Raw genomic sequence first — 99,987 nt, forward strand, 5'->3', positions numbered from 1 at the left:
AAAACCTTCAAAATCCTTGCTGAGCGATATCGTAACCGTGGCAAAAGATTGGGCTTAAGATTCAATTTAATTGCGGGAATCTATAATATGGAACTGAGTGAAAAATGACTTATGAAAGAAGTCTATTGGTTGAATAATAATTATATAAATAGAGTTAAGAATTTTTAAAATTTGATGTTATTAAATCTAATATTAGAGTGTTGTGTTAAGTTTATTTATTTGAATAGATTTGAAAAAAAATAAATAATGTAATCTACAGTATAGAAAATATACTGATTTTTATGGAATAATGTATAAATATGTGAACTAATATTATGTTTTGTTTTTTTATGTGCATTGGGTGGCGGGCGATATTTTGAATAATATAAAAAAGAACAGACTTCTTGCATCAATGACTCTATTGTTTTCGAGTAGTTTATATGCCTTTCCTTTACCTGGTAGTTATATTTCTAATATTGCATCTGGTGATTATGTTGATGAAACGGGCAGTACCTTAGTCGTCAATTCAAACCCTGTTTCGCTCGAAGTTCAAAAAATATTGGCACTGACATTGGTGCAAAATCAGCAACAACAAAGCACGATTGGTGGATTGGTAAATTTTCCACATGTTTTGACCAACACAGGTAATACTTCTGATCGCTATGCCTTAAGTTTGACTCATTCTGTGAGTGATGAGTTTGATTTAGCTTCTATTAAGGTTTATGCCGACCGTGATCAAAATGGTGTTCCAGATGATAATGTGGATTTACTGTTACCAAATTCATCGATTGATTTGAAGGCAGGGGAGTCACTTTCGATTGTCGCTGTTGGAACTGTACCGAGCTCTGTGCTTGCCAATCAAAAAAGTATTTTTGAGTTAAAAGCAACAAGCCAAACAACGAATACGATTGATGCACGTGTCAATGACACGGTTGCAGTAGTTGATGATGCTGTAATTTCAGTGGTAAAGGCTCAAGATAAAAGTCAAGGTAATGAACAAGAGCTTATCACCTATACCTTAACCTATCGAAATAACGGTACAGATACCGCTAAATTAACGATTACAGATTTACTGGATGATTCCTTAGAGTATGTGGAGAAAAGTGCTCATTGGAATCAGAATTCCATTGCGCTGACAGATAGTAATGATACCGAAAATGAAATTAATAAGGGCATCAGCTATCAATTACTTTCTGATCAGAAAACTATAAAAGCTGAAATTCAGTCAGTTCCACCATTGACCTCAGGCACATTGAGTTTTCAAGTTCGTGTAAAAAATACAGATAAAAATAAGATTCCGAATACTGCAAAATATACTTATGTAGGTGAGAAATCTAAAGTACCTTATAACCAAGATTCGAATACGGTCCACTATACGCTGTTGCCATCTTTGGGGGTTGTACTCAACAATAACCCTAACAGCAATAGTGATGCTGGTAATCCAAATGTGGATCCAGACAACTTGTCGACCATTAATGAGTTAAAACCTGGTAAACAAGTTTTTTTCCAAAACTATGTTTGGAATAAGGGAAATATTACCGATGTTTATAATCTGAGTTATAGCACGGCAAATTTACCTGAATGTGCCCAAGTCCGCCTGTATCATAAAGATGGTAAAACCCTGCTGACCGATACCAATGGTGATGGTATCGTTGATACAGGTTCTTTGGCTAGTTCTGCTGTTAAAGAGATTCGTGTTGCTGTATTGGCATCTACGAGCTGCAATACTGAAAAGAGTAATATCGTCATAGATGTGGTCGCTACGTCTGTACTTTCAAGTGATATCTCTAACCCTACGCGCAATGTCATTACTAAATTAGTGGCCTCATCTTCAGAAAGTGATCTGTATAACTCAGATAACTCAGGTAAAGATGTTGGCAAAATTGACAACAATGGTAATGCATGGCTGAAAAAGTCAGTTTTGGATGGCAAAGTTGTATTTCCATTAATTGCCGAAAACAAGTCAACTCAAAGCAATAACTACAATTTATTTGCCTCTTTCTCAGCTATGGATATGCAAAATATTTCAGTTGTTACAGCCTCTGGTTTTACTGTGAAGTTTTATGAGGGGGATGCCACGTGTTCAAATTTGGGCAAACAAATTACCAATACTGGAACGATGGCAGCAGGGGCCACAAAGGCCTATTGTGCGGTCATTCAGGTTGATGCTTCTCAACAGAATTTTGTGAAACCCATCTGGTTTTCCATTCAATCGCCTGTAAATCAACAGGCCGACGTCATTAAAAATGAAATTTCGAGTAGTACTGCACGTCAGCTGATTTTAAGTAACGATCAGCAAGGTCAGGTGAGTGTTGGTGGTACGATTGTTTATGTTCATACTTTAAAAAATACAGGGACAATCACAGAGGGCGCTGACCAAGGCTCAGTTGTAAAACTAAAAGTGAATCCGCAGAAACCGGATGACAACTTTATTTACAGTCTTTATTACGATGTGAATAAAGATGGAAAAATTGATCCCTCTGATAAATTTATTGATGCAAATACAGATTTAAATTCACTTAGTGCTGGATTAGGTATTGCACCTGATCGAGATATTCAAATATTACTCAAGGTTCAAGCACCAGTCACAGCAACTCATGGGGTTGTGAGCGTCGCAGACCTTATCGTTGAGGCAGGAACTTTTGCCAATATTAAATTGGAAAATCTTAAAAATACGGATGTGACCACTGTATCAACATCTGCGATGCAACTGCTGAAATATCAAGTTAAAGCACCGACTTGCACGATGACATTTGATCCAGCCAATGTCACATCACTGAGCTTTAGTGCACAGCCTCTGATTATCAAACCGAATGAATGTGTCATTTATAAGTTAGAAGTTGAAAATAGAGGCTCGTCTATTGTCACGAATGTGCAGTTTCAGGACGCTGTTCCTGCTTATACCACATTAGTGGGCACACCATTTTTAGTACCTGCAGGTGTTAACGCTTCAACTGCAGCTAGTATTAAAGGGACCATTGCAAGTTTGTCATCTGGTCAAATGGCGAATATGTATTTCATGATTCGTGTGAACCCATAAGAGTAAAGGCTTTCAGAAATGTTTAAAGAAAAAATAATGGTTCGAAGCCTACGTTGGGCAATCTCTGGATTGTTGGGTTTAACTGTATCTACTGGAGTAATGGCTGAAACGTCAATGGTCATTAGTAATATGGCCACAGGTGAATATAAGGAAGAAGGTTCAACACTAGTTCAAACTTCGCGTTCAAACTTGGTGCAAACCACGATTATTCCAGCGTACAGTTTTACATTGGTGAATAATAATAATGTTTACGGCGTAGCCAATCAGCCAATTTATTTTAACCATGTGCTGACCAATACGAGTAATGCGAAGGACAGTTATAACTTAAGTATAGATAATATTTCAGGGCCTATATCCCAACCTGGTTATGCGGTTTACCTGGATAAAAATCGTGATGGCATACCAGATAATGATCAGCCCATCACCAATTATGCGCTCAATGCTGGAGAATCCATTGCATTGATTGTAAAAGCATTACTGGGTACAGCTGTAGCAAATGCGACAGGATCTTTAAGGCTTACAGCAACATCAAATCAATTGGGTACAGCTGGGGCGATTAGCAATACCGATACAGTCACTATTTCAGATAAAGCTGTAATGACGATTCGTAAAGCATTTAATAAAAGCACCGTCGTTGCAAATGATGAAGCAATCGTTCGTCTCACTTATTTTAATAATGGTACTGAAAGTGGTGAAGTAGACATCACGGATGTGTTAAATACAGCTGAATTGACTTATGTGAAAGGATCAGAAGTTTGGAATGGCCTTGCACTTAATCCATCGAACGTGGTTGGTGATGATCCAGCGGGTATTAATTATTATCTAGATACGGATAATAAAACCATTCGTGCAACAATCACCAAAGTTCCTGCGAATGCTCAGGGGTATATAGAGTTTAAAGTAAAGGTTGTAAAGCCTACACCAGGGCAAATTCCTAACGTTGCTCACCTTAACTATGATCATGATAAAGATACAGATACAGCTAAATTAACGACACAATCCAATACTGCTTATTTGGAAATTTTACCCGTGCATGGTGTGATTATTAATGCTGATGCTGGTTCGGCTTCAAATGCTAATGATATTGACAATAAAGGATCAGTCGCTACAGGTACAACAGTGCTGTTTAATAACTGGGTGTGGAATACAGGCAATGCCACTGACCGCTTTAATTTGACTTTGGGAACACATAATTTTCCAGCAGGAACTGTACTCGAGTTTTACCGTGAAGATGGTATAACTCCACTGTTTGATACTAATGGCGATGGGGTTGTTGATACGGGCTATCTGGCCGCAGGCGCGAGTTTGCCGATTGTTGTTAAAGCGATTTTCCCCAAAGATTACATAGACAACAGTAATACTGTATTTGCGGTGCATCCAAAGGCGCAGTCGATTGGTGATTTAAACAAAACAGATACTGTAATTGACCAAGTAAAATTAATCCAAAGCATAGTGTCTCGAACTGTTGATTTAATTAACCAGCCTGAAACAGCCAATAATGGTTTGGGCAATGGGGCAGTATCAAATAATGGCGCAGCATGGAAAACCTTGACGGGTGAAAATGGTCAAACAGTCACTTTCCCATTAAAGGTGACACATAGCGGTCTAGCAACAGCCTATCAGTTTAGTGCAGATGATGATGGTGTATTTAGCACTTTAAAATTACCCGTGGGTGTAACGGGTGTGCGTTATTTTGAAACAACAAATAACTGTAGCGCTTTAGGTAAAGAAATATCGTCTACGCGCCTTCTGCAAAATGGCGAGTCGCAAGTTTATTGTGCTGTTGTGAGTATTGATATCACAGCACAAGCGGCAACAACACAGATTTATTTTAGAGCGGCTTCTTCAGAGTTACCATCACCAAATGCGCAAAATGGCTACGACACGATTCACAACGCGATTAGTATTCGCTCAAAAAACAGCTCAGGTACGATTAGTTTAGATCCTGACTTGCGTGGGCAAATTGCACCTGGTGGCACCATTACCTATAGCCATATTTTAAAGCAATGGGGCGCTCAAACATTAAAGCTAACAGATAGCTTAACCGTTGAAAATGACCAGCAAGGTTTTATTACATCGCTATATTTTGATGCCAATGATAATGGCGTGCTCGATGCTAGCGATGTATTGATGACGAATCTATCTGTTGTTCCTGCATCTACGCTGGCAGAGAAAAAACCAATTCGTATTTTTGCCAAAGTCCAAAATTCATCTTATGGCACAGTTGGGGTAACCAATACCTCAGTTATTCGCTTAAAAGATGGCGCTACTGAACTGGATACCGCAACGGATATCACCACAATTACCACCTCACCTATGCGTTTAACCAAATTGCAGGCCAAAGATAATAATTGTGATGGCCAGGAAGAGGGGGCATTCACCACGAATGTTTTGCCGATTACTAAAAATACTGATGGTTCGGGACAGTGTGTGATTTATCAGCTCACCGTTAAAAATATGGGTGCGTCTGATATTGGCAAATTTACTTTTTATGATACGACGCCAGAAGCCATGGTGATGAGCAAAGCACCTGTATGTGCAGATTGTGATGCAGGCTCAATTGTAGCACCAGCAGTGGGGCAAAGCGGTGCAATTCAGGGTTCGGTCCCTGCGGTAAAAAGCGGTGCAAGCCATAGTTTGGAGTTTGGGGTGAAGTATGTGGGGAATTGAGTTGAAAAAAAATCTAGGAAAAAGTTGCATATTGGGGCTACTTTCTTGTATCGGTTTTACATCTGCATATTCAGCACCTTTAACTACTTCTATTGCTGATACTGCAACTCGTTTTGAAGTCATTGCTGTGGACACACCTTCAATACCAAAGGGGGGGAGTGGTGTACAAACAGCAAACGTTAAAAATTTTGGAGCTACGGCGACAGGTACTGTAGCAGAAGTGCGTGGTAGCCCCACATCAGGTGTGAGCATTACCAGTGTAGTTTGGGGAGACGGAACCCCATGTGCTTTAAGCAATCAAATATATCGTTGTGCTATTGGTACAGTCGGGAGTTCCTCGGCTTTTGATATTAAAATTACCTACGCTGTCAGTCAGAGTGCAGTGACGTCCACTTCTGTGCAACAAACCACAATAGCAGTTCGAAGTAATCAACCTGACTTGGGTAGTGGTGCAGGGGAAAGTATTCACCGAGTGTGGGGAAAAGAAGGGGATTCACAAACTAATGTCGCGGAGTATGGTGCATTTTGGGGGGGAAGAAATGCAAATGGCGCTTGTAGTAGTCTTGCGGCATGTGGTTCCTCTTCAGGGCAGGATACAAACATGTTGGGTTTTTGGCCAGCAACTCAAAAAAATCCACAAGGCCAGTATGTCAGAGCAGGCTCAAATTTGGAAAATGGAGATACATATCATTATGTCTCTTCAAATCATCAGCCAAACCCAACGTTTGAGACAATAATTGATAATTTAACAAACTCTAATTATAAGTCGGTTAAATTATCTACCAGCTCTCAAACAGGCAGAATTAATAATTTAAGGGTGTGGGAGTTTGAAACTTATGTTTATATTCCAGATGGCACAAGCCAAGTCAATTCCTGTATAGGTACTCAAAGGTCAATGATTGACGATGGTGCGTATATTATAATTCAAAAATCAAATAATGGCGTTTTAGGTACACCAGCAATACTATCAAATGCCAAAGAAAGTGTGAGGGTTGGTTGGAATTCAACGGATATTTACAATGTAAGTCATAGTTTATCTACAGGTGGGTACTATAAAGTTACTTATCGAATGGCGAACCGGAACACATTAGAAAAGTATTCTCAAGGTATGTATGGGCCTATTGGAATGTCATTTAATGGCGGGGCTTGTGATACCAGTGAATTACAAAAAATATTGGAAACAGGTTTCCCAACAAAAATTACAGTAACCGATAATGCTGACTTAGCGATTACTAAAACAGTAGATAAAGAAACGGCAAAAGTTGGTGACTTACTTACCTACACACTCAAAGTTTGGAATAAAGGATCAACTCCTGTAACAGGTGCTATAGTTACAGATAGTGTGGTCACTGATTTAGCTAGCGTACGAATAACATGTAAAGCGGTTGGAACGGCAACATGCCCGACTATGACCGCAATAAACACGACGAATTCTAATAATCGTAGTATTACCTTGGGGGTATTGCCTTTAGTTGGAAAAGACACCAATGGTAATGATGCCAATTATTTGGAATTTACTTTGACTGGTTTGGTGTATAAAGAACCATCAGGAATCACAATTTCAAATACCGCTTCTGTTGCCATGCCAACAGGATTGACAGAAGCAGATGAAGCAAACAATTCATCTACAGCCGAAACCACTATCATCAAAAATACGCCAGAGAATACTGGTAATGCTGCAAATATGTGTAATGGTAATCAATCTATTAACTTAATTACCGATACGGCTTTTAAGTCATATGATGCAAATCATGTTTTAACAACAAAGCCATATAAAATAAACCCAGCGGTAGAGCCTTATTCTGTTGCTTATGGTACAGGAACCAATGGTGCCTTACAGCTTCAAGGTAAAATTAATTGGTCTTATGGTAATCCTCGGGTAACAGGTTCAACTCTTAAAATTTATGTGAATGGTACGGCATACGCTGTATTGGTTACCCCAGGTACGAGTACAAATAGTGCTGCAACTTTTACAGCGTTAAATGGTGCTACGGTCACACCAGTAAGCTTCGAGCTTGGAAGCGCTTATACCGAGCCTACAGCAGTTAATTTTACTTTAACTTTGCCAACAAGCCTGACTGCTTCTGTAACTGATTTAAAAGTCGACTTTCAAAACATTAGTCCAAATAATGCTGCTAGTGATGCAGGGGATGACATTGGATTTAGCTTAAATAGTCTAAATGCATGCCTAAAACCAACTGTTGAGTTGAAAAAAGTATCTACAGGCGGTACAGGTTCTTTTGAATTTGACAGTTTTAGTAACTTATCAGCTAACGCTTCATATCAGATTCAAAGCGGTGAAGTTGTTACGACAGTCACTGGTGAACCGCAAAGTATTCGTCTTAAAAACTCAAGCTCAGCTACAGAATCAGGTTTTACTACACCTGTATATGCCAATGCTGGCCAAGACGTTTTATTTAAAGAAAAACTAGATGCTTTATATAGCTTGCGTAGCGTGACATGCCTAGACAGCAATGCAATAAACAGTGGAAATAGCAGCTCAGCATTGAATGCAACACTGTCTGGCAATAGCGTAACCATCTCGAAAGACAATTTGAAATTTGGTGCCAAACTTGTTTGTACAGTAACCAATGACAAGAAAGCTGGCTATGTATTTAGTGGTCGCGTATTTAATGACAATAGTGGCTCTACAAAAGATGCATCTAAAGCCTATAACGGAAGTGTAGATACTGGTGAAGTTGGTATCGCGGGCAGTCAAATTGAACTGCAAAACTGTAGTACAAAAGCTGTTTGGGCATCGACGATTACAAATGCAAATGGTGAGTTTTCAATTCAAACACTGCAAGAAGTATTTGATGCTAATAATCGTGTTTGCCTCGTACAAAAGAATGTAGCTGACTATCAGTCTGTAAGTACTAACAAGTCTGCATCCGTGACTGCAACGGCGGATGCAAGCTTTGATTTATTTACCATCACTAAAAATGCAAATGCAAATACTTACGATGGCTTCTTATTTGGTGACGCACAGCTTCAGCTGATTTTGACTCAAAATGGTCAAAAAAATATTGCTGCTGGTGATGTTGTTGAATATCCACATGAAATTATTTCAAAAAGTGTACATAAGCTTGGTACGTTAAATTTATCTAACCAGCAGCAACCAGCAATAGATCCAGTTTGGCAAAGTCTTATTTATTATGATGCCAACTGTAATGGTGCTGTGGATGCTGGTGAAAAATCTTATGAGCTAGCCCTACAAAGCGCGCCACTTTCGGCACCGATTTTACCTGAACAAAAAATCTGTTTGGTTCAGCGTGTAATGTCACCTTCAAATGCGAAAGCAGGTGACAGCTTAAGTGCGCAATTCTCAGTGAAGCATACACCCACGATGAGCGAGGGTGTTACAAGCTCATCAAATTCTGTTCGAGATATCACCACTGTTGGTTCTGCAGGTTTAGATCTCGTAAAAAGTGTCCGAGAAGTAAAGTCTTGTCCTTCTACAAGTACAGATACAGCCACTTTTGTCAAAAGCAACATTTTGACCAAAGTCCAAAATAAAGAGAGCTATTTGGAATACCAAATTAGCTATACCAATAACTCAGCCAAAAATTTAGTAGATGTTGTACTTAAAGATGCAGTGCCATTGGGTACATCACTAAAGAGTATGTGTACTGGGGGGGATTGCACTACTGTAGATAGTGCTACTCCGCTGAGTTGGAATATTGCAGGGGTATTAGCACCTCGTGCAACGGGTACAGTCCGTTTTTGTGCACAAGTAGAGTAGTTTTTTAAATAATATTGTACTCAGCACAATTGGGTTGAGTGCAATTTACCTTAGAAAACACATTATGTACTTTGTAAAAAAATGAACAATAAGTAATTAATTTGTTTAAAAAATGTTTAATTTTATAGTTGAATTGATATAAAATTGTGACAAACATAACCAAAATGTAATTTTAATTGAAATGGATCGAAATATGTTGAAGGCAAATATCGTGCTAAAAGGGCTAACACTTAGTCTATTAATGGGCTTGACTACAACTCAGGTCGCTATGGCTGAAAGTAAAGTCAAAGAGCCTGTATCTATTCAGCTCAAAGCATTTAAAAAAACAGTCGATAACAAAGGCAATGCCCAGTTTATTGCGTCAGATGTGACCAAACCAAAAGATATTATTGAATATCGTGCAACGTATACGAATAACACGGCTGGAACCATTAAAGGTTTGAAAGCAACGTTACCGATTCCTGCGGACACGCAATATACAGGTACAAGTACACCAGCAGGCGCCTTTGCAAGTACAGATGGCATTAACTTCGCAGTAGCGCCACTGAAAAAAACAGTAAATGGCAAAACCGTGAACGTTCCGCTAAAGGACTACCGCGCTTTGCAGTGGCAGGTGGCAGAACTGCCATCTAAAAAATCTGTGACGGTAACAGCACAGACCAAAGTGAATTCTGTAAACGAATAATTTTTTTATTACTTTTTAAGCAACATAAACATAACCATTTGGGGTCGGGGCAAGTATGTCAAATCCAATACAAACACTTAAGCGTAACAGCTTATCTTTGTCTATCGCGACAGCGTTGGGCGGTCTAGCTTTAGTTTCTACAGGTGCTCAAGCAGCTGCACCTGCAGCGGGCACAAACATTAGTAACATTGCAACAGCAACATATAGCGATGGTTCAACTACACGCACAGTAACGTCAAACGAAGTAAAAACGACAGTTACTCAAGTAGGTAGCTTCCGTTTAGTACAGAGTGTGACGACTTCTGCCAACCAAAACTCAGAAGTACAGTTCCAACATACTTTATATAACGATGGTAACGGTACAGATACGTTTACGATTGATTTGATAAACTTGAAAACTGGTGATGACTGGGATTTTAGTAATATTAAAGTCTTCCTAGACACAGATGGTGATGGTAAAGCGGATTCAAATACACCATTGACATTGGGTGCATCAGGTACTGTTGTGACTGTAGCTGCTGGTGGCAAAGTCAACTTGATCGTGGTTGCAACAACTGCTGGTGGCGTATCAAATGCGACTGCTGGTAAGTTAGAACTCAGTGCAACAAGTAAAATTATTTCTGCAGATACCACAGCGACTACAGCAGATAAGACTAAATCAAATACTGATACAGCAACCATTACAGCTGGCGCAGTCTTTGCTGTAGAGAAAAAAGCTTCAGTGAATGAAGTGAATGTTAAAACTGCTGCTCAAAAAATTGAATACACTTTATCTTACCGTAACAAAGGTAATGATAAAGGTGATTTGGTTATTGAAGATACCTTAAATACCAATCTTGAATTTGACTCAGCAAAACATGTTGTCAAGCTGAATGGTTCGCTACTATCTTCTACGGTATCTACTACAGCAAGCTACTATAAATATGATTCAGGCACAAAAAAATTAACTTTTGTGATCAAAAGTGTAGAGCGTAATACTGACGGTAACATTACCTTTGAAGCAGACGTAAAAGCAGGCACAGCTCCAGGTACTGTACCCAACACCGCAATGTATGACAGCGATGGTCCAGATACATCAGGCAACACTGTTTCAGATGTACCTACGAACAATACTGAAATTAAAGTTCTTTCAAGCAATACTGGTGTGATTAACGATAGTGCAACGACTAAAACACCACAAGGTGTTGATGATACTATTACTGCAGCGTCAGTTGCGCAAGGCAGTAGTGTGAAATTCGGTTCTGGTGCTCTAGAGGTGATCTATGTACACAACAATGGCGATACAACAGATACCTTTACTGTTGAATTAGATGCTTTATCTAATTTACCAGTAGGTACAACAGTTACGTTCTTGCAGCCAAATGGCACGCCACTTACGTCTACTGTAGGCAATGCAAAAGATACAGGACCAATTGCTGTAGGTGGAAGCTATCAGTTGATTGCTGTTGTGAACTTACCGCCAGAGTTCAGTGGCACAAAGGTGAATGAAAAGGATATTCAAGCTGTTGTAAAAATCACCTCAACGAAAGACGCGTCACAAACTGACCCAATTACTTTAAAAATCTCAGAAGTGACTAAAAATTCTGTCGATTTAAGTAATGGTAAGGGTAACAAAGACGGTAAAGATGATGCCAGTGAAAAAACAGGTGAAGGCCAAAATACAAGCTATATCGTAGACAAGATTACAACTAATCCTGGTCAAACGGTAACTTTCCCAATTGCTGTGACCAACCATGGTTCAAGCACAGATAACTATAACCTGACAACTGATCTTCCATCAGATTGGAAAGTTGAGTTCTTTACAGCAGATAAGGATGGGAAATGCACAGGTACAGCACCAATTTCTAACACGGGTGATGTAGAGCCAGGCGTCGCTAAAACTCAATATTTCTGTGCAAAAGTGACTCCTCCAGCAAATGCACCAGCTGGTGACAAAGACATTACATTTACGGTTACATCTGTAGCGACAAAACTTTCTGACACAATGAAAGACCAAGTTGTGGTAAATGCTGTGCGCAATTTAACCTTAGTGACTGGTCAGGAAAGTTCAGTAGCACCAGGCGGTACAGTGACCTATGAACATACATTAACCAACCTTGGTAATGTCACTGAAGGTTCAGCTGCTGGCACACTTTACTTAGACATTACACAAGATGATGCAACTGCTGGCTTTACGACGACTGTATATGTAGATACTAATAGCAATGGCGTACTAGATTCTGCTGATGTGGTATTAACTGCTGCTAAAAAAAATGACTTAGGTGCTGCGCTTGCAGGTCTAGCTCAGAACGAAAGCGTTAAGTTGTGGGTAAAAGTTCAGGCGCCAAGTACAGCGACGAATGGTTTGGTTGATGTTTCAACAATCAAGGTATATGCAGACGGTAAAATTTCAACGATTGATCCAGCTGCTGCGGTTTCAAACAAAGACCGTACTACAGTGACTGCTGGTCAAGTTCGTTTAGAGAAAACTCAAGCGCTTGATGCTAATTGTGACGGAACATCGGTTGGTACATTTGGTACGGCAACCTTGGCTGCTAAACCAGGTGAATGTGTTGTTTACCAAATTAAGGCAATTAATGATGGTAAAGCTGAAGTAACTAACGTTCAAATTACTGATGCTGTTCCTGCTTATACGACAGGAAAATCGCCAACTACAGCTACGAATATTTCTTTCGTACCTGCATCTACAGAGACACCGGCACCAACTTATACATTAAATGGCAAACAACTCTCTGTTAGTCCGTTTAAATTACAGCCAAATCAAAATGCGATATTACAATTCACTGTTGAAGTAGATAAGTAATTGAAAATTTAGGTTCTTAATCTTTTAAGTTTGTAGATAAGCATGAACTTCGGTTCGTGCTTATCTTTGATTCTTTATTTTTATTATTAAAATTTTTTTGGGGTATTGTCGTGTTTATGCGAATTGAGCCAGTCAATAGCAGACATATTGCACTTGTATTCACTACTTTGGCTTCGTCCATTGTTTTGGTGAATGAAAGCTATGCCTCTATGCCAGCGGCTGGTATCACGATCAGCAATACCGCCTATGCCAGTTATACCACCCCAGATGGTGGATTCATTAAAAACTCCCCATCCAATACTGTAGGTGTGACCATTACGCCATTGTATGTGATTGGGCTAAGCACACCACCTTTACAAGAAGTCGATGCAGGCTCAAAAGTCATTTGGTTAAATGAACTCAGAAACGACAGTAATGCACCTGTAGATGTATTGTTGGATCGTTTGAGTCACCCAGATTTAAGTAATGTTAAGATATACCTAGATAGTAATGGCAACGGACAGTTCGACAGTTCCGATCTGGTTATTACAGATAAAATTCCACTCCAAATAGGTGAAACAGTTAACCTATGGGTTGTGGCTGATACTTCTGCGACTTTAAAAGATAAACAACAGGTTGATTTACCGATACGAGCGTATACGGTACAAGATACGACAGCAGAAGCAAAAGCGACCGATTCACTCATTAGCTATATTCCACAACTGATTGCGACAAAAACAGTAGATAAGCAAAAATTTGAACCTGCTGCAGGTCAGTCTTATGACCTTACATATAAATTAGAAGTTAAAAATAATTCGGCAAAAAACTCAGGATTAACCACGATTAATGTGGATGGGGTTTCCACGCAGGCTGTTCTGCTTGTAGATGAGTTACCTGCCAACACAGTATTTAAATCTGCAAAACCTGCCAACTCGAATGCAATTGTGCTCTACAAGTCTGGCAATAATAGCTATACCAAGCAGATTCCTACCAATAAAGATGCCATCAATGAGCTTGTGGTGGCTTATCCGCAAGCCTTAGCAGGGAATGCAACAGAGGCTGTTGAATTGGTTGTCACCATGAACTCGAATATTTCGAGTACCACATTAACTAACCGCTTTAGTGTGGAACATGGGACAGCAACGGGAATTAAAAAAACCATATCAAATGATGCGATTACCCAAGTGGGTGGACACTCAGATGTTTCAAATAATACAGGGGATTACTCAAGTATTATTGGGACAGGCAGTCTCAAAAAACCTTTGTTTATTTCTGCTTCGAGCGCCGTATGTAATGCAACACGCACAACGCTAGATAAAGTAAAAATTAAAGTTGTATCGAATACGACAGGCGATACAGAGTATGTTGAGGCTGTTGAAACAGGCTTAAATACAGGCGTATTCCGCTTTGAATTGCCAACAGAAGAAAACACCAGCCCGAACTCTGGCGACTTTGTATTACAAACGGTCAAGCGCGATAAAGTCTTGATTAGTCTAACGGACTGTTTAGACGAAAATGGCAACTCAACAAAGACCATTACAGACGTTAATGCAGATGTTTTAATTGACCCTTATGGGGTTGTATTTGATGCTAAAACTGGATTACCTGTTGCGGGCGCAACCATTACTTTACGTGATGTAAATGGTCAACCGATTGGAAACAATGTTGCATTCCGTATAGATGAAAAAACGGGTCAATTGATTGCAATACCCGCGACCCAAATTACGGATAGTAATGGACAATTTATTTATCCTTTGGTAATTCCTGGTACATATAGCTTTCATGTAGATACCAGTACAATTCCGGGGGGTACGAGTTATACCTTTACCAGTGACAAGACCATTTACAATGATTTTGGAAGCCGTCCAGTTGACTCGAGTTGGTCTTATGGGGGGAACTTTAGCCTGAAAACAGGTGATGCTGCGTTAAATATTGATATTCCAATTGATCCGCTTGCAACACCATCTGTAAATAATCGTTTGGTGGTCAAAAAAGAAGTCAGTGGCAGTAAGTCTGCTGAGATTGGTGACTTTAAAGACTATATCGTTACGGTTGCGAATAAAGGCAATACCACATTGTACGATGTGGATATGAAAGATACCTTACCACGTGGTTTAGTCTATGTGACTGGAACTACACGTGTGAATAGCAAAAAAGCCAGTGATCCTGAAGGTGGGAAAGGGCCTTATTTATCATTTGGTTTAGGTACACTGACACCACAACAAGAAATGAAGGTGCAATACCGCGTTTATATTGGTCCAAATGCATTAAGTGGTGATGGCATTAACCGTGCTTATGCAAAAGATCAATTAGGGACAACTTCCAATGAAGCTCAAGCACAGCTAAAAATTTCTCCTGGGGTATTTAGTACTGATGGTTTTGTTGTTGGTAAGGTATTTACAGACTGTAATCGTAACGGCGTTCAAGATGTAGGTGAAGCAGGTGTTCCGGGCATCCGTATTTATATGGAAGACGGGACTTTTGCAGTGACTGATCGTGAAGGAAAATATAATTTCTACGGTGTAAAAGCAATTACACACGTTTTGAAATTAGATACCACGACTTTGCCAGCAAATGCTGAGATGGTACTCATTAATAACCGTCAGGCAGGTGATCCTGGAAGCCGTTTTGTAGACATTAAACGTGGTGAATTACACCGCGCAGATTTTGCGATTACAGACGGCATGGGACAATGTAGTCAGCCTTTGTCAGATCAAATTGATGAGCGTAAAAAAAATATAGACGCGCAATTAGATGCTTTGGAACAGGCGATACGTGCAGATTTAAGTGTTGATCCTATTACAAACTATGTTTCTGATGTACAGGGTCAGCCTTCGAGTGGATGTATTAGTGCAAACGGTGCATCTGCAAATTGTAATATTGAATATAAAAAAGATCATGTCCGCGAAGTTAAAACAGTACAGATCGAACCCATTAAAGCACCAGTGATTTTAGATTTAGAACAGGAATTACAGCGTTCTGAATCCAATCATTTGCATATCTTAAATTTAAAAGAGCAACAAGTACTTCCTGCGACCCAAACGACTGTGCAGTTAAAAGGGGTATATGGAACTGATATTCAATTGTTTGTAAACGATGTCAAAGTCGATGAAAAGCGTATTGGTAAAAAAGCAGTTAATGTTGATGCTGCGGTGGCTGGTTTTGATTTTATTGGTGTCGCGCTTAAGCCGGGTAAAAATGAAATAGAAGCACGTCAGTATGACAATTGGGGCAACATCCGTGAGCGCAATAAAGTTACTGTGATTGCTCCGGGTAATATGTCTAAGTTGGATACCCAAGTTGTTGAACCGAATGTATATGCCAACGGCAAAGATGTATTTCAAGTTCTGGTCAAAATTACCGATGAAGAAGGTACGCCGATTGCCTCTCGTACCCCAATTAATATTGAATCAAGCATAGGTGTTGTTCAGCTTAAAGACCTAGATCCAAATAAGCCAGGAATCCAAGTTTTTGCTGAAGGTGGCTCAATTGTTGTTCCTGTGCTTGCTCCAACAGAAGCAGGGGAAGGTGTTCTCAGAATTAGTAGCGGTGTGTATGAATCGAACATCCCCGTTCGCTTTCTTGCAGAGCTCCGCCCAATGCTTGTGGCAGGTATTATAGAAGGCTCATTTGCGCTCAATAATTTTGATCCAAAAGAATTATCAAAATCTTCAACTCAAGATGGTTTTGAAGAAGAATTAAATGATATTTCAAGTTCAGCGGATGGTACACATTCGGCACGTGGACGAGCAGCATTTTTCTTAAAAGGTAAGGTCCGTGGTGATTATCTACTCACCATGGCGTATGACTCTGCCAAATCAGATAATCAGCGTTTATTCCGTGATATTCGCCCTGATGAATATTACCCAGTTTATGGTGATGCTTCTGCCAAAGGGTTTGATGCGCAGTCGACCAGTAAGTTTTATGTTCGCGTTGATAAAGGTCGCTCATACGCAATGTATGGCGATTATGTTACCCGTACAGAAAATGCAGAAGGCCTATCACTTGGGCAATACAGCCGATCGCTTACAGGTGTTAAATCTACAGTAGAAGGTGATCGCTATAAACTGAGTGGTTTTGCTTCACGTACGAGTACGACACAAGTTGTCAATGAATTACGTGCTATGGGCGTTTCTGGGCCATACTCACTTGGTATTAGTGCTGATGAAGTGCTCGAAAATAGTGAAAAAATTGAAATTATTGTTCGAGATCGGAACAATCCAGGTTTAATTATTTCACAACAAACCTTATCGCGTTTCAGTGACTATGAAGTTGATAGTTATAGCAATAGTATCTATCTTACTACGCCTTTGAGTAGTGTCGATCAAGACCTGAATCCTGTGTATTTAAGGATTACCGTTGAAACCGATAAAGGCGGTGATGAATATACAGTGGCTGGGGTAAATGGCTCACTTAAACTGACTGAGAAATTGAGTGTAGGTGGTTCATATATTCAAAATGAAGATCCAGTTGATGAAGAAAAAATAGCCAGTTTAAATACGGTTATTAATGTAAATTCAAAGACTAAATTGATTGCTGAATATGCATATTCAGAACACGATTCAATTAATTTAGACAGCTTAACCAATGTCAATGCATCCAAAGGTGTAGACACGCCTACAGATGGTACGGCAGGTCGTGTTGAGCTGGATTATAAAGATAAGAATATTGAAGTAAGAGCCTATCATCATCAAGCGGATGAAGGATTTAAAAATGCGGCCTCTTCAATTAGCTCTGGCCGTAAAGAAAGTGCAGTCAAGCTAAGTGCACGTGTAGATAAGTTAGGTGTTATTCGTCTTGAAGCATTGCGTACAGAAGATATCGCAAATGCGGGTATACGTAATGGTGTGAGTGCAACAATTGAGCGTGCCATCAACCGTATATTAAGTGCAGAGCTTGGTGTGCGTTATTATGATGAGACCATTGCAGCTGCAAGTGAATCAACGTCTACAGTATCTACGCCTTATAATGGCACGACGATTCGTTCTAAGCTCAAAGCTAGCCTGCCATTTAATGGAACAAGTGTATTTGCGGAATATGAGCAAGATGTTGCGGACAGTGAACGCAAAGTCTTTGCACTTGGTGCAGATACCAATGTTTATAACAATGTACATGCATACGCGCGCCATGAATTTATTTCGAGTATTGGCGGTTTATATGAGTTGAATGACTCACAAAGCCGGAATACGACAGTATTTGGTTTAGACAGTCAGTACATGCGAGATGGTTCGGTATTTAGTGAATACCGCGTGCGTGATGGCATGAGTGCACGTGAAGCTGAAGCTGCTATGGGGGTACGTAACCGCTGGCAGTTAAAAGAAGGCTTATTCTTTAATACCAGCTTTGAAAAAGTTAAAGTGATTGAAGGTGACAATAAAGATTCACTTGAATCAACCGCTGCGACTTTAGGTATTGAGCACCTGAGTAATCCACGTTGGAAAAATGTTGCACGTTTAGAAGGGCGTTGGGCAAGTCAGTCAAATAGCTACTTAAATACGCTAGGCACAGCGTACAAACTAACCGATGAAGTAACGCTTCTTGCTAAGAATGTACTGAACTATACAGATAACAAAGCAAAAGATTCTGGCGATCGATTTATCAACCGCTTCCAATTGGGTGCTGCATATCGCGATGTACAAACCAACCGCTTTGATGCGCTCAGTAAAATAGAACATCGTTATGAAAATAATGAAACCACTTTAAGCGCTCCATACGAACGTAGTGCATATATTTTATCGACGCACCTTAACTACCATCCTGTCCGTGATATTCATTTATCTGGACAGTATGCAGTGAAATATCTAGATGAAACTTATGGTTTTATTCAAACCAGTGGTATGACACAAATGCTCAATACACGTTTTATGTATGACATTAGCGAGCGTTGGGATGCGGGTGTGAATACTGGTGTGATGTGGAATAACGTATCTGATGGTATTCGCTATCTTGCAGGGGTAGAAGTGGGGTATTTACTGGCAACCAATTTATGGGTGTCAGGTGGCTATAACTTTATTGGTTATCACGACAAAGACCTCACGGATGGTGAAACCACTATGGATGGAACTTATTTTAGATTCCGATTCAAATTTGATGAAAACTTATTGAATCGAAAAAATAAGTTCGTCAACAAAGCATTGGAGCCAAAATAATGTCAGTTTTAAAATCAAAAATGATGATGTTAATTGGCTGCTTGATGACATCTGGTGCGATGGCGACCGAAGTAGAGCCATATAGCAAAGCGAATGCACAACAATTAAAGCAATCTATTAATGAGCGTATTGCTACAACGACCTCTGGGATTGAGCGTTATCAGTTGGCAAAAGCTGAAGCTTGGTTGAGTTATGCTAATCATGAGTATAGCGAACGCGGATTTACATCAGCAGGTAAAGAGGCTTATGTGCAGGCTAACCAACTTGTTGAGCCGTCCAATATCAATTTAGTGACGCAAATTATTTCGCCTTCACAGGTGATGCGCCGTGATTTGTGGTGGCAAATTGAATATTTAAAGCAACGTGGTGCTTTGGATGCTGAGCCTCAAGCGTTGGCCAATGCCGAGGTCATGTTGGTTTGGGCTGCTGCTGAGTATTGTGAGTTGGGATGGCGTCATGCGCGTGAGCATTTTATAAGTGCTGAACGTCAATTGCAAAAAGTGATTTATGCTTTGCCTGAAGAAAAGCCGTACCTGAATTGGAGCGAGGCAGAAGTCCCTGAGTTATCTGCATTGAATGGCAAAGGCTGTCATGGCGTAAACCCAGATGTATGGCCATTAAAGCCTAAAACATCTGTAGAACCTGAAGTGATTGAGGTTGCTTTACCTAATGTTGTGGTTGAAAATATTGTACATTTTGCGGTAGATCGGGCGGTATTAAATGCAGAAGGCAAAGGTGTTTTGGAGCGAATTGCAAGTATTTTGGCTGAATATCCTGATATGAGTATTACTCTAAAAGGGTATACCGATAGCCGTGCCAGCGTCGCTTATAACATTGCGTTATCTCAACGCCGTATCGATGCAGTGCGTGACTATCTCCTTGAAAAAGGGGTAAATGCGAGTCGAATTACTGCAGAGGCAAAAGGGAAAGTCGAACTGCAGGATGATCAGCAGATTGAGATGGCTCATGCAAAAAGCCGTCGAGTCGTGGTGTATTTTAACGATGCCGAGACGAATTCAATTACTGTACAGCCTCAATGGCGAGACTTGCAAATTGAGCACTGACCGTATGTTTTTGCATAAAAAAGGTGGCCATGGCCACCTTTTTTATTGTGTAAATCGGCTTATGCTGTCTTTTGGATCAAGCAATAATAAAAACCATCACCTTTCGCTTGCTGTGGTAACAATTGACGACCGTGGATTTGTTCAATTCCCCAATCTGCATCAATTTTAATTTCTTGAGCATCTGCATGCGTTGCAAAAAAATCAACCATCTGCTGTTCATTTTCCGCTTTTAAAATTGAACAAGTGATGTAGAGCAAGTGGCCACCAGCTTTCACTTGTTGCCACATGTGTTGCAAAATTTCTTTTTGCAACGCAACGGTTTGAGCAATATCACTTGATTGGCGCAGTAAGCGAATATCTGGATGACGGCGCATTACCCCAATGGCAGAACATGGCGCATCTAGAACGATACAATCGACAGCTTCAGGTACAATCCAGTTGGTCGCATCGGCTGTCAAAATTTCAACATCCGCGTGCTGTGTCAATTGAAGGCGTTCTAGATTTTCAGAAACGCGTAATAAGCGTTTTGAATCTTGATCAATGGCATATAACTTTTTCAGGTCAAAGCGTTCAAGTAAATGTGCTGTTTTACCACCTGGTGCTGCACATGCATCTACCACCACTTTGCCATCTAAGTTTGGCAAAATTTGTGCGCAGAGCTGAGCGTGCTCATCTTGTACAGAAAAACCGCCATCTTCAAAGCCAGGAAGGTTTGGAATTTGAACAGCTTGCTCGAGCACGATCCCAACATCTGAAAGTTCACATGCACGGGCAGCAATATTGTGTTCGGTTAAAATGTCTAAGAAGTCACCACGGCTCACTGCACTGTCGTTGACACGGAGTGTGAGTGGGGCAATTTGTTTTAAATCCCAACATAATTTTTCAAGGGTTTCTTCGCCCCAGTCTTTTTTCAAGCGTTTAAATAACCAACTTGGTAGACCATGCGCGTGAGCGAGTTCTTCTTGAAAATGCGTTGTTTCACGTGAAACACGGCGCAGCACCGCATTAACCAAACCACTGAGTGGGCCATAACCCAATTGCTTTACAGCTTCAACAGTTTCAGAAATTACCCCATGTGGTGCAAGTCGTGTGCAAAGCAGTTGGTAAATACCTACATACATGCAGGTTTCGACGGTTTCGTTGTTATCTGATTTTGTCAGTAACGGCAAAGTAATACTTTTTAAGCTATACCACTGGCGTAGTGAACCCAGTACTAATTCATGAAAAAGTGCACGATCACGATCCGCGACTTTTTGTAAATGAATTGGGAGCACGCTAGCAAGAGATTGACCTTGATGGACGGCCAATAAAGTACGAATCACTTGAGCGCGTAAATTAAGGTGGGAAGTTCCCGGTTGTGGCTGACTCATGGGAGAATTTGTCCTACCTGAAGTTTTTGAGTTTGGTTAATTTGAACGGGGTTGAGGGCTTTGCCACCCGGCCATTGAAGACTGGTCAGGCAAATCGCTTTTTCATCGCCGCAAGCAACGTGAACGCCTTGCTTGTCTATATTTAAAATGGTGCCAGCTGTTTTGCCTGAAGCATCTACATTTGACAGCATAGAGCCCCAAACACGCAGATTATTGCTTTCATCTAGCGCAATAAAAGCCACAGGCCATGGGTTAAAGGCACGAATGTTACGGTCAATTTGTACCGCTGTTTCAGACCAGTTAATTTGCGCTTCAGCTTTAGAAAGCTTGTGTGCATAGACTGTTAATGCTTCATCTTGCACTTCTCGTTCAGCCAAATAACGCTGCAGGCTTGCTTCGGAAGCCAAGACTTGAACAGTGGCTTCTGCACCTTGTTGCGCCAATTTGTCGTGCAAAGTAGCAGAAGTATCTGAAGCTTCAATCGGACAGATGGTTTTCAGCATCATATCACCCGTATCTAAACCAGCTGCCATTTTCATAATGGTTACACCAGTTTCGGCATCACCTGTGCTGATAGCACGCTGAATAGGTGCTGCACCGCGCCAGCGTGGAAGCAAAGAACCATGAATATTCAAGCAACCATATTTAGGCATGTCTAAAACAGCTTGAGGGAGAATCAAACCATAAGCTGCAACCACCATAACATCTGCGTTGTGAGCACGAAGTTCTGCTTGAGCTGCTAAGCCGTCTTCAGTAGAAGATTTAAAATGTAAAGGTTGATATACCGGAATGCTGTTCTCAAGTGCTAACTGTTTCACTGGAGATGCAGTGAGTTTTTGACCGCGACCAGCTTTACGGTCAGGTTGGGTGTAAACCGCAACAATTTCATGTTCTGTTTTTAATAATGCGTCCAAAGCTACGGCCGCAAATTCGGGCGTGCCTGCAAAGATGATTTTCAACGTGAACACGCTCAAAAAATGAAGTGAGCTCTATTATACCAAACTCGAAATTTATAGTTTTGATTAATAGACCTTGTATCTTGGAGCTTGTAGTGATTAGCTTCCACTATATGCAAATTGTAGAGTTTGTAATAGACCTAAGACTTTTAGTCTGTGAAAGAGATAAAACCTACAATTTGCCCTAACCACTTGCACAACTCTGGACGGTAACTAAGCACTTTGATGCAGTATTCACAAGAAAAGACGGTGGTTATGCTAAAACAATAATTGGATAAATAAAGCAGGTAAAGATTATGTTTTATCTTGGTATTGATGTTGCTAAAGCTAAAATTGATTGCTGTTTAATTTTAGAAAATTCTGCAAGTAAAAAGAAAACCAAAACTTTTTCAAATACGCCAAAAGGTTTTGAGCAACTTCAAACCTGGCTAAAGTAGCATGCTGCAACTTCTACGCAGACCATTATCTTAATGGAAGCCACATCTATTTATCATGAACTCTTGGCTAAATATTTATTTGATGCGGACTATCAAGTCTGTGTAACCAACCCTGCCAGAGCTCGATATTTTGCTCAGAGTATGTCTAAGCTAAATAAAACAGACAAGGTGGATAGTGAAGTTCTAGCTCGATTTGCGATGACTGCCGATCTACATTTTTGGCAACCTGTACCCCAACCTATTCAATTTCTGAATGCTTTGCTAGATAGAAGAGCTGTGCTTTGTGAAGATTTACAACGTGAAAAGAATCGTTTGGAAAAAGTAGAGTCTACCTTCACGATGGAACCTGTACTTTAGTCTATCCATAAGAGTATTAGGCAGTTAAACAAGCACATTCAGGGTATCGACCAGCAAATTGATGCTCATATCGATCAGAATCCTGATTTAAGAAATGATAAAGAACTGCTCAGCAGTATTCCAGCTATTGCAGATCGAACCAGTTTATTAATGCTCAGTTTCTTGCGCAGCCATACTTTTGAAAGCGCTAGTCAAGCGGCCGCCTTTGTTGGCTTGGTCGCCATTCAAAAGCAATCAGGTAGCTCCATTCATGGCAGAAGCCGTTTATCCAAAGCGGGCTCTTCCAAAATACGTGCCGGTTTATATATGGCAGCCATTGTCGCAACTCGGCATAATCCCCACATTAGAGGGATGAATGAAAGATTATTGGCCAATGGTAAAACCAAAATGATGGCGATTGGAGCTGCGATGAGGAAGTTGGTTCATCTTTGTTATGGTGTACTCAAACACCAACAACCTTATCAAGCGGATTATTGAGCATGAATTCTCAATAATTTGCTTGACGTTTCAGACGGTATCTCTTGCGAAAGTAAAAATCACCTCCATATAAATTTCATGAGATATCAGAAATTAAATCGTTTTTCAGATTCTGAATTCAAACGCTTGGTTGGCGTACCTCGACAAGTTTTTACTGAGATGGTAGAGGTTCTAGAAAAAGCAGAATCACTCAAAAAGAAATCAGGTCAACCTCATACTTTAGATATAGAGGATCAATTGTTATTAACTCTCAATTACTTACGAAACTACAGCACTCAACTGGAATTAGCGGCAAATTACCATATTGCTGAAAGTAATGTGAATCGGACGATTAAAAAAGTTGAAAATGCATTGATGAAATCAAGACGTTTTACCCTGCCAAAACGAAGCATAACCACAGTAGAAGAACACTTTAACTGGGTCATTATTGATGCGACAGAATGTTCAATCGAACGCCCGAAAAAAAATCAGAGTAAGTTCTATAGTGGTAAAAAAAGAAACATACGCTAAAAGCTCAAGTGATCTATCATCCGAAGAGTAAACAAATCATAGGGCTAGATATATCGAATGGCAGTCAGCATGACATTACACTGGCAAGAAAAACGGTTAAGAAATTTAAACATTGTGAATATGTTATGACCGATTTAGGGTACTACGGATTAGAGCAACATGGCTTTAAATTATTGATGCCCATAAAGAAAAAGAAGAATTTCCCCTTATTTAGTGTTGAGAAAAATTACAATAAACTGATTGGAAAAATACGAGTTGTGATCGAACACATCAATAGTCAATTGAAAACATTTAGAATATTGAGTGAGCGCTATCGAAATAGACGGAAAAGATTCGGTTTACGCATTAACTTAATTGCTGCACTGGTAAACCGAATAAACTCGCAATAAGGACTTTCGCAAGAGGTCTAATATTAATGATGCAATTTCGAGCGTAAATACGGCAGCCACCAAAGCCAAAACCACAGTGACACAAGGTGCAAATATTGTCGTTACACCATCGACCAATACCGATGGTTCTACGAACTATCAAGTTGCAACGGCGAAGGATGTTAATTTTGATAATGTGAATGTCAGCAACAACGTGAGTGTCGGTGGAAATGTCAGCGCAAATGAGTTCAAAGCTGGCAACACCAGTGTGAATAACAACGGCATCACAATTGCTCATACTGACCCGAATAAAGTGGTGAGCGTGACAGATAGTGGCATTAGTGCAGGAGGCAATAAAGTCACCAATGTTGCACCGGGGGCCATTTCATCAACATCTACAGATGCGGTGAACGGTTCACAATTGAATGCAACGAATAATGCCTTCAATAGTTTCCTTGGTGGTGGCGCAACCTATAACGACAATACCAAAACCTATACGGCACCAACTTATGTGATTAACAATGGTTCGGGTAGTAATAGCTATAACAATGTTGGTGATGCGTTGGGTGCACTCAATCAGGCGGATAGCACCATCAATAACAGAATCGATGTGTTAGGCGACCGCTTAGAACAAAGTTTCCGTAATACCAATAACCGAATTGATGATGTAGAGAAAACAGCAAATGCAGGTATTGCAGCAGCTATGTCCTTAGAAAACGCACCTTATATTGCAGGTAAATATACTTATGCAGTGGGTGCGGCCTATCACGGTGGTGAAAATGCAATTGGTGTGACCTTACGTAAAACAGCGGACAATGGTCGCTGGTCATTAACAGGTGGTGTTGCAACAGCCTCTCAAGGTGATCCAAGTGTTCGAATTGGTATCAGTGGTGTGATTGATTAATACACGGGATATCTACACTTTTCTTAGATTCAAACAATTAGAGAGAATATAACAATGAATAGAACACAGAAGATTGCGATGATGGGCCTGATCGTTGTGGGTATGGCATCATCAGTATGGGCAAATGAAAACCTAAATTTAAACCAAGCCTCTGAGGATGTGACTTTTCCAGAGCCAAAAGATAGTTACTTAAAACAAGTGCATCGTTATGAATATGCAGATGTACTGCGTTTGGATAATGGGCTGACTAAAGATCAAATTCGACGCTTACTGGGTAATCCACAGTTTAGTGAAGGGTTGTTTGCGGTACGCCAATGGAACTATGTTTTAGATATTCGAGTTCCAGAAACACAAAACTACCGCAGATGCCAATTACGAATTGATTTTGATCAACACTATTTGGCAGAACGTTATTCATGGCGAGGCTTGTCAGGGTTTAGCACAGTATGGCGCAAATAATGAAACGCCTCCTGTTGTACCAGCTCCAAGCCCAGAAAAGCATGCAGCTCACTTTCTATTTGCATTTGACCGTAGTGATGCATCCTCGATTGAGCAGCAGTCTATTCAATTTAATGAATTGGTAGCTGCATTAAAAAACAGTAATCAGCCGATTCAAATTACAGGTTATACCGACCGAAAAGGCCATGCTGCTTATAATCAAAATTTATCTGCACGACGTGCACAAACTGTAGCGGCATTGCTCACCCAAAATGGAATTGCTGCTGATCGCATTCATGTATCAGCACAAGGCGCGACAGGAGAATACCAAAGCTGTGAAGGGCAATTAAAACGCTCAAGTGAAATCCAATGTTTAGCACCTAATCGGCGAGTTACCGTAAATTGGTAAGCTTTTAAATTTTAACCATATAAAAAAAGCATTCTGAGGAGTGCTTTTTTTATGGCATTGGATCAGTATTTATATAAATAAAACTCATGCAAATTGTAAAAATTATTCATGAAAGTTTTGTATTTAATCATTGATGATAGCGTTATAGTAGTTTTAACATAGAAATTTATTGTGCCTGCATCGAAGCAGATATAGACATATCTAAGCGGTCACACGCATTTTTCGCTACGTTGCATAACAGTAGCTTATTTTATGATATGTTTAAAATTAAACTGTTTTCATGCTCACAATCATAAAGATTTTGCCAGAGTAAATGCGATCATTTACTCCAGCACAAACATAGTTGGAATAACACCATGCCTGATTATCGTTCAAAAACATCGACACACGGAAGAAACATGGCGGGTGCGCGTGGCTTATGGCGCGCAACTGGTATGAAAGACGAAGACTTCGGCAAGCCAATTATTGCGGTCGTTAACTCATTCACGCAATTCGTACCAGGCCACGTTCATCTCAAAGACTTAGGTCAACTTGTGGCGCGCCAAATTGAACAGGCAGGTGGTGTAGCCAAAGAATTCAACACTATCGCTGTAGATGATGGTATTGCAATGGGCCATGACGGCATGTTGTATTCATTGCCTTCACGTGACTTGATTGCAGACTCAGTTGAATACATGGTGAATGCACACTGTGCAGATGCAATGGTATGTATCTCTAACTGTGACAAAATCACCCCAGGGATGCTAATGGCATCAATGCGTTTGAACATTCCAGTGGTGTTTGTATCAGGCGGTCCTATGGAAGCGGGTAAAGTTAAAATCCGTGGCAATGAACATGCAATTGACCTTGTTGATGCTATGATCGTAGCGGCTGATGACAACTTTACTGACGAAGAAGTAAAAGAATATGAACGCTCTGCATGTCCAACATGCGGTTCATGTTCAGGTATGTTCACTGCTAACTCAATGAACTGCTTAACAGAAGCATTAGGTTTATCTTTGCCGGGCAATGGTTCTACGCTTGCAACACATGCCAACCGTAAAAAATTATTCGAAAAAGCAGGTCAGTTAATCGTAGAGATTACTAAACGTCATTACGAACAAAATGATTACAGCGTGTTGCCGCGTAATATCGCGCCTAAAGCAGCCTATGAAAATGCAATGACTTTAGACATCGCAATGGGCGGTTCAACCAATACGGTATTGCATCTTTTAGCTGCTGCACACGAAGCAGAAGTAGACTTTACGATGGACGATATTGACCGTTTATCACGTAAAGTACCTGTGCTATGTAAAGTTGCGCCAGCGAAACAAGACGTTCACATGGAAGATGTACACCGTGCAGGCGGTATCATGTCAATCTTGGGTGAATTAGACCGTGCAGGTTTACTCGATACTTCTGTGAGTACTGTACATGAGCCAACCTTAAAAGACGCTTTGGATAAGTGGGACATTATCCGCACTGAAGATGAAGAGGTTTATAATTTCTTCAAATCTGCGCCAGGCGGTGTACCAACACAAACTGCCTTCTCACAAGACCGTTACTACTCACGTTTAGACGGCGATCGTGAAAAGGGCGTCATCCGCAATGCAGAACATGCTTTCTCTAAAGACGGCGGTTTGGCAGTGCTTTACGGTAACATTGCGCTTGATGGCTGTATCGTAAAAACTGCGGGTGTAGATGAATCGATCTTAAAATTCAACGGCACAGCACGCGTATTTGAAAGCCAAGATGATGCAGTAGAAGCGATCCTAGGTGGTAAAATCGTTGCAGGTGATGTGGTTCTTATCCGCTACGAAGGCCCGCAAGGCGGTCCAGGTATGCAAGAAATGCTTTACCCAACCAGCTATTTAAAATCGAAAGGCTTAGGTAAAGACTGCGCACTGGTAACAGATGGTCGTTTCTCAGGCGGTTCTTCAGGTCTTTCAATTGGCCACGTTTCTCCTGAAGCAGCTGAAGGCGGTGCAATTGCCTTGGTTGAAGATGGTGACCGTATCGAAATTGATATTCCAAACCGTACCATTCACTTGGCAGTAGACGATGCAACAATGGCGCATCGCCGTACGCAACAAGAAGCGAAAGGTTGGAAGCCTGCGAAAGAGCGTCCACGTAAAATTTCGAAAGCACTCAAAGCTTATGCAATGCATGCTACAAGTGCTGCCAAAGGTGCAGTAAGAGAGATCTAATCTTTCAATAAACCCATAAAAAAGCACGCGAAATAAGCGTGCTTTTTTATGTCTAAGTTTAGGCTGTAGTAGATGTGGCAGGCAATTTTACAAGTAGGTATCTGAAGCTTGAACTGATAAACTAGTGGGCAAATGATCAACGGCTAATTTGATTGATGTTGCCCGCCATCCGCGAAACATTGAACATTGTGACTTGAGTTGCTATAAGTTTGGCTGAGGGTTATAAACTAATTTCATATTCCCACATCGGGAGATAAAACTGTGCGATATCATCATGATCGCATGGCTTTGTTTATTGAGGCTTAAATTCATGTCACTGTTACGCCGTTGGTTTGATCCAATCCGATCGGGATGGTTTTACAATAAACCGTCACGTCAAGCGGTGTTGTCCACAGAGCAAGGTTTAAGCGTCTATTTGCGTTTAGATGATGTCTATAGTTATTTGACGGCGCAGCAATTGCCTCAGTTAGAAGACATTTTGAGTGATGAACTAAAACCGCTTAAGGTGATTATTTCTAATCGTTCAGCAGAAGCACCCAATCACATGTCAGAAGCTGAGTGGCATAATTATTGTTTAAATGATGCGCAAATTTTATCGAAGCAACATCGCTTTAGTTTTCACGAAACGCCAGAACAACCCAAACCAGAAGCCTTATTACAGGCCGAAACAATCTTAAAAAATACCCCCTTACGTGGGCAAGATTTTCTCTATTTATTAGAAGATGTGTTTCACATGCTGTGGCAAAAGCAAGATGGCAAATTACGTACTTTATATGCCATGGCCAGCAAACATCATCGTGCACAACATTTTGAAGAACGTATTTTTAACGACACGCCAGTATTGGCCAGTTATTTTGAATTTGGGGAGCGTAAATATCATGCAGTTGATGATTTATTGCGCTTAACCCGCCGTTTGCGTCAGCAAAAGCTCCTGACGGATAATCCTATTTTTTTAATTAACCACATCGAATGGCGCGAACATCTGATTAGTGATGCTGAAGAGCTCAATGAAATTCAAGCACTCGACCCAGAGCTAGATTTATATGTGGCCTTAGAAGATCCGATTTCGTGGCTACTTTTGGCTTATATCAAAGAAGAGCTGGCAGACTATTATAATATTCGCCTGAATATTTATCCGCTGAGTTATCACGGCCGCGATTTATTTGATTGGGGCTTGGCAACACGTTTGTCTAAACGAACGGGAGTCAGTTTTACGCCGTTCTGTCGTCCAGACCAGCAGGCAACAGTGCAGATGACCAATTTGTACTACAGTGTGCCTGAAGAGCAACGCATTGATGCCATGTACAAAATCTTGCATGCAGTATGGTGCAAGGGCAAAGACCTATCATTTAAGCCCCATTTTCAACAGTTACAACAAGAATTAGAACTGACCACGTTTACCACTGAAGATGTACTGGGTAAATTAGCCGAAAATGACATGCATTGTGAAATGAAATCACAGCCAGACTTTCCAGTGCTTGAGCTCAGAATTGATGGGCAAAGTTATGTATTTAATAGCTTATATCGCGTATGGATGATTGAAAGTATTTTCAGTAATGTGTTAGAAGAGAAGTATAAAAGTGAAAACATTGCTGAGAATGAGTTAAGGAAGAATGAAGAAAGATAAGGTTGAAAATTTGGAACAGGCGCGTGCTCAAATCGATGTGATTGACCATGCTTTAATTGAGCTTATTTCAGCCCGTCAGTTTTATGTCGATCAAGCTGTTCGATTTAAACGTACAACGCACGATGTACAATCTCCAGAGCGTGTGGAAGATGTGATTAAGAAAGTTCGTGGTGCGGCACAAGATCAAGGTGTAGATCCAAATTTAATTGAGCATATTTATCGCGAAATGATTCATCATTTTATTCAACGCGAGTTAAAGGAGCTACGTCCATAATTGGCAGGTCATATTGCAGTGAAAAATCAAATTTTTACTGCAATATGGGATAGTTTGCAGATAAGCTTAATATTTCATTTAACATTCACATTAAAAATGAAATAATGCATGCCTTATGTCCATGACTAAAGTCACTTTTTATTGCCTATGGATTCCCAATTTCAATATAGCAAGATCGTTAATGAGCTTGAAAACTATCAAGTTGCTATTGATGCACATTCAATTGTTGCGATTACAGATACTCAAGGCGTAATTACCCATGTGAATCAGAAATTCTGTGATATTTCTAAATATTCACGTGAGGAATTGCTGGGTTCTACGCATAAAATTATTAATTCAGGTTGCCATCCACGTAGTTTCTTTAAGCAAATGTGGGGCACCATTGCTCAAGGCAAAATCTGGAATGGTGAAATTTGTAATCGAAATAAGCAGGGTGAACTGTATTGGGTGGACACCACGATCGTTCCTTTTAAAGATCGGCACGGCATGTTGCAACAGTACATTGCAATTCGAACGGATATTACGCAGCTCAAACAGTCCGAAGATCATGCCCGCTACATGGCCTTGCATGACGAGTTAACCAGTCTGCCTAATCGGCGCTATATGCAAGATTATATGAAGCAAGTAATTGCTTCTAATCGTAGCAATGGCATGTATAGCGCGATGATCATGCTGGATTTGGATAATTTTAAAAATATTAATGACACATTAGGGCACAGTGTAGGGGATAGCCTACTGAAAATGGTGGCTACCCGTCTTTTACTTAACACCCCACAGCCTAATTCGATTATTCGCTTAGGTGGCGATGAGTTTTTGGTGATCGTATCGAATTTATCTATGCAATATGACGCGGCTTATGAGGCGGTATTGCAGTTGGCCCATAAGCTAAAAGCAGAATTAAATAAGCCTTATTTTTTAAATGAGCAAAGTGTTCATACCACAGCCAGTAGTGGCGTATTTATTTTTAAAGACTTTAATTTATCTGAAAATGAATTTTTAAAATATGCCGATATGGCACTGTACCATGCCAAAGGCAATGGTAAAAATTGCATTGCGGTTTTTGATCCTGTTATTGAAGAAAGCATTGTTTCGAAAGCAAAATTAATTATAGATTTACGTCGCGCTGTACAAGGTGATGAGTTTATTTTGCATTTTCAAAAAATAGTCAATGCATCTGAACAAATAATTGGTTATGAGGCTTTAATCCGTTGGCAACATCCTGAGAAAGGTTTGGTGATGCCGGGATGCTTTATGGCTGAGATTGAAAAATCCAGCATGATTCATGAAGTAGGTCAAAAAGTTCTCAACATGGCATGTCAGCAGTTACAAGCATGGCGTGATATCCCTGAATGTGCGCATTGGACAATTTCAGTCAATATTAGTGTCGGGCAATTTAGAGCAATTAATTTTGATCAAGAGGTCATTCAGTTGGTTCATGCATACGGTATTTGTCCAAGCCGTTTACGCTTGGAACTGACCGAAAGTATGTTTTATACCGACATGGACAGTTCAATCGCTAAAATGCATCGCCTCATTGAAGCGGGTTTTAACTTTTCTATGGATGACTTTGGGACGGGGTATTCATCTTTAAATTATTTAAGAATGTTGCCTCTACGCCAATTGAAAATTGACCGAGCTTTTGTTGAACATATTAGTGAAAACCCGCGTGATTTAGCGATTGTAAAAACCATTATTGCTTTGGCGGCAGCATTAGAGTTAAACGTTGTTGCAGAGGGTGTGGAAACTTTAGAACAGTTCCAATTACTCAAAGACAATGGCTGTACGGCATTCCAAGGTTATTACTTTGGTCGTCCTGAAGCATTATAAGGTCGCTTTAAGTTGGACCTTTAGAGGTTTTACTCATATCGAATAAGCCAAATATGCGCTCTATAGACATAAAAAAAGCAGCCATTTGGCTGCTTAAAATATTGTTCAATTATTTAGATTTGTCTGCAAGGCTAAAGAACCAGTTGAGAATAAGGGCTGCGAAAGTTGCAGTACCAATACCACCTAGGTTAAAGCTACCAAATTGTAGTGCAAAGTCACCCGTACCTAAAATAATCGTAACCGCAGCTACCATGAGGTTTTTGTTTTGTGAAAAATCGACTTTGTTTTCAATCCAAATTTTGGCACCAGCAATGGTAATTAAACCAAACACCACAATAGATGCACCAGTTAAAATCGCACTCGGAATGGTATGAATAATTGCACCAAATTTTGGTGACAGGCCTAAGAAGATTGCGAAAATACCCGCGACAACAAAAATAATCGTTGAATAAACGCGTGTAACCGCCATGACGCCAATATTTTCACCATAAGTGGTCATCCCAGGGCCACCCACACTACCCGATAAAGTCGTTGCAACACCATCAGCGACAAAAGCTTTACCAATATGTGGATCGAGGTTTTCGCCTGTCATTGCGCCAACTGCTTTAATATGACCTAAGTTTTCAGCCACTAAAATCAATGCAATCGGTGCAATAATTAGCATGGCATTGACATTAAATTCTGGTGAATGGAACTGTGGAATACCAAACCAAGCCGCTTGTTGGATTGGCGTAAAGTTGATTGGTGTGCCATATCCCATTACATTCGATACGATAAAGTAGATGAAATATGCTGAAAGCAAGCCCACCAATAGTAATAAGCGTTGTAAAAGGCCTTTGGTGAATACGGCAATAGAACCCATGCAAAGCACAGTAACCAATGACATCCACATATTAAAGTTATTACCCATTACGCCTTTAACAGTGACTGGTGCAAGGTTAAGACCAATAATCATTACTACAGCACCTGTTACTACAGGTGGCATAAGTTTTTCAATCCAGCGTGTACCCGTAGCCATCACGATAAAACCAAAAATCGTGTAGAGCACACCGCAGGCAATAATCCCGCCAGCAGCCATGGCAATATTGGCATTTGGAGCACCAGTACCAGAGGCTGCATAGCCTGTGGCAGCAATAACCACCCCAATAAAGGCAAAACTTGAACCTAAATAGCTAGGTACACGACCACCCGTCATAAAGAAGAAGAGTACGGTACATAGACCTGACATCAAAATTGCGAGGTTTGGATCAAAACCCATTAAGAAGGGTGCAAGTACAGTTGCCCCAAACATTGCAAAGGCATGTTGTATGCCCAAAACTACACTTTGTGCAGGGGGCAAATATTCATTAGTGCCTACAGGACGTGCATCAATACTGTCTTTATACGGACGCCATTTGGGAAACCAACTGGACATAAAATGAGCACTCAAAAGATAAATTGTGCACATCATACGCTTCTTTTTTGGAAGATTTAATCATTGAGTAAAAAAAACGTTAAAACTAATGTACTGACTTTTCGATTGTTTTACCGCATGGTAAAAGTTTTGGTATTTAAAAATAAAGTGAAATCAGTTATTAATCGCCAATTGTATCGAGCTGTTTAGTTATAAATAAATCTTATTCTTGATATAAATAAATTGTGGATGTTTCTCGCAATCGCTTATAAATAAAGCACATCATGGCGATGTGCTTTATTTATGCTAAAAAAATACAGTGTTTAACTTAGCCTGTATTGCGTAGCCCAGCAGCAATACCTGCAATGCTGACCATCAGTGCATGATCGACAGGGGTATTTTCTGCCTGACAATTGGCCAAGTAAGCGCGGCGTCGTTTCATTAATTCAGCTTGGAGCAGATGCAATGGTAATAAATATGGCTTACGCACTTTCATGGATTGATCTAAAACATCATTGCTACTGAGCAGTTTAGATTCACCTTTGAGCGCTAAAAGTGTTTGCACCGCATCACGTAAACGTTGACGTAGCTCTTCACCTAAAACTTTCAAATCTTCATCTTGAGTCAGATGCGCTTCATAATATAAAGCCACATGACTGTCTGCTTTGGAGAGCACCATTTCCAACATATCAATTAAGGTTTGGAAATAAGGCCACTGATGTAGCATGTCCTCAAGCATGGCTTTTTGGCCTTGGTCGAGCACTTGGTTAATGGCTGCACCTGTACCTAACCATGCAGGGAGCATCAAACGGATTTGTGTCCATGCAAATACCCATGGAATCGCGCGTAAAGATTCGATCCCGCCACTGACTTTACGTTTGGCTGGGCGTGAACCCAACGGCAGCATTTGTAGTTCGAGTTCAGGGGTAACCGTGCGTAAGTATTTCACAAAGTGTGGATTTTCACGCACTGTTTGGCGGTAGACCTGTACAGAGAGGTCCGTCATGCTGTGCATGAGTTCGCGCCATTCTGGTTTCGGCACTGGTGGTGGAAGCAATGTAGCTTCGAGCGTAGCCGCGGTATAGATCTCAAGATTTTGGAGCGCAATGCCTTCTAAACCAAATTTGAAGCGGATCATTTCGCCTTGTTCGGTTACACGAATAGCCCCAGAGATGGAACCTGGCGGTTGAGAGAACAAAGCTTGTTGAGTTGGTGCACCACCGCGACTAATTGAACCGCCACGACCATGGAATAAGGTCAACTGCACTGCATGATTTTTAGCAATTTCAGTCAGTTCTTCTTGCGCACGGTACTGTGCCCAATTGGCAGACATAAAGCCAGCATCTTTGGCTGAGTCCGAATAGCCGATCATCACTTCATGTTTACCCTGAATATGCTGTTTATACCAATGCATATTAAATAGGGTGTTCATGGTTTTAGATGCGCCATCTAAATCTTTGAGGGTTTCAAATAAAGGAACGACACGTAAGGGATGTAAAATGCCCGCTTCTTTTTGCAGTAATAATACTGCCAATACATCACTTGGGTATTCGGCCATGGAAATAATATAAGCTCCCAAACTTTCACTTGGCTGTGAGGCCAATGTGCGCATGGTCGCAAACACTTCTTGCACATCTGGATGGCAAATCAGACTACCTTCAGGCTCACTCAGATGTTTAGGTAATAATGGACGTTTGCTTTGAAGTTCTTGGAGCAAGAAATTTTGTCGTGCTTGTTCTGTCCATGTTTCAAAATTACCTAAGCCCAAGTATTCGGTAATGGCAGAAATCGCTTGGCGATGGCGCCCAGATTCCTGACGAATATCCAGCTTTAATAATTCAATGCCAAAGCAATTTACGCGATGAATGAAGTCCAACAGTTTACCGTTGGCAATTTCAGGCAAATCGCATGCGATGAGCGAACGATAGCAGAGTAAAAGCGGCTGAAGCAGTTCATCCTTACTTTTAATCACTTGGCTGTCGTCGGCATCATGGCCACGTAGTTTTTCTGTCAGCCAAAAACGTGTGGCTTTCAGGCGTTGGCGTGTGTCACGTAAATATTCGCGGTAGGGTTCAGCGTGTTCTTTGCCTAAGGCTGTTCGTAGTTCATCGCTACATTGTTCAATCGACAGTTCCCAACGCAGGGCTTCAATATCACGCACATATAAATCAGCAGCTTTCCAACGAGATAACCACAGCACCTCTTGAGTGATGTCATGGGTGACATTGGGGTTACCGTCACGGTCACCGCCCATCCAAGAGGCAAAGCGAACTGGCGCGATGGTGAGTGGTAAAGATTGACCACAATGTTCTGCCACCATGCCGTCCAATTCACGCATAAACTTCGGCACAGCATTCCATAAGGTTTGCTCAATAGTGGTAAAGCCCCATTTGGCTTCATCTACTGGAGTCGGGCGGTGCTGACGAATTTCATCAGTTTGCCATGCAGAGCAAATCAATTGTTTTAAATCATCTAAAACTGCGCTGCGTTCACGTGGCGTGAGTTTTTGCTGATCCATTTTAAATAGACAGTCATTGATGCCGTCATATTTTTGAATCAAGGTGCGACGGCTGACTTCTGTTGGATGCGCAGTTAAGACCAATTCAATTTTGAGTTCGCAAATTTGTTGATACAGCGTTTCTGAACTGATGTCGCGATCTTTAAATTTTTGAAATAAGTGATCTAAAGGATTTGGTGATGGAGCGTGCTCATCAAATTCGCTTTGGCGACGGCTACGCACCACATTATATTGTTCTGCAATATTGGCAAAATTTAGAAAGTGGGTAAAAGCGCGGGTAAGCGGCAGAATTTCATGGTCTTCTAGGCTTAAAAATAATTTTTCGAGTTCTTTTTCTGCTTCGGCTTGACCATCACGTGCACCCTTGGCCAAGGCACGAATTTGTTCAATTTGATTAAACAAATCTTGTCCAGCCTGCTGTTTCAGGGTTTCACCCAATAAATTTCCCAGCAGGCGTACATCTTCTCTTAGTGGAGCATCAATTTGTTGAATCATTCTACATTCTCCGTATGTCCTTGATTTTGACTATAGCGCGAATCTTGGTCTTGCCAAGTGAAACCTCGACAAAAGTCGGATTTGTTTTGTGTATTAATTAGCAAACTGAATGCCAAAACAGCAGAATGTGAAGGTTTAAGCTAAATGCCAGCTAGGCTTGAGGCGAATAGCGCAGTAAAAATAACTTTAGCGCGGATTGAATAATCTGTTCCTGCTCTTGAGGATTGGGGATTTCACGGACTCCCATGAGGACTTCATGGTGGCGCATACCTAACAGTAAAGAAAACAATAACAGCAGATGTTCACGCTCAGCAGCAGGTTGAATAAACTTTAGCGCCACGGCTTGGTCAAAAAAGTTTTGCCATAAGGCACTGAGTTTTTGATGAGATGCATTATAAAACTGCTGTGCCAGTGGATTATGCTGTGAAGCCAACTCCAACAATAAATATTCCATTTTGAGTGCTTCGGGTAAATTCACTAAATTTAAGGTGAGCTCACAAGCACTGATAAATGCTTGAATGAAATTACTATCAGGGCTTAATACCATTGGACGAGCATTAATCAGAGAATCACAGGTTTCTGCAATTGCACAGGTAAACAAGCTTTCTTTGTCTTGAAAATGGTTATATACCGTCAGTTTGGTGACATCGGCTTTTTGTGCAATTTTATTCATGCTACAGCCGTGGTAACCACATTCTAAAAATAGAATTTTTGCGGCATCTAAAATCCGTTTACGTTTTTCTAAATCTTTCGGTCGGCCAGCAGTCATTTGCTAAAAAAGTTTCCAAAATGTCATTAAAGTCATTGATTTTACCTTAAATAGGTAATTAATGTACCGTATAGTTTATTAATTAAAAAATAACCATTTTAATTTCGTCTATATTGCCTGAAAAAACAACTTTAGATAAGAGCCTAAGTTCATGAGTACGATCAAGACCGCCTGTATAGGCATAATCATCGTTTGTAGTGTGACCTTGTGGGGGTGTAGTCATCATGATGCACCTACGGAACAGGAAGTTCCTTTGGTCATGGTGGCGCAAGCAAGTAGCAGTCATGCTGAGCAAAAAAGCTATGCAGGTGAAGTGCAAGCGCGCCAACAAACTGCGTTGGCTTTTCGTGTCGCAGGGCAGGTGGTCGAACGTTATGTGGATGTCGGTGATCAGGTCAAAGTTGGGCAGGTCTTAGCGCGTTTAGATGTAAAAGATGCAGAATTACAAAAAAATGCCACGCGTGCGCAATTAGAAAGTGCGCAATCTGCTGCCAAAATAGCAGGTGATGAACTCAAGCGTTATCAGCAATTACTGCCAATGAATGCTGTTAGCCGTTCACAATATGATGCTGTTGAAAATCAATATAAAGCAGCGATGTCGAGTTTAAAACAAGCGCAATCAAATGACGACGCCAGCGCAAACCAAACGCAATATAACCAATTAATTGCAAGTAAAAACGGTGTGATTACACAGCGTAATTTAGAAGTTGGGCAAGTGGTGTCTGCAGGGCAGGCGGTGTATCAGCTGGCGATTGATGGTGAGCGAGATGTCGTGGTGGGTGTACCTGAGCAGCTCATTTCAAGCATAAAAACAGGGCAAGTTGCAGAAGTGAGTCTGTGGTCGAAGCCTGAAGAAAAGTTTCAAGCCTATGTCCGTGAAATTGCACCTGCAGCGGATCAGTCGCGCACGTATCGTGTCAAAGTCGCTTTGCGTGAAGGCTCAGGTGTGATTCAACTGGGACAAAGTGCACGGGTATTTTTAAATACTGCGACTCATGAAACCTTAAACATTCCATTATCAAGTGTGTCTGCACAAGGGCAACAAGCCTATGTGTTAACGGTGAAAGCGGACAATACGGTACATAAAGTCCCTGTGAGCTTAGGTGCCTATGGCCGTGACAGCGTACCTGTGTTGAGTGGTTTAGCACCTTCAGATTATGTGGTGATTGGCGGTGTGCATTTATTACGAGATAAACAAAAAATACGTCCGATTGACCGAGAAAATCGTGCGGTGACTGTTCGAGCTGGGGGTTAAAAATGAATTTTAACCTGTCGGAATGGGCGCTCAAAAATAAAGGTTTGGTCCTTTATTTTATGATCCTCTTGGGCATCGTTGGGGTATTTTCATACTCGAAATTAGCACAAAGTGAAGACCCGCCATTTACTTTTAAGGTCATGATCATTCAGACCTATTGGCCGGGTGCAACAGCGGAAGAGGTGTCTTTACAAGTCACAGATCGCATTGAAAAAGAACTCATGACCACGGGCAATTATGAGCGCATTATGGCGTTTTCACGTCCAGGTGAGTCTATGGTGACCTTTGTTGCCAAAGATTCTTTGCGTTCAAAAGATATTCCAGACGTTTGGTATACGGTGCGTAAAAAGGTGAATGACATTCGTCATCAGTTGCCTAGTGGGGTGCAAGGGCCATTTTTTAATGATGAATTTGGCGATACCTTTGGCAATATTTATGTACTGACAGGCAAAGACTTTGACTATGCCACGCTGAAAGACTATGCCGACCGTTTACAACTGCAATTGCAACGCGTGCGGGATGTCAGCAAAGTCGATTTGATTGGCCTACAAGATCAAAAGATTTGGATTGAAATGTCCAATACCAAGGCTGCCCAATTGGGTGTGCCTGTTTCTGCGATTCAGCAAGCCTTACAACAGCAAAATACAGTGGCCAGTGCAGGCTTTTTTGAAACGCAGTCAGACCGCATTCAAGTGCGTGCCAGTGGTAGTTTAAAAACGGTTGAAGAACTGAAAAAAATGCCCTTACTGGTAAATGGTCAAACCATTCAATTGGGCGATGTGGCTGATATTTACCGTGGCTTTAGCGATCCAGCACAGCCTCGTATGCGTTTTATGGGTGAAAATGGCATTGGTATTGCGGTGTCTATGCGCAAGGGTGGAGACATTCTGGCATTGGGGAAAAACCTCGAAACTGAATTTGCACAACTGCAAAAATCATTACCACTGGGCATGAAATTACAGAAGGTTTCAGACCAGCCTGTGGCAGTAAAGCGCAGTGTAAACGAGTTCATGAAAGTCTTGGCAGAAGCGGTGATTATTGTTCTGCTGGTGAGCTTTTTCTCTTTGGGCTTTCGTACAGGATTGGTGGTGGCATTTTCCATTCCATTGGTCTTGGCCATGACCTTTGCGGGCATGAATATGCTCGATGTCGGCTTACACAAAATTTCTCTAGGGGCTTTAATTCTAGCCTTGGGTCTGTTGGTCGATGACGCCATTATTGCCGTAGAAATGATGGCAATTAAAATGGAGCAAGGCTATAGCCGTATACAAGCGGCTGGTCATGCATGGCGTACCACAGCATTTCCAATGTTAACGGGAACCTTGATTACTGCAGCGGGCTTTTTACCGATTGCCACGGCTGCATCGAGTACTGGTGAATATACCCGCTCAATTTTCCAAGTGGTCACGATTGCACTGATTGTGTCGTGGTTTGCGGCAGTCCTATTTGTGCCTTATTTAGGAGACAAACTGCTCCCCGATTTTAATAAAGACCTGGTACAAAAAGCGCCGTGGTATGCACGCTTGTTGGCACGTTTAAGAAAACAACCTGAGCCTGCACCTGTGGTTCATCATGCTGGTGAGCATCATGATCCTTATCAAACCAAGTTTTATCAAGGCTTTAAGCGATGGGTGAATATTTGTGTGACCTATCGTAAAACTGTGATTGCAACCACGGTGGCCATTTTTGTGTTGTCAGTGATGATGTTTAAACTGGTGCCACAACAATTTTTCCCACCGTCGAACCGTGCCGAAATTTTAGTCGATATTAAACTTGAAGAAGGGGCATCTTTAAAAGCCACTGAAGCTGCTGTACGTAAAGTCGAGCATTTTTTATCGAAACAACAAGGCATTGATAACTTTGTGGCTTATGTCGGCACTGGTTCACCACGTTTCTATTTGCCCTTAGATCAACAATTACCACAGGCTAGCTTTGCACAATTTGTCGTGCTGGCATCATCACTCGATGATCGAGATGAAATTCGCCGTAATTTGAGTGACAAAATTCGTGTGCTGTTACCTGAGGCGCGTACACGGGTGTCTTTATTGGAAAATGGCCCACCTGTGGGCTATCCATTACAATTTCGAGTCTCAGGTGAAAACTTGGACGTAGTGCGTGAATGGGCACAAAAAGTCGCAGCTACAATTAGTGCGAATCCAAATAGTACCAATGTCCATTTAGATTGGGGCGAGCCAAGTAAAGTTATTCAACTGAACATCGATCAAGATCGTGCACGCCAATTGGGCATCAGCAGTTTAGATTTATCTAATTTCTTAAGCAGTGCAATTAGCGGTGCATCAGTCAATCAATACCGTGAAAAACGTGATTTGATTGAAATCCGTATGCGCGGCGACCAAGTTGACCGTGTTGATGTAGGTTCACTCAGTAGTTTGGCTGTACCTACGGCGTCAGGTCAATCTGTACCTTTAGCGCAAATTGCTAAAATTGAATATGCGTTTGAAGACGGTTTGATCTGGCATCGTAATCGGTTACCGACCATTACTGTACGGGCGGATATTCGTAGTCAACTACAGCCTGCAACGGTGGTCAATGAGCTTGCAGAGCCATTGGCAAAATTGCGTGCAGCACTACCAAATGGTTATTTGCTGGAAGTGGGTGGCACAGTAGAAGAGTCTGCAAAAGGTCAATCTTCTGTGAATGCAGGTATGCCAATGTTCCTTGCTGTGGTGCTGACCTTGCTGATGATTCAGCTCAAAAGTATGTCGCGAACCTTTATTGTGTTTTTGACTGCACCACTGGGCATTATTGGCGTGGTTTTATTCTTGCTACTTTTTAATAAGCCATTTGGTTTTGTGGCCATGCTGGGCACCATCGCGCTGTCAGGGATGATCATGCGAAACTCACTGATTTTGATTGATCAGATTGAACAAGATATCCAAGCAGGGCATGATCCTTGGGATTCAATTCTGGATGCGACGGTACGTCGTTGTCGTCCGATTGTACTCACAGCATTGGCTGCGGTTTTGGCCATGATTCCATTATCGCGCAGTATTTTCTTCGGTCCGATGGCCGTTGCGATTATGGGCGGTTTGATTGTTGCGACACTGTTAACATTATTCTTCTTGCCAGCCTTGTATGCACAGTGGTTTAAGGTGAAAAAAAGTCCTGAGAAAGTGTAAAAATGGGTGCGAAATATTGTTTTTTTCAATATAGTAGCACCTAAATCTTTGCTGAAAATTTTTATAAGACAAACACTGTTCGGGGTAAAGATTCACAGGGCAGTGTATGGGGTTAAATCAGACATGACGACAGATAAACTGATCAAGTATCGGCGCTATATTGCGATTTCTTACGTCTTCATGTTTTTGGCGATGTTTACCGTGGTTAGTGGGGTGTTAGCGTATTGGCTGGCACGTAAAGTCACACAGGTCGATTCCGCTGAAGTTTGGTTACAAGCACAGGCATTTTGGGTGATGCGTAGTATCGTAATTTTCACTATTTTGGCTTTGTTTGCAGCACTTTGGTTTATTCCACTCTTCTTCTTTTATTGGGACAGCGCGCTATGGGTAACAGGTTGCACTGTTGCTGGCGTTATTTTTAGTGCCATTGCATTTTTATATTTGTTAAATGCATGGGTACAAGGCTTATCTAAATTCTTTAAAAATAAAGCAGTTTTTTAACTCGTCTTTATTTTTTTCATCGCTGACCCTTGAAAAAATGGTTTGATCCCCCAATTTCAGACCACAGCCCAGTATTAAATAAATTCCGTGAGGAGCATCGCCAGACATGGCTAAACGTGATTATTATGAGGTTTTAGGCGTATCTAAAACCGCAGGTGATGATGAAATTAAAAAAGCCTACCGTAAGTTGGCGATGAAGTATCACCCTGACCGTAACCCAGATAACCCAGAAGCTGAAGAGAAATTCAAAGAAGCTGCTGAAGCTTATGAAGTTCTTTCAGATAGCGAAAAGCGTAGCATGTACGACCGTATGGGCCATCAAGCATTTGAAGGCGGTATGGGCGGCGGTGGTGGCTTTGGCGGTGGTTTCAGCGCTGAAGACATTTTTAGCCAGTTCGGCGACATTTTCGGTGGTGCTTTTGGTGGTGGTGGCCGTGGTGGTCAGCAACGCGCACGCCGTGGTTCAGACTTACGTTATGTGATGGAACTCACCCTTGAAGAAGCGGTGAAGGGCGTGAAAAAAACCATTACGTTCACTGCGCCTGCGCCGTGTGAAACTTGTGATGGTAAAGGCTCTAAAAATCCTAATGACGTTGAAACCTGTAAAACCTGTCATGGCGCGGGTCAAGTGCGTATGCAACAAGGTTTCTTCTCTGTACAGCAAACCTGTAATACGTGCCGTGGTCAAGGCAAAATCATTAAGAACCCATGTAATACATGTCATGGTTCAGGTGTGTCTGACCGTCAGCAAACTTTGGAAGTCACTATTCCTGCAGGCGTAGACAATGGCGATCGCGTACGTTTAAGCGGTAAAGGCGAAGCGATTCGTGACGGCCAATCAGGCGACTTGTACGTAGAAGTGGTTGTACGTGAACACGAGATTTTCCAACGTGATGGTGCAGATCTGTATATGGATGTGCCTGTAAGCATTGCTGATGCGGCTTTAGGTAAAGAAATTCAGATTCCAACACTCGATGGCCGTGTCAGCTTGAAAGTGCCTGAAGGTACGCAAACTGGTAAGTTATTCCGTTTACGTGGCAAAGGGGTAAAACCTGTACGTACCAGCATGCAAGGTGATTTACTTTGCCGTATTGTGGTGGAAACACCTGTGAATTTGACTACTCGTCAACGTGAGTTACTTAAAGAATTACAAGCGAGTATGGAAAGTGAAGAAGGCGGTAAATCTTCTCCGAAGAAAAAATCGTTTTTAGATCGTTTATTTGACTAAGTCATGCAGTCAATGTCATCGAAAGCATAAAAAAAAGCGCCTCAAGGCGCTTTTTTTTATGTGCTTAAACAGCCTTAAGGTTGCTTTGGCGCACCGTTAAGTAAGCTGTCATAGTCCATATCCGTTTTTTGGATAATCGCCAGTAGTTTGAGCTGATGTTTCGCTTCGGCTTCATAACCATTAAATGCCAGCATTTTAGCGTATTTAATGATGTGATAACGCGTTGGATAGCTACGTGCCATTTCACCTGCCATTTGCAGTTGTTGTGGGCTTAACTGGGTAAACGGATCAATCAGAATAAAATTAATCCGTTGATCCAATTCGGTTAGTACATAAATTCGATCATGATTGGTGATTTTTTCAGGCTGTAGTTCATTTTTATAGACATTGCCCAACTTCGGCACCAGCGTGTCGTAATCACGGTAGACCAAGGCCAACATGGCTAAACCAAAAACCAAAATCAGTTTATTGCCCAGTGCCGGCAGTGCTACGGTTTTGGTTTGTGCATATTGCGCTTGTAGCGTACCCAAAATAAAGCCCGCAGGAATCAAGAAGAATGCATAATTTTGCGGAAATTCGAGCATCATGTGAATGATGAATGCACCGAGCATCAACAAGGCAACCACAGACTCCGCTGAGTTCACTTGGCGGTGTAATTGAATGAGCCAATACGCCAGATAAGCAAAAAATGGAATCGCAACGATAAAGCCATTCCATAGAATAAAATCGAGGACAAAGTTATGTGCGCTACGAATCCACACAGGTCCTTGGAAATGCTCTGAGATGCTGACAAAAGCGGTACTGGTTTGGTACCAACCATAGCCAAACCACGGCTGTGCGGCGACTGCATGCACCATCTGTTGCCAAATCGCCAAGCGAGACATATCGCCACCGGCACGTTGAGCCAGATCACGACCTTGAATCACGTTCATATTGGCGCTGTCGGCCAGTAATTGTGTCACATGTGGAAGCACCACAATTAAGCCGATAAACAGACCAAACCACGCTAGACTATAAAACCAGCGTAAACGAACCTGATGGCGGAATTGTTGGTAGGCAAGGTACAGCAGAATGCAAATACTCGCGACCCATGAGGTACGCGATTGACTCAGTACAACACCGATTAAAATTGGCAAAGCGGCCAGCACTAACCAACGTGTGGCAAGGGCTTTTTTCTCATATAAATACAGCGTTGCCATTAAGGCCATGAGCAAGAAGGTTGCCATTAAGTTGGGCTGGGCAAAATTGGCAAATGGGCGTGTGGTGCCACTGATATTCATCATGATGGCATTTAAAGGCTCATCAAAATTCAGCGCTTGGCAAATCGCAACCAAACCAGTTGCCACACCTGAAATTAAGAAGCTAAAACTTAAATAACGAAAAGTTTTTGCACGCTGTTCTGGGCCTCGAGACAGATTAAAGCCCAAGGTCATTGCGAGCCAAAAAGCAGCGATGTACAGAAATCCGAGGAATGCGATACTAAAAAAGTACACATGGCCGAATGCCAATTGAATAAAAGGCAACACGGCCAAAGCTAAAAAGGGCAAGCCAATTTTAGGAAGATACAATTTGTCTTTGACGCAGGCCGCCATCAAAAACATCAGGGAGATAAACGCATATAGCTCACCGGTATAGGTGACCCAAGGTCGGTAATGGACTGGCATTAGCCATGCGAAAAAAATGCATATTGCAGCACAAGCAAACAGGACGTTTTTCATGCTCATTCAGTATAAAAAAAACTCGCCTATGATACATCGAAAATCACTTAAAAAATGCAATACAGATGAGGGTACGATAGGGGATTTCATCCGTGCGTGAGCGCAACAGAGCAAGCGAGGAAAAAAGCATAATTTTTTTGTGTCAAACTTAGCCAAAGTCAGGAGTTTTGCTATAGTAAGGGCAATTTTGAATCTAGCATTAGGAAAATGTTATGTCAGCAACTCCACGCATTGGCATTTTAGGGGCAGGTGGCCGTATGGGTCGTATTCTTATTCAAGCTGTTGAACAAGCAGGTTTTAAACTTGCAGCAGCCGTAGAACGTCCAGAAAGCTCACTTTTGGGTGCAGACGCAGGCGAACTTGCTGGCATTGGCCGTCTAGATGTGAAAATTGTCGGCAGTTTAGAAGAAGTTGTGAAGGACTGTGATGTCGTGATTGATTTCACTGCACCTGTAGCAACCGTCAATCATCTCAAAATTTGCCGTGAACATGGTGTCGCAATCGTGATTGGTACCACAGGCATGAATGATGAACAAAAAGCCTATTTAGATGCATCTGCAACAGAAACGCCCGTGGTTTATGCAGCCAACTATTCAGTCGGCGTGAATGTTTCAATCAAACTGTTGGAACTGGCATCGAAAGTATTTGGTGACACAGTAGATATCGAAGTGATTGAAGCACATCACCGTCATAAAGTTGACGCGCCATCAGGTACTGCACTGATGATGGGTGAAGCGATTGCTGAAACTTTGGGTCGTGACTTAAAACAAGACGCCGTATATCACCGTGAAGGCCATACTGGTCCACGTGAGCGCCAAAGCATTGGTTTCCAAACCATTCGTGGTGGCGATATTGTTGGTGAGCATACAGTAATGTTTATTGGTGAAGGCGAGCGTGTGGAAATTACGCATAAAGCGACCAACCGTATGAACTTTGCTGCGGGTGCAGTACGTGCAGCCGCTTGGGTCGTAGGCCGTGAAGCGCGTAAGTACGATATGAAAGATGTACTTGGATTTAACGATATTCAAGTATAAAAGCACTTCAAAATCCGCTATAAAAATAAAAGAAAACTAAAAAGACGAATAATTGGAATGAAAATAGCTTTGTTGATGGCCTGTGTACTCGCATGTTCTGCGACTACACAGGCAGCACCTACAGATAACGTTAAGCTCAGTATTAATAAAAACAATATTAAAGTTTGGACGATTCAAGACAGCCAAAATCCAATCATGATGTATAAAGCAGAAACCACGCTTAATGTTCCCATTGAACAAGCTGTGGCGCTGATTTTAGACGTGGATCATGCAATGGAATGGGTGCCTTTTTTAAGTCAAATGAAAGTATTATCGCGTGATGACAAAAAAGGTGAATTCCAACTGTACATGGTGTTGGATTTTCCATTTCCTCTAAAAGACCGTGATTTGGTTGTGCAAGGTAAAATGAGCAAAGATGCACAGGGCATCATTAGCATACAAAATAAAGCCATTAAAAAAGGCTATATGCTGAATAAAAACTACGTCCGACTGAATCAGTATGAAGGCGATTGGTCGTTTCAGAAATTAGGCCCACAAAAAGTCAAAGTATCGACCTATGGTTATGCCAATCCTGAAGGGTCTATTCCCTTGTCAGTCGTGAATATGTTTGTTCAACAGCAGCCTTATCAAATGCTGCAAAAAATGAAAGTAGAGCTAGAAAAACCAAAGAATTTCGCGCCATTACCTGACATTTTAAAGTAGTGTTTAAAACTTTCTTTCCGGTGAACTCAATGTATACACGGTCAGTTGTTTCATCCGTTCAGGCTGAGGCAACTGTAGGCTAAGCAAGGTTTCTTCAGGTACTGCACCATTTGCCTCTGCTGATGGCGCCAGTTTAATTTGAAACTGCTGAGCACTGTTTTGTTCACAGTTAAAGCGCAATTTTTTTTGACTCGGCATGAGACGGGGTTGATAAGATGTCTGCGCCTGATACACATATAAGCGCTGACTGGCAACATGCTGTAATGCAGGCTGAATATGCCAGAGTTGATATTGGGTCAGATTTTGGGTTTTTAAAAAGCCTTCAATTAATGCACTACAAATAAAATGTTGCTGTTGAGCGACGGTATTGCCTTGTGGCTGGCAAGCTGAAAGTGCAATTGCACAACTGAATAGGCTGAGCGCTGTGGCTATTGTTCTCATGAATCGCTCCTGTATCCTTTTGAAAAACTGTACAGAAAGCTTAAATATGTTAGTGTTTAGGATACAGATACAGAAAATATAAAAAAACGGGTACAGATATGGCATTTCAATATCAGCTGCTGGCACAGCAGCTGAGGCAGAAAATATTGGCTGGGGATATTGTTGCGGGGCAGCGCTTAGCTTCATTACGTCAATTTTCTGAGCAGCATAACATTAGTCTAAACACAGCAAAAAGCTGTTATGAAATGCTCGAAGCGCAAGGGCTGATTTATGTGAAAGCTAAGTCTGGCTATTTTGTACAGCGTCCCTCGACTGTGTCAGGTTGTGCTATTGATGCCCCAAAGCATCCAGATTTCAAGTCGGAAATGCGTGAAGTTTCCAATTTAGCACTGCAAATTGAAATTCATGAAGCCGCTATCAATAGCAAGCTCATTCATTTAGGATCAATTCAGCTTTCTCCGAATTTAGTCCCAGCCAAAGCATTAAGTCGTTCGATTCAACGTGCCTTAAAGTACAGCAAGCCTGAAGATTTTCTATATAGCGACCGCCAAGGGCATATTCGACTGCGTGAAGCACTGTCTGCCCATTGGGCTGAAGATGGCTTTCATATTGCCCCTGAATTGATTTATATCAGCAATGGTTGCATGCCAACATTGGCCGTTATGATTCAAAGCTTGACGCGTGAAGGGGATGGCGTGATTGTGCCAACCCCTAACTATAATGGGCAATTGCAGATGCTGGCCTTACTCAACCGTAAAATTGTGGAGATTCCTGCCAATACGGAAGGTTTTGACTTGGTGCGATTGGAACAAGCCATGCAACAGTCAGGGGCTAAAGTTTGTTTACTCACTGCAAATTATCAAAATCCCTTGGGCTTTTGTTTGAGTAATGTAGATAAAGAAAAAATTGCGCAATTGGCTGCCAAATATCAATGCTATGTGATTGAAGATGATATTTATGCCGAATGTAGCTTTAGCATGCAACGACCGCTTCCGATTCAGTATTGGGATCAAGAGGGTTATGTGGTGTATTGCGGTTCTGTCTCCAAGTCATTATCACCTTCTTATCGCGTAGGATGGTTTTGTTTGCCTACACGCTTAAAACCAATGCATGCAAAAATTATTCTGCGCAATGTCTCAGTCAATACACCGCTGCAATTGGGCTTGGCAGATTTTATCTTTAGCCGCGAATATCGTCAGCACTTAACGGCATTACGCCCCCAGTTACAACAACAGGTACAGCAGTACCGTCAGTTTATTGCGCAGGCTTTTCATGGCATAGATTTTCGTCTTAATGATCCACAAGGGAATTATGCATTGTGGCTTCAATTTCCAGATCAGATTAATAGTTTAGCGCTGTATTATTTTGCTGCCGAACAAGGGATTAATTTGGTGCCGGGAATTTTATTTGGTGAAGACATGCGCTATAACAATTGCATCCGCCTCAATGCAGGGCATGAGCTATCATTTGAGGTTCAGCAAGCCATTCAGTTACTCGCAGATTGGGTTCGGGCAGAGCTGGACAATCAAGCGGTTGCTTAAATATCGAAAGCAATACCTATGCTATGTCGATATAAAAAAAGCCTGCAGTGATGCAGGCTTTTTTAGTTTAGATTTGATCGCGCAGGGCTTAAAAATCTGCTTTGAGTACCACACGGTAGCGTACTTTACCTGAATGTAATCGTTCAATCGCCTCATTAATTTGTGACATAGGGAACAATTCAATTTGTGGTGCAATATTTTTACGCGCGGCAAATCTTAACAGTTGGCGTAAAGCGACAGGTGAACCAGTTGGTGAACCCGTGACAGATTTAGAACCACTGATGAGCGCACCTGCTGGAATTTGCATGGGTTCGAGTGCCAGCCCCAGCATGTGAATAGCGCCATTGGGTGCTAAAGTCGCTAAATAAGCCTGCCAGTTGAGCGTAACATTAACGGTACTGAGCAGTAGATCAAATTTACCACGATGTGCTTTGAGTGCCTCTATATCACGGCTACTCACCACATGATCTGCACCCATCGCTTTGAGCTCATCGGTTTTATCTAAGCTAGAGGTGAATGCGGTAATTTCACAGCCCCATGCTTTTAATAATTTAATGGCCATGTGACCTAGACCACCAATACCAATCACTCCAACATGATGAATGGCTTGAATTTCGTGTTTTAAAATTGGATCAAATACAGTAATACCACCACAGAGCAGTGGGCCTGCAGATTCAGGATCAAGATCATCCGGCAGTGGAATGACCCATTGCCAACCAGCACGGACTTTATCTGCAAAACCGCCTGCATGGCCAACAATCGTTGCAACTTTGTCACCAGTACACTGTACTTGCTGTCCTGCTACGCATGGGTCACAGCATTGGCAACTCTCAGCAGTCCAACCCACACCAACACGCTGACCTAATTTTAATCCTTTGGCTTCTGAACCTAAACGTGCAATGGTGCCAATAATTTCATGGCCAGCTACAACAGGATAAACAGCAGAGTTCCAGTCATTATCAATAACCGAAAGATCTGAATGACACAGGCCACAGTATTCAACTTTAATTTCGACCTGATGTGCGAGTAATTCACCCGCATCAAATTGATAAGGCTGTAGTGCTTCACCTGCCTGCATGGCTGCATAGGCATGAATGGTATTTTCACTCATCTCAACGCTCCTTTTTTGAGAGGATTTGATATTTAAAGTCACAACTATTTTCATGGTCATTGACCATGCCCACAGCTTGCATAAAGGCATAACAAATCGTTGGCCCTACAAATTTAAAGCCTTGCTTTTTTAGGCTTTTGGACATGGCTTGGCTTTCTATTGTTTGAGCTGGCGCTTGATAATAGTTGGGCACATCATTGCACAGTGTTGGTTGGACTGAAAATGACCACAACCATGCCACAGGGTCGATACCCACGAGTTTTAAATTTTGCCATGCAATGGCGTTGCTACGAATGGCCTGTAATTTACCTAGGTGACGAATCACATTTGGGTCTTTGACAATGTTTCCCAGTTGCGTATCGCTCATATTGGCAATGCTGGCGATATCGTGTTGAAAAAAATGTTGGCGATATGCCTGACGTTTTTTAAGTACGGTGATCCAAGATAGCCCAGCTTGCTGGCCTTCTAAGCACAACATTTCAAATAGCTGTGCTTCATCATGTAGAGGGTGGCCCCATTCATGATCGTGGTATTGGATATACAATGGGTCTTGTGTACACCACGCACAGCGTTGGGCGCTCATGGTTTTGAGTTGATCCAATTAAAGCTTAAATTCAGACCATTGGTCATTTTGATTGTCCCAATAAGACAGTGTCGCTTGATCTAAGTCACTAAATTGAATCCATACATCCTTGCCCGCTTTGTCTGCATAGCCTGTACTGATCATGAGTGCTTCTTCGGTAATTTCCATAATCCAGCCTTGATGGGTCTGTCCAGCCACGGTGATTTTTTGTTGGTTACCTGATTCTGCAAATTCAACAAGGCGGCTGATCAGTGCTTCTGACATGAATGTTTCCTGATAATTAACGTAAATAAGGGAAGGGGTTAACTGCACCTCGGCCTTTGCCATTTAAGTAAATACTATAGTGTAGATGTGGGGTGGTATGGCGAGCGTTGCCGGTATTACCCACATAGCCTATGAGATCACCTTTTTTGACATAATCTCCGACTTTAAGTCCACGCTTATGGTCATCTAAATGTGCATAGTAATGCCAAGAGCCTGCTGGCCCGATTATCCATACCACTTTACCACCCAAATTGTTATTGCGTAAGTCGGCAATCAAGCCTTCGGTGGCGGTGTAGACTTTCGTTCCACGTGGAGCCAAGATATCTATCCCTTCATGTGTACGACCACTGCTACGTGATGCACCCCAAGTATCTTTTAAATTTTTGGCTTTAATATCGTCTACAGGCACTGGCAGTTTAGTTGGCAAGCGCATCTGTTGGAGTTTTTGAATTTGTGCGGGGGGCAGTGGTTTGGAGGGTGCTGGTGGTGTGCTGGTACAAGCGGCCAGCCAAAGCAGATTCATTCCTAAAATGACAATTGCAATCCAGCGCAGCACGGCAATCCCTCTATGATCTAATTGGATGTGCCGAAGCACTGTGTTCTGACTATGTCATAGATTGATGGCTGAGATCAATTTTTTCATTGCGGTTGGAATTCCGAGTGCAGATGCGGCTTGTGGTGTTAGCCATTGCGCATTGAACTCGATTGCCAAATGTTCTTTTTGATCTGGAGGAAGTTCAACGGCAATCGCATCAAGGTGCCAGGTAAAATGGGTAAAGCTATGTGAAATTTGTGCACGAGAAATTTCTTTTTTCAGTGCATAGCGTTGCAATTCATTTTGGAAATCAAGTGCACTTTCATAAATTGGCAAACACCATAAACCACCCCATAAGCCCTGATTTGGACGCTGTATCCAAAGCCATTCTCCAGCAGATTGAATCAACAAGACCTGTGCTTCTTTAACTGGAACAGGCTTTTTGGCTTTTTTAAATGGCAGTTCAGTTTCAATGCCTTGCTGATGCGCCTTGCAATGCTGCTGCATTGGGCAATAGAGGCAAAGCGGTTTTTTGGGCGTGCAGACGGTTGCACCTAAATCCATAATTGCTTGCGTATAGTCATGATTACGCTCAGTAGGACATAACTGCGTTGCTAAAGCCCACATTTCACGTTCATGTTGTGGCTTAGACAGGTCATCTTCAATGGCAAAAAAGCGTGAGAGCACACGTTTAACGTTGCCATCCATAATCACGCCGTATTCACGTAAGCCCAGAGACATTAAGGCCCCAGCGGTTGAACGACCAATGCCAGGCAGTTCAATCCATTGTTCTAAATTGCTAGGAAATGCTCCTTTTTGCGCGACAATGCCAGCTGCTTTATGTAAATTTCGCGCGCGGGCATAGTAGCCTAAACCAGCCCAATAAGGCGCCACATCATCCCAGCTGGCACGACCTAAGTCCTGTACAGTGGGAAAACGCATAATAAAACGCTCAAAATACTGCAAGACGGTTTTGACCTGCGTTTGTTGGAGCATTATTTCAGACACCCAGACTTTGTATGGATCATCGACAACTTGCCAAGGCAAATCATGGCGACCATGAACATCAAACCAAGCCAGTAAAGCATCTGAAAATTTAAAAGACATGGAACATCATTAATACAGTGAAAAACGCGCTTTATTGTAGACCATTCAAATTTGATGCGCTTTGATTTAACTTTAAAATTGTAAAATCAATAATGAATTTGGTGTTTATTATTGTTTTATTTAGATATTTTCTTAGGGTTGAGATCGATGTGCATTCTAATTTGTAGGTATTAAAAATAATGGGAATTGCTGAATATTCAAAAAGACATTATGTTCAAATTAGTCTGATCATTATATTTTCCTCATTCACAATACATACTTTAAGAGAGCATTTTTTTCTAATTAATAAAGCTAAAGAACTATCAAAAAATCATCAGAATATATATTTAGGATGCTTGTATTTAGAAAAAGCATTTTCAACTAAGCATGGAATCGAAAGACATGAGGTCAATATAAATGGTGAGAAGCTTTTACTTCAAAATATGAATATTCATGGTTTTCCATTTCACTATAAGTATTTTGTTTTTCAACAAAAAATTAAGCATAAAACCTGCTATAAAGTTCGATATATTCAAGTGAATTATCTACTCGCAAACAGAACATATATTTATGATTTAGTAGAATAAATCTGTCATAAGGATCATTAATCTATTGAACCAAATGGCTGTTATTAGAAATCTAAAGTGCTCATGTCGGATAGGAATCGTTGTTCACGATTTAGTTAGATTAAGTGCCCATGAATATAAGCATAAATATCAACATTCTAAAAGCGTAGAAAAAAAGATACAGGCCCCAATAGGACCTGTATCTAAACATCGTTACTCAAAAATTAAGGCTGTGCTATGTTGCCCCAGCGCTGATCAAGGACTAAGTCTTGGTTGTCATAATAGGGGATAATGTGAATATGCAAATGCTCAGCTTCTGTGCCAAATGCATGGCCGTCATTAAAGCCAATATGAAAACCCGCTGGCTGATGAATTAAATTTAATTCATTGCGCGCTTGTTCCAATAAAGACATTAAGCTTTTACGTTCTTTGTCAGTGATTTCAAAAAATGAACTGACATGACGTATTGGAATAATGACACAATGTCCTTTAGATAGGCTTTGGGGTTCTGGGAGAATCAATCCAAATTCATTTTGTGCCAGTACTGCATAATCATTGTAGTCACAATAAGGGCAGTGCGTATTCATTGTTCTATCCTCCTTCGAATCAGTGGATATTCAAATTATAAACTTAAATTTGCTCAGCAGTTTTAAGATTGCGGTCGAGTAAATCGTACATGGCAGCCAGACTCTTTTTTTCTGCTTCGGCGTTATAGCCTAAGTCAACGCCATTGGCTTGAGCACGTTCATCTGCTAATGGATTTGAGAATCCATGTTTAGCATCTTCATATACAATGACGTCATGCTCAACCTGAGCGCTAAACATTTCTTCTTTAAATTTTGCGACATCATCTAGACTAACCATGCTGTCCTCTGCACCATGGAGGACCAAAATTTCTGCCTGAACTTGACCTGCTTGTGCAGGCGTTTGTGCAGATAAATTGGCATGGAATGTTGCAACAGCTTTGAGCTGTGCACCAGAGCGCGCCAAATCCAATACAACTTTTCCTCCATAGCAAAAACCAATCGCACCCAGTTGGGAAGCATCCACTTCTGCTTGAGATGCAAGACAGTTCAGTGCTGCTGTAGCACGATCTACAATGGTATTGCTTTGCTCGAAAGTTTGCATCATCCAAGCATAGGCTTGTTTTGCATCTGTGGTGACGTTTTTATTGCCGTACATGTCGAGGGCCAAAGCGGCATAGCCATGTTCTGCTAGTTCTCGTGCGCGCTGCTCTGTATAGTCATTTCGTCCCCACCATTCAGGTGAAACCAGTACGCCAGGTACGACTTGATCTGTTTCAGGTGTGGCAAAATATCCAATTAAAGTTGTTCCATCTACCGCCTTATATTGAATTTCACGTGTTTTTATTTTCAGAGCCATGAAGCCAAATCCTTGTTCCAATACGAATGCAAAGATTAAAGCATAAAAATATGATTTATTTATGATAAATGCGTAAATTGCAGGCTAATAAATTAGGGTAAAAGTACACTATCCTGCACGGAATATAGAGCTGACTTAGGGCTGAGGCAGGCTTATCATCCCGTAGGGCAATAAGCCAAAATTGTAATGAATTATTTAGAATTCACGTTGAGTAACTCAACATCAAAAATTAAGGTGCTATTGGGTTCAATGACATCACCTGAACCAATTTGACCATAGGCCAAATTTGCAGGAATAAAGAAGCGATATTTCGCGCCTTCTTTCATCAGTTGTAAGCCTTCCGTCCAGCCTTGAATCACTTGGCTGACTTGAAAGTTAGCAGGGTGGTTACGTGCAATTGAACTGTCAAAAACAGTATCATCAATTAAGCGACCTTCATAATTGACGGTCACATTTGAATTGGCCTTAGGCGATTTGCCGGTTCCCTCTTTGATGACAATATATTGCAAACCAGACTTGGTGGTTTTAACCCCTTCTTTTTTGGCATTTTCAGCTAAAAATGCAGTACCAATTTTTGCATTTTCGTCGGCTTTTTGTTTTAGCTCGATCAATTGTTTCGCTTCTGCTCGACGCTTAAATTGGGTCAATACACGCGTCATTTCTTCGTCTGTTAAGGTTGCAGTTTGCCCTTGAGATGATGCTTTTAAGCCCTGTACAAAGGCATCAAGATCCATATCTTTCATGGCATCGGCATTACTACGACCCATTAAGTAACCAAAGCTATAGCCCACTTGTTCGGCAGTGCTACTTTGCGTATTAATGTCTTTTGCGAAGGTCGTGCCACTCAAAAGTGCACAGCATAGCAGGCTTATTTTAATTTTCATGTTGTTTGTTTCCAGAAGAAATGAAGGAGAGCAAATGCTCTCCTTGGGATCATTTTTGTTATTTCACTTTAATCAGTTCAACATCAAAAATAAGCGTGCTATTTGGTGGAATTGTGCCAGGAACGCCGTTTTCACCATAACCTAATTTTGCTGGAATATAGAGCGTTGCTTTACCGCCTTCTTTCATCAATTGTAAGCCTTCAGTCCAACCAGGAATTACTTGATTCAGTGGGAACTCAATTGGCTCACCGCGTTCAATTGAACTATCAAAGACTTTACCGTCGACCAATTGGCCTTTGTAATGGACTGTCACGATCGAATTGGCTTGAGGTTGTTTCCCTGTACCTTCTTTCGTAATTTTATACTGTAAGCCAGATGCGGTTGTTACAACACCTGGTTTCTTTTTATTTTCAGCAAGGAAGGTGTCACTCGCAACTTGTACTTGTTGCACTTGATCATGCTGTTTTTGTTGCATGTCTTTTTGGAACTGTACATAGGCTTGTTGTAATTCTTCTTCTGTATAAGCTGGTTGGGTGCGGGCATGGCCTGCACGAACACCTGTCACAAAGCTATCAATATCGAGCTCTGGAGGAGTTTGGTGAGCAACTTCATAGCCCAATGCATAGCTAATTTTTGCGACAGCAGAGGCATTGGCTGCAGGTTGAGTTGAAGTCGCAGCCTGTACAGCTGGTTTTTGTGACGCAAAATACACTGGAACAAGTGCAGCACCGCCTAGTACAACAGCGACAGCAATGGGTAGGGCCTTACTCATAAAATTTCCCAAATTATTCTAAATCTATAAAGTTGCTGAAAGATTAGCAGACTTTTCCAGCTGTGGTGCAATAGCTTGTGTGAATTACACCTGATTTGAGCTGGAAAACTCATCATAGTCATGTCATATAAAATATTCTATAACAGACTGAATGTATAAAACATTTATCATACAAATAAAATGGATTTAATCGCCTATTCTACTGTGCTTTAAAGTCTTTGCTGGTATAAAAAAACCAATGCAGTGCATTGGTTTTTAAACAATCAAGATTTAGTCCTGATCTTTATTGGCTTTATAACCATAAGAGTAATTATAGCCATAACCGTAGCCATAACCACCTGTGCCACGCTGAATATCATTCAGAATCACACCATTAATTTTGACACCCACTTGTTCAAAGCGGTTCATGGTCAATTCAAGCTCTTTCATTTGCGTTTTAGCAAAGCGTGCAATCACCAGATTTATACCAGTATATTGTGAAATGATAATACCATCGGTCACAGCCAACACAGGCGGTGTATCAATAATAATATGGTCATAGAGTGGTGAAAGTTGCTCTAAAAGTGCTGCGAATTTTGCAGAGCTGAGAAGTTCTGATGGATTCGTTGGGCTCTTGCCACGAGTAATTACACTTAAGCCAGAAATTTCAGATGGTTTGATAATCGCATCTAAATTTTGTTGGTTATTTAAGTAATCAGCAAGACCAGGGGTATTTTCAGTGTTGAAATATTTATGCAAATAACCGCGACGCATATCTGCATCAATAATCAATACGCGTTTATTGCTTTGCGCCAAAATTGCGGCCAAATTGGTCGAGATAAATGATTTACCTACTTCAGGTGCTGGGCCTGAAATCATAATTAAATTATTTTTGGCACTACTCATTGCAAAATGAATCGCGGTACGCATGCTACGTAGGCTTTCAATAGCAATGTCATCGTTATTTTTAACTGCAAGAACAGGAATAGTTTTCTTTTTCTTTAACAGTTTAATACGACTTTCTTGTACTGGTGAACGCGGTACAGTGGCATAAACAGGTAAATCAAGTTCATTTTCAATTTGTGATGAGTCTTTAATACCTGTGCGCATCATATTACGCAGTAATGCAAGGAGTGTACCTAAGAAGCCACCTACAAAAATGGATAAAACTAAAATGATTAATTTCTTGGGTTTGATCGGCTCTACAGGCTCGATCGCATGGTCTACGATGCGAACATTGCCAATTTCACCCGCTTTAGCAATACGCAGTTGTTGGTAAGAGTTTAGTAGGGAAGTATACAGTTGATTTTTCACTTCAACTTCACGATATAACTGCAAGTAACGACGTTGTAGGTCAGGCAGTTGCTTGAGTGTATTTTCTAATTCACCAATTTTTTTATTCAGCGCACTCAGCTGGGCCGTCATCTGTTGCATCACAGGATGTTCGTTCGTGTACTTCGCACCAGCTTCGGCAACTTTTTGCTCTAACTCTGCTTTTTGTGTTTCTAGGGTTACACTTTGTGTTAAGTAGAGTTCAGATTCTTTGGTGACATCAACCGTATTATATTGTTGACGGAATTTGTTAAATTCACGTTCAGCTGTATCCAGTTGTTTTTTTAATTCTGGTAATTGTTCATCCAAGAATTTTAGGGTTTGTGCACTTTCTGCAGAGCTACGATCAATATTCTGTTGTTTATAAACATCTAAGATGGCATTGAGTACTTTGGTGATATGTTCTTGATCTTGACCTTGATAATTAAGGCCAAGTACACCAGTTAGTTTTCCTTTTTCTGCAACAGAGTAGTCGTCAAGAATATTTTTTACTGCATTCGGAAGAGAAAGTTTTTGAATTATATATTGGTCATTGAATTGATCTTGACTAAATATGGTAACGATCCAAAGGCCTTCGGGTGTCGATACTCTATTTTCCTTATTTAGATCACCAGAAAATACAATTTGTTCTGTTTTTTTATCTGTAAGTGTGAACTTTGTATTTTGGAATTTGAGTTGTAATGGTTTATCTAGATAACTGTTAGGAACTGACAATTTTCGGATATCAAAAGCCTGCTCATTGTCTTTAAACACCACTGAATTTTTGAGATATTCTGTAGAGTAATCGTGCGGTGCAAATAAACGATTTGTAAAGGTATCTGAATTGCCTTGAATTGTGATATCTAAATTTAAATTTTGAATGACTGTGCCAAGTACTAGGCGTGAGCGTAAAAGTTCAATTTCAGTTTGAGCGGGTTGCTTTTGATCAATCATATTCGAAAGATCACCCAGTAAGGCTGCAGATGCCCCTTTACCTTCTTCTACTTGTACTAAAGCATCGACAGAATATGTATCTGGCGTGGTACGTAAATAGAGCAGGGCGCAGACCAAACTTAAAATAACGCAGAGCGCAATCAGTTTCCACTGAGCAATTAATGAGAAAAATAATTCTTTTAAGTCAATGGTATCTTCAGTATTGGTGTTTTGTTGGCTCATAATCGTCATTCAAAAATAATTAAATATGGTTTTTCCAGTCAGTGACACATTGCTGAATGAGTGCACAGGCTTCATTAAATGTTTCTTGATCCTTTTGATAAGGATCGGCAACGTTGCGTCCTTGCCAATGACCTAAGCGAAAGGTTTTTCCCTTGGCAAAAGGCCAAGTCTGCTCGACATGTTTTTGCTGATTTTGACTCATCACCAGAATCAGATCTGCTTGTTTGATGAGTTCAGCATTCAATTTACGCGCCACATGTGCCTGCATTTGAATCCCCAATTCCGCCATGCAATGTTGCGCTTTTTCATCTGCAGGATGCCCCACCAGACCTGAAATACCTGCAGAATGGATTTTTAAATGAGGAAGTTCCTGTTTAAAAAAATATTCTGCCATAGGACTACGACAAATATTACCAATGCAGACCACTAAGATATTTTGAATCTGCATTACTGACCTAACCGATCTAAGTTGGAAATTGCGCTAGAGAAGGGCAGGACTTGATTGACTACACGTTGCCAGCGCGCAAGCCCAGATGCATCTACATACACAATATCATTACTACGCATCTTGAACTGATTGGCCAAGCCAAAGTCACCAATGCTGGCTAAATTTAAATGATAAATTTCAGTTACTGGATGATCGGCACCACTACGTACGACGTAAATTTTGCCACGACTTGCAGAAAGTGGATTTAAACCTAAGCTTTCACCCAACACATCGCTGAGCGTCATCCCTTGATCACGCATTGGTAGGGATTGATTTTTTCCAGATTCACCCATCACATAAATCTTTTGGTTTTCACGTGAGTTGACGTAGAGCGTATCATTGGCTTGAATGAGCAGGTTATGCAGAGAATAGCCTGCTTTTTCTAATTCAATACTATTGAGCGTATAGGTTTGTCCTTGGCGCACGAGGGTAATTGAAGTATTGTCACCAAATTGTGTATTTACCCCACCAGCAAGACCTAAGGCAGTATATACACTAACAGGTTGATCACTGAGGAAGAACTGTCCACCTTTCATGACATTACCCTGAACTGAGTAACGCTGGCCTTGATAGGATAAAACACGTGCGACTACATCAGGTGTTTTAAGATAACGTGACAATTGACTACGAAGTTCTTGGTTGACTTGGGCCAACGATTTACCTGAGGCTTTATAACGACCAATGACAGGGAATTGAATATAACCCTGCTGGTCAATTTGATAACCATTAGATTGAACACCAACGTCATTATTAATATTGTTTACTGGTGGTGTAATTTCTGGATAAGCCCATAAATAAATAGACAGAATATCACCAGCACTGAGTTTATAATTGTTATGTGTGCGATTAAATAAATGCGCAAAACTTTGTTGATTAAATTGAGCAGGTTGAAAAGCAGGAAGAGATTCTTGTGTGATTTTTACCACATTAACCTGTGTTCCAAGTTCAGTTTGGTATAAACCTTCACTTGGTAAATCATAGGTTTGTAAGCCTGAAGTAATTGCACAGCCAGTCATTCCCAAGCTGAGAGCTGCGATTAAACTGTAACGGTATAAGTCCACTCTAAATCAAATCCTATTTATAAAAATAATTGGGTCACACACATACGGGTTAACAAAACCCCAAATATAGATTAAAACACGGTATGAATTTATACCATTATTGTGCGCTAATATAACACAAGAAAACTTTGCGTCGTAAGCTTTTCAAAAATATCTGATGTAAGCCAGTTCATCTGTTTTTAGGTGCTGCTTAATATGTATTTGAATATTGAACTGATTTATTAAAATAAGCATTTATAAATATTGTTAAGACTATTTCTATAATGTATCTCGGGTTGTATTCCAGTTGATTTATGTGGTGATCGCTTATTCTAGCGCATCATTTAGTAGCAAATTCTGCTATATTAGCAAGCTCATTATCATGTCATGATGATTCATCATCGATCGCATAGGCTTCTGTATGTTACAGCTTTCTGAACTAAAAATAGCAATTATTGGTCTAGGTTATGTGGGACTTCCTCTTGCAGTAGAATTTGGAAAAAAAGTACCCGTGGTGGGTTTTGATATCCATCAAAAGCGTATTGATGAGCTACAAAGCGGGCAGGATCATACTTTAGAAGTTTCACCTGAAGAATTACAACAAGCAGCACATTTAAGCTACACCACGAATTTACAGCAACTCGAAGACTGTAATTTCTTTATTGTTACTGTTCCGACCCCAATTGACGAATATAAACAACCAGATTTAACCCCATTGGTTAAAGCTTCAGAAAGCATTGCAAAAGTGTTGAAAAAAGGTGATGTGGTTGTCTATGAATCAACGGTTTATCCGGGTGCAACGGAAGAAGTTTGTATTCCTGTTTTAGAGAAAAACTCAGGTTTAACATTCAATCAAGATTTTTATGCAGGTTATAGCCCTGAGCGTATTAACCCGGGCGATAAATTGCACCGTGTGACGAATATTTTAAAAATCACCTCGGGTTCTACACCTGAAGTCGCTGATTATGTTGATGCAGTTTATAACCTGATTATTGAAGCAGGCACACACAAAGCAGCCAGCATTAAAGTTGCAGAAGCAGCCAAGGTAATTGAAAACACCCAGCGTGATGTGAATATTGCCTTAATTAATGAATTGGCATTGATTTTCAATAAAATGGGTATTGATACCGAAGCGGTATTACAAGCGGCAGGTACTAAGTGGAACTTCTTACCGTTCCGCCCTGGTTTGGTTGGCGGTCACTGTATTGGCGTTGACCCGTACTATTTAACCCATAAAGCACAAGCGATTGGCTACAACCCTGAAATTATTTTAGCGGGTCGCCGTTTAAATGATGGTATGGGCGCTTATGTGGTAACGCAGTTGGTGAAAGCCATGCTGAAAAAACGCATTCAAGTAGAAGATGCCAAGGTTTTAATTTTAGGTTTAAGCTTTAAAGAAAACTGCCCGGATATTCGTAATACCCGCATCATTGATATTGTGAAAGAATTGCAAGAATATCATGTCAATGTTGATGTATATGACCCATGGGTAGATGCTGCTGAAGCTGTGCATGAATATGGGATTCAGCCTGTACAAGCGCCTGCACAAGGTGAATATGATGCTGTGATTTTGGCAGTCGCGCATGAACAATTTAAAGACATGGGCGTAAATGCCATCCGTGCTTTGGGTAAGGCTGATCATGTACTCTATGATTTGAAATACGTGTTATCTCAAGCTGAATCTGATCTTCGTTTGTAAGAGGCATACCAAAATGAATCAATATCAACAGGTATGTGAAAACCTTAAAACAGCGCCTAAAACATGGCTGGTGACAGGTGTTGCGGGCTTTATTGGCTCGAATCTTCTCGAAACATTGCTCAAGTTAGGTCAAACCGTAGTGGGTTTAGATAACTTTGCTACAGGTCATCAGCATAATTTGGATGAAGTGCAAAGTTTAGTCACTGCTGAGCAATGGGCAAAATTCAGTTTTATTGAAGGTGATATTCGCCAATTTGCCGACTGCCAAAAAGCCTGTGCAGGTGTGGATTATGTCTTGCATGAAGCTGCTTTAGGTTCTGTACCACGTTCGATTGCCGATCCGATTACCACCAATGACACCAATATCAGCGGTTTCTTAAATATGCTCACTGCTGCGCGTGATGCAGGTGTTGCCAGCTTCACATACGCAGCCAGCAGTTCAACTTATGGTGATCATCCTGCATTGCCAAAAGTGGAAGAAAATATTGGCAATCCATTGTCGCCGTATGCAGTGACCAAGTATGTCAATGAGCTATATGCCGATGTCTTTGCACGCAGCTACGGTTTTAAAGCGATTGGCCTGCGTTACTTTAACGTGTTTGGTCAACGCCAAGATCCAAACGGTGCTTATGCTGCGGTGATTCCGAAATGGACGGCATCGATGATTGATGGTGAAGATGTCTTCATCAATGGTGATGGTGAAACCAGCCGTGATTTCTGCTTTATCGATAACACGGTTCAAGCCAATATTTTGGCGGCAACAGCATCTGATGACGCCAAAAACCAAGTCTATAACGTGGCTGTGGGTGACCGAACTACGTTGAATGAGTTATATCGTGCTATTCAAGTGGCACTTGCTGAAAATGCGGTGAACTTTGAGCGTGATCCTGTATACCGTGAATTCCGTGCAGGAGATGTACGTCATTCACAAGCCAGCATTGCTAAAATTGAGCAAGGTTTGGGTTATGCACCGCAGTTTAAAATTGCCGAAGGCATTCAATTGGCCATGCGTTGGTACGTCAATAATTTAAAATGATCTTGAACCGATGATTGCGAAACTCTTCGCAAAATATCAGTCTATTGGACTGATTACCTTAAGTTTACTGGCAGGTGCGATAATGACATTTATCGCACTTCCTGTTTTAACGCGCTTATATTCTGTCGCTGATTTTGGCGCGTATGGCATTGCTTTGGCGATTGTCAGTGTACTTTCAACAGTAGCCAATTTGCGTTTAGATCAAGCGCTTTTGGTCGCTGAGGAACAAGATAAAAAAAGTCTGATTTTTGAAGGGGCGGTGTTCTCAACAGGCATTGCAATTCTTAGTGGCATTGTCATCAGTGTTATTTTAAATGTTGAAATGGCAGGTGCGGTCGCTACAGGTGTGCTTGCCAATACCTTGCTTCAAAGCGTTTATAGCTATCAATTTTCCGCACATAAAGAATATTTTTGTGCAGGTTTAAATATTTTTAGAAGTGCCATTGTCGTGTTGGTACAACTCTCGTTGCCATTCGTGATGCAGATCAGCTTGGTGAATAGTTATAACGTCAGCTCGATTATCATGATTGTGGCGGTGCTGATTTATTTACTAAAACATCAACTTTATCAAGTCAGTTGGCGCGCGTTTAAAAATTATCAAGACTTTATCTATGCCAATACGCCTCACGCCTTGCTGAACAGTTTTTCACATAATTTACCGTATTATGTGGTGTCGCATTTTGTCGGTGTGCAGGCGATGGGTTTTTATGCCATTGTTGAGCGGACTTTACGTGTTCCGATCAATTTGATTTCACAAACCTTACGTCAATTTTTTATCCGTAAGTTTAAAAGCACGGATTCAAATAAGAATGCCTTGAAGGCAAGTGTGCTTTTAAGTTTGGTATCACTGCCTCTTTTTGCAATTTTCTTTATCTTGCCTGAATCGCTATATCTTTGGATTTTCGGTTCTGAATGGGTTGGCATCTCGACCTATTTCCAAATTTTGGCGTTGGGCTATTGGGCGGTTTTTTGTAATCCGCCAAGTTCGGCTTATTTAATTGCCAAGCGCAATAGCCAAGTGTTATTTAAACTGCAAATCGTAGAACTCATGATTAAGTTCGCTTTATTTGCAGGCTTATATGCTTTATGTACCGATAAAATTTATATGCTCTTGGCGGTGCCTGTGGCACTAATCATTTATAACTTTGCCATTTTATATGTGGTGTGGAGAAACAAAAGCTGATGTTTTTTAAACTGTTAAAACTGATGAATTGGTTCACTGCACAATGCCGTCAGCAATTTTATAATGTGGCTTTTGGCACGAAATTTCGTTATTTCGGTAAAGCCTGTACGGTTGATATTAGTGGACAAGTGAAGATTGGTCAGAATGTTTATATTGGTGATCATGTCAGTTTAATTGTCGAGCAAGGTGCAAGCTTAGAAATCGCGGATAACAGTTTTATTGGTGAAAGTTGTTACATCAAATGCTTTGGTGGCAAGGTGTCGATTGGCAAAGATGTCAGTATTAACTCTAAGTCATTTATTAATGGCTGTGGCGGTGTGAGCATTGGCGATAACACCCGTATTGGCACGCAAAGCATCATCATTGCCAGTAATCATAAATTTGGTGAACCTGATGTGTTGGTGAAAGATGCCATTACCAAACAAGGGGTCAGTTTAGGCGAAAATATTTGGCTTGGTGCGCGGGTGACGGTACTTGATGGTGTGAAAATTCCAAGTGATTCGGTGATTGGCGCGTGTAGCCTTGTGTCGAAACCTTTGGATGACTCGGGTGTCTATGTCGGCAGTCCTGCTAGAAAAATCAAATCGCTGTGATCTTATTTTTTCATCCTGCATCGTGACTGCGGTTTCCATATCGTAAAGTAGATTTTCAGCGTAAAATAGCTGACTTATTTTCCTCCTTCTAAGTTGCCTCGCTCCATTCAGGTACTGTGTATGTCATTTATGATTTCTGCTTTTCGACAGCTGTTTGATTTGGCTTATTTTATGGCAAAAGGCAGTGTGGCTTATGCACGTAAAAAAGGTGTGAAAGTCGGGAAAAACTGCCGAATTTATATTAAAAGCTGGGGCTCAGAACCATTTTTGGTCAGCATTGGCGATCATGTGACGGTTACTTCAGGGGTGAAATTTATTACTCATGATGGCAGTACCTGTTTGGTGAAAGATGCGCAAGGTAAACGCTACCAACGCTTTGCACCAATTCAAGTCGGTTCGCATGTATTTATTGGGGTCAATACAATCGTAATGCCCGGTGTGAGCATTGGCTCGAATGTGGTGATTGGCGCAGGCTCGGTGGTGACCAAAGACATTCCTGATCACAGCGTGGCGATTGGCGTACCTGCCAAAGTGGTATCCAGTTTTGTTGACTATCAAGCCAAAATTCAAAGCACCTGTGCCAGTGACAGTGAGCTTGCTGGCATCACGGATTATCGTGAGCGGGTGGAACGTGCCATGGCGATTCAAGCTTCAAAATCACCGCATTAATATTCTCCCATTTTAAAATTTAGGTCTGATTATGTTGAATAAAGTCATGTTCTTTTTGCCGAGCTTGGGCGGTGGCGGTGCAGAACGTACAGTCATTCAACTCGCCAACAGCTTTGCAGAACAAGGTCTGAATATTCATTTGGGTGTGTGTGATGTCACAGGTGATAAAGCCAAACTTTTGCCTGAAGTCAGCCCGAAAATTCAATTGGTGAATTTTAATTGCGGTCGAGTGATGAATAGCATCAACCCCTTAAAAATAAAGCTGAAAGCTGAGCACTATGATTGCTTGGTGGCAACGCAAACCCATACCAATATTGTGGCGGGTATTGCCAAAAAACTGGCAGGCGTTCAAACCGCATTGATCTTCCGCGAAGTATCGACGCCATCTAAAAATATGAAGTTGCAAGGTGTTGCTAAATTTGTTTTAAAAACTTTGGTGAATTGGACTTATCCCATGGCACAGCAAGTAGTCTGTGTCTCTAAAGGCGTAGAAACAGATTTTCGTGAATACTACAGCTATAAGAAAAATAACCTCAGTACCATTTATAACCCTGTACTAGATGATGCCTATTTTGAAAAGCTCAAAGCGCCTGTCACGCATCGCTTTTTTGATGGTCACAATAAAGTGATTTTGGCAGTAGGGCGTCTGACTGAAGCGAAAAACTTTGGCTTTTTGATCCGTTCATTTAAAGCTTTACACGATCAGCATTCTGAAACACGTCTGATCATTTTGGGGGAAGGGGAATTGCGCGCTGAATTTGAAGCTTTGGTATCGGACTTGGGCTTAAAAGATGTCGTAGATTTACCGGGCTTTGATTCAAACCCGTATGCCTATTTTAAATATGCGTCGCTATTTGTTTTAAGTTCAAATTGGGAAGGTCTACCGGGGGTGCTGATTCAGGCACTTGCGTCTAAAGTGAAGGTGGTCAGTACCAATTGTCCAAGTGGACCAATGGAAATTTTGGACCATGCAAAATTTGGCTTATTGGTCGAATGCAATGATCAAGCAGGCTTGACGCAAGCCATGCAACAGGCAATTTTTGCCGATTATGTACATTATTCAGAAGCTGATTTTGAAGCGCATATTCAGCAATTCCACAAAGCAACGGTATTAAAGCAGTACTTAAACATGATGGAGTCTGCAACATGAGCAAACCGTTGATGGTGCATGTGATCACCAACTTTGCAGGGGTGGGCGGTGCAGAAATGATGTTGGTACGTCTGATTCAATATACTGAAAACCAATATCAGCATGTGATCATCAGTTTGATGAAAACATCGAGCGTGTATCAAAGCACTTTGGAGCGTTGTACATCACACCATGCTTTAGGTTGGAATGGCATCAATACCCTGAGTGCTATTCAAAAACTACGTAAATTGCTGAAGCAGTTACAACCTCAAACCGTGCAATGCTGGATGTACCATGCCAATGCCTTAACCAGTTTGAGTGTCATTGGCTTAGCAAAAAAACCAAAAGTCGTGTGGGGCATTCATCACTCGCTTGCTTCTCCGAAAGATGAATCCATCAGCACCAAGATTGCTTTAGGTTTAAGTAAAATCTTATCGAAACAGCCGAATAGCATTATTTATTGTGCGCATTCTTCATTAGAACAACACCAAGCATTTGGCTTTCAAAACCCAAATAGCCAAGTGATCGCCAATGGGGTATTTCTTGATAAATTTCAGCCGAACCCTGAATTGCATCAGCCAACCGTGATTGGTTTTGCAGGGCGCTATCATACTGCTAAAGGCTATCCCTATTTATTTGAAACCATGGGCTTACTGAAAGATGAGAACATCATCTTTAAAATTGCAGGGAGCGGGGCGAGTTTCGAGAATGTGGACGTCAAAGCCTTATTTGAACAGTATCAATTAGATGTCGAAAAGGTACATCTACTGGATCAAATTTCAGATATGCCTGCGTTCTATCAATCGATTGATGCATTTCTTATGACGTCAATTACTGAAGGTTTTCCGAATGTCTTGGTGGAAGCGATGGCATCAGGGTTACCGTGTATCAGTACTGATGTTGGCGATGCTAAATACATTGTGCAAGACTTAGGCGCAATTGTGCCGCCACGAAATGCACACGCTTTGGCAGAGGCAATTTTGGCGTATGTGCAAAAACCAGAAGCAGAAAAACACGTTTTAAAACAAGCAACGCGTGAACGAGTTGAACAGAATTTCAGTATCGAAACCGTCAGCGGTCAATATATGCAGGTGTGGAGCCAACAGGCATGAAGTTTTTAATGATATGTAGTTATTTGCCCTCTGCACTGAACTTCCGTGGCAAGTTATTAGAAGCGATTGCAAATCAAGGCTATGAGATTCACATCATGGCGCCTGAGTTTGCAAGCTTCCCTGAAGAACAACAGAAAATGGAAGCTCTTGGCTATCATTTACATGATATTCCAATGCAACGCACCGGCACTAATCCTGTTGCAGACTTAAAATTACTTAAAAACCTGTATCAGCAAATCCGTCAAATTCAGCCTGACTATGTGCTGTCTTATACCATTAAGCCAGTCATTTATGGCATGCTCGCATCATGGTTGGCAAAAGTCCCACATCGCTTTGCTTTAATTACCGGTTTAGGTTATGCCTTCCAAAATGTCGAATCGGGTAAACGCAGTCTGTTTCAAAAAATGGTGCATGGTTTATATGCACAAGCCTTGAAACATAGCGATAAAGTCTTTTTCCAAAATCCTGATGATTTGAAGTTATTCCAAGACATGCATTTGCTTGAAGCTGAAAAACCGACGGTGGTGGTGAATGGCTCAGGGGTGAATGTGCAAGACTTTGATGTATTGCCCTTACCGCAAAATGATGCGGGCGTAGTCAAAGCCTCATTCTTACTGATTGCACGTTTGCTCGGTGATAAAGGCGTACGTGAATATGCCGAAGCCGCACGGATCATCAAAGCAAAACACCCAGCAACTGAGTTTCATTTGGTCGGTTGGATTGATGATAATCCCTCAGCCATTGCCCAAGCAGAACTTGATGAATGGATTGCCGATGGTCGCCTCAACTATTGGGGTAAACTGAGTGACGTGCGTCCTGCAATTGCAGAAAGCTCGGTCTATGTATTGCCGTCGTATCGTGAAGGTACGCCACGTACCGTGTTAGAAGCGATGGCGATGGGACGTGCGATTATTACCACTGATGCACCAGGTTGTCGTGAAACTGTTCAACATGGGCAAAATGGTTATTTGGTCGGGGTGAAATCAGTCGATGATTTGGTGCAAAGCATGCAGTACTTTATTGAAGATCCAAAATTGATTGAATATATGGGACAGCGTTCACGTGAAATCGCGCTGAATAAATACGATGTACATCAGGTTAATGCACACATGATGGCTGAAATGGGAATGTTGCGATGATTAAACGTATTTTAGATATTGCAATTGCATCGACCGCTTTAATTCTGCTGTCGCCTGTGTATTTTATTGTGGCGCATAAGGTAAAAAAGAATTTAGGTTCGCCTGTTTTATTCCGTCAGGTGCGTCCGGGTCTGCATGGCAAACCGTTTGAAATGGTGAAGTTTCGCACCATGAAAGATGCGCTCGATGCGCAGGGTAATCCTTTACCTGACAGTGAGCGTTTGACGCCATTTGGAAAAATGCTCCGTGCCACCAGTTTGGATGAAATGCCTGAACTGTGGAATGTGATTAAAGGCGATATGAGTATTGTCGGACCACGACCATTATTGATGGAATACTTACCGCTCTATAATCGTGAGCAGGCCAAGCGTCATAACGTGCGTCCGGGCATTACAGGTCATGCTCAAGTGAATGGGCGTAATGCCATTTCATGGGAAAAAAAGTTTGAACTCGATACTTGGTATGTGGAAAATCAGTCCTTATGGCTCGATTTTAAAATCATGCTAAAAACCGTGAAAAAAGTGATTGCCAAGGATGATATCAGTGCCGAAGGCGAAGCCACCATGACAAAATTTACCGGCACACCGGAACAAAAATAATGACCACACTCTATGCGATTTATGGGGCTTCAGGTTGTGGGCGTAGCCTGATGCCTGTCGCGCGTCAGCAATTGGTACGTCAAGGTGATGCGTCTGAAATTATCTTTATCGATGATGCTTTAACAGACATTGCTTCGGTCAATGGTCATCGCGCCATGAATTACCAAGCTTTTTTAAATGAATTTGCATCGACAAAATACGTGCAAATTGCGATTGCCAATAGTCGTGTGCGTGAAAAAATCGCTCAGCGTTTAGAAGCGGATGGCATTCAGCTTTGGTCGATCACTGCGGACCATGTGGTTTTAATGGATCAAATTGAACTCGCTGAAGGTTCTGCTTTAAGTCCTTTTGTCAGCATTGGCTCCAATGTCAAAATCGGCAAGTGTTTTCATGCCAATTTATACAGTTATGTCGAGCATGATTGTGTGATTGGGGATTTCGTTACTTTCGCACCAGGCGTAAAATGCAACGGCAATATTCATATACACGCGCATGCCTATATTGGCGCGGGTGCGATGATTAAGCAGGGCACACCTGATCAGCCTTTAGTGATTGGTGTAGGTGCAATTGTGGGTATGGGTGCTGTCGTGACCAAAAGTGTACCCGCAGGCGTCACCGTGGTCGGTAATCCCGCCCGAATTGTGACTTCAAAATAGATTTTTAAACTCGATTTTTAGACTGGGAAAATTCCATGTTAAACAGTGCATTTGAGCCTTGGCCAAGCTTTACCCAAGCAGAAGCCGATGCGGTGTCAAAAGTCCTATTATCCAATAAAGTGAATTATTGGACAGGTCAGGAATGCCGTGAATTCGAAAAGGAATTTGCACAGTTTGCAGGAACTCAGCATGCGGTTGCCGTTGCCAATGGTACAGTGGCACTCGATTTAGCCCTTAAAGCTTTGGGTATTGGTGCAGGTGATGACGTGATTGTCACCTCACGGACTTTCTTAGCGTCAGCAAGTTCAATTGTCACCGCAGGTGCCAATCCGATTTTTGCCGATGTGGAGCTGGATTCACAAAATATTTCACGCCGTACCATTGAAGCAGTTCTCACCCCAAATACCAAAGCCATTATTTGTGTGCATTTGGCAGGGTGGATGTGTGATATGGATCCGATCATGCAATTGGCTGAGGAAAAAGGCATTTTTGTAATTGAAGACTGTGCCCAAGCACATGGCGCGATGTACAAAGGTAAATCGGCAGGTTCAATTGGTCATATTGGGGCATGGTCATTCTGCCAAGATAAGATTATGACTACAGGCGGTGAAGGCGGGATGGTCACCACCAATGATGAAGGTCTTTGGAAAACAATGTGGTCGTATAAAGATCACGGCAAAAACTTTGATAGCGTCTATAACAAACAACATCCACCGGGCTTCCGTTGGTTGCATGATTCATTTGGCACCAACTGGCGCATGATGGAAATGCAAGCCGTGATTGGTCGTCTGCAACTCAAACAAATGTCTGAATGGACGGCAAAACGTAATGCCAATATGGCACGTATCCAAGCCGTATTTGAAAGTAGCCCTTATTTTACCGTAGCGAAACCGTCAAACGATTATGTACATGCCGCTTATAAATGCTATGTGCAAGTCAAGGTTGATGCTTTGCCAGAAGGCTGGTCACGTGACCGCATCATGGCGGAAATTTCATCTCAAGCTGTTCCATGCTTTAGCGGTTCATGCTCAGAAGTGTATTTAGAAAAAGCCTTTGATGGCACAGCATGGCGTCCAAAACAATCATTGCCACAAGCAAAACAACTCGGTGAAAGCAGTTTGATGTTCTTGGTACATCCAACATTGTCGGATGCCAGCATGCAAAAAACCGTGGATGTCATTACGCAAGTCATCGCAAAAATCTAAACCTGAAAAGCGCGTATAATATTAGGCGCGAATATTCCCTTGACCTGATTCGAGCACGTTGTGAAAGACATTATCCGATCTATAGCATCACTACCGCGTCGCCAAAAGCAAATTGTTTTGGTGCTGATGGATATCTGTGTTTTACCATTAATGATGTGGCTGGCTTATGCCATTCGTTTGGCGCGTCCGAATGTACAGGTCATGCAAGGCTTAGACGCTTGGTATATCTATGTCGGTATTTTTGGCATTGCTATTTTTGCTTTACTTGGGATTTACCGCGCAATTGTCCGTTCTTTTAATGAAGACTATTTGTTGCGAATTTTAATCGGAACATTTATTCAAATTGTGGCGCTGTACACGATTAAAAAACTGAATGTTGCTTTTATTCCTATGAGTATTCCACTGATGTATGGCTTTATGCTGTTTTCATATATGTGGTGGAGCCGTGCAGTCATTCGTTATGCAACATTAAAAACCTTTGCCAAAAAACAAAGCCGTAAGCGCGTGGCAATTTATGGTGCAGGCTTAGCAGGTCAGCAAATTGCAGCAGCCTTAAACCGTTCAGATGACTATTTACCTGTTTGTTTTATTGATGATAAACGCTCTTTAAAAGGACAGTCATTAAGTGGTTTAAAGATTTATTCACCCAAAAAAGCACAAACTAAATTGGGTAAATTTGGTATTGAAGAAGTCTTACTTGCGATGCCTTCGGTCGGACGTGCACGAAAAAAAGAGATTATTGAATCTTTTGATTCGGCTGATGTCAAAATTATGGAGTTGCCTGGGGTAACCCAGTTGGTCGATGGGCAAGTCCAAGTCTCTGATATTCGTGAAGTGGATATTATTGATTTGCTTGGGCGCGATCCTGTACCGCCTAAAGCTGAATTGTTAGAAAAAAACATTAAAAATAAAGTGGTCATGGTGACAGGGGCAGGGGGGTCGATCGGCTCTGAGTTATGCCGTCAGATCGTGAAGCATCAGCCGAAATTGCTGGTGCTGTTTGAAATGTCTGAATTTGCTTTGTATTCGATTGACCGTGAATTGCAGGCATCTGATATACACATTATTCCAGTCTTAGGTTCTGTCACCAATCAGTCAAAACTGGAACGTATATTGCAACAGTATGCGGTACAAACGGTGTATCACGCGGCAGCTTATAAGCATGTGCCGCTTGTGGAGGCAAATCCATTTGAAGGTATTTACAATACCTCAATTGGCACACAGCGCAGTGTAGATGCTGCGGTGAATCAAAATGTTGAAACTTTTGTTTTAATTTCAACGGATAAAGCGGTACGTCCAACCAATGTGATGGGTGCTTCTAAACGTATGGCAGAGCTGTATTGTCAGGGTTTAGCATCGACAAATCCAAAGACTCAAATCAGTATTGTACGCTTTGGTAATGTGCTGGGTTCATCAGGTTCTGTGGTGCCATTGTTTAAAAAGCAAATTGCACAAGGCGGACCTGTCACGGTGACACATCCTGAAGTAACGCGTTACTTTATGACTATTCCAGAGGCTGCACAGCTGGTGATTCAAGCAGGGGCAATGGGTACTGGTGGTGATGTGTTTTTATTAGATATGGGCGAGCCTGTTAAAATTGTAGACTTAGCCAAACAAATGATTCGCTTGAGTGGTTTTAAGCCTGTAGATGAAAAAGGGCTTGGGGATATTAAGATTGAATTTACAGGGCTAAGACCAGGTGAAAAACTATATGAAGAATTATTAATTGATGCAGAAAATGTTGAAAAGACAGGGCATGAGCGGATTTTAAAGTCTTTTGAGAAATATTTTAATTTAAATGAAATGGTTACAGTATTCTCTGCACTTCTATTGAACAGTGAAAAAAATAATGACTTAGAAATGAAAGAAATTTTAAAAAAATATGTAGAAGGGTTTCGATAAAGATTGGTTTAGTTGTGAATGAACAAAAACGATTAATTTAAATGATAGTAACTAAAAGCAAGACAATAGGCCTAATAGATATTATACTGGGCGCCTATTTTTGTACTTGTTTTAATAGGTAGAATATAAATTTGCATGAATGCTAAATGCTGAATGCTCATTGATTAGAGTGTTTTAAATTATGGGGATTTTTTCCAAAAAAATAGCATCTAACTCACTGTGGATGATGTTTGAAAAGTTTATTGGTATATTTGGTCTTATTTTTGTGATGTCTTATGTTGCAAAATATATAGGTCCAAATAACTTTGGAAAGATTGCCTTAGTAACAACTATATTTACTTTTGTACAAAGTTTTGTGTGGTTTGGAAATCAAGAAATTTTATTTAAGCGCGTTAGTAAAAATTCATATTCTGGTTTAAAATACTTGCATGCTACACAAAAATTAAGAAGTATCATTTTTTTGATTATTTCGTTGCCTGTATTAATAGTTCTTTATATATTTTCAGATATGTTAACAGTTGTATTTGGTATTGCAACGGCATTATCAAGTTATTTTTTAACACAAGATATCTATAATATTTACAATAATGCAACCTTAAATTCTTATATTAATGCAGTATCAAATACTTTGGGGTTAATTTTTGCATTGTTAATTCGTTATATTCTGGTAATCAATGACTGCGCTTACGAATATTTAGCTATTCCAATTGTTGTTGTGACACTCGTTCCTTATTTACTTAAGAGTTTCATTTTTAATAAAGAATATAAAGTTCAAATAAAATCGAATAATCAATATAAAAAGTACTATTTTTTTGCAGGTAGTGCATTACTTTTGTCGAGTTTGTCGATAGCTTTTTATACTCAAATTACTAGTTTTTTATTAGGTACTTTGCAGTCAACAAAAGCACTTGGGATTTATGCTGCTGCATTACCTTTAGGTATTTCATGGTCTTTTGTAAATTTGGCCATTATTACCTCTGTGTTAAGTAGTATTTATAGTGAGAAAGATGCGTTTAAATCATATAAAATGGTATTTCAACTAAATTTAGTTGTTATTCTCATTTCTTTAGGGGTCGCATGTGTACTGTATATACTGGGTCCATATGTAATTGAATGGCTTTATGGATCAGCCTATAAGGAAGCACAGGAGTTGTTAGTTGTATTATGTTTTGCAGCGATGTTTTCAGGTTTAGGCACTATTGCAGCACGTTTGCTGATTAAAGAGGAAAGCTATAGCTATATTTCACGTAAAATGTTAGTTGTTGCTGTTCTATCTTTTCCAATCGCATGGCTTTGTATTTATTATGGCGGTGCGAAAGGTGCGGCATATAGTATGATGTTGATTGAATTTCTTTCTGCTACCCTATTCAATTATTTTTATAAAAATGGCTTAATTTTTAAGATACATTTCTTCCCATTATTTAAAAAGCATTTAAATTTAACAAATAAGATTCAGAGTACTTCAGATGTATAAAATTACAGTCGTAGGCACAGGTTATGTCGGTTTATCTAATGCAATGATGTTTGCTAATCTGCATCAGGTGATTGCATTAGATATAGATCCACGCAGGGTAGACTTACTGAAAAATGGAATCTCTCCAATTCAGGATGAATATATTGAAAAATATTTAACTGACGTTACTCATTTTGAAGTAACACTTGATCAGGAGATTGCTTATAAGGCTAGAGATTTTATCATTATTGCGACACCGACCAATTATGATGAAGAAACTAATTACTTTGATACTTCCTCTATTGAACAAGTAATTAAAGATTTAGATACATTACAGTCAAAAGCAACGATTATTATTAAATCAACTATTCCAGTAGGTTTTACTCAAAATATTCGCATCCAATACCCAGATTTAAATATCGTCTTTTCACCAGAGTTTTTACGAGAAGGTAAAGCGCTATACGATAATTTATATCCTTCACGAATAGTGATTGGTGATCGTTCAGAAACAGGGCGTAAGGTTGGGGAGCTTTTTCAGCAGGCGGCATTAAAAGATGATGTTGATGTTTTATTGATGGAGTCAACAGAAGCAGAAGCAGTAAAACTGTTTTCTAATACCTACTTAGCAATGCGTGTAGCTTATTTTAATGAATTAGATACTTATTGTGAATTACGTGGATTAAACAGTAAAGATATTATTGAAGCTGTAGGTTTGGACCCTCGAATAGGTAGCCACTATAATAATCCATCATTTGGTTATGGTGGTTATTGCTTACCTAAAGATACCAAACAGTTATTAGCCAATTATCAAGCTGTGCCACAAAATTTAATTGGTGCAATTATTCAGTCCAATACCACTCGTAAAGACTTTATTGCGCAACAAATTATACAGTTAAAGCCACGAGTGGTTGGAATCTATCGTTTAGTGATGAAACAAGGCTCGGATAACTTTAGAGAATCTGCGATTCAAGGTATTATGAAGCGAATTAAAGCCAAAGGTATTGATGTAATTGTCTATGAGCCGAATTTGTCTGAAGAGCGGTTTTATAATTCTGAAGTAGTAAATGATTTTTCTGTTTTTAAAAAACGTGCAGATGTGATTATTGCGAATCGGGCTGTAAATGAATTAAGTGATGTACTCGATAAAGTGTATACACGTGATTTGTTTGGTGAGAATTAAGGACTTCTTATGAAAAAAGATGTGATAATACTTCATGATGTCGATGGTAAGATTTATTTTGATGCGGTTAAATTTCTTAAAGAGAGAAATGAAATTGAAAATTTATCATATTATGAAACTTCGGTTTTTAAGAGATTATTAAAAGCTATTCTAAAAAGAAATAATATTAGACAGGAATTTTTTCGATCAATTAAAAATTTTATTTTTAGATTTAAAATATTTTTTATTAAAGATAAGGTGATAATTTTTGGAAGTGCACCTTACGATTATAGAGTTATATTTTATAGCATTCTTTGTTTTAGAAACAAAGTATATTACCATACATCTTGGCCATATTGGTGGGGGAATAGTGTTCCACATATAAAACTTCTAAATAGAATAGTTTTTAAGCCATTATATTCCTTAATTTTAAATAATAAAAACTATAAATATATATGTTTGAGTAAGCCAGTGGCTGATAGCTTTAAAGAGGGGATTTTAGAAGATAAAAGAAATAAAATTTCAATTATTCCTCATAGTGTAAATTTAGAAAAATTTTCTGTTAGTGCGCCAAAAGATATATCAGAAAAAATAAATGTATTATATGTTGGACGTATGATACCTGAAAAAGGAATCATGGAAATTTGTGATTTAATACATAGATTAGATGAGAATAAATATGAAGTTACTTTTGTCGGAGGAGGTGAGCTTGAGAATTATGTATTAAATGAAATGAAAGGAAAAAAAAATTTTAATTACTTAGGGTATATATCTAATAAAGATGATGTAGCAAAAATTTTTAAAAATAGTCATGTTTTGTTACTTCCATCTAAAAAAATTAATGGATGGGAAGAGTTGTTTGGCTTGGTTATTATTGAGGCAATGGCAAGTGGGCTACTCGTATTAGCTTCAGACCATATTGGCCCAAAAAGTGTAATTAAAAATAATGTAAATGGAATTATAATCAAAGAAGAAAATGCAGTTGATGAAATTTATAATATTTTAATGAATGTTGATTGTAAGGAAATTAATATTATAAGACTTAACGCTATAAAAAGCGTTAATAATTATAGTATTAAAAATGTTGCACAAAGTTGGAAAGAGGTTTTGGAAATATGAATTTGTCAATTGATGGATATGAGGAATATTTTGGTTTTACGCCTTTATTTATTTTCCCATCTAAAATTGTAGGTGGTCATGAATTAATGACGATTAATATTATAAAAGATTTAATGGATTTAAATATAAACGTAAATGTGGCTTGCGATTTAAAAAATTCTAATTTAATAAAAATTTTAAACGAAATGAAAATAAGTTATTTCGTATTACCTTGCTCACAACCCCATATTGAAATTATTCAAACTTTTTTTAATATTTATAGAAAAATAGTCTTAAATAATTTTTTAAAAAAAATAAATTGGAATTCATATAGTAAAATAATTTTAGTGCAGGGTGATATAGAGATTGGTGGTTCAATTTTAAACTATTTGTACGAAAAAAAAATTAAATTTTCTTCATATATTCCTTATGCACATTCAGCATATATTATGGATAAAAAATTTTCATTTATTCGTGACCTTCTTTCAAAGATATCTTATTCAAGAGTTTTTGAATTTATTACAATAAATAATGATTGTGCTGAGAAATTAAAGTGTATTAATGGGGAATCTGAAATATTTCTTATTAAGAATAAAGTTAGAAATATTGAGTTATATAAGGAGATGAGAAAATCTTATTTGAATGAAAGGTCTGATGATAAAATAAATATTTTTTTAATTGGAAGGATTTATTTTCGTCAAAAAGGGCAAGATATTTTTGTTGAGGCATTAAGCCAAGCAAATATCGATTTTTCTAAGGTTGTTGTTCATATTATTGGCAATGGCCCAGATGAAGAAAAATTAAAAAAATTATTTAAGTTAAAGTGTCCACATGTGAAAGTAACTTTTTATGGTTGGTTATCAGAGCCATGGGACATAGCATTTAAGTGTGATTTTTTAGTAATGCCTTCTAGATTTGAGGGAGTTCCTTTGGTCATGTTAGAAGCAATAGAGTTAGGTATTTTTGTATTAGCTAGCAATAGAGACGGAATGAAAGATTATATTGATAGTAATTGTCTTTTTTCAAGTACTTCTGATTTTGTGGAGCTAATAAATAGAGAAATTAAATGAAACTGAATTTTTTTACATTAATATTTTTTATGTATTTAATATCAATCTTTTTTGCTATTTTTGATGGTGTTCGTGGTGGATTAACTCAAAGTTACTTTCCTTTCTCTTTTTTAAGAGATTTTTTTATAATACTGCCAGCTATTTTGATATTTCTTTTAAAGAAAATAAAACTTAATAGGGAAATGATATTCTTTTATATTATTTTAATTTTTATTGCGCTGTATACATTTATTATAAGCATTTTGTTTTATCCAGATCATATGTATATTCAAGATATGAGAGGAGCTAATACTGCTAAACCTTTATTTTATTCATATGGTGAAGGTATTGGGCGATGGATGAAATTTTTTAGTATGCTTTGTTTGGTTTATACCGCAAATTATCTTTTTCAAGAAAAGAAAGATTTTTCTTTAAATATTATTTTAAAGGCAATAGTTGTATTTAGCTTAATTTATAGTTTATTGACTATTGTTTTATTTTTTTTCATCCCTAATTTGTATGAGATTTTAGGTAATAAGTGGTATGGTCGTATAAGTATAGGTTATCCTACGTTAGATGTTTGTTTTTTAAATTTGTCATTGATTATTTTAAGATATTTAGATATTTCTAAAGTATATAAGGCTTTTTGTTTTATTATTTTGGTTATAGCTATTTTGTTTCAAAATACAACTACAGGCTTTGCACTGTTGTTTTTAACATTTTTAATATATTTCTACTCATCAAAATATATATTTAAAATTTTATCTTTGCTAGTTTTTTCTTTTATTTTTGGAGTTTTAAGTTACATATATATTAACTACAATGATTTTGATATTGTTGGTGAGTTAATTTATAGGAAAGGGAATGCTATATTTTTTGGTAATATTTCTGATGATCCATCATATTTTATTCGAATGGAACAAGTAAACTATATGCTTAAATTCTTGAAATCAGATCCATTCTATTTTTTATTTGGCTTTGGTGGAATTGGTTCTGAAGCAACCGAAGTTAATATATATTCTATTATGGGATTTTCTGGTTTGATTGGTTTGTTGGGGTATTTGATTATCTCTTTATACTTTTTATTAAAATCTTTTATTTATCGTAATAGTATTCTATTTTTTTTGATTCTTGCATATTGGATAGCAAGTATGTCGTTGAATCCAATATATCTTTACTTTTTGTATTTTATTTATTCTTTAATTATAGCTTATGGTTTTTATGTTGAAAAATCATTTAAAATGGATAAATTAAATAATGTGTAAATTTGTATTTATCCTATTTAAATAATGGATTCTTATATTAAATAGTTATCATTCATCAAAAAATATGTCTTTTCTGATTATTTGTGACGAAAATTTTAAACATTCAGATATAGGTGGTGAATTAAATGCATCGATTCAAAAAAGGTTCCTGTGGAATACAGCTTAAATGATATATAGGTATCTCTTGGTAAATCTTTGATTTGATGGTTGAGCGACTGAAATAGTATTTCCCAGCCTAATGCAGATCACCTAATTTAAGCATGGTGGATTTAATTCTCTATGCTTAAATTAGATGGTCTGCCTTTAGATTTGGCTTCTATAATTCAGCAATCATTAAAATCCAAGGTTCATTAGATGATACTACAGTACTACATCAGAAAGATTCTATGAATTTACATATTTCATCGTAAATACATTTATACGCTATTGAAATTAAAGTAATTCTTTAATTGCTTTTTTGATATTTCCCAGTTAAATTTTTCTAAATGAATTTTAATGGATTTATTTTTTTGAACGGATGTTTTATTAGTGAAACTTTCTATAGCTTCTTTAATTTCCAGTATTGATTCAGGGTTGATTAATATATTAAATTCTTTTTCAGTAATTTCTTGTAGAGCTCCAATATTTGATGTAATTACTGGTGTCTCACAAGCATTAGCTTCAATGACTGGTAGTCCAAAGCCTTCGTAGAGTGATGGAAATAATAAACAAATTGCCCCTTTATAGGTGCTAGCAAGTTGTTTTTCACTAAGCTGGCCTAAGAATATTATGCGATTTTCAATATTTAATTCTTTTGAAGTTTGTAGTAATTGATCGGATGGTTTTCCAGAAAACAATAATCTAATATTTTTATCTATATTTGCTTGTGCAAATGCACGCATGGCTCTATCTTCATTTTTATGAAGTTTTCGATTCCCGACTATGAAGATATATGGAAAACCTGGTTCATATGCCTTTACATTTGGGTGAAATGCTTCAGAAACTCCATTATAAATTACTTTTACTTTATTAGGGTTTACTCCACTCCATTCTACGATTCTTTTCTTAGAAAATTCTGAGACAGTGACAATGAATGCACATTTTCTACAAGCACGTTTTAAAATTAAATTATAGTATAGTCTTTTTAAAACAGAGCTATTCGCATCTAAATCTATATGATTTAAGTCATGCAAAGTGATTGCAGTGCGATTTAGAAAAAACAATGGTGCATTGAACCCAGGGGAATAGAAAAAATCCCGATGTAGTAACAAATACAATGTCAGCTTTAATACATCAAATATACTGACAGGGTTGCCTTTTAGTGTGATAGGTTGGAATATTTCTTTATCGTATACTTCTTTAGCAAAGCGTCCAATACCGTGTTCTCCTATCCATCGAGTATCAAAAATAATTTTTTCTGATTTTTTTTTCATATAATGAATAATTAATCAATAAAGTTGATCTAATTATAAATAATCTTAAGATATAAGTCTTTTTTTATTTACATATATTCTTATTTTTATCATTATCTTTTTACGATTATATAAAAGAGCAAAGTATGGAAAATTATGAACCTAAAATAGCTTTTGTTGCAGATTGGCTTGTAACTTATGCGGGCGCTGAAAAAGTAATGACTGAGATGCTTAAAGTATTTCCAAAATCGGATTTATTTTCTGTCATTGACTTTTTAAATGATGATGCTCGACAACATTTTTTAGGTAAACATGCAAAAACTTCTTTTATTCAAAAATTGCCTAAGGCAGAAACTAAGTATAGAAACTATTTACCTTTAATGCCACTAGCAATAGAGCAACTAGATGTATCTGCTTATGATGTTGTCTTGTCGAGCAGTCATGCGGTTGCAAAAGGTGTGTTAACAGGACCTGATCAATTGCATATTAGTTATGTGCATTCTCCTATTCGTTATGCTTGGGATTTACAGCACCAATATTTAAGAGAGTTAGGCTTAGATAAGGGTATTAAGGCTGTTATAGTGCGCTGGTTACTTCACAAAATTCGAATGTGGGATTATAGAACTGCTAATGGTGTGGATCATTTTGTAGCAAATTCACAGTTTATTTCGAGACGAATAAAAAAAGTTTATGGCCGTAATGCAGATGTTATTTATCCACCTGTAGAGACTGATCGATTTACTATAGAGGAATCAAAAGAGGAATTTTATTTCACTGCCTCAAGAATGGTTCCATATAAGAAGATTGATTTGATTGTCGAAGCTTTTTCACAAATGCCAAATAAAAAGTTGGTTGTAATTGGTAATGGGCCAGACATGGAAAAAATTAAGTCCAAAGCTAAGAGTAATGTTGAAATTCTAGGTTATCAATCGAATGAAGTCATGCAAGATTGTATGCGTAGAGCCAAAGCTTTTGTTTTTGCAGCAGAAGAAGACTTTGGAATTACACCTGTAGAGGCACAGGCTTGTGGAACACCAGTAATTGCTTTTGGTAAAGGTGGTGCCTTGGAAACTGTAAATTCTGATTTACTCAATAAGCCATCAGGATTATTTTTTGGTCATCAGGATGTACAAAGCATTGTAAATGCAGTTCATCAATTTGAATCGCATGTTGATTTATATCTTCCTGAAAACTGTCGAGCAAATGCTATCAAATTTTCAGATGCTAGATTTAGAGAAGAGTTCAATCAATATGTGGCTCAAAAATGGGAAACAAGAGGTTTCTAAATAGAAGACAAAGGGCCATTTACGATAATGGCCCTTTAGTTATTATTTATACACGTCCGTATAAATCTTCAAAACGCACAATATCATCTTCACCCAAATATGAACCTGACTGAACTTCAATTAGTTCTAGTGGCATTTTTCCTGGGTTTTCAAGCGCATGTGTTTCTCCGAGCGGAATATACACGGATTCATTCTCAGTGAGTAAGAAAGTTTCTTTGCCTTTGTGGATGCGAGCCGTTCCGCTAACGACAATCCAATGCTCTGCACGGTGGTGATGCATTTGTAAAGAAAGCTTTTGCCCAGGATTCACTGTAATGCATTTCACTTGGTGGCGTTGTCCATTATCAATGGAATCATAGCATCCCCAAGGGCGATATACTTTACGGTGAGTATCCACCTCGGTACGTTCATTTGATTTTAATTTTTCTACAATCTTTTTAATGTCTTGGACTTTATTTTTATTTGCAACTAAAACAGCATCAGGTGTTTCAATCACAACAACATCATCTAATCCAAGGACGCTAACTAAGCGACTGTCAGCATGAATTAAAGAATTAGATGTATTTACAGCGATGGTATCGCCACGGCAAACATTGCCATTTTGATCTTTGTTGCTGACTTCCCATACACTTTTCCAAGCACCTACATCACTCCAATTGGCTTTAAGAGGCACAACAACAACCTGATCAGATTTTTCCATTACGGCATAATCAATAGAGTCATCAGGTGATTTTTTAAAACTTTCTTGATCTAATCGTACAAAATCTAAATCATTTTTGCTAAGTTTGAATGATTCTTTGGCTTGATTTGCAATAGCTGAATTAAATTTCTGTAACTCTTGTAAATACACAGAAGCTTTAAACATAAACATGCCACTATTCCAAAGATACGAACCTTGGTCTAAATATTGTTGGGCAGTTTGAGTATCTGGTTTTTCTACAAATTGCTCAACTTTGCATGCTTTTATTGCTTGGTCTGTAGAAATTGAGTCTGATGCTTTAATATAACCATAGCCGATTTCTGGTGAAGTAGGAACAATACCAAAAGTCACCAGTAGACCAGATTCAGCCGCTTCTAAGCCCACTTTAACAGCATCATTAAAAGCTTCTTGCTGTTGTATAACATGGTCTGCAGCAAGAATGAGCAAAACTGGATCATCTTCATAAGAGAGGGCAAGTTCTGCGGCGGCAGCAATAGCAGGTGCAGTGTTTCTAGCAACGGGTTCAAGTAAAATTTTTGCGTTGAGTTTCTGTTGTCTTAGTTGTTCGGCAACAATAAAGCGATGATTTTCATTGGTAACAATAATAGGGTTTTGAAAGTTATCTATAGCATGATTTAATTGTGTAATTCTCTCTAAAGTTAACTGAAATAATGTTTTTTCTTCAGTAATGGGTAAAAATTGTTTAGGATAGTTAGATCTTGAAAGTGGCCAAAGTCTCGTGCCAGAGCCACCAGATAGAATCACAGGAATCATTTTGCGCCTTTGATATTTTATGGGTTAGAAATTAGATAAATTTTTAAATTGAAGGTACTTATTTAATAAGCACCCTCTCTAAATAAAACAACTTTAATAGTTTTAATAATAATCATATCTTTAAGGAATGACCATGTCTGTACATAATGTTTATCTATTTGAATACGGGTGTTGTAATCAATATTGCTTCGGCCACTAACTTGCCATAGCCCAGTAAGACCTGGTTTTACTGCTAAATAGTAGCTTTTGTTATCATTATAAAAATCGACCTCTTTTTCTGTAACAGGGCGAGGTCCAACAGTACTCATTTCACCTTTTAATATATTAAACAACTGAGGGAGTTCATCTAAACTTGTTTTTCTTAGGAAATGGCCAATTTTAGTGATTCTGGGGTCATTCTTTAATTTAAAGCTTTGCTCCCATTCTTTTCGGGCTTCTGGATCTTGTGCTAAAATTTGTTCCAGTAATTCTTTGGAATTAGTAGCCATTGATCTAAATTTTAGGCATTTAAACTTTTTACCATTTCTGCCAATTCTTTCATGTCCGTAAAAAGCTGGGCCTTTATCAGTTTTTACAATGATATATATTAATATAAGAAATGGCGATAAAATGAAAATAGTTATTAATGCAAAACATATATCAAATAGTCGCTTAAAGGTTCGAGGCAATGGCTTAGCCATTTTTATTTGAAGGTCTTTCATATTAATAATGCTCGTCATAAAAATGACTGAAATATCTAAATGAATAGGATTATAAAGTTAAACTATCCTTTTAGTACAGCAAAATATCTATGTTTGGTTTATGTGGTGTAAAATTCTTTGAATTTTAACTGAATATTTAATATATATTTTTTTATTAATATGGCATTATATAGTTATTTATAATAGTTTAATATAGTGTTTTAAATATGATTAAAAAGGCAATTCTTCCAGTCGCAGGCTTAGGTACGCGTTTTTTACCTGCAAGTAAATCTATTCCTAAAGAAATGGTAACAGTTGTAGACCGTCCAGCCATTGAATATGTGGTACGTGAAGCTGTTGCGGCTGGTGTAGAGCAAATCATTTTGGTCACACATAGCTCTAAAGCTTCAATTGAAAACTATTTTGATCGTAACTTTGAGCTTGAAACAACTTTAGAAAATAAAAAGAAATATGATCTGTTAAAAACAATTACAGAAATTTTACCTGCACATGTGAGTGTTGTGAGTGTACGTCAGCCTCAACCATTAGGTTTAGGGCATGCTGTACTTTGTGCAAAATCTATTGTAGGTGAAGATGATTTTGCAGTTTTACTCCCAGACGTACTGGTTAAAGATGATGCGGCGGATAATGATTTGAGTTTGATGATTCGTCGTTTTAATGAATCAAAAGCTTCGCAAATTATGGTCGAAGCTGTTCCTGATGAGTTAGTCGATCAGTATGGTATTGTTGATGTGGCAACAACCCCAGAGGAAGGCCATAGCATCGAAATGCAAGGGATTGTTGAAAAGCCTGCAGTAGGGACAGCACCTTCTAACCTATCTGTGGTGGGACGTTATGTGCTCCCAGCAAAAATTATGCAATTACTTGAGCAGACACCTAAGGGTGCAGGCAATGAAATTCAATTGACTGATGCCATTGCATTGTTGCAACAAACAGAATCAGTTGAAGCCTATCGTATGAAAGGTCAAACCTTTGACTGTGGTAGCAAAATTGGCTATTTAAAAGCAGTTTTGCACTATGGAATTGCACATCCGCAACTTGGTGAAGAATTTAAAACACTTATTAAAGAGCTCGATGCTTAAAATAAACAGAGGATGTATATGAAAATTGCGGTATTTGGTTCGACGCTTAATGCAGCGGTTATGGGGGCATTATTTGCTGAACATGGGCATAGTGTGATCTGGTGTCCAGAGTCTGATATCCGCTTTTTTCATGTACATAATTTGCCTTTCGATTCCAATTTAAAAAAGATTATTGAATTACAGCAGCTGAACGGTGCTTTAAAAATTTGTGATTTGTCGCAGATTTTAAAATACGAATTTGATGTCTATTTCTTGGCCTTCAACCCTTCAAAATTAGATGTCGCAATTGAACTGGCTCATAAATTAAAAGTTGAACCGATTATTCATCCTAAATTGATGGTTAATAGTTCGACCTTTGGTTTACAAGGAACAAAGACGCTACAAGATATTTTGTCTAAAGATGCGTGGGTATATATACCTGATATGACGCAGGAAGGCTCTTCAGTTGAAAATATTGCACAATCTAAGTCAATTGTGATTGGAACGAATGAAGATGCTTTTGCTAAGAAACAGATAAAAGAATTGTTACGGCCGATTTATCCACGTATGCATCAGCTGATTTTTATGCCAATATTAGATGCTGAATTTACTAAAATGAGTATTTCAGGCATGTTAGCAACGCGGATCAGTTATATGAATGATCTGTCCTTAGTTGCTGAAAAACTCAATATTGATATTGAAAATGTACGTTTAGGGGTAGGAGCTGATAGCCGTATCGGGCCAAGCTATTTATATTCTGGTGTGGGCTTTGGTGGGGAAAATTTCTCACGTGATATTTTAGCTTTGTCGCAAACCGTCACTGATTCAGGCAATCGTAGTCGATTATTACAACAGGTTTGGGAAATTAATGAGCAGCAGAAAGAATTGCTGTTCAGAAAATTTTGGAACTATTATAAGGCAGATATTCAGGGTAAAACAGTCGCAATATGGGGGGCTTCATTTAGAGAAAGCTCATCCAGTATTATCAATTCACCGATCCACAGTTTACTACAAGCATTCTGGGCACAAAAGGTGACCGTTCGACTGCATGACCCAAGAGCATTGCCTGAAATTGAAAAGGCTTATGGGGCGCGCGATGATCTAATTTTGTGTGACGACCAATATGAAGCAGCAGAAAATGCGCATGCACTGTGTTTAGTTACAGCATGGAAACAATATTGGAGTCCTGATTATCGACGATTAAAAAACGTGATGCAGCATCCTTTTATATTAGATGGTCGTAATATTTATGACCCACACTATGTAAAAGAAGAGGGCTTTGCATACGAGGGGGTGGGACGATTATGAATAATATAGAGCAATTTCCGAAACAAGATTCACATATGATCTATACAAAGCTAAAGGCTTTAGCGGACAATCAAAAAGAAACGCATTTAAGTCAACTATTTGCAAAAAATCCATTAAGATTTGAGCAATGTTCAATTCATATCAATCAATTGTGCTTCGATTTTAGTAAGCATCGTGTCAATGGCAAAGTATTTGAGCAACTGATTGCTTATGCAAAATCTCATCAATTAAAAGATTGGATTCAAAGTCTATTTTCGGTAGAAAAAATCAACTACACCGAAAAACGTGCTGCCATGCATTGGGCATTGCGTTTACCTAAAAATAGTCATGAGCATCCACAACTTGCAAAACAAGTACATGGTCAATTGGATCGAATGTATGAATTGGTAGAGCGAATTCATGCTGGTCAATATCGTGGTGCGACTGGTGAAGTGATTCGAGATGTAGTGAATATTGGTGTAGGTGGGTCAGACTTAGGCCCACTCATGATTTCACACGCTTTAACTGATTTTAAAGTGCAAACGGCACAAGATCTGAAAGTCCATTTTGTTTCTACAATGGATGGGAGTCAGCTTTCTGATTTATTGCACCAACTGCGCCCAGAGACGACTTTATTTATAATTTCATCAAAATCCTTCGGAACGATAGATACACTTTCTAATGCCCAAACAGCTCGATGCTGGTTGCAACGCACTCTAAAAGCATCTGATAGTGCATTGCAGTGCCATTTTGTGGGTGTTTCAACAAAACCTGACAAAATGACCGAATGGGGAATTAGAGAAGACAATCAATTCTTACTTTGGGATTGGGTAGGTGGTCGTTACTCTCTATGGTCTTGCATTGGTTTACCTATTGCATTAACAGTAGGTGTGGAAAATTTTAAAGACCTACTGGCTGGCGCATTTGAAATAGATCAACATTTTCAAACTGCACCATTTGAGCAAAATATTCCTGTGTTGATGGCACTTTTAGGTGTTTGGAATAATAACTTCTTAGATATTCAGACGCATGCGGTTTTACCTTATGATGGGCGCTTGAAGTATTTTGCCTCTTATTTACAACAGCTCGAAATGGAATCAAATGGTAAGTCTGTACAGCGTACAGGTGAAAAAGCTGTAGTTGATACTTGCCCGATTATTTGGGGAGAGGTGGGGCCAAATGCACAACATGCTTTCTATCAATTGTTACATCAGGGTACTCATGCAGTAAGTTGTGACTTTATTGCCCCTGTGCATCGTTATAATGCAAATCAATTTACCTATATTGATAATGCGGAAGCGCTTATTGAACAGCATCATTTAGCACTTTCTAACTGTTTGGCACAGTCTCGTTTACTTGCCTTTGGTAATGAAGTGTTAGATCAAACAGAACTTGAAAATTTACCTGCTTATAAGCAATATGCTGGAAATCAGCCCAGTACTACCGTGTTATTGGATCAATTAACGCCATATACATTAGGGATGTTGGTTGCGCTATATGAACACAAAGTGTTTGTACAATCGGTGTTGTGGAATATCAATGCATTCGATCAATGGGGTGTAGAAAAAGGTAAAGAAATTGCCAATCATCTTTTGCCGATTTTAAATCGTGAAGCAGAAGATGTGTCACACTTTGATTCTTCGACACAAGGTTTGTTAAAGATTTTATTAGGAAAAAAGAATGGCTAAGATTTTAGTGACGGGTGGTGCAGGTTATATTGGCTCACATACCTGTGTTGAGCTTCTTTGCGCTGGTCATGAAGTTGTAGTCTTAGATAATTTATCCAATAGTGCTGAAGAGGCCTTAGTACGCGTGCAGAATATTGCATCAAAGTCTTTAGACTTTGTACAGGGTGATATTCGTGATGCTCAGGTCTTGGATGCATTATTTCAGCAACATGCAATAGATGCAGTCATTCATTTTGCTGGCTTAAAAGCCGTAGGTGAAAGCCAACAATTTCCTGCGATGTATTTTGATAATAACATTGCGGGTTCTATCTCTTTAGTACAAGCCATGGCGCGAGCAGGCGTATATAAGCTGGTATTTAGTTCATCGGCTACGGTTTATGATGAAGCGAATGTATCGCCCTTAAATGAAGAAATGCCAACGGGCATGCCAAATAACAATTATGGTTATACCAAGTTGGTTGTTGAGCAGATGCTACAAAAGTTAGCTGAAGCAGATGAGCGCTGGTCGATTGCCTTGTTGCGTTATTTCAACCCTGTTGGCGCACATAAGAGTGGTCAAATGGGGGAAGATCCACAGGGCATTCCTAATAACTTAATGCCTTATTTGACACAAGTAGCTGTTGGTCGCCGGGAAAAGTTGTCTATTTTTGGCAATGATTATGAAACCGCTGACGGGACTGGTGTACGTGATTATATTCATGTGGTCGATTTGGCCAATGCGCATTTATGTGCGCTGAATAATCGTCTGCATCAGACAGGTTGTCGTGCATGGAATATTGGTACGGGCACAGGTTCTTCTGTTTTAGAGCTTAAAAATACGTTTGAGCAGGTGAATCAAATCACGATCCCGTTTGAATTTGCACCACGACGTGCAGGCGATGTGGCAATTTCATTTGCGGATAATAGCCGTGCAGTAGCGGAACTGGGTTGGACAGCACAATATAATTTAGCGGATATGTTGGCAGACAGTTGGAACTGGCAAAAGCAGAACCCACAAGGTTATCAATCCTAAGCAATAAAAAAGAGCCTCGAAAGGCTCTTTTTTTATTGTTATCAATTAAGCTTCAATGAGCTGGGTAAGTAGATCAACATAGTATTGAATAGATTCTGGATTTTTCGATGCTGTTGTTTCGATATTCAGGCGTAACAGTGGCTCAGTATTCGAAGCGCGCACGTTTAGGCGCCAGTTACCAAAATCGAGGCTAATGCCATCAGTTTTATCAATCGCAGGATTTTGTGCTGCAAAATACTCAAAGATCTTTTGAATCGTCACTTGTGTATCTTGTACTTTAAAATTGATTTCGCCAGAGCAAGGGAATTTGGCAATCATGCCTTCTACTAAAGAAGACAGTGTTTGTTGCGTTTCAGACAATACTGAAACAGCCAATAACCATGGAATCATGCCGCTGTCGCAATAAGCAAAATCACGGAAATAATGATGTGCAGACATTTCGCCACCATATACCGCATTTTGTTCACGCATCACTTGTTTAATAAATGCATGCCCTGATTTTGATTGTACAGTTTGGCCCTTATATTGTTCTACGATGTCCACGGTATTCCATACGAGGCGTGGGTCATGCACAATTTTTTCACCCGCTTGCTTGAGCAAAAATGCTTGAGCAAGTAAGCCAACAATATAATAGCCTTCAATAAATTGACCTTTTTCATCAAATAAGAAGCAACGGTCAAAGTCACCATCCCAGGCAAGGCCCATATCTGCCCCATGTTCAAGTACTGCATTACGTGTACTGTCACGGTTTTCAACTAGGAGTGGGTTGGGAATACCATTGGGGAATGTGCCATCCGCTTCATGATGGATTTTAATAAATTCTACAGGCACATTGAGGCTTTTGAATTTTTCTTCAATGGCATCAATCACATGGCCTGCTGCACCATTCCCCGCATTGACCACCAGTTTTAATGGACGAATTTTTGCTGGGTCAATATAGCCCATCAAATGCGCTACAAATTCAGGCAAAATATTGTATTTTTCTGTCGTGCCTTTATGCTCAACTTCATTGAATACACCAGCTTCAGCTAAAGCTTGAATTTCTTTTAAGCCTGTATCAGCGCTAATTGGACGTGAATTTTCACGCACCAATTTCATGCCATTATAATCCATAGGATTATGGCTGGCAGTGACTTCAATTCCCCCTTGTACATCAAGATGGAATGCACCAAAGTAGACTTCTTCAGTCCCTGTCATACCAAGGTCAAGTACATTTACGCCAGCATCATTCAGGCCTTTGATGGTTGCTTGTTTTAAGCCTTCACTGCTTAAGCGAATGTCACAGCCGACCACGATGGTTTTAGGTTGGTAGATTTGACCATAGGCGCGGCCTACTTTATAGGCGATGTCTTCGTTTAATTCTTCCCCAAGTTTTCCACGAATGTCATAAGCTTTAAAACAAGTTAAGGTTGTCATATAAAGTTCTCAAATTGTAGTTAGGAAAAAGGCTGACAACGTCAGCCTTTTTGTTATTCAACAGTTACGGATTTTGCTAAGTTTCGTGGCTGGTCTACATCTGTACCACGTAAAACAGCAACATGGTATGACAACAGTTGCACAGGAATACTGTAAACAATTGGAGCCAGTAGAGCATGAATGTTTGGCACATTCACAATATGTTGGCGATCTTTATTTTTGATGCCACTGTTTTCATCAGCAAAAACAAAGAGCTCACCGCCACGTGCTTGAACTTCTTCCATGTTAGATTTTAATTTATCCAACATGTCATCTTGCGGTGCAAGAATCACGACAGGCATGTCATTGTCAACCAAAGCCAATGGGCCATGTTTGAGTTCGCCTGCAGCATAACCTTCGGCATGAATATATGAAATTTCTTTCAGTTTCAATGCGCCTTCTAGTGCAATTGGGAAATTCGTACCACGGCCTAAAAATAGGCAGTGTTGTTTTTCTTTAAACAGTTCAGAGAGGCGAAGGATTTCTTCGTTATTTTGTAAAGTATCTAAAATAACTTTTGGAAGGTGCCATAGCTCAGCTGTAATTTCTTCAATTGCTTGATTTGAAATATTGCCCTTGATTTGACCAATTTTTAAAGTCAATAACATTAAGGCGGCGAGCTGTGTGGTAAAGGCCTTGGTTGATGCAACACCAATCTCAGGGCCTGCAAGTGTCAGCAAGCTGTGATTGGTTTCGCGCACCATAGACGATGTTGCAACGTTACAAATCGTCATGGTTGTAATGTCTAGGCCTTTTGCGAGAGCGCGTTTTTGCGTATCACGAAGTGCCGCTAAAGTATCTGCTGTTTCACCAGATTGTGAAATACACACATACAGTGTGTTATTTACAATCACAGGTGAGCGGTAACGAAATTCGCTGGCAATTTCGACTTGGCAAGGTACATCAATGAGCTGTTCAAACCAATATTTTGCAATCATACCCGCATGGTAGCTGGTACCACAGGCAATGATTTGCACTTGTTGGATCTTTGTAAAGTCAGCTTCAGCTTCTTGTAAGAAATCTGAGCGTAATGCATTGCCATTTAAGGCTTGAGAGATGGTTTGCTGAATCGCTTCAGGTTGCTCATAAATCTCTTTGAGCATGAAATGCTTATATTCACCCTTTGATGCATTACTCACTGTCGCATCAAGTTCTTTAATTGGGCGTTCTACACGGTTGCCATTTACAAATACTTCAATGCTGGTACGTGTTAGACGTGCAATATCACCCTCTTCTAGGTAAATGAAGCGATTGGTAATAGGTAGGAGTGCCAATTGGTCTGAACTGATAAAGTTTTCACCAAAGCCGACACCAATCACCAGTGGTGAGCCTTCACGTACCGTGATCAATTCATTTGGGTGATCTGTATGGACAATACCAAGCGCATAAGCACCTTTCAGCTGTGGTACAACTTGGCGTACAGCTTCGAGTAAGCTCGGTGTGGATTTCAGTGCATCATTCACCAAATGTGCCACAACTTCGGTATCTGTTTGTGAGGTAAACACATAGCCCAAAGCTTCTAAGTCATCTTTGAGCTCTTGGTAGTTTTCGATAATCCCGTTGTGTACAACCGCAACCGTACCAGAAATATGTGGATGCGCATTATTTTCAGTTGGTTTACCGTGTGTTGCCCAGCGGGTATGTGCGATACCAAGTGAACCTGAAATTTGTGATTGATTCACCGCTTCTTCAAGATTCGCAACTTTACCCACGCGACGTTCGCGTAGTACATGACCTGAATTGATGAGGGCTAGACCTGCAGAGTCATAGCCACGGTATTCAAGGCGTTTTAAGCCTTCAATTAAAATATTAGTGATGCTGCGTTCAGCAATGCCGCCTACGATGCCACACATAATTTTGACCTCTTATTTCTTAATTTTTTGCGGACGCTGATAATTTTCTTTGGCAAATTGTTTAGAGCGTTCTACAGCTAAACAATTGTCAGCAACATCGCGGGTAATTGTTGAACCCGCACCGACTGTTGCACCATTGCCAATGGTAACAGGAGCAACAAGTGAGCTGTTTGAACCAATAAAGGCTGCATCGCCAATAATGGTTTTAAATTTGTTGGCACCATCATAGTTACAGGTAATCGTGCCTGCACCAATATTTGAGCCTGCACCTACTTCTGCATCGCCGAGATAAGTGAAGTGATTGGCTTTAGAACCGAGGCCAATTTTAGTATTTTTGACTTCAACAAAGTTGCCAATATGCACATCATTTGCTAATTCTGCCCCTGGGCGTAAACGTGTGAAAGGCCCAATTTGAGCATATTCACCTACGACAGCGCTATCAAATACGCTATAAGGTTGAACTTTGGTGCCTGACGCAATTTTGGTGTTTTTAATCACACAGCCTGCACCAATTTCCACATTGTCACCAAGCTCGCAATCATCTTCGATAATCACATTGATATCAATGCGTACATCCTTGCCAGCTGTGAGATTGCCACGTAAATCAAAACGACTCGGATCAATCAAATGTATGCCTTGTTGCATGAGCTGTTTTGCTTGGAATATTTGAAATTCACGTTCTAAGGCAGCCAGTTGTACGCGGTCATTGACGCCTTCAACTTCAAAAGCAAGCTCTGGTTCTACAGATGCGACTTCTAAGCCATCCGCAATCGCCATGGCAACGATATCGGTCAGGTAATATTCGCCTTGCGCGTTATTGTTATTTAAGCGTGGAAGCCATTCGTGCAATTTGGCATTGCTCACAGCATAAATGCCCGTATTGAATTCTTTAATTTTACGTTGTTCTTCAGAAGCGTCTTTGTGTTCTACAATCGCTTGAATTTTACCGTTTTCACGTACAATTCGGCCGTAGCCTGTTGCATCAGCAACAGTTAAAGTGACTAAGCCAATACCAGAAGATTGAGATGCGTCGAGTAGCTTTTGCAGGGTTTGCTGCGTAATGCATGGCACATCACCTGAAAGGATGAGCGATAGGCCTTCTTTTGGTAAGACGGGGAGCGTTACTTTTACCGCATGGCCTGTACCGAGTTGTTCAGCTTGTTCGACCCATTGAATGTGTTCTTGAGTAAAAGCCTCTTGAACCAAACTGCCACCATGACCGTAGATCGTAATAATATTGGCTGCATTGAGTTTTTTTGCAGTTTCAATTACGTGTCCCAGTAGAGGGCGTCCTGCTAAGGGTTGCAAGACTTTTGGTAAATTAGAGCGCATACGCGTTCCTTTACCAGCGGCGAGAATGATAACGCTTGTTGACATGGTTGATCCTAGAAGTATCTTCACATCGATAAGAAATAAAAGTATAGGCAAATACACAAGGCTGCCCACAAACCTGCAATGATGTCATCGAGCATGATCCCGAATCCACCATCGACGCCACGGTCAATGGCACGAATAGGCCATGGTTTCCAAACATCAAAGAGCCGGAATAAGCCGAATCCAATCAATGCCCAGATCCAATTCATATTGCCTAAATAGATAAGAGGCAAGAAGGTAATGGATTGGCCTGCGAATTCGTCCCAGACGATACGCCCATCATCGTGTACGCCCATAATTTGTGCTGTTTTGCCACAAATATAGATTCCAATGACTGACATCAGCACAATAGCAATAATGGTGGCATTCAAACCAATTGCAAGCCACGCAGGGATAAACAGTAATGCGAAAGCAGAACCAAAAGTCCCTGGTGCTTTAGGAGCTAAGCCTGACCCAAAACCTACGCCACAAAACACGACGCAACGTTCAAACCAAGTCATACGCTGGAAATGAATTTTAGGTTTATGCAAAGTGTTGATATCCATTAGATTGAATGGAGTAATTTACGCCATTTTTTAATAAATTTAATCCCAAGTTTTGGGTAATTTGTCCAATAATCGTAATCGATGTATTGACGCACTGTTGTTTAATTTTTTGGTAATTTTCAGGGCTGATACTAAAGCATAACTCATAGTCATCGCCACCTGCTAATGCAGATTGAAATTTTTCTTGTTCAGATAATTTGTTTACAGTTTCGCTGAGAGGAAGCTTATCTAACTCAATGGTCGCACCGACATTTGAAGCCGTGAGAATATGTCCCAAATCTTGAGCCAAACCGTCTGAGATGTCGATCATGCTCGAGGCTAAGCCTTTGAGTTGCTCACCCAGTTCACAGCGAGGTGTTGGATAGTCTAGGCGTTGCTGTAAGGGGTGCCCACGGTGTTTTAAGCCATAAGCTGCATCACCAACTGTGCCGCTGACGCAAATGAGGTCGCCGATTTGAGCACCCGAGCGTGTAATGGCTTGACCAGTTTCAATCCAGCCCAGTGCGGTAATGGTAATGGTTAAGTGAGGGCTTTGGGTGGTATCACCACCAATTAAACTCACACCAAATTGATCGCAACAATCATATAAACCCTGACTAAAGCCTTTGAGCCAGTCATGATCAATTTGGGGTAAGCTCAATGCGAGTAAAATGCTATGCGGTTTAGCGCCCATGGCCGCAATATCAGAAAGATTGACGGCAACAGATTTCCAACCAATGGCATGTGGATCTGTATCGAAGGGGAAGTGTCGTCCAGCAACTGAAGTATCGGCACAGATGACCAATTGTTGCTGTGGAGGAGGGGTGAGCAGGGCTGAGTCGTCACCGACCCCTAAATCGACAGAATTTACATTCTTGCGATTAAAATAGGTGTCAATAATCGAAAACTCAGCCATACAACAATTCGACTTAAAAACTTAGTTCGCTTGCTGCTTTTCTGCTGCACGTAATGTGGTCGCTAAACGATCCAATACACCATTGATGTATTTATGGCTGTCTGCACCGCCAAAATGTTTAGCTAGCTCGATAGCTTCGTCTAAAACGACGCGATATGGAATTTCAAGATGTTCTTTCAATTCATACGCACCTAAACGAAGCGTCGCAAGTTCAACGCCATCAAGCGCTGATAACTCGCGGTCAAGCACAGGGATTAAAAGCGCATCCAATGCTTCATGATTGGCAACCACCTCGGTCAACAATTCATGATAATAGCCGAGATCCACTTTATGCATAGCATTTTCCACGCGAGTACGCGCTTCAATTTCATGCACTGGATTGTGGCTCATTTGCCATTCATAAATTCCTTGTACAGCAAAACGGCGTGCTTTGCGTTTTGCTGCATAAGTTGCTTGAAGTGTTTGCGACATAGCGTTAAATAGCCTTTAACAAGTTAACCATTTCAATTGCAGTCAATGCAGCTTCGCTGCCTTTATTGCCTGCTTTTGTTCCTGAGCGTTCAATCGCTTGTTCAATACTGTCCGTAGTCAATACACCGTTGATTACTGGCAAGCCAGCATCTAGGCCAACAACGCCTAAACCTTTAGCACATTCACCTGCAACAAAGTCGAAGTGAGGTGTGCTACCACGAATCACGGCACCAAGTGCAATGATAGCGTCAAAACGACCTGTTGCTGCGAGTTTTTTCGCAACGATAGGAAGTTCCCAAGCACCAGGCGCATGAACAACAGTGATATTATCCTCTGATACGCCATGACGTTTCAATGTATCAACGGCACCTTCTAGCAAATGTTCTACAACAAAGCTATTAAAACGACCAACTAAAATCGCATAACGGTCTTCGTTCGCGAGATGTAACATACCTTCAATACGGCGAACTGCCATAGTAACCTCGATAATTTCTTAAGATGTTTGATTTGCGGTGATGTATTCCACCACTTCTAAGTTAAAGCCTGATAGGGCATTGAAACGTAATGGAGAGCTAAGAAGCTTCATTTTTTCAACACCTAAATCACGTAAAATTTGTGCACCCACACCAATGGTTTGGTATTGCTGAGATAAAGCTGCATTTGATTTGGTTGGTTTTGGTGCGGTCAAGCTTTCAAGCGCAGGGCCTAGGTCTTGCAAATGACGCTGACCAATCCAGACCAATACACCACGGTCACTGCTGGCAATTTCTTTCAGTGCTTTGTCTAGGTTCCAAGCTGGCTCGCCATCTTTTTTGTTGATTTTCAACAAATCACGTGCTGGGCTAAAGCCATGTACGCGCACAGTAGTTACGCCTGCTTTTGGTTCACCTTTGACCAAAGCCAAATGAATGTCTGGGTTACCCACTTCACGGTAACGGAACAATTCAAATGTGCCGTATTCTGTGTCGAGGGTTTGTTGATCTAAACGTTCTACCGTTTGTTCATTGGTCATACGGTAGTGAATAAGATCGGCAATGGTCCCCATTTTAAGACCATGCTTTTCAGCAAATACTTCTAAATCTGGACGGCGCGCCATGGTGCCATCTTCATTAATAATTTCACAAATGACAGAAGCAGGTTCTAGCCCAGCTAAACGTGACAGGTCGCAACCCGCTTCAGTATGACCTGCACGGTGTAATACGCCACCAGGCTGTGCCATCAGTGGGAAAATATGCCCAGGTTGTACGATGTCTGCTGGTTTTGCATGTGCAGCTACAGCCGTTTGAATGGTGTGCGCGCGTTCTGCAGGTGAAATGCCAGTCGAAATGCCATTTGCGGCTTCAATCGACAATGTAAAGTTTGTTCCATGCTGTGCGCCATTGGCATCGACCATGAGTGGTAGATTTAACTGTTGGCAACGCTCTTTGCTTAATGTTAGGCAAACTAAGCCACGTGCATGCGTAATCATGAAGTTAATGTCTTCAGGGCGCACGTGGGTGGCAGCGATGACTAAATCACCTTCATTTTCACGGTCTTCGTCATCCATTAGAATGACCATTTTACCTGCACGAATATCCGCGACGAGCTCTTCAACTGTATTGAGCGGCATCAGCCTTCACCTTCTTTTTCGTCTTCTGTGAAGACATTAAACTTATATAGATTGTTGCATAGTCTAACGTTTTTTTGTGCGTTTTGCCTATGCTTATCATTTTCCCTTTCAGGTCCATTGTTATACACAGTCCGAACCAATTTTTAAAGTCAGGCTGAATTTAAAAGAATCGCTTTATGCATAATCTTTAAGCAATTGAAAAGAATAAAAAATGACAAAGTTAGTGTGGAAAGGCATAAAGCACAGCATTTTGTCCCTTAGTATCGATGGCTATGATTGCTTTACGAAAAAGTAATTATGAGCAATGACCCTTGATCAGTGTTATTTACATGTATATGAATTTATTGTGCCAAATGATGAAGATAGTTTCGCATTATGGTTTTATTGGCCTGAAGAATCTGCTGTTGGAGACTAGGGTCTGGAATCGCACGAGCAATTAAAATGGCACCAACCAGCTGGCAGAGCATAGCCCAAGCTTTATCTGGGCATCCTAAGTGTTGTGTAAACAGTGCATGACCACGAAGCAGTTCTTGTTGATAGGTATATTTGATGTCGTCATTGGCGCGTGCCACCTCACAGGCCAATGCAGGAAGTACACAACCTTGATCTGCATGTTTTAAATGCGAAGGGGCCAAATAACGGTCCAACTCAAAATCAACCCATTCTGCTACCGTCTGATGGGGATTATTTTCCCAATGGGCAAAGCTGTGTTGCAATTCTGTTTCAATTAATGCTTTAAACAAATCTTGCTTACTTGAAAAATGTGAGTAAAACGCACCGCTGGTGACACCAGCTGCTTTCATAAAGCTGTCTACGCCTGTAGCAGCGAAGCCATTTTGTTTTGCTAACTGGCCACTGATGTGAAGCAATTCTTGCCGTTTTTGTTGTTTGTATTCGGGTTTATAGCGCATGAGCACGACCCTGAAATTAAGATTGACGATAATTTAATCATAACATAGTATTCGTTATAGTAACGATCGTTATCTAATAGAATATTGATAGCGCATGGAATAAAAACTATCCAGCACGAGGGGATCGTCATGGAAAATAATCAGCTGTCTCATCCAGCCAAGGGCGTGGCATTAATCATTGGTGCAGGAGATGCGACTGGCGGTGAAATTGCCAAGCGTTTTGCCCGCGGTGGCTATATAGCCTGCATGACGCGAAGAAATGCAGATAAGCTCGCGCCTCTAATAGAAGAAATTGAACAGCAGGGGGGCACGGCATTTGGTTTTGCTTCTGATGCGCGTAAAGAAGAACAGGTCGTTGAGCTGATGGAGCGGATTGAGTCTGAAATAGGGCCGATCGAAGTGCTGGTATTTAATATTGGTGCCAATGTGCCTTGTAGTATTTTGGAAGAAACAGCACGTAAATATTTTAAAATATGGGAAATGGCCTGCTTTGGCGCATTTTTGACTGGCCGTGAAGCGGCGAAACGCATGGTGACACGGGAGCGTGGCACGATTATTTTTACTGGTGCAACGGCGGGTATACGTGGTGCAGCCGGCTTTGCGGCTTTTGCAGGTGCAAAACATGCGCTTCGTGCCTTGGCGCAAAGTATGGCGAGAGAACTTGGTCCCCGTAATATTCATGTGGCGCATGTGGTGGTCGATGGTGCGATTGATACCGACTTTATTAAAGATACTTTTCCCGATTTGTACGCAAAAAAAGAGCAAGATGGCATTTTAAATCCAGTACATATTGCAGAGAATTATTGGCACCTTTCACAGCAACCACGAGATGCATGGACACATGAATTAGATCTCAGACCCTGGATGGAGCGCTGGTAAGGATATAAAAAGAATTGAATGGACACATAAAATGACGAGGACTTTGAAAATGAGCAAGATTGAATTTTATTTTGATTTAGGTAGCCCATATAGCTTTTTGGGCTTTCACCGCATACAGCAAATTGCTGAGCAACATCAGGCAGAAATGATATGGAAGCCGATGTTGTTGGGAGGGGTCTTTAAAGCGACAGGGAATAACAGTCCAATGGCTGTGCCAGCCAAAGCACGCTATTCGATGATTGATTTACAGCGCTGGGCCAAGCTATGGCATATTCCTGTACAGATGAATCCTTATTTTCCAATTAATACCTTAATGCTAATGCGTTTGCTTACTGCTGTGCAGTTATATCAGCCAGCGCATTTTCAACGGGTTTTGACTGCGCTATTTGATGCCATGTTTGCTCAGCCACGTAATTTAAATGATGTGACAGAGCTGATGAATTTAGCGCAAGAATTAGGTTTTGAAGTCACTCAAGTACAGGCGTGGCTAGAAGATGAAAAGGTGAAATCTGAGCTGAAAGCGGTCACACAGGAAGCGATTGATCGTGGGGTGTTTGGTGCACCAACGTGGTTTGTAGCAGATGAAATGTATTGGGGGGTTGATCATCTGCATTTTGTGGAAGCTGCGCTATAGAGAATTGAATAGCTTCTAAACAGGTCAAATAAAAAAGCGAACCGAAGTTCGCTTTTTAGGGTTTAACCATAGACTAACTCAATTAGAAGAAGCCCATAGGTTTAGTAGAATAGCTCACCAACAGGTTTTTGGTTTGTTGGTAATGGTCGAGCATCATTTTGTGGTTTTCACGGCCGATGCCTGATTTTTTGTAGCCACCGAAGGCCGCATGCGCAGGATAGATATGGTAGCAGTTGGTCCATACACGACCGGCTTGAATGGCACGGCCAGCTCGGTAAGAGGTGTGTGCTGAGCGTGACCATACGCCTGCGCCAAGTCCATAAATCGTGTCGTTGGCGATCTTAATCGCTTC

At 40.2% G+C, this 99,987-nt stretch carries 77 protein-coding genes and 3 pseudogenes; 48 read left to right on the forward strand and 32 right to left on the reverse strand.

Annotated features, from left to right (window positions below; translation table 11 throughout):
- The 8 genes and pseudogenes from DYI81_RS12280 to DYI81_RS12315 form a co-directional block, all read left to right on the forward strand.
- Window positions 1-108 (forward strand): annotated as a pseudogene (locus DYI81_RS12280) (IS5/IS1182 family transposase); the annotation flags it as partial.
- A gap of 283 nt (window positions 109-391) precedes the next feature.
- Window positions 392-3,019, forward strand: a complete 2,628-nt coding sequence (locus DYI81_RS12285; protein WP_117007670.1) for a DUF11 domain-containing protein — start codon at window positions 392-394, stop codon at window positions 3,017-3,019.
- A 36-nt stretch (window positions 3,020-3,055) separates the two neighbouring features.
- On the forward strand, window positions 3,056-5,689 hold the full coding sequence (locus DYI81_RS12290; protein WP_147316034.1) for a hypothetical protein: 2,634 nt from the start codon (window positions 3,056-3,058) through the stop codon (window positions 5,687-5,689).
- Window positions 5,676-9,431 carry a DUF11 domain-containing protein gene (locus tag DYI81_RS12295; protein WP_117007672.1) on the forward strand — a complete coding sequence of 1,252 codons (3,756 nt, stop codon included), beginning with the start codon at window positions 5,676-5,678 and terminating at the stop codon, window positions 9,429-9,431. Before DYI81_RS12290 ends, DYI81_RS12295 begins: the two co-directional genes overlap by 14 nt.
- Before the next feature lie 193 nt (window positions 9,432-9,624).
- Window positions 9,625-10,116, forward strand: a complete 492-nt coding sequence (locus DYI81_RS12300) for a hypothetical protein (protein ID WP_106986443.1) — start codon at window positions 9,625-9,627, stop codon at window positions 10,114-10,116.
- A 55-nt stretch (window positions 10,117-10,171) separates the two neighbouring features.
- On the forward strand, window positions 10,172-12,919 hold the full coding sequence (locus tag DYI81_RS12305; RefSeq protein WP_117007673.1) for an NEW3 domain-containing protein: 2,748 nt from the start codon (window positions 10,172-10,174) through the stop codon (window positions 12,917-12,919).
- A 116-nt stretch (window positions 12,920-13,035) separates the two neighbouring features.
- Window positions 13,036-19,047, forward strand: coding sequence for an SdrD B-like domain-containing protein (locus DYI81_RS12310; RefSeq protein ID WP_240627411.1), 6,012 nt, complete (start codon window positions 13,036-13,038; stop codon window positions 19,045-19,047).
- The gene (locus tag DYI81_RS12315) at window positions 19,047-20,111 is read left to right on the forward strand and encodes an OmpA family protein (RefSeq protein WP_117007674.1); all 1,065 of its coding nucleotides are present in this window, start codon (window positions 19,047-19,049) and stop codon (window positions 20,109-20,111) included. Before DYI81_RS12310 ends, DYI81_RS12315 begins: the two co-directional genes overlap by 1 nt.
- Window positions 20,112-20,170: 59 nt before the next feature.
- On the opposite strand, the gene rsmB is transcribed toward DYI81_RS12315, so the two are convergent.
- Both rsmB and fmt read right to left on the reverse strand, forming a co-directional pair.
- Entirely contained in the window at window positions 20,171-21,481 is a 1,311-nt protein-coding gene (gene rsmB / locus DYI81_RS12320; protein WP_106986446.1) for a 16S rRNA (cytosine(967)-C(5))-methyltransferase RsmB, read from the reverse strand.
- On the reverse strand, window positions 21,478-22,440 hold the full coding sequence (fmt, locus tag DYI81_RS12325) for a methionyl-tRNA formyltransferase (RefSeq protein ID WP_106986447.1): 963 nt from the start codon (window positions 22,438-22,440) through the stop codon (window positions 21,478-21,480). Before fmt ends, rsmB begins: the two co-directional genes overlap by 4 nt.
- A gap of 293 nt (window positions 22,441-22,733) precedes the next feature.
- Between fmt and DYI81_RS12330 the strand changes: the two are divergent.
- The 8 genes and pseudogenes from DYI81_RS12330 (at window position 22,734) to DYI81_RS12365 (ending at window position 32,251) form a co-directional block, all read left to right on the forward strand.
- Window positions 22,734-23,708: pseudogene (locus DYI81_RS12330) on the forward strand (IS110 family transposase).
- A 78-nt stretch (window positions 23,709-23,786) separates the two neighbouring features.
- Window positions 23,787-24,607 (forward strand): IS5 family transposase gene (locus DYI81_RS12335; RefSeq protein WP_117007675.1). Its coding sequence is split into 2 segments (ribosomal slippage): window positions 23,787-24,198 and window positions 24,198-24,607, totalling 822 coding nucleotides; the frame shifts between segments, so codons are not numbered across the junction.
- Window positions 24,608-24,683: 76 nt separating this feature from the next.
- Window positions 24,684-25,490 (forward strand): YadA-like family protein, encoded by an 807-nt coding sequence (locus DYI81_RS12340; protein ID WP_240627407.1) that lies wholly within the window; start codon window positions 24,684-24,686, stop codon window positions 25,488-25,490.
- A gap of 54 nt (window positions 25,491-25,544) precedes the next feature.
- Window positions 25,545-26,337: pseudogene (locus tag DYI81_RS12345) on the forward strand (OmpA family protein).
- Between the two features lie 356 nt (window positions 26,338-26,693).
- Complete coding sequence (gene ilvD / locus DYI81_RS12350) at window positions 26,694-28,523, forward strand: dihydroxy-acid dehydratase (protein ID WP_117007677.1); 1,830 nt, start codon at window positions 26,694-26,696, stop codon at window positions 28,521-28,523.
- A gap of 310 nt (window positions 28,524-28,833) precedes the next feature.
- Window positions 28,834-30,150, forward strand: a complete 1,317-nt coding sequence (locus DYI81_RS12355) for a hypothetical protein (protein WP_117007678.1) — start codon at window positions 28,834-28,836, stop codon at window positions 30,148-30,150.
- Entirely contained in the window at window positions 30,137-30,424 is a 288-nt protein-coding gene (locus DYI81_RS12360) for a chorismate mutase (RefSeq protein ID WP_106986452.1), read from the forward strand. The genes DYI81_RS12355 and DYI81_RS12360 overlap by 14 nt, the downstream gene beginning before the upstream one ends.
- Window positions 30,425-30,571: 147 nt before the next feature.
- Entirely contained in the window at window positions 30,572-32,251 is a 1,680-nt protein-coding gene (locus DYI81_RS12365) for an EAL domain-containing protein (RefSeq protein WP_117007679.1), read from the forward strand.
- 109 nt (window positions 32,252-32,360) lie between these two features.
- On the opposite strand, the gene DYI81_RS12370 is transcribed toward DYI81_RS12365, so the two are convergent.
- From DYI81_RS12370 to DYI81_RS12380, 3 genes are all read right to left on the reverse strand, one after another.
- Window positions 32,361-33,665: a solute carrier family 23 protein gene (locus tag DYI81_RS12370; RefSeq protein WP_117007680.1), complete on the reverse strand. Its 1,305-nt coding sequence runs from the start codon at window positions 33,663-33,665 to the stop codon at window positions 32,361-32,363.
- A 307-nt stretch (window positions 33,666-33,972) separates the two neighbouring features.
- Window positions 33,973-36,657, reverse strand: coding sequence for a phosphoenolpyruvate carboxylase (gene ppc, locus DYI81_RS12375; protein ID WP_106985635.1), 2,685 nt, complete (start codon window positions 36,655-36,657; stop codon window positions 33,973-33,975).
- A gap of 151 nt (window positions 36,658-36,808) precedes the next feature.
- Complete coding sequence (locus DYI81_RS12380) at window positions 36,809-37,426, reverse strand: TetR/AcrR family transcriptional regulator (RefSeq protein ID WP_106985634.1); 618 nt, start codon at window positions 37,424-37,426, stop codon at window positions 36,809-36,811.
- Window positions 37,427-37,577: 151 nt separating this feature from the next.
- Between DYI81_RS12380 and DYI81_RS12385 the strand changes: the two genes are divergently transcribed.
- From DYI81_RS12385 to dnaJ, 4 genes are all read left to right on the forward strand, one after another.
- Window positions 37,578-38,681 carry an efflux RND transporter periplasmic adaptor subunit gene (locus tag DYI81_RS12385; RefSeq protein WP_106985633.1) on the forward strand — a complete coding sequence of 368 codons (1,104 nt, stop codon included), beginning with the start codon at window positions 37,578-37,580 and terminating at the stop codon, window positions 38,679-38,681.
- A 2-nt stretch (window positions 38,682-38,683) separates the two neighbouring features.
- Entirely contained in the window at window positions 38,684-41,821 is a 3,138-nt protein-coding gene (locus DYI81_RS12390; RefSeq protein ID WP_117007681.1) for an efflux RND transporter permease subunit, read from the forward strand.
- 123 nt (window positions 41,822-41,944) lie between these two features.
- Entirely contained in the window at window positions 41,945-42,322 is a 378-nt protein-coding gene (locus DYI81_RS12395) for a hypothetical protein (protein WP_117007682.1), read from the forward strand.
- A gap of 106 nt (window positions 42,323-42,428) precedes the next feature.
- The gene (gene dnaJ / locus DYI81_RS12400) at window positions 42,429-43,550 is read left to right on the forward strand and encodes a molecular chaperone DnaJ (RefSeq protein WP_106985630.1); all 1,122 of its coding nucleotides are present in this window, start codon (window positions 42,429-42,431) and stop codon (window positions 43,548-43,550) included.
- 74 nt (window positions 43,551-43,624) lie between these two features.
- Here dnaJ and DYI81_RS12405 read toward each other — a convergent pair whose 3' ends face one another.
- Entirely contained in the window at window positions 43,625-45,268 is a 1,644-nt protein-coding gene (locus DYI81_RS12405; RefSeq protein WP_117007683.1) for an O-antigen ligase family protein, read from the reverse strand.
- Between the two features lie 212 nt (window positions 45,269-45,480).
- Here DYI81_RS12405 and dapB point away from each other — a divergent pair, with 212 nt between their 5' ends.
- Window positions 45,481-46,302, forward strand: coding sequence for a 4-hydroxy-tetrahydrodipicolinate reductase (dapB, locus tag DYI81_RS12410; protein WP_117007684.1), 822 nt, complete (start codon window positions 45,481-45,483; stop codon window positions 46,300-46,302).
- Window positions 46,303-46,359: 57 nt separating this feature from the next.
- Complete coding sequence (locus DYI81_RS12415; protein ID WP_106985627.1) at window positions 46,360-47,004, forward strand: START domain-containing protein; 645 nt, start codon at window positions 46,360-46,362, stop codon at window positions 47,002-47,004.
- Between the two features lie 3 nt (window positions 47,005-47,007).
- Here DYI81_RS12415 and DYI81_RS12420 read toward each other — a convergent pair whose 3' ends face one another.
- Window positions 47,008-47,445: a hypothetical protein gene (locus tag DYI81_RS12420; protein ID WP_106985626.1), complete on the reverse strand. Its 438-nt coding sequence runs from the start codon at window positions 47,443-47,445 to the stop codon at window positions 47,008-47,010.
- Between the two features lie 98 nt (window positions 47,446-47,543).
- On the opposite strand from DYI81_RS12420, the gene DYI81_RS12425 reads away from it, so the two are divergent.
- Window positions 47,544-48,986 carry a PLP-dependent aminotransferase family protein gene (locus DYI81_RS12425; protein WP_117007685.1) on the forward strand — a complete coding sequence of 481 codons (1,443 nt, stop codon included), beginning with the start codon at window positions 47,544-47,546 and terminating at the stop codon, window positions 48,984-48,986.
- Between the two features lie 88 nt (window positions 48,987-49,074).
- On the opposite strand, the gene DYI81_RS12430 is transcribed toward DYI81_RS12425, so the two are convergent.
- The 5 genes from DYI81_RS12430 to mutY are packed head-to-tail and all read right to left on the reverse strand — an operon-like array spanning window position 49,075 to window position 52,586.
- Window positions 49,075-50,097 (reverse strand): NAD(P)-dependent alcohol dehydrogenase, encoded by a 1,023-nt coding sequence (locus DYI81_RS12430; protein WP_117007686.1) that lies wholly within the window; start codon window positions 50,095-50,097, stop codon window positions 49,075-49,077.
- Between the two features lies 1 nt (window position 50,098).
- Window positions 50,099-50,680: a DNA-3-methyladenine glycosylase I gene (locus DYI81_RS12435; protein WP_117007687.1), complete on the reverse strand. Its 582-nt coding sequence runs from the start codon at window positions 50,678-50,680 to the stop codon at window positions 50,099-50,101.
- 18 nt (window positions 50,681-50,698) lie between these two features.
- Entirely contained in the window at window positions 50,699-50,944 is a 246-nt protein-coding gene (locus DYI81_RS12440) for a hypothetical protein (RefSeq protein WP_106985622.1), read from the reverse strand.
- 16 nt (window positions 50,945-50,960) lie between these two features.
- The gene (locus DYI81_RS12445; RefSeq protein WP_205669746.1) at window positions 50,961-51,500 is read right to left on the reverse strand and encodes a M23 family metallopeptidase; all 540 of its coding nucleotides are present in this window, start codon (window positions 51,498-51,500) and stop codon (window positions 50,961-50,963) included.
- A gap of 54 nt (window positions 51,501-51,554) precedes the next feature.
- A complete protein-coding gene (gene mutY, locus DYI81_RS12450) occupies window positions 51,555-52,586 on the reverse strand; it encodes an A/G-specific adenine glycosylase (protein ID WP_106985621.1) in 1,032 nt (343 codons plus the stop codon).
- Between the two features lie 179 nt (window positions 52,587-52,765).
- On the opposite strand from mutY, the gene DYI81_RS12455 reads away from it, so the two are divergent.
- Window positions 52,766-53,152 carry a hypothetical protein gene (locus DYI81_RS12455; RefSeq protein ID WP_106985620.1) on the forward strand — a complete coding sequence of 129 codons (387 nt, stop codon included), beginning with the start codon at window positions 52,766-52,768 and terminating at the stop codon, window positions 53,150-53,152.
- A gap of 203 nt (window positions 53,153-53,355) precedes the next feature.
- Here DYI81_RS12455 and DYI81_RS12460 read toward each other — a convergent pair whose 3' ends face one another.
- From DYI81_RS12460 to DYI81_RS12490, 7 genes are all read right to left on the reverse strand, one after another.
- Window positions 53,356-53,718, reverse strand: a complete 363-nt coding sequence (locus DYI81_RS12460; protein ID WP_106985619.1) for an HIT family protein — start codon at window positions 53,716-53,718, stop codon at window positions 53,356-53,358.
- 43 nt (window positions 53,719-53,761) lie between these two features.
- Window positions 53,762-54,514 carry a dienelactone hydrolase family protein gene (locus DYI81_RS12465; protein WP_106985618.1) on the reverse strand — a complete coding sequence of 251 codons (753 nt, stop codon included), beginning with the start codon at window positions 54,512-54,514 and terminating at the stop codon, window positions 53,762-53,764.
- A 191-nt stretch (window positions 54,515-54,705) separates the two neighbouring features.
- A complete protein-coding gene (locus DYI81_RS12470) occupies window positions 54,706-55,398 on the reverse strand; it encodes an FKBP-type peptidyl-prolyl cis-trans isomerase (RefSeq protein ID WP_106985617.1) in 693 nt (230 codons plus the stop codon).
- 58 nt (window positions 55,399-55,456) lie between these two features.
- A complete protein-coding gene (locus DYI81_RS12475; protein WP_106985616.1) occupies window positions 55,457-56,170 on the reverse strand; it encodes an FKBP-type peptidyl-prolyl cis-trans isomerase in 714 nt (237 codons plus the stop codon).
- A gap of 270 nt (window positions 56,171-56,440) precedes the next feature.
- Window positions 56,441-58,636 carry a polysaccharide biosynthesis tyrosine autokinase gene (locus DYI81_RS12480; protein ID WP_117007722.1) on the reverse strand — a complete coding sequence of 732 codons (2,196 nt, stop codon included), beginning with the start codon at window positions 58,634-58,636 and terminating at the stop codon, window positions 56,441-56,443.
- 19 nt (window positions 58,637-58,655) lie between these two features.
- Window positions 58,656-59,084, reverse strand: coding sequence for a low molecular weight protein-tyrosine-phosphatase (locus tag DYI81_RS12485; RefSeq protein WP_106985615.1), 429 nt, complete (start codon window positions 59,082-59,084; stop codon window positions 58,656-58,658).
- Window positions 59,084-60,139: a polysaccharide biosynthesis/export family protein gene (locus DYI81_RS12490; RefSeq protein WP_117007723.1), complete on the reverse strand. Its 1,056-nt coding sequence runs from the start codon at window positions 60,137-60,139 to the stop codon at window positions 59,084-59,086. Before DYI81_RS12490 ends, DYI81_RS12485 begins: the two co-directional genes overlap by 1 nt.
- 445 nt (window positions 60,140-60,584) lie before the next feature.
- On the opposite strand from DYI81_RS12490, the gene tviB reads away from it, so the two are divergent.
- The 17 genes from tviB to DYI81_RS12575 all read left to right on the forward strand — a co-directional run bounded on the left by tviB (window position 60,585) and on the right by DYI81_RS12575 (window position 79,109).
- Window positions 60,585-61,862 carry a Vi polysaccharide biosynthesis UDP-N-acetylglucosamine C-6 dehydrogenase TviB gene (gene tviB, locus DYI81_RS12495; RefSeq protein ID WP_117007688.1) on the forward strand — a complete coding sequence of 426 codons (1,278 nt, stop codon included), beginning with the start codon at window positions 60,585-60,587 and terminating at the stop codon, window positions 61,860-61,862.
- Window positions 61,863-61,875: 13 nt separating this feature from the next.
- On the forward strand, window positions 61,876-62,898 hold the full coding sequence (locus DYI81_RS12500) for an NAD-dependent epimerase/dehydratase family protein (protein ID WP_117007689.1): 1,023 nt from the start codon (window positions 61,876-61,878) through the stop codon (window positions 62,896-62,898).
- A gap of 10 nt (window positions 62,899-62,908) precedes the next feature.
- Window positions 62,909-64,081 (forward strand): oligosaccharide flippase family protein, encoded by a 1,173-nt coding sequence (locus tag DYI81_RS12505; protein WP_117007690.1) that lies wholly within the window; start codon window positions 62,909-62,911, stop codon window positions 64,079-64,081.
- A complete protein-coding gene (locus DYI81_RS12510) occupies window positions 64,081-64,674 on the forward strand; it encodes an acyltransferase (RefSeq protein WP_117007691.1) in 594 nt (197 codons plus the stop codon). The genes DYI81_RS12505 and DYI81_RS12510 overlap by 1 nt, the downstream gene beginning before the upstream one ends.
- 120 nt (window positions 64,675-64,794) lie before the next feature.
- A complete protein-coding gene (locus tag DYI81_RS12515; protein ID WP_117007692.1) occupies window positions 64,795-65,343 on the forward strand; it encodes an acyltransferase in 549 nt (182 codons plus the stop codon).
- A 31-nt stretch (window positions 65,344-65,374) separates the two neighbouring features.
- Window positions 65,375-66,493 (forward strand): glycosyltransferase, encoded by a 1,119-nt coding sequence (locus DYI81_RS12520; protein ID WP_117007693.1) that lies wholly within the window; start codon window positions 65,375-65,377, stop codon window positions 66,491-66,493.
- A complete protein-coding gene (locus DYI81_RS12525; RefSeq protein ID WP_117007694.1) occupies window positions 66,490-67,584 on the forward strand; it encodes a glycosyltransferase in 1,095 nt (364 codons plus the stop codon). Before DYI81_RS12520 ends, DYI81_RS12525 begins: the two co-directional genes overlap by 4 nt.
- Window positions 67,581-68,723: a glycosyltransferase family 4 protein gene (locus DYI81_RS12530; RefSeq protein ID WP_117007695.1), complete on the forward strand. Its 1,143-nt coding sequence runs from the start codon at window positions 67,581-67,583 to the stop codon at window positions 68,721-68,723. Before DYI81_RS12525 ends, DYI81_RS12530 begins: the two co-directional genes overlap by 4 nt.
- Window positions 68,720-69,322 carry a sugar transferase gene (locus tag DYI81_RS12535; RefSeq protein ID WP_117007696.1) on the forward strand — a complete coding sequence of 201 codons (603 nt, stop codon included), beginning with the start codon at window positions 68,720-68,722 and terminating at the stop codon, window positions 69,320-69,322. Before DYI81_RS12530 ends, DYI81_RS12535 begins: the two co-directional genes overlap by 4 nt.
- Window positions 69,319-69,978: a NeuD/PglB/VioB family sugar acetyltransferase gene (locus DYI81_RS12540; RefSeq protein ID WP_171356360.1), complete on the forward strand. Its 660-nt coding sequence runs from the start codon at window positions 69,319-69,321 to the stop codon at window positions 69,976-69,978. The genes DYI81_RS12535 and DYI81_RS12540 overlap by 4 nt, the downstream gene beginning before the upstream one ends.
- Window positions 69,979-70,013: 35 nt before the next feature.
- A complete protein-coding gene (locus DYI81_RS12545; RefSeq protein WP_117007698.1) occupies window positions 70,014-71,183 on the forward strand; it encodes a DegT/DnrJ/EryC1/StrS aminotransferase family protein in 1,170 nt (389 codons plus the stop codon).
- Between the two features lie 60 nt (window positions 71,184-71,243).
- Window positions 71,244-73,085, forward strand: coding sequence for a nucleoside-diphosphate sugar epimerase/dehydratase (locus DYI81_RS12550; protein ID WP_117007699.1), 1,842 nt, complete (start codon window positions 71,244-71,246; stop codon window positions 73,083-73,085).
- Between the two features lie 181 nt (window positions 73,086-73,266).
- Window positions 73,267-74,559, forward strand: coding sequence for an oligosaccharide flippase family protein (locus tag DYI81_RS12555; protein ID WP_117007700.1), 1,293 nt, complete (start codon window positions 73,267-73,269; stop codon window positions 74,557-74,559).
- Window positions 74,552-75,718 (forward strand): nucleotide sugar dehydrogenase, encoded by a 1,167-nt coding sequence (locus DYI81_RS12560; RefSeq protein ID WP_117007701.1) that lies wholly within the window; start codon window positions 74,552-74,554, stop codon window positions 75,716-75,718. The genes DYI81_RS12555 and DYI81_RS12560 overlap by 8 nt, the downstream gene beginning before the upstream one ends.
- Before the next feature lie 9 nt (window positions 75,719-75,727).
- Entirely contained in the window at window positions 75,728-76,816 is a 1,089-nt protein-coding gene (locus DYI81_RS12565; protein ID WP_117007702.1) for a glycosyltransferase family 4 protein, read from the forward strand.
- Entirely contained in the window at window positions 76,813-77,865 is a 1,053-nt protein-coding gene (locus tag DYI81_RS12570; protein ID WP_117007703.1) for a glycosyltransferase, read from the forward strand. Before DYI81_RS12565 ends, DYI81_RS12570 begins: the two co-directional genes overlap by 4 nt.
- Complete coding sequence (locus DYI81_RS12575) at window positions 77,862-79,109, forward strand: hypothetical protein (RefSeq protein WP_117007704.1); 1,248 nt, start codon at window positions 77,862-77,864, stop codon at window positions 79,107-79,109. The genes DYI81_RS12570 and DYI81_RS12575 overlap by 4 nt, the downstream gene beginning before the upstream one ends.
- A gap of 416 nt (window positions 79,110-79,525) precedes the next feature.
- Here DYI81_RS12575 and DYI81_RS12580 read toward each other — a convergent pair whose 3' ends face one another.
- The gene (locus DYI81_RS12580; RefSeq protein ID WP_117007705.1) at window positions 79,526-80,521 is read right to left on the reverse strand and encodes a glycosyltransferase family 1 protein; all 996 of its coding nucleotides are present in this window, start codon (window positions 80,519-80,521) and stop codon (window positions 79,526-79,528) included.
- A 125-nt stretch (window positions 80,522-80,646) separates the two neighbouring features.
- Between DYI81_RS12580 and DYI81_RS12585 the strand changes: the two genes are divergently transcribed.
- Window positions 80,647-81,786 carry a glycosyltransferase family 4 protein gene (locus DYI81_RS12585; RefSeq protein WP_117007706.1) on the forward strand — a complete coding sequence of 380 codons (1,140 nt, stop codon included), beginning with the start codon at window positions 80,647-80,649 and terminating at the stop codon, window positions 81,784-81,786.
- Between the two features lie 46 nt (window positions 81,787-81,832).
- Here the strand turns inward: DYI81_RS12585 and DYI81_RS12590 are convergent, their stop codons facing one another.
- The gene (locus DYI81_RS12590) at window positions 81,833-83,260 is read right to left on the reverse strand and encodes a mannose-1-phosphate guanylyltransferase/mannose-6-phosphate isomerase (RefSeq protein WP_117007707.1); all 1,428 of its coding nucleotides are present in this window, start codon (window positions 83,258-83,260) and stop codon (window positions 81,833-81,835) included.
- 62 nt (window positions 83,261-83,322) lie between these two features.
- Entirely contained in the window at window positions 83,323-83,961 is a 639-nt protein-coding gene (locus tag DYI81_RS12595; RefSeq protein ID WP_240627409.1) for a sugar transferase, read from the reverse strand.
- Between the two features lie 206 nt (window positions 83,962-84,167).
- Between DYI81_RS12595 and galU the strand changes: the two genes are divergently transcribed.
- From galU to galE, 4 genes are read left to right on the forward strand one after another with little or no spacing between them, the layout of a single operon-like run.
- Entirely contained in the window at window positions 84,168-85,043 is an 876-nt protein-coding gene (gene galU, locus DYI81_RS12600) for a UTP--glucose-1-phosphate uridylyltransferase GalU (RefSeq protein WP_117007709.1), read from the forward strand.
- Window positions 85,044-85,061: 18 nt separating this feature from the next.
- On the forward strand, window positions 85,062-86,330 hold the full coding sequence (locus DYI81_RS12605) for a UDP binding domain-containing protein (protein WP_117007710.1): 1,269 nt from the start codon (window positions 85,062-85,064) through the stop codon (window positions 86,328-86,330).
- Between the two features lie 35 nt (window positions 86,331-86,365).
- Window positions 86,366-87,997, forward strand: a complete 1,632-nt coding sequence (gene pgi / locus DYI81_RS12610; protein WP_227865908.1) for a glucose-6-phosphate isomerase — start codon at window positions 86,366-86,368, stop codon at window positions 87,995-87,997.
- A complete protein-coding gene (galE, locus tag DYI81_RS12615; protein ID WP_117007711.1) occupies window positions 87,990-89,009 on the forward strand; it encodes a UDP-glucose 4-epimerase GalE in 1,020 nt (339 codons plus the stop codon). The genes pgi and galE overlap by 8 nt, the downstream gene beginning before the upstream one ends.
- 45 nt (window positions 89,010-89,054) lie before the next feature.
- Here galE and DYI81_RS12620 read toward each other — a convergent pair whose 3' ends face one another.
- From DYI81_RS12620 to DYI81_RS12660, 9 genes are all read right to left on the reverse strand, one after another.
- Entirely contained in the window at window positions 89,055-90,425 is a 1,371-nt protein-coding gene (locus DYI81_RS12620; protein WP_117007712.1) for a phosphomannomutase CpsG, read from the reverse strand.
- Between the two features lie 53 nt (window positions 90,426-90,478).
- Window positions 90,479-92,317: a glutamine--fructose-6-phosphate transaminase (isomerizing) gene (glmS, locus tag DYI81_RS12625; RefSeq protein WP_117007713.1), complete on the reverse strand. Its 1,839-nt coding sequence runs from the start codon at window positions 92,315-92,317 to the stop codon at window positions 90,479-90,481.
- 12 nt (window positions 92,318-92,329) lie between these two features.
- On the reverse strand, window positions 92,330-93,694 hold the full coding sequence (gene glmU, locus DYI81_RS12630) for a bifunctional UDP-N-acetylglucosamine diphosphorylase/glucosamine-1-phosphate N-acetyltransferase GlmU (RefSeq protein WP_117007714.1): 1,365 nt from the start codon (window positions 93,692-93,694) through the stop codon (window positions 92,330-92,332).
- A gap of 20 nt (window positions 93,695-93,714) precedes the next feature.
- On the reverse strand, window positions 93,715-94,236 hold the full coding sequence (locus tag DYI81_RS12635; protein ID WP_117007715.1) for a phosphatidylglycerophosphatase A: 522 nt from the start codon (window positions 94,234-94,236) through the stop codon (window positions 93,715-93,717).
- Window positions 94,214-95,131: a thiamine-phosphate kinase gene (gene thiL, locus DYI81_RS12640; RefSeq protein WP_106985582.1), complete on the reverse strand. Its 918-nt coding sequence runs from the start codon at window positions 95,129-95,131 to the stop codon at window positions 94,214-94,216. The genes DYI81_RS12635 and thiL overlap by 23 nt, the downstream gene beginning before the upstream one ends.
- Before the next feature lie 21 nt (window positions 95,132-95,152).
- The gene (gene nusB, locus DYI81_RS12645) at window positions 95,153-95,602 is read right to left on the reverse strand and encodes a transcription antitermination factor NusB (protein WP_106985581.1); all 450 of its coding nucleotides are present in this window, start codon (window positions 95,600-95,602) and stop codon (window positions 95,153-95,155) included.
- A gap of 4 nt (window positions 95,603-95,606) precedes the next feature.
- Window positions 95,607-96,077 (reverse strand): 6,7-dimethyl-8-ribityllumazine synthase, encoded by a 471-nt coding sequence (gene ribE, locus DYI81_RS12650; RefSeq protein WP_067731440.1) that lies wholly within the window; start codon window positions 96,075-96,077, stop codon window positions 95,607-95,609.
- A gap of 18 nt (window positions 96,078-96,095) precedes the next feature.
- Window positions 96,096-97,211, reverse strand: a complete 1,116-nt coding sequence (gene ribBA, locus DYI81_RS12655) for a bifunctional 3,4-dihydroxy-2-butanone-4-phosphate synthase/GTP cyclohydrolase II (RefSeq protein WP_106985580.1) — start codon at window positions 97,209-97,211, stop codon at window positions 96,096-96,098.
- 341 nt (window positions 97,212-97,552) lie between these two features.
- Complete coding sequence (locus DYI81_RS12660; protein ID WP_117007716.1) at window positions 97,553-98,122, reverse strand: TetR/AcrR family transcriptional regulator; 570 nt, start codon at window positions 98,120-98,122, stop codon at window positions 97,553-97,555.
- 129 nt (window positions 98,123-98,251) lie between these two features.
- On the opposite strand from DYI81_RS12660, the gene DYI81_RS12665 reads away from it, so the two are divergent.
- A complete protein-coding gene (locus tag DYI81_RS12665; protein WP_117007717.1) occupies window positions 98,252-99,001 on the forward strand; it encodes an SDR family oxidoreductase in 750 nt (249 codons plus the stop codon).
- 49 nt (window positions 99,002-99,050) lie between these two features.
- A complete protein-coding gene (locus tag DYI81_RS12670; RefSeq protein WP_117007718.1) occupies window positions 99,051-99,635 on the forward strand; it encodes a 2-hydroxychromene-2-carboxylate isomerase in 585 nt (194 codons plus the stop codon).
- Between the two features lie 82 nt (window positions 99,636-99,717).
- On the opposite strand, the gene DYI81_RS12675 is transcribed toward DYI81_RS12670, so the two are convergent.
- Window positions 99,718-99,987 (reverse strand): aldehyde dehydrogenase family protein (locus tag DYI81_RS12675; protein WP_117007719.1); only part of this gene is annotated, 270 nt, incomplete at its 5' end.

Source organism: Acinetobacter sp. SWAC5, from assembly GCF_003419885.1.
GTDB lineage: Bacteria > Pseudomonadota > Gammaproteobacteria > Pseudomonadales > Moraxellaceae > Acinetobacter > Acinetobacter cumulans.

Bases quoted from the DNA above. Each gene is read 5' to 3' on its own strand.
- DYI81_RS12285 (WP_117007670.1), top strand. From the start codon at position 392: ATGACTCTATTGTTTTCGAGTAGTTTATATGCCTTTCCTTTACCTGGT.
- DYI81_RS12290 (WP_147316034.1), top strand. From the start codon at position 3,056: ATGGTTCGAAGCCTACGTTGGGCAATCTCTGGATTGTTGGGTTTAACT.
- DYI81_RS12295 (WP_117007672.1), top strand. From the start codon at position 5,676: ATGTGGGGAATTGAGTTGAAAAAAAATCTAGGAAAAAGTTGCATATTG.
- DYI81_RS12300 (WP_106986443.1), top strand. From the start codon at position 9,625: ATGTTGAAGGCAAATATCGTGCTAAAAGGGCTAACACTTAGTCTATTA.
- DYI81_RS12305 (WP_117007673.1), top strand. From the start codon at position 10,172: ATGTCAAATCCAATACAAACACTTAAGCGTAACAGCTTATCTTTGTCT.
- DYI81_RS12310 (WP_240627411.1), top strand. From the start codon at position 13,036: ATGCGAATTGAGCCAGTCAATAGCAGACATATTGCACTTGTATTCACT.
- DYI81_RS12315 (WP_117007674.1), top strand. From the start codon at position 19,047: ATGTCAGTTTTAAAATCAAAAATGATGATGTTAATTGGCTGCTTGATG.
- rsmB (WP_106986446.1), bottom strand. From the start codon at position 21,481: ATGAGTCAGCCACAACCGGGAACTTCCCACCTTAATTTACGCGCTCAA.
- ilvD (WP_117007677.1), top strand. From the start codon at position 26,694: ATGCCTGATTATCGTTCAAAAACATCGACACACGGAAGAAACATGGCG.
- DYI81_RS12355 (WP_117007678.1), top strand. From the start codon at position 28,834: ATGTCACTGTTACGCCGTTGGTTTGATCCAATCCGATCGGGATGGTTT.
- DYI81_RS12360 (WP_106986452.1), top strand. From the start codon at position 30,137: ATGAAGAAAGATAAGGTTGAAAATTTGGAACAGGCGCGTGCTCAAATC.
- DYI81_RS12365 (WP_117007679.1), top strand. From the start codon at position 30,572: ATGGATTCCCAATTTCAATATAGCAAGATCGTTAATGAGCTTGAAAAC.
- DYI81_RS12370 (WP_117007680.1), bottom strand. From the start codon at position 33,665: ATGTCCAGTTGGTTTCCCAAATGGCGTCCGTATAAAGACAGTATTGAT.
- ppc (WP_106985635.1), bottom strand. From the start codon at position 36,657: ATGATTCAACAAATTGATGCTCCACTAAGAGAAGATGTACGCCTGCTG.
- DYI81_RS12380 (WP_106985634.1), bottom strand. From the start codon at position 37,426: ATGACTGCTGGCCGACCGAAAGATTTAGAAAAACGTAAACGGATTTTA.
- DYI81_RS12385 (WP_106985633.1), top strand. From the start codon at position 37,578: ATGAGTACGATCAAGACCGCCTGTATAGGCATAATCATCGTTTGTAGT.
- DYI81_RS12390 (WP_117007681.1), top strand. From the start codon at position 38,684: ATGAATTTTAACCTGTCGGAATGGGCGCTCAAAAATAAAGGTTTGGTC.
- DYI81_RS12395 (WP_117007682.1), top strand. From the start codon at position 41,945: ATGACGACAGATAAACTGATCAAGTATCGGCGCTATATTGCGATTTCT.
- dnaJ (WP_106985630.1), top strand. From the start codon at position 42,429: ATGGCTAAACGTGATTATTATGAGGTTTTAGGCGTATCTAAAACCGCA.
- DYI81_RS12405 (WP_117007683.1), bottom strand. From the start codon at position 45,268: ATGAAAAACGTCCTGTTTGCTTGTGCTGCAATATGCATTTTTTTCGCA.
- dapB (WP_117007684.1), top strand. From the start codon at position 45,481: ATGTCAGCAACTCCACGCATTGGCATTTTAGGGGCAGGTGGCCGTATG.
- DYI81_RS12415 (WP_106985627.1), top strand. From the start codon at position 46,360: ATGAAAATAGCTTTGTTGATGGCCTGTGTACTCGCATGTTCTGCGACT.
- DYI81_RS12420 (WP_106985626.1), bottom strand. From the start codon at position 47,445: ATGAGAACAATAGCCACAGCGCTCAGCCTATTCAGTTGTGCAATTGCA.
- DYI81_RS12425 (WP_117007685.1), top strand. From the start codon at position 47,544: ATGGCATTTCAATATCAGCTGCTGGCACAGCAGCTGAGGCAGAAAATA.
- DYI81_RS12430 (WP_117007686.1), bottom strand. From the start codon at position 50,097: ATGAGTGAAAATACCATTCATGCCTATGCAGCCATGCAGGCAGGTGAA.
- DYI81_RS12435 (WP_117007687.1), bottom strand. From the start codon at position 50,680: ATGAGCGCCCAACGCTGTGCGTGGTGTACACAAGACCCATTGTATATC.
- DYI81_RS12440 (WP_106985622.1), bottom strand. From the start codon at position 50,944: ATGTCAGAAGCACTGATCAGCCGCCTTGTTGAATTTGCAGAATCAGGT.
- mutY (WP_106985621.1), bottom strand. From the start codon at position 52,586: ATGTCTTTTAAATTTTCAGATGCTTTACTGGCTTGGTTTGATGTTCAT.
- DYI81_RS12455 (WP_106985620.1), top strand. From the start codon at position 52,766: ATGGGAATTGCTGAATATTCAAAAAGACATTATGTTCAAATTAGTCTG.
- DYI81_RS12460 (WP_106985619.1), bottom strand. From the start codon at position 53,718: ATGAATACGCACTGCCCTTATTGTGACTACAATGATTATGCAGTACTG.
- DYI81_RS12465 (WP_106985618.1), bottom strand. From the start codon at position 54,514: ATGGCTCTGAAAATAAAAACACGTGAAATTCAATATAAGGCGGTAGAT.
- DYI81_RS12470 (WP_106985617.1), bottom strand. From the start codon at position 55,398: ATGAAAATTAAAATAAGCCTGCTATGCTGTGCACTTTTGAGTGGCACG.
- DYI81_RS12475 (WP_106985616.1), bottom strand. From the start codon at position 56,170: ATGAGTAAGGCCCTACCCATTGCTGTCGCTGTTGTACTAGGCGGTGCT.
- DYI81_RS12480 (WP_117007722.1), bottom strand. From the start codon at position 58,636: ATGAGCCAACAAAACACCAATACTGAAGATACCATTGACTTAAAAGAA.
- DYI81_RS12485 (WP_106985615.1), bottom strand. From the start codon at position 59,084: ATGCAGATTCAAAATATCTTAGTGGTCTGCATTGGTAATATTTGTCGT.
- DYI81_RS12490 (WP_117007723.1), bottom strand. From the start codon at position 60,139: ATGACTGGCTGTGCAATTACTTCAGGCTTACAAACCTATGATTTACCA.
- tviB (WP_117007688.1), top strand. From the start codon at position 60,585: ATGTTACAGCTTTCTGAACTAAAAATAGCAATTATTGGTCTAGGTTAT.
- DYI81_RS12500 (WP_117007689.1), top strand. From the start codon at position 61,876: ATGAATCAATATCAACAGGTATGTGAAAACCTTAAAACAGCGCCTAAA.
- DYI81_RS12505 (WP_117007690.1), top strand. From the start codon at position 62,909: ATGATTGCGAAACTCTTCGCAAAATATCAGTCTATTGGACTGATTACC.
- DYI81_RS12510 (WP_117007691.1), top strand. From the start codon at position 64,081: ATGTTTTTTAAACTGTTAAAACTGATGAATTGGTTCACTGCACAATGC.
- DYI81_RS12515 (WP_117007692.1), top strand. From the start codon at position 64,795: ATGTCATTTATGATTTCTGCTTTTCGACAGCTGTTTGATTTGGCTTAT.
- DYI81_RS12520 (WP_117007693.1), top strand. From the start codon at position 65,375: ATGTTGAATAAAGTCATGTTCTTTTTGCCGAGCTTGGGCGGTGGCGGT.
- DYI81_RS12525 (WP_117007694.1), top strand. From the start codon at position 66,490: ATGAGCAAACCGTTGATGGTGCATGTGATCACCAACTTTGCAGGGGTG.
- DYI81_RS12530 (WP_117007695.1), top strand. From the start codon at position 67,581: ATGAAGTTTTTAATGATATGTAGTTATTTGCCCTCTGCACTGAACTTC.
- DYI81_RS12535 (WP_117007696.1), top strand. From the start codon at position 68,720: ATGATTAAACGTATTTTAGATATTGCAATTGCATCGACCGCTTTAATT.
- DYI81_RS12545 (WP_117007698.1), top strand. From the start codon at position 70,014: ATGTTAAACAGTGCATTTGAGCCTTGGCCAAGCTTTACCCAAGCAGAA.
- DYI81_RS12555 (WP_117007700.1), top strand. From the start codon at position 73,267: ATGGGGATTTTTTCCAAAAAAATAGCATCTAACTCACTGTGGATGATG.
- DYI81_RS12560 (WP_117007701.1), top strand. From the start codon at position 74,552: ATGTATAAAATTACAGTCGTAGGCACAGGTTATGTCGGTTTATCTAAT.
- DYI81_RS12565 (WP_117007702.1), top strand. From the start codon at position 75,728: ATGAAAAAAGATGTGATAATACTTCATGATGTCGATGGTAAGATTTAT.
- DYI81_RS12570 (WP_117007703.1), top strand. From the start codon at position 76,813: ATGAATTTGTCAATTGATGGATATGAGGAATATTTTGGTTTTACGCCT.
- DYI81_RS12575 (WP_117007704.1), top strand. From the start codon at position 77,862: ATGAAACTGAATTTTTTTACATTAATATTTTTTATGTATTTAATATCA.
- DYI81_RS12580 (WP_117007705.1), bottom strand. From the start codon at position 80,521: ATGAAAAAAAAATCAGAAAAAATTATTTTTGATACTCGATGGATAGGA.
- DYI81_RS12585 (WP_117007706.1), top strand. From the start codon at position 80,647: ATGGAAAATTATGAACCTAAAATAGCTTTTGTTGCAGATTGGCTTGTA.
- DYI81_RS12590 (WP_117007707.1), bottom strand. From the start codon at position 83,260: ATGATTCCTGTGATTCTATCTGGTGGCTCTGGCACGAGACTTTGGCCA.
- DYI81_RS12595 (WP_240627409.1), bottom strand. From the start codon at position 83,961: ATGAAAGACCTTCAAATAAAAATGGCTAAGCCATTGCCTCGAACCTTT.
- galU (WP_117007709.1), top strand. From the start codon at position 84,168: ATGATTAAAAAGGCAATTCTTCCAGTCGCAGGCTTAGGTACGCGTTTT.
- DYI81_RS12605 (WP_117007710.1), top strand. From the start codon at position 85,062: ATGAAAATTGCGGTATTTGGTTCGACGCTTAATGCAGCGGTTATGGGG.
- pgi (WP_227865908.1), top strand. From the start codon at position 86,366: ATGATCTATACAAAGCTAAAGGCTTTAGCGGACAATCAAAAAGAAACG.
- galE (WP_117007711.1), top strand. From the start codon at position 87,990: ATGGCTAAGATTTTAGTGACGGGTGGTGCAGGTTATATTGGCTCACAT.
- DYI81_RS12620 (WP_117007712.1), bottom strand. From the start codon at position 90,425: ATGACAACCTTAACTTGTTTTAAAGCTTATGACATTCGTGGAAAACTT.
- glmS (WP_117007713.1), bottom strand. From the start codon at position 92,317: ATGTGTGGCATCGTAGGCGGCATTGCTGAACGCAGCATCACTAATATT.
- glmU (WP_117007714.1), bottom strand. From the start codon at position 93,694: ATGTCAACAAGCGTTATCATTCTCGCCGCTGGTAAAGGAACGCGTATG.
- DYI81_RS12635 (WP_117007715.1), bottom strand. From the start codon at position 94,236: ATGGATATCAACACTTTGCATAAACCTAAAATTCATTTCCAGCGTATG.
- thiL (WP_106985582.1), bottom strand. From the start codon at position 95,131: ATGGCTGAGTTTTCGATTATTGACACCTATTTTAATCGCAAGAATGTA.
- nusB (WP_106985581.1), bottom strand. From the start codon at position 95,602: ATGTCGCAAACACTTCAAGCAACTTATGCAGCAAAACGCAAAGCACGC.
- ribE (WP_067731440.1), bottom strand. From the start codon at position 96,077: ATGGCAGTTCGCCGTATTGAAGGTATGTTACATCTCGCGAACGAAGAC.
- ribBA (WP_106985580.1), bottom strand. From the start codon at position 97,211: ATGCCGCTCAATACAGTTGAAGAGCTCGTCGCGGATATTCGTGCAGGT.
- DYI81_RS12660 (WP_117007716.1), bottom strand. From the start codon at position 98,122: ATGCGCTATAAACCCGAATACAAACAACAAAAACGGCAAGAATTGCTT.
- DYI81_RS12665 (WP_117007717.1), top strand. From the start codon at position 98,252: ATGGAAAATAATCAGCTGTCTCATCCAGCCAAGGGCGTGGCATTAATC.
- DYI81_RS12670 (WP_117007718.1), top strand. From the start codon at position 99,051: ATGAGCAAGATTGAATTTTATTTTGATTTAGGTAGCCCATATAGCTTT.